Source organism: Paenibacillus sp. JT22N12, assembly GCF_056269365.1.
The window spans coordinates 57,672-173,014 of sequence record NZ_JBWDNU010000008.1 but is presented as its reverse complement, the minus strand read 5'-3'; the positions used below and the strand labels follow the sequence as shown (position 1 = coordinate 173,014).

Genomic DNA, 115,343 nt, shown 5'->3' with positions numbered 1-115,343 from the left:
AAACTCTCAGGAGGAACCTACATGTCCGAAGTTAAGCTTAGCATTGATTACGACCAGTATGAGGCTGGCCAAAAAGTCGAAGAATGGATTGAAAAGCTCGCAGACAGTCCGGAGAGTCAAGGGCTGACCAGTCTTATTATCGGAGAGTGGGGCGGAGCGTACGAGAATGATTCCAGCGGAATCGTTGAAACGCTGGTCCGTCTCAAGGACCGTTTTCCCGCCTTGCGCCAGCTGTTTATCGGCGATATGGGCTTTGAGGAATGCGAAGTATCCTGGATTATGCAGTCCAATATAGCTCCCGTGCTGGACGCTTATCCGGAGCTGACCTCCCTCACCATCAAGGGAAGTTCAGGACTTGAACTTGATCCCGCCCGCCATGGGAAGCTTGAAGAGCTGATTATTATTTGCGGCGGCTTGGGCAAAAATGTGCTGAACAGCATCAAGGACAGCCATTTTCCATTGCTGAACAAGCTGGAGCTGTATTTGGGCGTGGAGGATTACGGCTTTGACGGGGGGCTGGAGGATGTTCTGCCGCTTATCGAGGCAGGGCGGTTTCCGAACCTTACGTATCTGGGCATGAAAAATAGCGAAATTCAGAACGAAATCGCCCTTGCGGTTGCCGATGCGCCTATTCTGGACCAGCTTCATACCCTTGATCTGTCGATGGGGACGCTCACGGACGCAGGCGCGGAGGCGCTCATCAACAGCGATAAAGTAAAAAAGCTGCAGAAGCTTGATTTGAGCTACCATTATATGAGTGACGGGATGCTGCAGCGCTGGGAACAGACGGGGTTGAATGTCGATACAAGCGAACAGCAGGATCTGGATGATGATGAAGATTATCGTTATCCGGCCTTGACGGAATAACGATGCGGCCGATGATACTGATCGGGAACCCTGGCAACCGCCGGACGGCCTCTCTGCAGGAGGCCAGAAGAAGGCTTCATCTGGCGCCCGCAGTGCTGGTGCCGTATTTGGATCTGCTGCGCGGAACGATGCGGCTGGAGGAAGCTTTCAAGGAAGCCCGCGCCCATTCGCAAGAGAAACCTATTGTACGAATTGACGCGCCGGGCGAGGACTTCGAGGTCGAGCGCCAGTTGATTGCCCTGGGCGCGCCCGATGCCGGGCGGGAGTATGCGGATGACCGGCTGCTCCCTGTACAGGGGAGAAGCGATCCGCATCCCTTATCTCAAAAATCCGCCCTTGCGCTGAAGGAGCAAAGAGGACGGCTCTATCATCCCTCCCAGTGGTTTCGCGGGTTTACACGCTTGCTGGCCAAGCTGGAAACGGAAGTCGGGCAAATCTGTCCGGATGTTCAATGGACCAACGCACCGGCAGATATTGCCGGCATGTTCGACAAGCGGCATACCCATCGCCTATTATCCGCTGCTGGCGTATCTGTGCCGCGTCTGCTGGAAATACCGGAGGCAATCCCTGATTATGGGGCACTGCACGAGACGATGTGCCGCAAGCGGATGCACCGGGTGTTTGTGAAGCTTGCTTCGGGGTCGGGAGCCTGCGGCATTATCGCGTACCAGATCAATCCGTCTACCGGCGAGGAACTGGCGATTACGACTATAGGCGTCGACCACTTTATATCCCGTCCGCCGCAATTTTATAATGCGCTCAAGCTGCGGCGCTACACGGACACGGCAACGATCCGGCTTATTGTGAACTGGCTGCTCAGTCACGGGGCGCATATTGAACAGTGGGTAGCCAAGGCCGCTTATGGCGACAGCACCTTTGATTTGAGGCAGCTGGTTGTGGGAGGAGCTGCCTGTCACTGTGTAGCCCGGGTGAGCCGCACGCCGATTACGAATCTGCATTTGCGCAGCAAGCGCATGTCGCCGGAGGATATGGGTTTATCCGAAGCGACGCTCGCGGCGGTCAGCGAATGCGCGGAGTCCGCGCTCGCCGCTTTCTCCGGGTCAAGCGTCGCCGGCGTTGATGTGGTAATCGGCAGCGGTTCGATGAAGCCGCATGTTGTGGATGTCAATCCTTTCGGCGATCTGCTCTACAATGTTCTCTATCAGGGCGTCGATCCTTACGAATGGGAAATGAGGCATCTGGAGCCGTCGTTTTCTCCGCTAATAGCTGCCAACTCCCGCAAGGCGGCGCGTGCCCGCAGCGGGGTGGTACAGATTTGACCGATATGAACCGCATTATTGGCAGTCATGACATCCTGATGATCACATTGGATACGCTTCGCTATGATGCCGCTGTTCTGGAGGAAGCGAGCTGTCCGAATCTATGCGGCAGCGGATCCTGGGAGAAGCGCCATACGCCCGGAAGCTTCACGTACGCGGCGCATCATGCCTTTTTCGGCGGGTTTCTGCCTACTCCGGCTACAACCGACAAATCGGAACATATCCGCTTGTTTCATTCCAGGCATACGGGATTCAAGACGCATCCCCATACCTGGTTGTTTGACGCGCCGGATGTTGTCTCCGGCCTGCAGGCGGAGGATTACCGGACGATATGCATCGGCGGCGTTATTTTCTTCTCCAAGAAGGTGCCGCTGGCGCGCGTTCTGCCCGGGTATTTTCAGGAAAGCTACTGGCGGATGACGTTCGGGGTGACCAATTCCCGGTCGACGGAGCACCAGGTAAATCATGCGTTAAAGCTGCTTGACCGGTCTTCGCCGGAGGAGCGGCTGTTCCTGTTTATGAATGTTTCCGCCATTCATGGTCCCAATCATTATTTTGTGCCTGGGGCAAGGAAGGACTCCGTCGACACGCAGCGGGCGGCATTGCGTTATGTGGATGGACAGCTTGGAAGATTGTTCGAGGCCATGCGCGCACGTCAGCGTCCCGTGTTCTGCCTGGCTTTCTCGGACCACGGCACCGCCTACGGCGAGGATGGCTACGAAGGGCACAGGCTCGCGCATGAGGTGGTATGGAATGTGCCCTACCGCGAATTTTTGCTCTAGCAGCGGATTGAGCTTGTATATAAAGAAAGGTTGTGACCACCGGATGACTTACGATCTTTCTGCTAACGGCGCGGCTGCGGCTGGCGATCCGGGTAATGTCCGCAAATGGAAGGAGGAGCTGACCGCTTCGCCGTACCGCTCTTATTTGTATTCCTATCCCCACAAGACAGCTTACAGCGAGCTGGAGCGGCCGATTCCGCTGTCCGGAATGTGGAAGGACGAACCGGCGGAGACGTTCTTCCTCTATATGCATATCCCGTTCTGCGGCGCGCGCTGCGGTTTTTGCAATTTGTTCACGCTGCCGGATAAACGCCAATCGGCGCATGAGCAGTATGTGGACGCGCTGGAGCGCCAGGCACGGCAGTGGGCACCGCTTGTGAAGCATAAGCCGTTCGCAAGATTTGCCATTGGCGGCGGAACGCCTACGCTGCTTGCGCCCGCGCTGCTGAAGCGCCTGTTCGCGATCGCCGGGGACACGATGGGACTCGATTCGTCTCAGGCGTCGATTTCGGTTGAAGCCTCTCCCGAGACGGTGACGGAGGAAAGGCTGCATATCCTGAAGGGAAACCGGGTTGACCGGGTCAGCATGGGAATTCAAAGCTTCGTGGAGTCTGAGGCTGCCGCGATCTACAGGCCGCAGATGCCGGAGGAAGCCGAGCGGGCTGCGGAGCTGCTGAAGCAGTTTGGGTTTCCGATTCTTAATCTTGACCTGATCTATGGATTGCCGGGGCAGACGCTCGATTCCTGGATGTATTCACTGGGGCGCGCGATTTCCTACAAACCGGAAGAGATCTTTATTTACCCGCTCTACACGCGGGAGCATACCATCGTAAAGCCGGAGCAGATCAGGCAAAGCGGCGCCGACAACCGTCTGGCCTACTATGAAGCGGCGCGCAGCCGCCTGCTTGCCGAAGGCTATGCGCAGTATTCCATGCGCAGATTTGCCCGCAGCGGCGCGCTTGCCGGCAAATCGCTGCTGCCTTACGGCTGCCAGGAAGAAGGCATGGTCGGACTCGGCTGCGGCGCCCGCTCATACACACGGAGCGTTCACTATGCCTCGCGGTACGGCGTCAGCCGCAGTGCGACAGCGAGTATTATCGCCGATTATGTAGCTGCAGAGCGGTATGATACGGCCAATTACGGATTTGTGCTCAATGAATCCGAGCAGAAGCGCCGTTTCCTGTTAAAGGCGATTCTGCATGCGGAGGGCTTGCCGGTCGCGGATTATGCGCAGCGGTTCGGAAGTGAAGTGCTGGATGACCATCCCGAGCTGCAGCTGCTGGTTGATAGCCGATTAGGTCAGCTGCAGGATGGCATCCTGCAGTTGACGGGTGAAGGCCTGGCCTACTCCGACGCCATCGGAGACTGGCTGATCTCACCGGAGGTGCGCCAGCGGATGGAAGGATTTGTTCTGGCATGAAGGCGACGCTGTATTTTCGGGGCAGCCTGACCTCCTGCAATTATGACTGCCCCTATTGTCCGTTCAGCAAAAATAAGGATAATGCGCATACCCTTGCCAAGGACCGCCGTCAGGTGGAGGAGTTTGTAGAATGGGCGGGGAATCAGAAGGGGAATGGACACCGGCTGTCGGTGTTTTTTAATCCTTATGGCGAAGCTCTCACCCACAGCTGGTACCATCGGGCGATGATTGAGCTGTCGTATATGGAGCATGTCGACAAGGTAGCCATTCAGACAAATCTGTCAGCGAAGCTGGATTGGACGGAATCGCTCAATCCGCAGAAGGCGGCCTTCTGGGCTACTTATCATCCCGGACAAACCGCGCAGATCCAGTTTGTCCAGCAGTCCGGGCAGCTTCGCAAGCGCGGTATACCGCACAGCATCGGCACGGTGGGGGTGAAGAGCGCCTTTGCGGAGATTTCGTCGCTGCGCCGCGTCATTCCATCCGACACCTATTTGTGGGTGAATGCGTTCAAGGATAAGCCGGATTATTATTCGGAGACGGATATCGCTTTCCTCACCGGAATCGATCCGCATTTTCAGCTGAACGCTGTGGATTATGAGAGTGCGGGCAGAGCCTGCAATGCGGGCTATGATGTCTTTTATGTTCAGGGTGCGGGACTGGTGAAACGCTGCTATAAGGACCGTCAGGTCATCGGGCATCTATACCGCGACGGACTGGAAGGACTGTCGAAGCAGAGGAACTGCAAAATGTCATGCTGCGACTGCTATATCGGCTATATCCATATGCCGGAATTAAAGCTGGACCGGCTGTACGGCGAGAGCATCCTGGAAAGGATAGCCGTAAGCCGTCCTTAGCGAAATAGTATGGAAACAGGAAGCTCCCCGCCGCAATGCAGGGAGCTTCCTGTCTTCCTGTTTCCATTCTAATACGAAGCGATGGAGCGTTTCTGTCTGATTTTTCGGGCAATTACGCCGTGTCGGGGAGAGAACAGCAGGGCGATCAGGAACAGCACTCCCGCGGTGCAGATCATGCTTCCGGCGATGGAAGCATCCAGAAGCACCGCCGCATAATAACCGGTAACGGAGCTGACGCAGCCGATCAGTACGCTGTACACGATCATTTTGCCCAGTTTATCTGTCAGCAGATAGGCGCTCGCGGGAGGAATGACCAGCATGCCGACGACCAGGATGACACCTACGCTTTCGAAGGAAGCTACCGTGCTGACAGATACAAGACCCATCAGCAGGTAATGGAACAAGGCGACGGGGATGCCTACAGCCGCTGCCATCGTGGGATCGAAGGAACAGATTTTAAACTGCTTGTAGAACGCAGCAATGACAATGACGGTCAGGAGAAGCGCAAATCCAACGCCCCACACCGCTTTGGGACCGATATCGATGCCCCCTATTTCGAGGGTGTTCCAGGGAACATAAGCGATTTCGCCGTACAGAACACAGTCCAGATCAAGATCGATCCTGCTGGTATACATGCTGACGAGAACGACTCCGACTGCGAAGAGGGCGGTGAACACGACCCCGATGGAAGCGTCGGACTGCACACCGCTCTGCTGAAACAATTGAATCAGGAAAACGGTGATCAGGCCAAGCGCCGCAGCTCCAAGCAGCATGAATAAGGAATCCCGCGATCCGCTGACCAGAAAGGCGATGACGATACCCGGAAGAACGGAGTGGCTGATGGCGTCTCCAATCATGGCCATCCGCCTGAGTACGAGAAAGCAGCCAACAATGCCGCAGGTACTGGCTACGAGCATGCCGGTAAGCAGAATCCAAAATGTGCTCATCGTTATTTGTTCCTCCCTTCCAGCCCGAGAGCGGCATCCTCGCGTCTTACTTTACCCCGGACAGCAACAAATACCAGCAGCTTGGATATAATGCCCCTGCGGGGAGCCGCCAATAACGAAATGACGAATAATAAAGTGGCTGCAAGAACAACCAAAGGACCGGTTGGCAGCTGGTTGACATTGGCACTGACGAATGTGCCCGCCAGGCCGCTGAATGCGCCGAACAGACCGGCGAGGATGACCATAACACCAAGACGCTCGGTCCAATACCTGGCGGAGACGGCAGGGGTAATGAGCAGGGCTGCCATCAGCACGACGCCCACCGCCTGAATACCGACCACCACAGCGACTACAATAAGCAGCATCAGGAACTGGTCAAGCCAGGCGACGGGATAGCCAAGTCCCCGGGCAAAATCGGGATCGAAGCTCATGAGCTTGAACTCCTTGAACAGGAGCGAGCAGATCCCGATCAATGCGAAGGAGATCACGGTCATGGTAATGACATCGGATTGCATCATGGATGCGGCCTGGCCGAACAGGAAAGTATCGAGTCCGCTCTGGTTGCCGCTCCCACTGTGCTGGATTCTTGTAAGCAGTACGATTCCGAAGCCGAAAAATACCGAGAGCACGATGGCCAGAGCCGCATCCTGTTTTATCCGGGTGTGGCGGGTAATATAGCTGATGCCGAAGGTAGCCAATACGCCGGCGGCTGCGGCACCGATCAGGAAGAACAGGATGGACTTCGATCCGCTCAGCATAAAAGCGATGCAAACGCCGGGAAGCGCCGCGTGAGACAAGGCATCTCCCATCAGCGCCTGCTTGCGCAAATAGGCGAAGCTGCCGATGACGCCGCTTCCCAGTCCAAGCAGCATACAGCCGAAGAGAATCCATTGGGTATTGGGATCGAGAAATATATTAAACCAATCCAGCATGTCATTCACCTCAGTTCAGCATAAGTGCTGGCTCGTCATTCTGTTTAAGCATGGTTAACCTTCCGCCATAGGTTTCCTGCAGCTTGTCGGCCGTGAACGTTTCCTCCACCGGACCGTAAGCGATGATCTGTTCATTCAAAAGCATGACCGAATCAAAATATTCCTTGACGGTTGCCAGATCATGATGGACGACAAGGACGGTCTTGCCCTGATTCTTGAGCTCATTCAGCAGCGTAATGATGGCTTGCTCGGTGGCTGCATCCACCCCCACGAACGGCTCATCCATGACGTACAGCCTGGCGTCCTGCGCCAGCGCGCGGGCCAGGAATACGCGCTGCTGCTGCCCGCCTGAGAGCTGGCTGATCTGCCTGCCGGCATAATCGGTCATATCGACTTTGGCCAGACATTCCATAGCCAGCTGCCGCTCGGCTTTTCCGGGACGTCTGAACCAGCCCAGATGCCCGTAACGTCCCATCATGACCACATCCAGCGCGTTAGTTGGGAAATCCCAGTCTACCGAACCTCTCTGAGGGACATAGCCGACCAGTCTCCGCTGCTCGGAATAGGGCTTTCCATAGATGGCCACATCGCCGCTGAGACGGGGGATCAGGCCCAGCGCCGCTTTGATCAGGGTGGATTTGCCCGCTCCGTTGGGGCCAACGATACCAATCAGGCTTCCTTCGGTCACTTCAAAGGAAATGCTTCTGAGGACAGGCTTTTTCTGATATGCGACGGACATGTTATGGATAGTCAATGGCATGAGATGCATAATGGCAGATCTCCTCTACGATATTTATTTGAGCGCATTTACAATGGTTTCCACATTGTGGCGGACCATGCCGATATAGGTGCCTTCCGCAGTGCCTTCCTCTCCCATTGCATCAGAGAACAATTGGCCTCCGTTATGAATGAGATGTCCTTTTTGACTGGCTCCCTCAATAACGGCGTCGATTGCTTTGCGGGAGACGCTGGATTCAATGAACACAGCCTTGATTTTGTTCGCCACCAAATAATCGCGCAGATCGGTCACATCCTTCGTCCCGGGCTCTGAAGCGGTGCTGATGCCCTGCAGCCCCATCACCTTAATGTTGTACGCATCCCCAAAATAGCCGAATGCGTCATGAGCCGTAACAAGCACGCGGCTTTCCTCCGGAATGGAGCTGATCTTCTCGGCTGTCTCCTGATGAAGCTGTTCCAGTTGGCTGAGATACGCGTCGGCATTGGCGCGGTAAGCCGCTTCGTGCTCGCCGTCATATTTGATCAAGGTATCCCGGACGGTTTCCGTGGCCTCCATCCAATGTCTGACATCAAACCAGATATGGGGATCGAACTCTGTTCCGGTCTGATTGCCGCCTCTTAGCCTTGCGCGGTCAATACCGTCCGAAACAGCGACAATCGTTCGTTTCTTGGCCATTTTCTCGAGAATCTCGGTCATTTTCCCTTCCAGATGCAGGCCGTTGTAGAAGACGATATCTGCTTTATCCAGCTTGTTGATATCTCCCTGGGAGGCTTTGTATAGATGCGGGTCGACACCGGATTTCATAAGCCCTGTGACCTGGACATGCTCACCGCCTACCTGTCTGACAATATCGGCAATCATGCCGATGGTGGTCGTCACTTTCAAAGCCCCTTTCTCTCCGGATGCTGAAGTCGCCGCCGGATCGCTGCCGCCGCAAGCGGAAATGACAGCGATTGTGAACAAAGCCAGCATCGTGAGTATGAGCCGCTGCAGCGCCCGTTTTAATCTTGGATTCATCCATTTCTTCATCATTCAGACTCCTTTGGTATTTTTGTGATGAGGTGCTTCATGGTGGCGGATAGGAAGCGGGAAGGGTGTGCGGGAAAGCAAACTTCTTTCTTTTTGGCAAATAACTTTACCTGATGCAACTTTTATTCCAAAAAAAATGTCGGACCGGTTTGTTTCCTTTTCTCTATAATATTATCCTATACCAAATTAATTGCCTGTACAACAAAAATTTGTATAGGTGCAAAAATCATGAAACTTTTTGTTTGCGAAATTCTGTTAAAATATTCTGTTGACAGATAGCTTAAAATCATATATCTTTAATTCAAGATAATTAATTAAAAGATATCGACGGGGGTGAGGTGAGATGACAAGGAAGCTGGATGAGGAGCATCAGGCATCGCTGAAATTGTTCGTTGTTCTGTCCAAGGCCTACAGGGCTGTTATGGACAGGGCGGTGAAGGATATGAAGCAGCAGGGTCTTTCTCCTTCGGAATTTACCATTCTCGAAGTGCTGTATACCAAGGGGAGAATTCCGCTGCAGCAGATCGGGGAGAAGATTCTTGTTACCAGCGGCAGCATCACGTACAACATTGACAAGCTGGAGAAGAAGGCGCTGCTCAGACGCGTCCCGTGCGAGACGGACCGAAGAGTGATATTTGCCGAAATCACGGAAGCGGGTAATAAGCTGTTTGACCGTATTTTTCCCAATCATGCCGATACCATTCATGCCGCGATGCGCGCATTGTCCCTCGAAGAGAAGCAGGAAACAATTGAAATCATCAAGAAGCTGGGCAAGGGGGCTTCGGAATAAGCGGTTCAAGAGTCAAGTTAAATTTTTTTTGATCAATATCTTTAATTAAAGATTATTAAAATCAAACTATATCGGAGGGTATTTTATCATGACTGCACTTGGTTTGTTACTAGTTCGTTTGGTTGTCGGATTGTTGTTTGTCGGCCACGGGGCCCAAAAATTGTTTGGCTGGTTTGGCGGCTACGGTCCGAAAGGAACGGGAGGCTGGATGGAGTCTATCGGAATTAAGCCGGGTATCATGATGGCGGTATTGGCCGGACTTATGGAGCTGGTCGGCGGACTGCTTCTGGCTTCGGGCCTGTTTACACCGGTTGCCGGATTACTTATTGTTCTTGTCCTGCTAGGCGCCACCTTCAAGGTTCACATCAAGAACGGGCTGTGGATAACGGCAGACGGTTACGAATATCCGCTGGTCCTGATATCCGTTGTAGTAGCCTTGGCCTTGATCGGCGCAGGTCCTTATTCCATTGATGCATGGATCAATTAATTCATATACTATTCATAATAGAGGAGTGTACGGGTCATGAATTCATTTACAGAGCTTGCAAACGCCAGAAGATCCGCTATGAAGTTTATTCCGGAAGTGAAAATCGGCAATGAGGAAATCGAGGATATTCTTCATGTCGTCAAGTCTGCTCCATCAGCCTTCAATTTGCAGCATACCCGTTATCTTGTTGTCCGTGAACCCGAATTAGTAAGCGGAATCTATGAAGCAGCCAACAAGCAGTATAAGGTCAAATCGGCATCGGCCGTTGTCATTGTGCTGGGCGATAAGGACGCGTATCAGGAAATTGGGAATATTAATGAGGGATTGCTCAATCTGGGCGTAATGAACAAGCAGGAATATGACATGACGGTAAACACGGTATTGAGCTTCTATGAATCGGGCGGAGAAGCCCTCAGGCGGGATGAAGCCATCCGCAGCGCGAGTCTGTCGGCCATGCTGTTCATGCTCAGCGCCAAGGATAAGGGTTGGGACACATGCCCGATGATAGGCTTTGATCCAGGCATGCTGAAGAAGGCTCTGCAAATTCCGGACCGGTACGTGCCCGTCATGATGGTGACGATCGGCAAAGAGGACACGTCAAGACAGCGGCCGCGCGGCTACCGGAAGCCACTTGGAGAATTTGTCAGCTACGACAGACTGTAAGAAATCATTGTCTCATCTACTTAAAAAAATCGAAAACAGGGAGCTGGTACACATGTCACTGCAAACAACCGGAATTCACCATATTACCGCTTTTGCCCGCAATCCGCAGGAAAACGTCGATTTCTATGCCGGTGTGCTGGGTTTGAGACTGGTCAAAAAAACGATAAACTTTGATGCGCCTGAGGTATATCATCTGTATTTCGGCAATGAAACGGGAAGTCCAGGCACGATCATTACTTTCTTCCCATGGCCCGCATCGCGGAAAGGCCGTGTAGGCGGCGGCCAGGTCGGAATTACGACATTTGCTGTACCAGAGGGAACGCTCGGCTTCTGGGAAGCGCGTCTGAGCAGCTTCAAAATACCGGTCACCCACGCTTCCCGGTTTGGCGAATCATTTCTTCAGTTTACCGATCATGAAGGGATGCGTCTGGAGCTCGTTGAACGCAGCGAGGGAGCCGCAAGCACCTGGTCCTTCGGCGGCATACCTGCAGATCATGCGATCAAAGGCTTCGGCGGCGCTGTTCTGTTCAGCACGGATGCGGCAAAAACAATGGAGGTTCTGGAGCATGTGCTTGGTTTGGCCAGAGAAGCCGAGGATGCCGGCTATGTCCGTTTCCGGGCCACGGGGGATACCGGTAGTGTGGTGGACATCCCCAGCGGTGATCTGGAGTGGGGAGCAGGCGGTGCGGGAACCGTGCATCATATCGCATGGCGTGCGGCAGACTTTGCCCAGCACGAGCAGTGGCGCAGTACCGTCGCAGAACATGGCTACCAGCCAACCGCCATTATTGACCGGCAGTATTTCAATGCGATTTACTTCCGCGAGAGCGGGGGCATCCTGTTCGAGATCGCAACCGATCCTCCAGGCTTTGCCAATGATGAAGAGGCCGACGCCCTGGGCCATCAATTGATGCTGCCGGAATGGCTGGAGTCCAAACGCCCGCAGATCGAAGCGAATTTACTGCCCATTCAGGTGAGAGAGTTGGAGGTGAACTAAATGATGCATCATATTTTTGAGCAGGGAACGCGCCGAGATGCGCCAACATTGGTGCTTTTTCACGGGACCGGAGGCACCGAGCGTGATCTGATTCCGCTGGCCAGGCGGATTTCTCCCGAATCATCCGTGCTCAGTCTGCGGGGGAATGTGCTGGAGAATGGGATGCCAAGGTTTTTCAAACGTCTGGCGGAAGGCGTGTTTGATATTGAAGATCTGATCTTCCGGACGCAGGAGGTCAAGGCATTCCTCGATCAGTCTACCAGTCAATACGAGCTGGACCCCCGCAATCTGGTGGCCATCGGTTATTCCAACGGGGCGAATATTGCCGGCAGCCTGCTGTTTCATTATGCGGATGCTTTCAAAGGGGCTGTTCTCCACCATCCTATGGTTCCTATCAGGGATATCACACTGCCGGCTTTGTTGGGGACGCAGGTATTTATTGGAGCGGGCAGCAATGATCCGCTTTGTTCTCCAGGCGAAACGGAAGAGCTGGAGCAGCTCCTGAGCGGTGCTGGCGCTTCGGTAACCCTGCACTGGGAGCGCGCCGGACATCAGCTGACGGCATCCGAGGTTGATGCCGCCGCCGCTTGGTTCAAGGAGAAATTCGGGCAGCAATAATCGCATGACGCCCTTGACATAAATTGAAAATCAGATTACTCTGTAATTCAGAGTGATCTGATTTTTTTATTTAATAGGAGGCTGGTGTCTTGCAAAACGCTGTTGAGCTCCGTCAGGTTCACAAACAATATGGCTCTCATCCCGCCGTTCACGACATGACATTGCATATCCGCATGGGCGAGGTCTTTGGAATTGTAGGTCCCAACGGGGCCGGAAAAACAACCTTGATTGAAATGATCGAGGGGCTGCGTACAGCCGACAGCGGGGATATTATCGTGCTGGGCCTGGATGTGCGCAGGCAGGCCAAAGCGATCAAACAGCGGATCGGCGTGCTGCTGCAGTCTACCTCCATTCCGGACAAAGCTAAGGTCAGAGAAGTACTCGCCTTGTTCTCCTCCTTCTATCCGAGCCCCATGGATCAGGGGCAGCTCAGCCGATTTCTGAATCTGGAGGATAAAATGAACGAGACGGTCAAGTCCCTGTCTGGCGGATGGAAGCAGCGGGTATCGCTGGCGCTGGCGCTGATCAACAATCCGGACATTGTCTTTCTCGATGAGCCGAGCATGGGACTGGATCCCAATGCCAGAAACGAAATGTGGGCCATGATTCACCGCATGAAGCAGGAAGGCCGCACGATTGTGGTAACGACCCATTATATGGAGGAAGCGCAGACGCTATGCGACCGGGTCGCGGTTATTAATCAGGGCCGTCTGATTGCTGTCGATACCCCCAGAAAACTGATTGCCACGCTTGGCGGAACGAGGCGGATCAGCTTCAAAGCCGCCAATCAAATGAGCAAAGAGGCTCTTGAAGCATTGGCGGGCGTTGTCAGCCTGGAATGGGGGGGCGATTATGCCGGGCTGAATTCGAATGACATGGATCAAACGCTTAAAGGACTGTTTCAGCTGGCTGCCTATGAGGGCTGGACCGTCAGCGAGCTCAGGCTCGAAGACGGCTCGATGAATGAGGTTTTCACCCAATTAACCGACCAAGGGAAGAAGGTGTCCGTATGAATGCAGTGCTGCGACTGATTTCTTTCGATTTTCGGCTGTATCTGAGAGATTGGCTGACGATCTTCTGGGTGCTGGTCTATCCTGTGCTCATGCTGGTCATCTTCGGCTCCATGTTCGGCAATCAACCGGGACTGACCGAGGGCAGCCGGTATATAGATTTTTATGTGCCTGCGCTTTGCGCTATGAATGTTCTCTCCGTCTCCGTCTTTACGCTCAATATCAACATCCTCATGCAGCGGGAGAAGGGAATTCTCCGGCGGTACCGGGTAAGTCCAATCGCAGCCCCCGCCGTTCTTGCCTCACATGCCGTACAGGGAGTTTTTCTGATAGTGGCAGGGGCTCTGGAAATCATTATTATTGCCAAGCTCATATGGGGAATAGCCGTATCATGGCCTGCCCTGCTGCTCTTGCTGGTTTGTCTGCTGTTTGGCTGCATCGGCTTCTTCAGCCTGGGGTTTGCCCTGTCGGGGCTTACCAATACGCCTGGTGCGGCGAGCGGCATCGCGATGGTCTTCTTTTTCCCGATGCTCTTCCTGTCCGGGATCGCAATGCCTCTGGATATCTTTCCGGCATTCATGCAGCGAATCAGCGACTGGATCCCCATGACTTATTTCGTCCAACTGGTCCAGGGTGTCTGGCATGGTCAGGGTCTGTCCGCTTTTGGGATGGAGTTTGCCGTGATGGGCGGATTTGCCGTCGTTATGGTCATACTTGCCTTTCTGCTGTTTAGATGGGAAAATTAAGGGATGAAATGATTTTCACGAAAAAAGCTTCAAGCAGGGGAGTTGTAGCAATGGCCTCACACGAGCCGCAGCAGGCATTAGAGGATATCGATTTTATTAAACGGCTGATTGCGAGAAACCAGAGCAAGCTCGCCAGTTCCATACCGTATATGTTCATATGGGGCACCTATCTGATGATCGGTTTTATCGGCATGCAGTTCAATCAGACATGGTGGCCGATATGGTATTGGTCGATTGCAGCCGTCCTCGGCGGGCTCCTGTCCGCGTTGACAGGGATCCGGCAGTCCCGCAGAGGACTGTTTGCGAAGGATGGAGGCGCTATCGGTTGGATGTTCTGGCTGCCTTTTCTCGTTATCCTGGCAGCTGGTTCTATCATGATGGCGGCGGACATCATTCGCATGGAGTATGCGGCCTTCTTCTGGTTCATGCTCGTCGGGATCGCCTATGTTTCGATGGGGCCGCTGGCGGGAAAAGGCCCCGTCATTCTTGGAATCTGGTTCGTTGTGCTGTCCATGCTGACCCGGCTGTTTCTGGTGGATTACCAGTATCTCGTGTTCGGATTATTGGGCGGAGGGAGTATTCTCGCAACCGGATTCATCCTGCAGCAGCGGAGGAGGAAGCATGGGTGAGAATATACTGGGAGCGATTGACGAGACGATTCATGCCAAGGTGCGTCTGGGCATTATGAGCCTGCTCACGGTCCATGGGGAGTGCGATTTTGTATTCCTGCGCAATGAGCTGCAGCTGACCGAGGGGAATCTGGGCAATCATATCCGGGTGCTGGAGGAAGCGGGCTATATTGAAGTGACCAAAACCTTTGTCGGCAAACGTCCCAAGACCAGCTGCAAATCAACCGATCTCGGGACCGGGATGTTCCAGCAGTATCTGGAGGGTCTGGAGAAGATCATCCGTATGGCGCAATCCGGCAAGCCGGAGCTGTGATTAGGAAGGAAACAGGAATAAATAATCCGGGATAAAGCGTTTTCATTTTTCATATAGTAAGATAAAATGGAGATTACAGGAGTGAGCAAGCCGGCAGACCAGCCAGCGGGATGGACAAATTTTATATAGGGAGAGGAAATCGATGAGAATTGTAGTCGAACAGCCTGCAGCCCAGTGGTACAAGAGAGAAATGGCTCTAACCGAGGGTGACTTCTTGAAATTGTTTGTTCGTCTTGGCGGGAGCGGCAGCGTCCAGCCCGGCTTCTCGCTTGGCGTGACCCGGGATACCCCAAGGAATCTTGGGCTTCATTATTCAGTGGAGGGCATCATTTTCTATATGGAAGAAGACAATCTCTGGTACCTCGACAATAAGGAGCTGCACATTAGCTATGATGAGCAGCAGGACGATATCCGGATTGAAATCCAGTGATTCACCACCCGTCATAAATAAAATTTGCTGAGCATATAGATGGTATCGGGAGACGTCAATGAAGGAAGAAGCACAGCTTGAGCTGTCAGAGGACGGCTTGGAGCCATTTTTTCTTTGAGAGGAGAAGCCGGCATCGAAGGAGCATTACCGTAAGCAATGGAGGGAATGAAATGAGTCTGGAACTGCTCATTCAGCTACTCGTGCTTGTCGTAATGATGATCGGGCTGGCCAACAAATCAGGGAAATCCTAACGGAAGAGGAGAACTGGAATGCATGGGCATGAATGTGCTTTCCGGTTCTTTTTACTGTGGCGCTTGACGGTATTTTTTTTGTGCCTAAGGTACATTAAAGTGCGTACTTCAACTATTCCGCTATCCTTGTCATACTGATAGTAAATCTTATTTTGTATGTACAATATTTCAATAACAAAGGAGAAGGAATAATGGCAAAGTCTACCTGGGTTATCGACGCGCCGCACAGCAGTCTGGATTTCTCGATTCGTCACTTGATGGTAAGCAATGTGAAAGGCGCCTTTCATAATTTCTCGGCCAAGGTGGTCGCTGATCCAGAGGATTTGACAACGGCAGAAATCGAATTTGTTATTGATCTTGAAAGTGTGGATACCCGCAATAAAGACCGTGACGAGCATTTGCGCAACGCCGATTTCTTCGATGTTGAGCAATACCCGCAGATGCTGTTCAGGGCAACAAGCATCACAAGAGTCAAGGGCAATGAGTACGACGTGACGGGCGATGTCACCCTGCATGGCATTACCCGCTCCGAAACCTTCTCGGTTACCTTCGAAGGCATGGAGAAGGATCCGTGGGGAAATGTCAAATCAGGCTTCAGCGGCAAAGGGGTGCTGAACCGCAGCGATTATGGATTAACCTATAATGCCATTCTTGAGACAGGCGGCATCATGGTCGGAGACCAGGTGAAGATTTTCATTGAGATTGAGGCGGCACAGCAGGCGTAATTTATTTTATCGTATAACATAAGCGGGCAATGCAGCCATCATATAATTCCAGACGAAGCCACGGATCTATTATCCGCGGCTTTTTGGTTTTGGGTCAATCAGCTCTTTCCGCTTACAATCATTTTGCCTCGAATTCATGAACAGCCTCTATTCATATTTGATTTTTGCTGATAATATATCATTTCTAAACCTGTACTTTACTATATCTTGCGGGGGGTTGGACACCAGTGACATCAGAGCCTGCCTTGACTGTTCTTATTGTCGATGACGAGCTGCCGCTGCGGGAGGAATTGCGGTTATTTCCATGGCAGGATTATGGAGCAGAGCTGATCGGCGAAGCCGAAAATGGCGCGGAAGCGCTGCAGATGTGCGGCGGGATGCAGCCGGATGTAGTGATTACGGATATCACGATGCCGGTCATGGACGGTCTGGAGCTGTGCCGGAGCATACGCAGCCAATATCCGCTCACACAGATTGTACTGCTGACCTGCCACAGTGAATTTGAGTATGCCAGAGAAGCGCTCAAGCTGGGGGCGCTTGATTATCTGATCAAGGTGGCTCTGGAGGATGAGGAAATGCGTGAGGTGCTCGATAAGGCGCGGGAGGCGATCCGCCGCGAACGGGTAAACCGCCGCAGCGAGCGGTACGGCAAACGGATCGAGCTCTCCAGGCTGCTGGCCAAGCTGGTGAAGGAAGGCGGCAGCGGGGAGAATCTGGTTCAGCGGCTTGCAGCTGTTCCGGCGGCATCTGAAAGCGCTTCCGGACCGGATGGTTCTTCTCTTTCAGCAGCGAGGCTGCATGCCGTATGCAAGCCGGAATACCGTTACGAGGTTGCCGTCGCCTTGAATGAGACGCTGGATGACCAACGGCTAATAACGGCGCTGCCATTCGATTGGACTCCGCTTGGAGAAACGGACTATATGCTCTGGTTCAGAGCTGCCGATAATAGCGAAGCGGCCCAGGCTCAGATCAAGCCGGCAGCCGGGAAGCTGATGACGGCACTGCAGCAGGGGCTGGACCGGAAGCTGCCCTATCTTAGCGGGGAAGTCAAGCTCTTCACCTTGCTTGGAGGCTCTGCTGCCGATAACACGGAGCTTCTTGCCGCGCTAAAGCGAACGGAGCCTGGTCCATCGCTTGCTTATTTTCATAATTCAGGCGAAGTGCTGGCAGACCCGTCAGCAGCTGCCGGTTCTTCGGCAATGGTTGAGAACGGGGCAGGTGAGCCGCGGAAACGCCGCAAAGAGGTGCTGATGGCCATGGAGCTTATAGCCCGGGATCTTGCAGAGCCGCTAACCTTGACTTCCGTGGCAGCGGAGGTGGGCCTTAGTTCCTTTTATCTGAGCCGCTTGTTCAAGGAAGAAACCGGCGAGGCCTTTAACGATTATTTGACCCGCCTGCGGATTGATCAGGCGATCCGTCTGCTGAAGACAACCACGCTTAAGGTCTATGAGGTGGCCGAGCGTGTCGGTATCCCCAGCTACCGTTATTTCTCCGTCGTCTTTCGGGGGATAACGGGCGTCTCTCCCACCGAATTCAAGAAAGGATGATGCGAATTGCCGAGATGGACGCTGAATGTCAGCAGCTGGAGTATCGCCTTGAAGCATTTTCTGTTTCTGTTCATCGGCACTCTGCTGCTTTTTGGCCTGCTCGCCTGGCTGAACCTGAAGGACGCCGAGCAGCTGTTCCGCAAACAGGTGGTCAGCGACTCAGAAATTATTATCGACCGCACCAATCTGTATTTGAACGCTTACCTCGACAATGTGCAGAGCATCCTGCTGATGCTCCGCGAACGCCCCGACCTCCTGGACGAGGATAAAGAAGGGGAAGCGATTGAGCTGCTGCGCCAGTATGCCGGCCAGAACAGCACCTTGTACCGGACGCTGTACCTGGTGCGCGAGGATGGAAGGGTGGTATCCAATACGCAGGTGAACTTCGAAATCATGGGCAACCCCATTCTGGGCAGCCTGCTGGAGCAGGCCAGAAGCAGCTATGGCGTGTTCATTACGGAGCCCTACGATTCGCCTCTTTCCGGCCGGACCGTCGCTTTCGTGCTTCCCATTGCCGGCGGGGACCGCAGCTTTAAAGGGATGGCGGTTGTGGAGGTCGATTTGAACAAGCTGACGGGGCTGCTGGCTACCTTCATGAATACGAAGAATCAGACCTTTGCCATTATTACCAGCAAGGGCAATGCCGTGCAATCCTTTGATGCCAGCCTGCCGCTCAGCTTCTACCGTCTGCTGCCTTACCACACGAACGTATTCCCGCCCAGCCTGGACAGCGGTTTTTTAAGCGAAATGGCCAACCTCAAGGTGGGCGTATCGCAGCTTAACGGGCCAACCGGCAAGCTGGTGGCGGTCAAGGCCGGAGTGAACCGGCTGGGCTGGCATTTCATCGCTTTCTATGAGAACAGCTATTTCTATCAAAATATTACGATGCTGTACCGCAATTACGGCAATGTCGCCGTGATCTGGTTTGTGCTGCTGCTGTTTGGCTCCTACCTGATGAGCCGTTATTTTGCTTATCCGATCCGCACGCTTGCAGCCAAAATGAACCGTGTGCGTGAAGTGGAAATTCTCTCGGCGATCACCGTCAACCGCAGCGACGAGATCGGCATGCTGGCCAAAAGCTATAACGCCATGATGGAGCGCATCCAGCATCTGGTTCATGAAATCAAGGAAGCGGAATCCCACAAGCTGCAGCTGGAGCTAAAGATGCTGCAAAGCCAGATCGCACCTCATTTCCTGTACAATACGCTGGCCTGCATCAGCAGTCTTGCCAAGCAGCAGAAGACCGACGCCGTCCGCGAGACGATCAAATCTTTGGTCGGTTTGTTGTCGTTCAGCTTCGATAAACAAAGCGAGTTCGTCACTCTGAAGGAGGAGCTGGACGGGCTGATGATGTATGTCCATATCCAGCAGGTAAGGTACGGCGATAAATTCTCGCTTGAGCTGGATACGGATCCGGCCGCGCTCCGCTGCACGGTGCTGAAGCTGACGCTGCAGCCGCTTGTGGAGAATGCGATTTTTCACGGAATCGCGCCGCAGAGGCGCAAAGGAAGGATAACCATCCGCACGAAGCTGGTTCGCGGCAAGCTTGTTTTCATCATCCGGGACGATGGCGTGGGCATGGACAAGCATCAGCTTGAAACGATTTTCTCCGAGAGGCGCACGCCCCCGAGCAAGGACCGTTTTACGGGTATCGGCATTATGAATGTGCATGAAAGAATCCGTTTGCACTACGGGCAGCCATACGGACTCAGGGTGTTCAGTCTGCCGATGAAGGGCATGCTGGTCCGCGTGGAGCTGCCTGCGGTCAAACCCGATGAATTTCCGCCTGATTCGTAAGCGGTTGCAAGAATTGGAACAGTTTCGCATAATCACTGCATAGAACGGCTAATCCGGGCTTGCTATACTGAAATCACGCAAAATGTAAGCGCAAACATCTTACAGTGAGGTGATTTCATGGATAAGTGGGCCACGGCTGCGGTGACGGCTCCCAAGAAGCCCAGGCCACAGATGAAACAGCTGGGAAAAAGGGTATGGGCATACCGTGCATTCTATCTGATGCTGCTGCCCGGAATTCTGTATTACATTTTGTTCCGTTACCTGCCGATGTACGGGGTTATTATTGCCTTCAAGGATTACAGCATCCTGGACGGCATGCTTCACAGCAAATGGGCGGATCCCTGGTACAAATATTTCGAGCAGTTTTTTCATTCGCCTTATTTCTCGCAGCTGCTCGTCAATACGTTTCTCATCAGCTTCTACAAGCTGATATTCGGCATTGTGCCGCCGATCCTGATGGCGCTGCTGCTGAACGAATGCCGGCATAAGTGGTTCAAGTCGATCGTGCAGACACTGACGTATATGCCGCATTTTCTCTCATGGGTCATTATCTACGGGATTTTGCTGGCCCTGCTGTCGCAAAGCTCAGGCCTGTTCAACCGCTGGCTGGAGGATCTGGGCTTCAGCTCCATCCCTTTTCTGACCTCGCCTGATCATTTTCGGGCGATCCTGGTAGGCTCGGAAATCTGGAAGGACCTCGGCTGGGGGGCGATCATCTATCTGGCCGCAATGACGGGGATTGATCCTACGCTGTATGAAGCGGCGAGAGTGGACGGGTCTGGCAGATTCCGGATGATCTGGCATATTACACTGCCGGGTATCCGCAATGTCATTGTGCTGTTGTTTATTTTGAAGCTGGGTCAGATCATGGATGCGGGCTTCGATCAGATCTATATTTTATACAATATTCAGGTGTATGCGGTCGCGGATATTCTTGATACCTGGGTGTTCCGGACGGGTCTGCAGCAGCTGAACTTCAGTCTCGGAGCCGCAGTAGGACTATTCAAATCGTTGATCGGCCTTGTGCTTGTGCTCGGCTCCAATCAGCTGGCCAAGAAATGGGGTGAGGGCATATGGTAAAAAGCCTGGAGGACCGCATCGTTAACTTCATCGTCTATGTGTTTCTCGGAATTGCCGCGCTTGCGGCCATTCTTCCGCTCATGTACGTCGTAACCGTATCCATCACGCCGATCTCGGAGGTGCTGAAGAACGGCGGCTTCATTCTTATCCCCAAACGCATTACGTTCTCGGCTTACGGCCAGCTGTTTACCCAGACCGGCATTCCGAGGGCGCTTGCGGTGACGGCATTCATTACAATCGTCGGGACCCTGGTCAACCTGATTCTGACAGCCTTGATGGCCTATCCGCTCAGCCGCAAGCTGATGCCGGGGCGAAGCCTGTTCCTAATGCTGATCCTGTTCACTATGCTGTTCAGCGGAGGACTGATCCCGACTTATCTCGTGGTGAAATCGCTGGGGCTGCTGGATTCTGTATGGTCGATGATTCTTCCGAACGCGGTATGGAGCTTCAATGTGCTGATCATGAAAAGCTTCTACGAAGGCATGCCTGAGGAGCTGTTCGAATCAGCGCGGATTGACGGCGCGAAGGAGCTGCGGATTCTGCTGCAGATCGTCATCCCGCTGTCCGTTCCTTCAATGCTGACCATTGGCCTGTTTTATATGGTTGGGCACTGGAATGAATTTTTTCAAGCGATTATGTATGTGACGGACCGCACGCTGTTCCCGCTGCAGGTCATCATTCGTGAAATTCTGATGATGACGCAGCAGCCTCTGGAAAATGTCGATAATGTCCTGCCGACCGAGACCATGCAGATGGCCTCCGTTATTACAGCGAGTTTGCCTATTATTATCGTTTATCCATTCATCCAGAAGCATTTCACCAAAGGCATGCTGCTTGGCTCCGTGAAGGGCTAAATCACCGATGCCGGTTATGAAGATGAAAAATACGAGAGGGGTTGGCTCACATGGTCAAAAGGAACAGGATTCTCGGCCTGGTTATGGCAGCCGTACTGTCGGGTACGCTGCTCGCCGGCTGCGGAAGCAAGGATGAAACGACGACAGCGGGAGGTCAGCCAAATGCTGCAGCGCCTGCTGCGGAAGCTCCCGGCAAAGCGGTGAAGATTGATATTATCGAGCCGGGGAACGGCCTGCCTTCGCCGGATCAGGATATCATCAAGCAGGAGCTGGACAGCAAGCTTGGAACGGACCTGAATCTGACGGTCTATGCGTCTGGAGATGATTACAAGAATCAGCTGAATGTTCGTATGGCGTCGGCGAATTTTCCCGATTTGTTCACGGTCGACCGCCTGCAGCTGAAGCAGTTCTCCGAACAGGGGCTGCTGCTGGATCTGTCGGATTATCTCGACAAGCTGAAGCCGACAATTGATTTCATCGGCGAGGACAGCTTGAAGAAGGGCATGTTCAATGACCGCGTCTATGCGATTGCCAAATCGCCGCAAATTCCTTACAACACCTATTGGGTAAGGAAGGACTGGCTGGATAAGCTGGGTCTGCAGCCGCCTAAAACGCTGGATGATCTGTACACTGTCGCGAAGGCTTTCACGGATCAGGACCCTGACGGCAATGGCAAGAAGGACACATTTGGCATGACCGGAGCCAAATTAGGCACTTTCAGTTCTGTCTTTGGTGCCCATGGCATCGGCTTCGATGGCGGTCCCACCATGTATATCCGCGACAATAAGCTCGTGAATTCGCTCCATGATCCCGGCATGAAGGATGCATTGACCTTTATCAGGAAGCTTGTCGAAGCAGGAGCGGTCGATCCGGAGCTGATGGCCAATTCCGGGCTGCAGCATCAGGAGAAGGCGATCAAGGGTCAGGCCGGCATCATCTATATCGACTGGCCGAATATGACGAAGGACCAGTTCACCGAACAGATCAAGGCGGTGAATCCGGATGCCGAGTGGATTCAGATCGAGGCGCCGGAAGGCCCCGGGGGCAAATTCGCCAGCGCATGGGATGTGGGGATGACACCGGCGCTGTATGCGATTCCGAAGGCGCTGGAGAAAAATCCCGAAAAGCTGGACAAAGTGATCGAGCTGCTCAATTATGTGTCCACTGACGGCTCCAATCTGGTTCAATACGGCGTGGAAGGCAAGCATTACAATATCGAGGGCGATACCGTCGTTCCTACGGAGCTGCTGGGCAAGGAAGGCGCCTATTTCTGGCTCTATCAATTTACGGGACGACCGGAGAAGGACTATCTGTCGGTGAAGTTCGCGCCGCAAAAGGCATTCGTCGATTTTGCAGCCAATCAGCCGCATATTGAAACCTATGGCGGATTTATCGATTTCCCGGATAATTATAACGCCGCCGACGCAACGCGCTATATCGAGGAGGAGCTGACCAAGTTTGTTTATGGCAAACGGCCGATTGAGGAATACGATGCTTTTTTGAATACCTTGGATACGTCCATGAATTACAAGATGTATATCGATTCGGCACAGGAACAGCTGGAGAAGCTTGGATTTCTGAAATAAAAGAAGCTGTGCGGATGCCGGCTATTTCGGTAGCCGGCAAGATGTACACCGGATGATGTGCAAGTGAAGACGTACTTTGGATTATTAAAGTGTGGAGGATCTGACAATGAGTAATCATCAGCTCAATATTGAGGAATTGGCCAGACAGTTTCACGAGGAAGGTTATCTGCTGATCAAAGGGGTGCTGTCTGCGGATAAGGTGGCGAGGCTGAATCAGGCGGTTGACGGGATTCTGGCAGAAGAACCGGAGTCGCTGTCCTATAATATTTACAACAGTGTGGAGCGCCATGAGGAGATTGCTTCGCTGATTGATGAACCCGCCGTGCTGCCGCTTATCGTCCGGCTGCTCCGCCACAATATCCAGCTGCATATCTCGCATCTGACCGTGCGCAAGCCGAATCCGGACGACATCAAGACCAGCACGAGCAGCTTTATCAACTGGCATCAGGACGGGCCGCATCCGCAGTTTCCCGAGATCAACGGCCTTGCGGCGACCTACTATATCAAAACCTGCTACATGCTGAGCGACATGTCAGAGCCCAACCGCGGCAACACCAAGATCATTCCCCGTTCCCATAATGTCGTCTACCGTCCGGATACGCAAAATGTGCGGGAGGAGCTGCCGGATGAGATGCAGGTATGCGGAGAGCCCGGCGACGTATTTATTTTTCCGCAAAATCTCTGGCATGCCGGGGCGCCCAACCAATCATCATTCACAAGGCGGCAGCTGTTTCTTGGTTACAGCCCCATCTGGATGAGGCCCATTGACTACAAAACCGCATCGGAACGGCTGCTGAAGGACGCGAGTCCCATCCGCAGGCAGCTGCTGGGCGAGATCAGCGACAATCCTTTCAAATACTATGTTCCGGACGATTCAATGGTCCCGTTGAAGCAGCTGGCATTTGGCGGTGATGTGGAAAACAGCGTGTATAAGCCGAAATAGGCAGTATCGGCGGTCAACGGCCTTCTGCCCACAATGCTCAGGGGAATTGACGTTATTCCATCGAACAGAGATTGCAAGGAACACGCTCTTCTTCATTGAAGGGCGTGTTTCTTTCGTTCCTTGAGATGGCTTCCCGCCGTTTATGTTTGGCTGTAAGCGTATTTTTCTGATAGGATAAAAGAGGAGAATAATAGCAATGGAAAGAAGGGATGATTCCATGAATTATGTAAAGCTTGGCAAAACAGGTCTTGATGTCTCCCGTATATGTCTTGGCTGTATGAGCTATGGCGTTCCGGAGCGTGGTCCGCATCCATGGTCGCTGAATGAGGAGGACAGCCGTCCTTTCATCAAGAAGGCGCTTGAGCTTGGCATCAACTTTTTTGATACAGCTAATGTATACTCCGATGGAACCAGCGAGGAAATTGTCGGACGGGCGCTCCGCGATTATGCCAATCGCGATGAGATCGTCATTGCTACCAAGGTTCACGGCCGTATGCACCCTGGTGCTAACGGTGCGGGATTGTCGCGCAAAGCGATCCTGAGCGAGATCGACAACAGCTTGAAGCGGCTCGGAACAGACTATGTTGATCTGTACCAGATTCACCGCTGGGATGCCAATACCCCCATTGAAGAGACGATGGAGGCGCTGCATGATGTCGTGAAATCCGGCAAAGCCCGCTATATCGGCGCTTCTTCCATGTATGCGTGGCAGTTTCAGAAATCGCTGTTTGTTTCCGAGCGCAACGGCTGGACACGCTTTGTCAGCATGCAGAACTACCTGAACCTTCTGTACCGGGAGGAAGAGCGTGAGATGCTGCCATTGTGCGAGGCGGAAGGGATCGGCGTTATTCCATGGAGTCCGCTTGCACGGGGACGCCTGACGCGCGATTGGAATGAAACGAGCGAACGTTCGCAGACCGACGAATTCGGCAAAAAGCTCTTCTCCGAAACAGCCGACGCCGACCGCAAGGTCGCTCAGCGTGTTGCAGAGCTAGCCGAGAAACGTGGAGTCCCGCGGGCGCAGGTAGCGCTTGCCTGGGTACTGCAAAAGTCGCCTGTTACAGCTCCGATCGTAGGCGCTACCAAATCCCATCATTTGGATGATGCGGTTGCTGCCTTGTCCCTGCAGCTGACTGCCGAAGAAGTTTCGAGTCTGGAAGAGCCGTATTTGCCGCATCCGGTGTTGGGCGGCTTGAACTGAGGCCTTCCTGATTTTCTGACAGTTCCTGTCGCATATGCTTCAAATCCATATTGATTATAATTAAGCATTCCGGGTAAGAGCAGCCATTACTTCTGAGCCTGAAACAAACCGCCCGGCTACCATTAGCCTGGCGGTTTGTTTCAATTTTATAGAATGTAGATGTTTCTCGCCTATAATTTTCTATAAGGTTAGAAACATTCAAATTCCGCTTAACAAATTATATATGCGGATGCTTGGCTCTGTCCGCAAAGGACTGCACTCTGTGCATGAGTTTTTCGCGGGCCTCTTTGTTTCTCATTAAATAAACGATTCCCAGTCCGGCTGCAGTCATGAGTACTTTTTTCATGATCAATCCCTCCTCGCGAGAAAATGTCTTCATGAAATTATACCCCGATTGGGCTGATTGTACGCATGAGCGGAATTGACGAAAGATGGCATACCTTGATATCTTGCCCGAACAGGACCGGCTTCACAAGCTGCTGCTTTTCTAAAACTGAAAGGGGATGCACTATGCCTTATACGCATTATGGCGAAATCGGCGATGTTTGGAAGCATCTGCCCTTATGCTTTTTTCTGAAAGAGGAGCGCCCGAATCGTTACGTTGAATCCAATTCCGCATTTCCAAAGTATCTTCTGGACCGGACAGGCCGGAGAGCATATGGCATCTTTCATCTGCTTCATGAGCTTGAGCGGAACGACTATCCGTTTATCGGGCATTCCCCTTATATTGAGCTTGTGAATCTTATGCAGGGAGCCCAAAATGGTATTTCCGCTTATCTGGGCTCACCAGGCCTTGCCATGGAGCTGCTGAAGGACAGAGGCATGTATTTGTTTTGCGATATCGAGGAGGAGCCTTTGGCCGATATCAGAAAATATGCGGATGAACAAAATTTGCACAGCCTTGTTCAGACTCTATCGGGCGATTCCATTGATCTTCTCTGGTCTGAGGTGGAACAGATGGGCCATGAAACATTTCTCCACATCGACCCTTACCGGATTCTTGAAGAGAATGCCAATGGGAGGTGTTATGCCGATTTGTTCGTGAAAGCCGCAGGGCGCGGCGTCAGAACGATGCTGTGGTACGGTTATGAAACATTGGAGCAGCAGAAGGAGCTGCATAACCGGCTTAAAGCCTTGTTGAAGGATATGGATGCTAATTTATCCGGTATTGATTTCTTTATTGAAAGTATAGGCAGCACCTCTACAGAGGTTAATCCCGGAGTGCCGGGCTGCGGTATTCTGGTTGCAAATTTATCTGCTGCTTCCCTTCAGCAGTTCGACCGGTATGCCGATGAGCTGGAGCGGGTTTACCGGAATGCAAGCTTCATGAACAAGCCTGAGAAACTGATCAGGTTGAGGGTCTCATTATGACCAAATTATGCGGAACCAGGATGCGGCTGCATATCATCCTTGATTCTGAGGGAGAAATTATGAAAGGCGAGGTGCGGCAGCAAATGAGGATTATTGTTGTTTCGGACACTCATATGCCAAGGATGAACAAGAAGCTGCCTGCGCGCCTGGTGCGTGAGCTTCGTACTGCGGACCATATTTTGCATGCTGGAGACTGGACACAGATATCCGTATATGAGGAACTGGCGGGCTATGCGCCTACCGACGGGGTTGCGGGCAATAATGACGGTCCGGAGATTATCGCAAGGTTTGGTTTGATCAAGCTGCTGACCATGGAAGGGTGCCGCATCGGCATCGTTCACGGGCATGGAGCAGGCAAACGAATCGATACGGAGGCATGCGCGCTCGGAAGCTTCCAGAAAGAGGATCTGGACGTGATCATATACGGACACTCCCATATTCCCGTATTGAAACGGAATAAAGAGGCGCTGATTATGAATCCGGGATCGCCAACGGACAAGAGAAGACAGTCCTTGTATTCCTTCGGTGTGCTGGAGCTGAATAATGGGGCGGTGAAAGCCAAACATATCTTTTTTGACAAGAAATCGTAGCCGTATTCTCGCATTCCTATGATATAATAATGACATGATTATTCACTCATTTCGCCGAATGGAGCATAAGCATTGAAAAAGTTCAAAAAATTTTATATCGAGATTACGAGCGTTTGCAATCTGTCCTGCACCTTCTGTCCCCCGACAAAGCGGCAGGCGAATTTCATTAAGATAGATGCCTTTACGAAAATTCTCGATGAGATCAAGCCCCATACGGAGCATATTTATTTTCACGTCAAGGGGGAGCCGATGCTCCATCCCAAGCTGGATCAACTGCTGGATCTCAGCCATGAGCGGGGCTTCAAGGTGAATTTGACCTCCAACGGCACTCTTCTTCATAAAGCGGGTCCCAAGATTATGGGAAAGCCGGCGCTCAGGCAAATCAACTTCTCCCTGCACAGCTTTGACGGCCATGAAGGCTCAACCGATAAGCAAGGTTACATCAAGAGTGTGCTGGCTTATGCCAAGGAAGCGGTAGCGGCCTCGAATATTCTGATTTCATTCCGGCTGTGGAATCTGACGCAGGATAATGCCACCAATCTGGAGCGCAACCGCAATCGGGAAATTCTGGAGATCATCGAAGAGGAATTCCGGCTTGATTATAAGATTGAGGATAAATTTGTCCGCGGCAGCGGAATCAAAATAGCCGACAGGATCTACCTGAATCAGGAGCATGAATTCGTATGGCCTGATTACAAGGAGCAGGAGGACGAAGGCAAGGGCTTCTGCCACGGACTGCGGAATCAGGCCGGCATACTGGTCGACGGAACCGTGATTCCCTGCTGTCTTGATGGCGAAGGCGCAATCAATCTGGGAAACATCAACCGCACTCCTTTCTCCGAGATTATTGAGGGCGAGCGGGCCAATAAGCTGTACGACGGCTTCTCGCGAAGAGAAGTTGTCGAGGAATTATGCAGGAAATGCGATTATCGCAAGCGGTTCAGCATGTAAAAGCAAGCAAAAGACGAAAATTTGCGCAATCTGCGGGAGCGGCGGCGGCTTGGAGCCCGAACCAATGAAAAATTTGTCAGCAAAGTGCCGCGGAAACGCGGCCCTTTTCAATTTACCATAATATAATATTCCATCAGAATGACTTTGAAGAACTTCAGCCGGGCAATCGTAAAAAATGAAGGAATGAATTAAGGGCTGTCCGTCCCATACTAACAGCAGGAGGCCGCGGCATGTATGGCCCAGCCGGAAGCGAACAGGCGGTGAGGAAAATGATGATGTTGGATGAAGCTCCAAAATGGCATATTTATTTGGTTGCGGGGGTTGCATCGACACCGACTATTTTTGATGAATGCAAACGGGAGCTGAAGCACCGTTTCCACGAAGCAGGGCGGGATCCGGTGATTCGCGAGCTGCTGCCTTATGGCGATCATACGCAGAGCATGGTTCGCCAAATTATTCAGGTTGGCGTGGACCTGACGCGTTTTTGGATTTCGCATCGTCCTGGAGGCAGGGCGGTGGCGGCGCAGGTCCGTGAACTCTCGGCAGGTCATCCTGTACTGTTTATCGGCCACAGCGGAGGAGGCGTCGCAGCTTATCGGGCTGCCCTGCTGTTAAACAGAGAGGGGATCCTTCCGGATTGCCGGATCATTCAGGTTGGTTCGCCCAAGACGCCGATCCGGAGGGATTTGCGTGAAAAGGTAAGCTATTTTCAGGCGGTCGATGAGGACGGAATATTGAAGGATCCCATCACCAGATTGGGGAGCTGGGGCGGCTGGAGCCGGAATAAACTCGGCGTGCCGTTTTGGAACAGGCTCAAGCATGCACCCGGCCACTTGGGGACGATTACGGTACTCGGCGGGCATCCGCATTATTTCCGCAGCAAGGAGCCGTATCTGCATCCGCAAAGAGGCTCCAACCTGTCCTTGACGCTTGACCGTATCTGGGAAAGGGTCGCGATGGAAGCCGTTGAACTGAACACGTAAAACAACCGTGCCATCCCGACTGGCTCATGGCCTGCATAATTACATGCTCAAATAACTAATAAAAGTGCCGCCTGCCGCACCGGCGGCGGCAACGATCCATGGGGGCAGCTTCCAGAAAGACAGCATAATAAACAATACCGCGGCCAGGACAAAATCGACGGGCGTCAAAATGGCAGTGGTCCACAACGGATCATAAAGCGCGGCGAGGAGAAGACCTACAACAGCCGCGTTGACGCCGGTTAACGCGCCTTGAACGGCCGGCTTTTGGCGGAGCATGCTCCAATATGGCAGCGCTCCGACAATAAGCAAATAAGCGGGCAGGAAGATGGCGACGGTGGCTATGACAGCTCCGGATATGCCTTTGGCCATAGCCCCTAAATATCCGGCAAAGGTGAACAGTGGACCGGGAACCGCCTGGGCTGCGCCGTAACCAGCCATGAAGCTTTCCCTGCTGACCCAGCCCGCCGGCACCACTTCCTTCTCCAGCAGCGGGAGTACGACATGGCCCCCGCCGAATACAAGAGCTCCTGCCCGGTAAAAGCTGTCAAACAGCGGCAGCATGCCATTGATTCCAAGCTGGCGCAGGAAGGGCAGCGCAACCAGAAGAACGGGGAATAACAGCAAACACAGGTTGCCGATGCTGCGGCTTACCGGTACAGCCATCGGGGGAATAGCCTGGACATCGCTATTGCGGTACATCACAACGCCGAGCAAGCCAGCGGCAATGATAACCGCCACTTGGCTGAATGCCGTCTGCCACAGCAATGTGACCGCCGCTGCGGCGATCGCCAGGGTAATGCGGTTCCGATCGGGGGCAAGCTTCTGACCCATGCCGAAGATGGCCAGGGCCACAACGGCGACAGCGACGATTTCCAGCCCGTGCAGCCACCCGGCGCCGCTGATATCCATGCCTTTCAGCAGAAAAGCGAACAGCACAAGGGCAATAACAGAGGGCAGTGTAAAACCGATCCAGGATACGATACCCCCGATCAGTCCTCCCCGGATGATCCCGATTCCCATTCCTACCTGACTGCTTGCCGGTCCCGGAAGGAATTGGCACAAAGCCACCAGATCCCCGTAACTGCGTTCATCCATCCATTTACGCCTGCGTACGTATTCTTCATGAAAATAGCCAAGATGAGCGACAGGTCCCCCGAAGGAAGTCAGGCCAAGTCTGGTGGAAACCTGCAATAACTCAATAAGCACCTTTATTTTGCTCTTATTCGGGGAATTCTCTTCAACCGTTGCCATATGTATGTTTCTTCCTCCTCCTGCTTTCCTAACAAGTATACAACCCAATTGTAATGATGGTTTAAAATCACGGGAAAATTTCTGCAGATTTGAACAGGACAACTGCTGCGAGTGAAACCGAAGCGAAAAAAACGAATGGAACGGAATGATTAAAGGCGCCTGCCAAGGCGTCTTTTTGTTCATTCATCAACAGCTATTAAAAGACAATTTAAAGATTTGTCTTAAATGAGGGGGCTTCATTATAATAAGCCTAACAACCATTGGAGAGGAGCTATCAAATCCATGAGAACAGTAGTTGAATTAGAATCCAGACTGGCTGAGCCATCCGAGAGCCTTGTGCGCGACCTGGCATCGGTTGACGGGGACATTATGATTCTGGGTGCAGGCGGCAAGATGGGACCCAGCCTTGCAAGACTGGCAATGAATGCAATCCGGGATGGAGGACTCGCGAAGCGGGTAATCGCCGTTTCCCGTTTCTCTGACGAGGCAGCAAGAGCCGAGCTGGAAGAAGCGGGAGTAGAGACAACTGCTTGCGATTTGCTCCAGGATGGCGAGCTTGGCAAGCTCCCGGATGCGGCGAATATCATCTATATGGCCGGCAATAAATTCGGCACAAAAGGCAGAGAATATTTCACATGGGCGATGAATGCCTATTTGCCGGGCAGAGTAGCGGACAAATATAAAGATTCCCGTATCGTCGTGTTTTCCTCCGGGAATGTGTATCCATTTTCTCCTGTCGGGAACGGCGGCGTCGATGAGTCCGTTCCTCCGGGACCGATTGGCGAGTATGCGCAATCTTGTCTTGGCAGGGAGCGCGTATTCGAATACTTCTCTCAATTGAACGGCACTCCGATGCTTATCTATCGGCTGAACTATGCGATTGATATGCGTTATGGCGTTCTGCTTGAGCTGGCCAAGTCTATTCAAGCGGGAAAACCGATCGACCTCACGATGGGCTATGCCAATGTCATCTGGCAGGGAGATGCGAACGCGATGGCTCTGCGCTCCCTGACCAAATGCTCAAATCCTCCTTCGATTCTGAATATTACCGGTCCGGAGACCATGTCCATCCGCTGGGCGGCACAAGAGCTTGCAGGCCGTCTCGGCAGCGAGGCCGTGTTTGCCGGCGCCGAGGCGGATACCGCTCTTCTCAGCAATGCATCCAGGTCCCATCAGCATTTCGGATATCCGCGGGTATCCCTGCTGCAGCTGATCGATTGGACGGCTGAATGGATTCAGGCCGGCGGGCAGACCTGGAACAAGCCGACTCACTTTCAGGAAAGAAGGGGAGACTTCTAATGACAGGTTCAGGGAGAGCACTGACTCCGGAGCTGCTTAAGGCGGTTCATGAGGGGATGGTTATACCGGCGCATCCACTCGCACTGGACGAGAACCGGAAGCTTGACGAGCGGCGGCAGCGGGCACTGACCCGGTATTATATGGCGTCGGGCTCCGGCGGCATTGCCGTGGGAGTTCACTCGACGCAGTTCGAGATCCGCGACAAGGCGTTTAATCTGTATGAGCCGGTCCTGAGGCTGGCGGCCGAGGAGGTTGATCGGGCCGGAATCAGCCGGCCCTTCATCAAGATAGCCGGCTTATGCGGACCGGCCGGGCAGGCGCTGGAAGAAGCGGGAACCGCATTGAAGCATGGCTACGATGCGGGTCTTCTCAGCATGGGCGGACTTGAGGGCTGGAGTGAGCAGGAGATTCTGACGCGGACCAGACAAGTGGCGGAGGTCATCCCGGTCATCGGCTTCTACTTGCAGCCGTCTGTGGGCGGCAAGGTGTTCAGCTTCGGTTTCTGGCGCGAATTTGCCGAGATTCCGAATGTCATTGCCATCAAGATGGCTCCCTTCAACCGTTATCAGACCATTGATGTCGTCAGGGCGGTCTGCTATTCGAGCCGCCGGGATGATATCGCCCTGTATACGGGGAATGATGACAATATCATTATTGATTTGCTCACCCGCTATCAGTTCATGGTGAACGGGAAGCCGGTGGAGAAGCAGATTGTCGGCGGGCTGCTGGGCCATTGGTCGGTCTGGACGCGGGAAGCGGTGAAGCTGCTGGAGGAAATCAAAAAGGTGCGCAGGCTGCCGGAAATTCCCCGGGATTGGCTGACACGGCATGTTCAGGTGACGGATTCCAATGCGGCATTCTTTGATTCCGCTAACCAATTTGCCGGATGCATTCCGGGCATTCATGAGGTGCTGCGCAGACAGGGACTGCTTCAAGGCACTTGGTGTCTCAATCCTCATGAGTTTCTCTCTCCGGGACAAGCGGAAGAAATCGACCGGATCTATCGGGACTATCCGCATTTAAATGATGATGAATTTGTCAAAGAAAACCTGGGCAGCTGGCTCTCCCAAGCGTAACAATGCTCATGGATTAGTGGAAATGAGGGATAGGGATGCGCTTCAAGGATGTTTTCAGCATCATCGGGCCTGGAATGATCGGACCATCGAGCTCTCATACAGCGGGTGCCGCACGGCTTGGACGCGCAGCCCGCCGGTTGTTCGGGGCGATGCCCGTGCATGCGGAAATTGTCCTGTACGGTTCATTTGCCGAGACCTATCGCGGTCACGGGACGGATCTTGCCATAGTCGGCGGGCTGCTCGATTACAGTACGGATGATTCTCGGATCCGCCATTCTCTGGAGCTGGCGGAGTCGGCAGGCATGCAGGTTGTATTCCGCACAGGCACACAGCAGGCTGAGCATCCGAACACGGCCCTTATTATTCTCAGAGACGAACGGCACGAGGACCGGTTGACCGGCACTTCGATCGGAGGCGGAAATATCGAGATCATCTCCGTAAATGGCTTTGATGTCCGATTTTCCGCCCATTACCCGACATTATTGATCTTCCACGATGATTATCCCGGCATGCTGGCAGATATCACAACCATCATGAAAGCAAGGCAATTGAATATCGGCAATATGGATCTGGACCGAAAAAGCAGAAGCGGAGATGCATTGACGGTGATCGAAACGGATGAACCGGTTCCCCCGCAAGTGGCGGGACAAATTCTTGAATTGACCCATGTTCACCGGGTCAGCCTGGTGGATCTGGCGCAAGGGAAGGAGGCAGCGCTGTGAATTTTGCATCCTTGCAGCAGCTGCAGGAGCGCTGTGAAGCCGGCGCCCTTACAATGGGACGCTTGATGCTGCAGCAGCAGGCGCTGGAGACAGAAAAGAATGAAGATGCTGTCTTCAGCCAGATGGCTGCCTATTACAAAATTATGAAAGAAGCCGTCCACAAAGGTCTGACAACCGACACGCTTTCCCGCAGCGGTCTGACGGGTGGTGATGCCAAACGTCTTCATGATTACGCCGGGAACGGGGAACCCTCACTGGGCGGCAATGCTGCCGCAGCGATGACGTATGCGCTCGCCGTATCGGAAGTGAACGCTTCTATGGGGCGGATCGTCGCGACGCCGACAGCAGGCTCATGCGGGATCATTCCCGGCGTTTTCGTTCAATCCCAGGAACGTTTCGGGTGGGATGACAGCCTGCTTGTAGAAGGATTATTCGCAGCCGGGGCGATTGGCTATGTGATTGCGAACAATTCTTTTATCTCTGGCGCGGAAGGCGGCTGCCAGGCGGAGATTGGCTCCGCCATCGGCATGGCGGCCGGCGCGCTCACCGAGATGAGGGGAGGAACGCCCGCTCAAGCCGTGCATGCCGTCGGTCTTGCGCTGAAGAACTCGCTTGGCCTGATCTGCGACCCGGTAGGGGGACTGGTAGAGATCCCCTGCATTGTGCGCAACGGATTTGGAGCGGTCACCGCTCTTGCGGCGGCAGATATGGCACTGGCCGGCGTGCGCAGTGTCATTCCTTCGGATGAGGTGATCGATGTGATGCGCGAGGTGGGAACGGCAATGCCGGAGAAGCTCAGGGAGACGGCCAAGGGCGGTCTTGCGCAGACTCCGACGGGGAAACGGATCATGAAGGAATTGTATGGCCGGGAATAAGTCCGGCGCAGATACAGTCGTGGAATCTTTCTTCTGGGGAAAGGGAGGCGGGAGCAGCAAATGTTAAAAGCAGCGATTATCGGAGCCGGGGGGATATCCGGCGACCATCTGAAGGCGATCTCGCAGATGGATGAGCTTGAGGCCGTCGCCATCGCGGATATCCGTGAAGCGAGTGCGGCGCAGGCTGCCGGCGATTATCATATCCGCGCGTATACGGATTACAATGAGATGCTCAGAGAGGAGCAGCCGGATGTAGCAGTTATAACGCTGCCGCATTATTTGCATAAGGAAGCGGCTGTCGCCTGTGCGGAGCAGGGTTGCCATATCATGCTGGAGAAACCGATGGGGCTTGATGTTGAAGAATGCGGTCAAATGATAGAGTCGGTGAGACTGCATGGGGTCAAGCTGATGGTAGGCCATACCCAGCATTATTTTGCCGAGAACATCAAGGCCAAAGAGATTATTGCAAGCGGCGGGATTGGCGAGCTTGTCATGATTAATGATACGCGTCACGTCAATTATTATTTGCCCAATCGTCCCGACTGGTTCTTCGATCGCTCCAAGTCCGGCGGCGGGATATTCATGAATCTGGGCTCCCATTCGGTAGACAAGATCCAATGGCTGACGGACAGCTGTTTCACGCAGGTGAACGCAGCTCTCAGTTTTCATGGCATCAAAGGGGATATCGAGGGAAGCGGGGTCGCTTTTCTCCGTACCGCAAGCGGCATTCCTTGTACGATCAGCCAAAGCGGCTACGGCGGAGTGAACCGCAACGAGACGGAAATTATCGGCACTCGCGGCATGATCAAGCTGGCAACGGGAGTCGGTCTATGGATCAGCGAGGGAGGGAAATACCGCCTTGTTGAAGCCCCTCAGACTGTATCCCCGTTTGTCCTTCAGTACCGCGAGCTGCTGGAAAGCATTCATCACGATATAGAGCCTGCGTGTTCGGGGGAATATGCGCGCAGCGTAATCAAGATCGTTCAGGCCTTATATGAATCGGACCGGGCGGCTGAAGAAATTCATCCGGATATATAGTAGACTGCTATCAAAAATAACAGCCACCTGGCAGTTAATAGCTGCTGAATGGCTGTTTGTTGAATCATTAAACCTGTATCTCAGCCTGCTTTATCCCGGCGGCTGATCAATACCGTCAAGCTCACCAAGGTAACGAATATCGTGGCGCCCATATCCGATAAAATGGCGATCCAAAGCGTCAGCCAGCCGGGGATCGTCAGCAGCAAAGCAATCAGCTTCAGTCCGAGAGCAACGGCAATATTAAAACGGATGACCGCATTGACCCGCTTGGCGATTCCGATGGCTTCCGGCAGCTTGCCCAGATGATCCTGCATAAGCACAATATCCGCCGTTTCGATGGCGCTGTCGGTTCCCTTGCCCATGGCGATGCCAAGCTGGGCGGAAGCGAGAGCGGGCGCATCGTTGATGCCGTCGCCAATCATCGCGACGCGGCCGCGGGCTGCCAGATCCTTGACAATCTTGACCTTATCTTCTGGCAGCAGACCGCTGAAGCAGGAGGTGACGCCGACCATGTCCGCGACCTTCTCGGCCGTTTTTTGATGATCGCCTGTGAGCATGACGGTTTGGCGAATCCCGGCGCGGTGCAGCTTGCGGATGACGGCCGCGCTTTCTTCCCTGATCTCATCTGCAATGCCGAACATGCCGAGCACCCGGTCCTTATCCGCAGCCAGCACAAGAGTCAGGCCCTGCTCCTTGAGGCTGATAATTTGCGCAAGAATATCATCGGGAAGGCTGATATGGCCGATGCTCTGCTCGTTGCCAAGCCAATAGGTCTCGCCCCGGATATCGGCTACGATGCCGCTTCCCGGGACGGTCCTGATTTCATCGGCTTCCGGCAGCTCGATGTTTCTTTGTGCAATGTCCTTCATAATGGCCTTGGCAAGTGGATGGGAGGAGGACTTCTCGATGGATCCTGCCACCTGGTAGAAGCGGGCTTCATCATACACAACCGCTTTCTCTACATGCGGCTCCCCTTTGGTTAAGGTTCCGGTCTTGTCGAAGGCAAGCGTATCGATTCGGCCCAGCTGTTCCAGGAAGACGCCGCCTTTAATGAGTATGCCGTTGCGCGCATTCCGTGTGATCCCCGATACGATAGCAATAGGCGAAGATAAAATGAGTGCGCAGGGGCATCCCACAATAAGCACGGCTAACCCCTGATACAGCCATTTGATCCAATCTCCTCCGTGGATCAAGGGAGGAACGATCATGACCAGCACAGCCGCAGCCATGATGGCAGGCGTATAATATTTGGCGAATTTATTAATAAAGAGCTCTGTAGGCGTTTTGGTTTCCTGGGCTTCCTCCACCAGATGCAAAATCGTGGCAAGCGACGAGTCCTCATAAGCTTTGTCAATCCGGACCCGCAGAACCCCCTCATTATTAATGCTTCCGGCATATACCGGCTCGCCGGAGAATTTCTCGACAGGCAGCGATTCACCGGTAATGGCCGCTTCATTGACGGAGCTTTTGCCGTCTTCAACCTTGCCGTCCGAAGGGATTTTTCCGCCCGGCTTGACAATGACGAGATCGCCAATGGCGAGAGTGGCAATGGGAACGGTTTTCTCAACGCCATCCTCGAGTCTCACAGCTTCCTTGGGAGCGACCTTGAGAAGTGAGGCCATGGAACGCCGCGCTTTCTCCATGCCGAGGCCTTCAAGAATTTCATTGAGGCCAAACAGAATGGCGACAAGCGTTGCCTCCTTCCATTCTCCGATTGCGATGGCGCCAATGAGCGCGATGGTCATCAGCGTGTCTATCGTAAACCGCAGGGACCATAAATGGCGAAGTCCGCGAAGAAAGGTCGAGTACCCGCTCAGGACGGTAGCAAGCAGATACAAGCTGACCGGAACGGCTTCATGAGCGGAACCGCCGATGATAATTGCTGCGGCAAACAGGACAACGGACAGGATAAGCAGCCTGATCGGACCTAACAAGCCATGCCTATGGCTGTGTGAGTGGCTGTGAGAATGCCCATCGCCATGCTGGTGATCTTGTTCGCCATGGCTGTGCGCGTGATTCTCATGTCCGTGATGATCCTCATGCCCGCGTTCAATATAGGCGTGATCGGCTTTCAGAATGCTCTCCACTGCAGCGAAGGATATGCGCGGATCGAGTTTCAATTTACCTGTATTGTAATGAAGCTCGGCCGTTTCGCCATATTCAAGACGTTTGAGCTGATTCTCGATTGCGAGCGCACAGTTGCCGCAGGAAAGGCCTTTCACGCGATATTCCTTCATGGAGGATTCCCTCTTTCATACAATATATGAATACATGTTCATATGATAACCCGGATGTAATTTCCTGTCAAACCCATTTCCATGAATATTATGCCTATTTTTTTAAATGATAAAGTAAAATACCGAGAACGCCGTCAAGAGGACAACGCGGCTATTTCTTCTTATTTATTCAATGGAACCATCTCCGGTTCATACAGGCTAAAGATATAGTTGGACACCCATTCTTCCCCAATGGAAACCCGGATGCTATAATAAGGAACAAATCTAAAAGTGGTTGGTGGATAACGTGACGGAGAAATTGATTCAGGATGCCTGTGACGAAGCATGCAGCGGAACGGCAGCGGATATAAGCTCCGTTAAAGAAAAGCTGGTCGACGATTCGGATGCATCGGAAATTGCGGATTTGTTCAAGACGCTGGGAGATCCGACCCGTGTCAAAATGATTCATGCCTTGTCCCAGAGCGAGCTGTGCGTTCACGACCTGACGCAGGTGCTGGACATGGGACAATCGGCCGTATCGCATCAGCTGCGGTTCCTGCGGAATAATCGGATCGTGAAGCGCCGCAAGGTCGGCAAGACTGTTTTCTATTCCCTTGATGACAGTCATGTGGAGCAAATTTTCGTGCAGACGCTGGAGCATTTGAAGCATCATTAAATAGTTGAAAAAAAGCATCGCCCTGACAACAGGCGATGCTTTTTCTTGCTTTTCCCCGATATTCTCATTATTGACACGGCAAGGCAGCACAAAGAAGCATTCCTGAAATATTCGCTCCCTTAATGAGTTCCAGACTAATTTGATATATTTAATTTGCATTATAATCTTGGGATTTGATATAATCAATGGTGAATATGAATTTAGGAACGGACTGGAAGTGAGTGCTATGCAAGGCGAGAATAAGCCGTTGTACATGGTTATTATGGAGGGGCTTAAGGAGAAAATCAAATCGGGGGAATATGCGCCTGACCAGCAGCTTCCGACGGAAGTGGAGCTGGCGGAGCAGTCAGGCGTCAGCCGTATTACATCCAAGCGCGCATTGATCGAGCTGGAGCGCGAAGGGCTTATATACCGCATCAGGGGAAGCGGAAGCTATGTCAAGAAACAAGAGGGATTCACACCACCCGACCAGGGGCCTGTTCATTCGAACCGGATTATTTCCATGATATTGCCATATATGGCGACAAGCGAGCTTGATACGATAAAAGGGGCTTCGGATTATCTGGATGCCAAGGGCTATTACTTAAGCATTCATGACAGCAACTGGAGCAAGGACAAGGAGAAGGAACTGCTGCTGAGAGTGCCGAAGAATGGCCCGAGCGGCATTATTTTGTATCCCATCAGCACCATCAGCAACGTTGACCTGATCCATGCGATTCACTGGAACGACTATCCGATCGTGACCATTGACCAATACTTTGAGAGTCTGCCGATCACAAGCGTCGTCTCGGATAATTTTGAGGGCGGCTATATGACGGCGAAGAGACTCATAGAGCTGGGTCATGACCGGATTGCCTTTGTATCCAGCATCAGCATTGAATTCCGCAGCTCTGTCAGGGACCGCTATCAAGGGTACTGCAAGGCGCTCAAGGATCATAAAATAACAATCGATCCGGAGATTGTGGTGACGGATTTTTACCGGGACGTAACCGCCGCGAACAGCAAAACGTTCTATAAAGAAATGATGGCGAAGCTTCTTCAGTCCGGCGTGACGGCTGTTCAGACCGAGCATGACCATCTGGCTGTAGATCTTCTCAAAAATGTGCTGGAGATGGGCGTCCAGGTTCCTGAGCAGCTGTCTATTGTAGGCTTCGATGACCATTTGATTGCCCAGCATGTTGAAGTGCCGTTAACGACAATTGCCCAGAATTATAATGAAATTGGCCGCAAGGCGGCAGAATTGATCGTCCAGCTGATCGAACGGACAGATACCGGGCATCACGGCGTCAAAGTGCCTGTCCGCTGGGTGGAAAGGGACTCAAGCGGCCGGCCGTCCGATATTTTGACCGTGCAGGGCCAGTCTTGAAAATGAGTGGAAGCTGAAGTCTTATAGGTGCGAGATTTAGAAACCGCTGACCGCGATGGTCGGCGGTTTTTTTCATTGAGTATAACAAAAAAGATAAAATATAAAATAAAGTATATTCTATATTTACAAAAAATAAATACCCGATTATAATAACTTCTGTAAGCGATGATTAGAGTATATCTAATTACATAAGTCAGTTTCCACGAAGGTCTTATCGCTTATGCTCATTATGTTTTTGGCTTGTAAGCGCATTCTACTTTTCATCCGGGTGTGACAAGGAGGGAGAAGCTTAAGTTTCCATGCTTTCGGGTTCGTCTGCTCATGCTTAAGGTTTTTAAAATTTCGATCCTAAACGGATGATGGGGGATTTTAAATGAAAAAGTTCAATTGGCTCTCTTCGCTGCTCATCGTATTGATCGTTATGGTTGCGGCAGCAGGCTGTTCCAGCAATAATGCAGGCAACGGCGGCAATACGGGCACGGAGGAACCGGCGGCAGCGAATAATGCGGCACCGGTCAATGAAGCGGCGGCGCCTGAGGAAGCAGCGGCTCCCGAGGAACCGGTAGCGCCGGCGGAAAAGACCTTTGATCTCCAGGGAGCTCCCGTGAAAATCGGCGTATGGTATGACGATGCCGATCCGCGGACGATCGCGGAGAAAGGCCCTGCGGAAGAAGCGCAGATCAAATTGATCGAAGCGGCCGAGAAAAAATATAACACAAAAATCGAATTCGTTAAATTCGCCGACTATGGCAAATATGTGGAAAACTTCACTACGACTTCGCTTTCCGGAACGCCTTTCGCGGATATCGTCCTGCTTGAGCTGTTCTGGGCGTTCCCGCAGCTGGTCAACAAGGAATTTATCCAGCCCGTAGACGAATATCTGGATCTGAGCGATGCCAAATACATCAGCTGGATGAAAAGCGGCGGCAGCTACAAGGGCAAGCAGTATGGAATGACGGATTCCGCTCCTTCCCCTTACGGCATGTACTATAACAAAACGCTGGTGCAGAAGCTGGGTCTGGAAGATCCGTACGAGCTGCAGCAAAAAGGGGAATGGACGTGGGAAAATTTCCGCGAATTCGCCAAATCGGGAACCAAGGACACCAATGGCGACGGTAAAACGGATGTATTCGGCCTTGCCGGCGCGTACGGCAAAACCAAAGCTTTGGCCGAGCAGCTGGTGTACACGAACAAAGGCGCCCTGGATAAAGACGCAGCCGGCGAAATCAAGTTCTCCATGAACAGCGAGAATACGATACAGGCGCTGCAGTTTGTCTCCGATCTCTACAACACGGATAAGTCGATTATGCAGCCTGTTCCAGAAGATGCCAGCAAGGAATTTATCGCAGGCAAAGGCCTCATTTATGCAGGATTCAGCTGGGAGCTTGGAACGCTGCTGGACAGCATGAAGGACCAGGAGATCGGGTATGTGTTCTTCCCGAAAGGCCCGAAAGCCGATAAATACGTTTCGTACACGCCTTTTGGCAATATGTTTATGGTATCGAAGTATTCGAAGAATGCGGAAGCTGCCGCCAGAATTATGGATGAGATCAGCCTTCATGACGAGGGCCGACAATTGGCGAAGCAGTCATGGGAGTCCTCCTATCCGAGCAAAGAGTCGCTCGATACGCGCACTCAGATGGCCGACAGCATTCAGTATATCTCTTACTACGGCGTGCCGGACGGCGAGAAGCTGTTCGAAGGCGTTGTAACGGATATCACGACAGGCAAAGTATCGCCGGCGACCGCGGTGGATAAAGTAAAACCGCAGTTCGAGGCCAATATCAACAAGCTGCTGCAGGACAGCAAATAAAGCATAGCTCTTGAGCTGAGCCCCTGATCCAAAGTTTGCTGTCAAAGCGGGAGCTTGCGGATTAGGGGGACTGCTCAAGAGGAGGGGGAAACCAAGTGCGGCGACCAATCGTGAAAGTGACTGCTATACTGCTGCTTCTGTCCGTGGCGGTATATGCCTCCTTCTCCATGCGGGGCGGGGCATCCCGGCAAACGGAGACCGCGGCTGCCGCGGCTGCGGCCGATCTGGACCTGACAGCCTTGACCGGTTCGTTCAAAAAAGGCGGATATGACGAGTATCTGTCCAAACAAAGCAGCACAGGCGCATCCGCTGAGGAAGTTGTCATTGAAGGCGAGAATTACAGCGAGACGCAGGGGATGGACGCTGCCGTACTTGAGAATTACGAGGGCAGGCAGGGCAAAGCCGTAAAAACCGGAGATGCGGGTACGATCTCCTGGGCGTTCGAGGTCAGTCAGGACGGTCTTTATAACGTCAAGATGAATATGTATACGGAACCTGGCAAGGAATCCGACATTGAACGGGAGCTGCGGATTGACGGGAACCTTCCTTTTAACGAAGCGAGAAGCATAACGTTCAATCGGATATGGACCAATGAGCAGCAGTCCTTCGAACGTGACGACCGCGGGAATGATCTTGCTCCCAATCAAGTGGAAATGCCGATGTGGCAGGATACCGTAATCAAAGATGGTACCGGCTTTTACGAGGAGCCATTTTTATTTTATTTCTCCAAAGGCAAGCATACCCTGTCGTTGACCTCCGTGAAGGAACCTCTCGTCATCGATCAGCTGAAGCTGTCCAAACCGCAAACAACGCCTTCCTATCAGGAAGTGGCGAGCAGGTATAAAGCAGAAGGCTATGGACCGGCCAAGGCAGTGTCCATCAAGCTGCAGGCCGAACAGGCCTTGTACAAATCAACGCCGAATCTCCTTCCTTACAATGACCGGTCCAGTCCCGCTCTGGAGCCTTTCCATGTCTCCAAGCTGCGCAATAATGCGATGGGCGGCTGGGCCTGGAGACTGCCGGGACAATGGATTGAATGGGAAATCGATGTGCCAGAGGATGCGCTGTATCAGATTGCGCTCAAAAACAGGCAAAATACGCTGCGGGGAATGTCTGCGCTGCGCACCCTGTATATCGACGGCGAGCTGCCTTTTGAAGAGCTGCGCTATATCGCCTTTCCGTACAGCCCGTCCTGGCAGATGGAGGTGATCGGCTCCGGCAAGGAGGAGCCGTATCTATTCCATCTGACCAAAGGCAAGCACCGGATCCGCATGGAGGTCACTCTGGGCGAGCTGGCGCCGATTCTGCGGTCGGTGGAGTCCAGCATTCTTGAGCTGAACGCCATGTACCGCCAAATTATCAGCTATACCGGTACCGTTCCGGATACATACCGCGACTATAATCTCGAGCAGAGAATTCCGGCGATGGCGGAGGTGTTCCGCAAGCAGAGCGCGCAGCTTGCGGCCATTGCCAAACGGATGGAAGGTTCGTCGGGAGAAGGCAATGAGCGTACAGCCATTATTAATACGATCGCCTATCAATTGGAGGATATGGCCGGCAATCCGGAATCGGTTCCTTCGCGGATCGATGCCTTCAAGACCAATGTCGGCGCGCTGGGCTCGTGGATGCTCACCGTTAACGAACAGCCGCTGTCTCTGGATTATATGATTGTCAGCACGCCGGGTACAGAGCTTCCCGATCCCGATGCCGGCGCGTGGACGAAGCTGACGTCAGGAACGAAGGCGTTTCTGGCTTCCTTTTATGAGAACTATGATGATTTCTCAGGCGAGGACCAGGGCGGCGAAAGCGTATCGGTCTGGGTCACCTCGGCGCGCGACCAGGCGCAGGTTATTAAACGCCTGGTGGATGACGATTTCACCGCCAATACCGGCATTCATGTGAATCTGAAGCTGGTAAGCGCCGACGTCCTGCTTCCATCGACGGTTGCGGGCAAGGGGCCGGATATCGCTCTGCAGGTCGGCAATGATTTGCCGGTGAACTATGCCAGCCGCAGCGCGCTTGAGGATTTGTCCGGCTTCTCCGATTTTGAGCAGGTGCGGGAGCAGTTTGACGAAAGCGCCATGGTACCGTATGAGTACAATGGAAGCTATTACGCCCTGCCGGAGCAGCAGACCTTCCCGATGCTGTTCTACAGAACGGATATTCTGGAAAATGAGCTGCATCTTGCGGTGCCGCAGACCTGGGAGGATGTGTACAGCATGCTGCCGACGCTGCAGAAGCATAATCTGCAGTTTGGTCTCCCGCAGAAGCCGCTCGATTCACTGGGGAATGATCTGGTCACCACCAACATCATCACACTGCCGCCTAACCCGGCCTTGGCGATGTTCCTGTTCCAGCATGGGGGAGAGTTCTACAAGGATGGCGGGATGGCGAGCGGTCTGGATTCGGAAACGGCCATCCAGCAGTTCAAGCAATGGACGGACTTCTATGTGAATTATAAAATTCCGATTGCCGCGGATTTCGCAAACCGGTTCCGGACAGGCGAAATGCCGATCGGCATTGTCGATTACACGATGTATAACAAGCTGAGCGTATTTGCGCCGGAGATCAAGGGTCTGTGGTCCTTTGCTCCTGTGCCGGGAACCGCTGCCGGAGATGGTACGATTCACCGCGAGGTGGGCAGCGGCGGATCGTCAGCCGTCATGTTCAAGGGCACGAAGAACAAGGAGGCGGCCTGGGCGTTCATGAAATGGTGGACGGGCACAGACACGCAAGTTGCCTTCGGACGCCAGATGGAAATCCGCATGGGCGCGGCGGCCAGATATCCGACGGCCAATATGGAGGCACTTGGCAGGCTGCCGTGGCCGACCAGGGATTTTCAGAAGCTGAAGGAACAAATGCAGTGGGTGCAGGGGATTCCTGAAGTGCCCGGCGGCTATCTGACCGGTCGCAATATCGACAATGCGTTCCGCAGAGTGGTTGTTCAAGGGGACGATCCGCGCGAGACGATGGAAAATTATGTGCGCACAATGAACGACGAGATCACCCTGAAGCGCAAAGAATTCAATCTTCCCTATGAGGAGTAGTTCATAAAAACGCGCGGATGCCGAGCTTTCCGAACGAACTATTGAGAAATGAGGGACTCGAAATGAAACCGCAGGCGGCAGAACGCTCCCTCGTGGGGAGAACGGGTATTCCAGGCAGCCAAAAGCCGGGCAATTTGTTGATGTCCAGGTGGACGCGGCTGTTTATCGAAATGAAAAAAAACAAGCACGCTTATGTGCTCATGGCGCCATATTTTATCATTTTCGGCACATTTACGATCGTCCCGGTCCTGCTGTCGCTGGTGCTGAGCTTTACGAACTACAATCTGCTGGAGGCGCCGAAGTGGATCGGCTGGCAGAACTATGCGCGTCTGTTCGTCCAGGATGACATCTTCCTGATCGCGGTCAAGAATACGTTCCTGTTCGCCGCCATAACCGGACCGGTCAGCTACCTGGCCTGCTTCCTATTCGCATGGCTGATCAATGAGCTGCGTCCGAAGCTGCGCGCCCTCCTGACGCTGATTCTGTATGCCCCGTCGATTGCGGGAAACACCTACCTGATCTGGCAGCTGCTGTTTGCCAGTGATTCGTACGGTTACGCGAATTCCTTCCTGATGAAGTGGGGATTCATCCTGGAGCCGATCCAATGGCTGCAGGATCCCCGCTACGTGCTGGGGATTCTGATCATGGTGCAGCTGTGGCTCAGTCTGGGAACGGCTTTCCTCGCTTTTATCGCCGGGCTGCAGAATGTGGACCGTACTTTATATGAAGCGGGAAGCATCGACGGCATCAAGAGCCGCTGGCAGGAGCTGTGGTTTATTACCCTGCCGGCCATGCGGCCGCAGCTGATGTTCGGGGCGGTCATCCAGATTTCGCTGGCCTTCTCCGTCGCCGAAATTTCGATCTACCTGATCGGCTTTCCGAGCGTGGACTATTCCGCCCACACGATTGTCACGCATCTGGTGGATTACGGCTCCATCCGGTTTGAAATGGGTTATGCCTCGGCCATTGCCACCGTATTGTTTAGCATTATGCTCGGCGCGAATCTTCTGACTCAGAAGCTGCTGGCCAAAGTGGGTGAATAGAAGAAAATGAGACTGACATTCAAGCTGCCCAAAAGATTGAACCGATCGTGGACGGGGGATATTCTGCTGTTTCTGCTGCTTGCTGGGGTCGCCTGCTTCATGGCGCTGCCGCTGGTGTTCACGGTGAGCAACGCATTCAAGCCGCTGGATGAAATTTTCTCGTTTCCTCCGAAGCTGTTCGTACGCAATCCGACCTTCAAGAACTTTACGGATCTGGTCGGCATCTTCAGCGATTCCTGGGTTCCGTTCTCCAGATATGTGTTCAACACGTTTTTTATTGCCATCGCGGGTACCGTAGGCCATGTCATTCTGGCCTCCGCTGCGGCTTATCCGCTTGCCAAGCTCCATTTTCCGGGTAAACGGATTTTGTTCGGGGCCGTGGTGCTTTCCCTGATGTTCACGGCTTATGTTACCCAGGTGCCGAACTATATGATCATCTCCATGCTGGGTCTGATCAACACCTTCTGGGCCATTCTGCTGCCGGCCTTCGGGATGACCCTGGGCCTGTACCTGATGAAGCAGTTTATGGAGCAAATTCCCGACGCGCTGCTGGAAGCGGCCAAGATCGACGGGGCCAGCGAGTACCGGATCTACTGGCAGATTGTCATGCCGATCGTCAAGCCTGCATGGCTGACGCTCATTATTTTTTCCCTGCAAAATTTATGGACGAACGGCTCGGTGACCAGCCACAAATATATTTACAGCGAGCAGCTCAAGACGGTTGACTACGTATTCGGACAAATCGCAAGCGGCGGCCTTGCAAGGACGGGACCCGTGGCAGCTGTAACGCTGCTCATGATGCTCGTGCCGATCACCGTATTCATCGTGACGCAGAGCAACATCATTCAGACGATGTCCACATCGGGGCTGAAGGAATAGCAGGGGGGAGCTAAAGATGAAACGAATCATCGCCGCATTATTTATCATGACGCTCTTGATCGGTGTGACCGCTCCTGTTACGGCCTCCGCAAGCGATACCTATAATTATTCCTATTGGGGCGATCCCGTCCCTTCGCCGAATCCCTATACGCTCGGCAGGGTGATGGGCGGAGACGATTGGAATATCGGTCCGCTGTCCTCGCCGCAGGACCTGTTCGTCGGACCGGGCAATCAAGTATACATAGCCGATACGGGGAACAACCGGATTGTTGTGCTGGATGAACAGCTGCAGATCTCCGCAGTGATCCGGGAATTCGATAATAACGGCAGCAAGGACGGGTTCAACCAGCCGGAAGGTGTTTTCAGCGATGAAGAGGGCCATGTTTATGTGGCGGATACCCAGAACCGCCGATTGGTTGAACTCACGAGCGAAGGCCGCTTGGTCCGTATCGTCGATGAACCCAAATCAACGCTGCTGCGCGAAGGCTTCCAGTATATCCCGATCAAAGTGGCCGTGGATAAAGCGCTGCGGATTTATGTCGTCAGCCGCGGCTCCTATGAAGGCATTATGGAATTCGACGCGGACGGCCTCTTCAATGGATTCATTGGGACCAACCGGGTGAAATTCAGTCCTGCCGATCTGTTCTGGAAGCGGATTTCCACCAAAGCCCAGCGCCAGCAGATGGAGCAGTTTATTCCGCTGGAGTTCAACAATCTGGATATCGACGGGGATGGGTTTATCTATACCTCGACCTCGGAGGAAAATTCCGATCAGCCGATCAAACGGCTGAATCCGTCAGGCGTGGATATTTTGCGCAGCAAAGGGTATTTTCCGCCGAAGGGGGATATCGGGACGCTTGAGACAGGCAGTTCACCGGGCAGCTCGATCTTCGTCGATATCATCTCGGATGAAGGCGGCATGTACAGCGCGCTGGACTCCAAGCGGGGCCGGATCTTCACCTACGACAAGGACGGCAATCTGCTGTACCAATTCGGCGGTCTCGGCAGCCAGCAGAGCAAATTCCGCACCCCTGCCGCGATTGAAATGCTCGGCGGCAGCATGCTGGTGCTGGACAAGGACAATAACCGGCTGTCCGTCTTCGAGCCGACCCCCTATGGCAGCTGGATCCGCGATGCTGTCGTCTCGCTCTATAACGGCAGGACGGATCAATCGACCACAGCATGGAAGAAGGTGCTGCAGCTTAACGGCAATTTCGATGTCGCTTATATCGGCATTGGCAAGTCACTGCTCAAGCAGGGCGATAACCGGGCGGCGATGGATTATTTCAAGCTGGGCAACAACCGGGAGTATTATTCGGAAAGCTTCAAGCGGTACCGCAAGGATGTCGTGTTCGCCCATTTCGGCACCATCGTGCTCGTTATCGCGCTGCTGGCTGCAGGCCTGATCACGGCTGTGAAGCTAGGAGGCCGCAGAAAATCCGCCGGCCAATACGAGCGGGAATTCGGGATCATCCAGAATCCGTTCTATACGATGATTCATCCCTTTAACGGATTTTGGGAGATGAAATACGAGCATAAGGGAAGAATCAAGGTTGCGCTTGGCATTGTGGTCCTGCTGGTCATTGCCACGATTGTCAGAAGGCAGTACAGCGGTTTTGTCGTCAACTTCAACAACCCAGAGCAGCTCAACAGTCTGGATGAATTGAAATTTATCGTGCTGCCGTTCCTGCTGTGGTGCGTGGCCAACTGGTCTCTGACCACGCTGATGGACGGGGAAGGCAAATTCAAGGAAATCGTCATGGCGACCGCTTATTCCCTGCTTCCTCTTGTCATCATCTATATCCCGCAAACACTGTACAGCAATATGATTACCAGCGGTGAAAGCGCGTTTTATTATCTGCTGGATGCGCTGGCGATCCTATGGTTCATCTGGCTGCTCTTTACCGGCACAATGACGGTTCATCAATATTCCGCCGGCAAAACGGTCGTGACGATGCTGCTCACGCTTGTCGTGATCGGGATCATTATTTTCCTGGGCGTTCTGTTCTTCAGCATGCTTCAGCAAATGATCAGCTTTGCCGCATCCGTCTACAAGGAAATCTCATTCAGATTGTAATCGACAGGGAAGGAGGGATGGCCCTTGGCTGTCAAGAAGAAAAAGATCGCCGTTATCCTGTGTGCGGCGCTCCTGATAAGCGGCATGGCCGGCATGGACTCCTTGAGCTACAGCGAACAGGGAGCAGGCGGTGAAGAGAAACTCATCGCGAGAGTACTTTCTGCGGTAGAAGCTGAAGCTCCTGGACAGCCCGAAGCGGAGGGACTGACAGTCGGGAAAGGGCAGACCGCAGCGCTTTCCGCGAACACCACCCAGGAAGCTCGCACGCTCTCCGCCAACACGCCGCAGGAAATCCAGGCGCTTGCAGCGATGGAGAAGGTTGCGGAAAATGAGTCGCTCCAGCTCTACGTAAACCGCGAAACGGCGGAAACCGCCGTGAAGGATTTGCGGGACGATTATATCTGGTTCTCTAATCCACAGGGCAGAGCAGACGATCCCAAGGCTTCGCCCTTGTATAAATCGGAGCTGTCCGCACAGGTGCTGGTTACCTACTACAACGAGAAAGGGCAGGTCAATGCGTTCAACAGCTATGATGACAGCGTAGCGAAGGGACAATTTGAAATTTCGGCCATGGACAATGGGCTCAAGGTGGTATACCGGATCGGCAATATTGCCAAAAGCTACGCCAACATTCCCAAAGTCATCGGCAAGGAGCGGTTTCAGACGCAGATCCTCGATCAGATTGCCGATGAGGAAACGCGCAAGGATGTCGCGTTCAAATTCAGTCTGGATGAGCAAAAGCAAATCTACACGGTCCGCAAGCTTCAGGATTATGTCGCGGAAGAGCTCTCCGCTTTGCTTGAGGCGGCAGGCTACACAGCCGATGACGCCGCTGAAGACAATAAGGCCAACGGAGCCGGTGAAGCGGCCGCCGCCGCAAATGCGGAGTTCACCGTACCGGTTGAGTATACGCTTGACGGCGGGAATCTGATCGTAAGCGTACCAGCCCGGGAGCTGGTCTACAATAAAGCCTATCCCCTGGCAACGGTGCAGGTGCTTAAATACTTCGGCGCTGCGGGTACGGACAAATCCGGTTATCTGTTTGTGCCTGACGGCTCGGGAGCCTTGATCCATCTGAACAGCGGCAAGCAGAACGCGGAGCCCTACAGCCTGCACGTGTACGGCAATGACGGCACCTACGATGTGCGGGAGAGGATTCAATCCAATGAAATCACCCGCCTTCCGGTATTCGGTATGAAAAAAAATGATCATGCGCTCCTTGGCATTATTGAGGACGGCGATGCACTGGCCAGCGTGACGGCGGACGTGAGTGGGCGCAATGATTCCTATAATGCGGTCAGCAGCAAATTTCAGGTTGTGGCGATGGATTTCTACACCTTGACCTCTGGCACCAAAACAAGCTCCGTCCCCATGTTCCAGAACAAAATCTATGGGGGCAGCCTGCAGCTCCGGTACTCCTTTCTATCCGGAGCATCCGCCGATTATGTCGGAATGGCCGGACAGTACCGGGCATATCTGGCGGAGAAATATCAATTGAAGCCTCTGGCGGAAGCTGCAGATGCGCCATTTATCCTTGAGCTTGCCGGAGCGTTCCGCAAAAGCAAATCATTCCTCGGCATTCCCTATCAAGCTGCGGAATCCTTGACCAGCTTCAGCGAGGCGCGGACCCTGCTCGAGAAGCTGAGGGCTGCCGGGGTCAAGCAGATCGATCTGCGTTATGTCGGCTGGTTTAACGGCGGCATCAACCATTCTTCTCCGTCCAGGATCAGCATTGCCGGAGCATTGGGCGGCAGTGGCGGATTCCGGGATTTGGCCAATTATGTGAAGCAGAATGGAATCGGCTTTTATCCGGATGTGGCTTTCATGGAGAAATACAAGGGCTCGTCAGGCTCGGCAACCTTCCTGGACCGGAGCAAAGCGGCTATTTATCAATACGATCCGGTTATGTATGCCAAGAATACGGCGAGGTTCTCCCACTACATCCTGTCGCCGGCGGCGCTGCCGAAGCAGGTGGACGGTTTTCTGCGTGACTTTGCGGATATCGGGAACAGGGGCTTGTCCCTGCGGGATATGGGCAATGAAGTCAATTCGGACTTTGACCCAGGCAGGTCCGTTAACCGTCAGGACGCGCTCGCGGTCATTGCCGGTCAGACGGAGAAGCTGAAGAAGCAGGCAGGCCCGTTGATGATAAGCGGCGGCAGCGCCTACAGCCTGCCTTATGCCGATATCATTGTGAACGCGCCGGTCCGGAGCAGCCGCATGAATATTACCGATGAGGATATTCCGTTCTATCAGATAGCCCTGCATGGCTATTTTGATTTGGCAGGCTCCCCTTACAATATGGATGAGCTGCAGAATCCCCGTTTGTCGATGCTCAAAGCGCTGGAGACCGGTTCCAATGTCTTCTATCAGTGGACGTACAGCGATTCAGCCAAGGTAAAGGATACGGCATTCAACAGCTTGTATGCGCTGAGCTACGAAAGCTGGTTTGAAGAAGCGGTCGGGCTGTATGACGAAGTCAATCCGGTGCTTGCGAAAGTGCGCAATCAACCTATTGTGAAGCACAGCAAACCGGCGCCGGGCATCGTCCGGACAACGTTCGGGAACGGAATAACCATCACAATCAACTACAACAATACGGCGGCAGCGGTGAACGGCTTGCAAATCGGGGCCTTAAGCTACCGGGTAGGCGGTGAGCAGAATGTTTAGGAAGCCATTGACCTTAACGCAGAAAAAAGCCTGGTACGGGGTTGTCTTCGCATCCCCGCTCATGCTGGGAATGGTGCTGCTGTTTATTTTGCCCTTGATCGAATCCTTCCGTTTCAGCTTAAGCTCCATTCGTCTGGTTGAAGGCGGCTTTGCGGTCGATTACGAAGGCTTCGCGAATTACGGCAATCTGTTTACGACCAACCCGGAATTCCCCCGGAGGCTGACGGAATCCATTACGAACATGGTCGTCAATGTGCCGATTATCATTATCTTCAGTTTGTTTGCCGCTGTGCTGCTCAACCAGAAATTCAGAGGCCGCGCCGTTGCCAGGGCGATCTTCTTCCTGCCTGTGATCCTGGCCTCTGCCGCAATCGCCAATCTGGATATCAGCAGCTTCGTCGGCGGCTCGGCTCCCGCTGGCGGTGGAGAGAGCGAAGGCAGCCTGATGCAGAGCTTCGAGCTGAAAAAAATGCTGATCGAATCGGGCCTTGCTCCCGTGTTCGTCAACTACATTACCGGTGCAGTGGACCGGATATATGAAATTATCAGCTCATCCGGCGTGCAGATTCTGATTTTTCTGGCGGGTCTGCAGTCGATTTCGCCATCCCTGTATGAATCCTCCAGGATCGAAGGGGCGACAGGCTACGAAATATTCTGGAAAATTACGTTTCCGATGATGACGCCGCTGATTTTGACCAATTTGGTGTATTCCATCATTGATTCGTTCAATCACAATACCATCAACTCGCTGATTTCGGAGACGGCCTTCAAGTCATTCGAATTCGGCCAAAGCGCGGCCATGTCATGGGTGTACTTTCTGGTGGTTGCCGTGATTCTAGGCGTGTCCACAAGCATCATATCGAGGAAAGTGTTTTATTATGACTAGCAAGAAGAAACGGCTGTCGCCGTCCTTTGGCGGCGCAGCAAGTTTCTTCCCTCAGACCTTATAGAAATGGATAAAGGTGAAACTAATACATTCTATAAGGTTAAGAAGAAACGGCTTTACCGTCCACTGGCGGGCAAGTTGGTTTCTTTCCTCAAAAATATAAGCAAAGTATGGAGAAATTTTATACTTTCTTATATTTGCATCAAAAGGGCATTCCGCCCGCTCTGAAGTTTTCTTAAACCGGCATGATTACCGAAGGGAGGAAACGTCAATGAAATCGCCTGCCGCTTATGCGGAGCTGCTGAGTACCAAATTTAATCCGCTGGAAAAGATCAAGCAATGGCTGTGGATCATCGTCCGGACCGTGCTGGTTGTCGGGTTTTGCTTTATTATCCTGTTCCCGCTGTTCCTTCGTCTTTCGGTCGCTTTCCGCAGCAAGGTGGACATTTATGACCCCACGGTGCTGTGGATTCCCAGGAACTTCACCCTTGATAATATCAAGATTGCCATGGAGGCGACCAACTATTTCTCTACGCTCCTGAACACATTTCTGATTTCCTCGGGTACGACGCTGATTCAGCTGGCGACCTGCGCGCTGGCGGCTTACGCGTTTGCCAGGCTGAAATTCAAAGGCAGCGGACTGCTCTTCGGCCTGGTCGTGTTCACGATTGTCGTTCCGCCGCAAACGATCATGATCCCGCTATATCTGACCTATCGTTATTTTGATTTATTCGGTCTGGTCGGTCTGTTCTCCGGCAGGGAGAGTCTGAATTTGATCGATACGTTCTGGCCGTTTCTGATTTCCTCCGCGACCGGAATGGGATTGAAGAACGGACTGTATATATTTATTTTCCGGCAATTTTTCCGGGGGATTCCCAAGGAGATTGAAGAAGCGGCGCTGGTCGACGGAGCGGGGATTTTCAAAACCTTCTACCGCATCATGCTGCCGAACGCACTGCCCGCGATAGTGACGGTGCTGCTCTTCTCCTTCGTGTGGCAGTGGAATGACAGCTATTATGTCTCCTTGTTCTTCAGCAAAGTGAAGGTACTGTCGACCCAGCTCATGGATATGGGCTCGGTACTGGGCAGGGAACCGGATCTGGTCTATCAGTCGATGCTGCTTAATACCGGCGTTCTTCTATTGACAGCGCCCCTGATTATTATGTATTTCTTCGTTCAAAGGTACTTCGTCGAGGGTGTGGAGCGTACAGGGCTTGTCGGTTAGCAATCAGCTTCGAGGAGGGTAACAACCATGAATAATGAATGGAGTCTGCGCGGTTTTCATATGCGTTTCGGATCGCATGAGGATGTGGATAATTTAAAAAGAGTCATTGAGGAAGCGCTGGTGCCTATTGGCGTCAATGTGCTGATTCTGGAAGTAAATACGAATTTTCAATTCAGCACTCATCCGGAGGTATCCGGCGGTACGCTGACCCGGCAGGACGCGCGGGAATTATCGGCGCTGTGCAAAAGCAGGGGAATCCGCCTGATTCCCCTGCTGGATTGTCTGGGCCACCAGGGATGGGGCGGCGGAAGGAATTCGCTGCTTCGCGCTTATCCCGAATTTGACGAAACGCCGCATGTTCCAGCCGACGCCAAATGGCCGGAATTTTATTGTCCGAGCTGGTGTCCGTCGCATCCGGATGTGAACGCGCTAGTCTTCGACCTGATGGATGAATTGATTGATGCGTTCGAGGCGGATGCGCTTCATGTGGGCATGGATGAGGTGTTCGCCATTGCCGACGAAGGATGTCCCCGCTGCCGCGGCAGGAACAAAGCGGAGCTGTTTGCGAAAGCTGTGAATGAATATTACGGCCATGTGGTCGGCAAACGCCAGGTGCAGATGCTGATGTGGGCCGATCGCCTGATCGACGCGCATGGTCTGGGATATGACCAGTGGGAGGGGGATATTTACGGTATATGGCCGGCAGTGGACTGTATCCCCAAGGATATCGTGCTGTGCGACTGGCATTACGACAAGCTGGATGCTTACCCGTCGGTGGGTCATCTATTGGATAAAGGCTTTACGGTATGGCCCTCCTGCTGGAAAACGCCGGAAGCGGCGCTTGAATTTTTCCGCCAGTCCGTGCAGCAGGCCCAGGAGCGCGGCGCGCTGGACCGGATGCCGGGCATGCTCGTGACCGGCTGGAACGCCACAGGAGCCAAGCTGGTATCGGCTCTCTTCGGCGAAGGCGGTCTGGGGGAGGATAAAGGGGATATTGCCGGCATTGCTGCCACGCTGAGGACAGTGATGAACCGTCTGCAGGAAGATACGCAGTGACAGGCTGAGCCCACGACGGGGCGGCATTGTCTGCTGCAGTCATGTACTAAACCGTGGAGTCGGCCGAAATCAGCGTGTTTACTATCTGTACTAAACATCGAACCTACATCCGAGAATGGAGAAGAAGCTATTGACCTCATCCACAACGGTGCATATTATTTCACATACCCACTGGGACCGCGAATGGTATTTGCCATATGAGAAGCATCACGTCCGGCTAATCAAGCTGATGGATACGCTTCTGGAAACGCTGGAGCAGGATCCCGGCTTCAGGAGCTTCCATCTCGATGGCCAAACGATCATCCTGGAGGATTATTTGCTGATCCGCCCGGAGAAAAAGCCGCTTCTGGAGCGGATGATCCGTGAAGGGCGGATACATATCGGTCCCTGGTACATTCTGCAGGACGAGTTTCTGACAAGCAGCGAAGCCAATGTGCGCAATTTGCTCTACGGCCATCAGGATGCGCGTCTATATGGCGCTATTTCCAAAGTCGGCTATTTTCCCGATTCGTTCGGCAATATGGGGCAGGCTCCGCAGCTGCTGCTGCAGGCCGGAATTGCGAATGCGGTATTCGGCCGCGGCGTCAAGCCGACAGGCTTCAATAATCAGGTGTCTGATTCGCAGGAGTATGAATCCCCATTCTCGGAAATGGTCTGGGAAGCGCCGGACGGCTCGCGGGTGCTCGGCATCCTGTTCGCCAACTGGTACAGCAACGGGAATGAAATCCCGAAGGACCGCGAGGCAGCCCGGGACTATTGGAGCCGCAAGCTTGAGGAAGTAGCCAAATATGCCTCAACGCCGCATTGGCTGATGATGAACGGCTGCGACCACCAGCCCGTGCAGCGCGATGCTGCAGAGGCCATCAAGACAGCCTCGGAGCTGTATCCGGAGCTGAACTTCGTCCATTCGAATTTCGACGATTACATCAAGGCTGTGCAGGCATCGCTGCCTGAGCGGTTATCCGTCGTCAAGGGAGAGCTGCGCAGCCAGCATACGGACGGCTGGTCCACGCTGGTCAATACCGCGTCCTCCCGGATCTACCTGAAGCAGATGAATCAGCAAGGCCAGGCGCTGCTGGAGAAAGCCGCCGAGCCGTTGGCGGTCTTCGCCCACATCGCCGGGGCAGCCTATCCGCATCATCTGTTTACACATGCCTGGAAAACCTTGATGCAGAACCATCCCCATGACAGTATTTGCGGCTGCAGTGTGGATGAGGTGCATGCGGAAATGGTCGCCCGCTTTGCCCGAAGCAGGCATCTGGCGGAAGCGATTATTGAAGATAGCCTTGCCTCGCTGACCGGCAGCATCGATACCAGCGGCTTTGCTGCTGTTGAAGCGGAGGAGGTGTATCCGCTTGTCATCGTCAATACTTCCGGTTGGAAGCGCAGCGGCGTGATTACAGCCGATGTTGAACTGAAGCGCATCTATTTCAGTGAAGGAATGGGCTTTCATGATATGAAGCAAGCCTTGAAGGCAATCGACATGCCGGGGCTGCGGATGATTGATTCACAGGGCGGCGAGATCAGCGGCGATGTTACGGATCTTGGCCTGCGTTTCGGTTACGATCTGCCGGAGGACCGGTTCCGTCAGCCTTATTTTACGAGATCCGTACAGGTCCGGTTCGAGGTGGAGAACGTTCCGGCACTTGGATACGCGACGTATGCGCTGCTGCGCGATCACCAGCCGGTTGAAGCGCTGGAAGCTCTCGGCTCTATGATCACCGGCAGCACCACGATGGAGAATAACAACCTTGCGGTGACCATTGAAGCAGACGGTTCCTTAACCGTCACTGACAAACGGACGGGAGTTCGGCTGCCGGGATTGTGCGTTTATGAGAATACCGGCGATATCGGCAATGAATACATGTACCGCCAGCCAAACCATGACCAGCCGATTACCACCAGAGGAACGCATGCGGATATCCGGGTACTTGAAGATACTCCGTATCATGCGGCCTTCGAGATCAGGCACCTGATGATGATTCCCCAATCGGCGGATTCCCTGCTGGAGCAGGAACGGCGGGAGCTTGTCTGGTTCACGGGCCGGAGGTCCGGCCGGTCGCCTGCGCTGATTCCTTTTGAAATTACTACCCGTGTATCGCTTAACCGCAGCGGCTGCGGAGTGAAGGTAGAGAGCTCGTTCAATAATCAGGCTCATGACCACCGCCTGCGGGTGTTGTTCGAGACCGGTTTCCGTGCCAAGAAGCATATGGCGGATTCCATCTTCGAGGTAGCGGAGCGCAATAATACGCCTTCTGCCCAGTGGTCCAACCCGAGCAACTGCCAGCACCAGCAGGCTTTCGTTACGCTGAAGGGGGACTCCGAGGGCCTGACCATTGCCAATCTGGGTCTGAACGAATATGAAATCCTGCAGGATGAAAAAGGCACCATTGCCGTCACGCTGCTGCGTGCCGTAGGCGAGCTTGGGGATTGGGGCTACTTCCCGACGCCGGAAGCCCAGTGCCTTGGCGCGCATAAAACGAGCCTGGAAATCATTCCATTCCCGGTCATGGAAGCTCCCTCTGGGGAGGATGACCTGCTGTGCAACGGCTCAGCCGCCTCTATGAAGGAAGCCTATCAATTCCAGATGCCCTTGCTGGTGAAGCAGACGGGCATTCATGCCGGGAAGCTGCCGGCGGAGCATTCCTTTCTGCCTTGGCAGGGGGATATGCTGTCTTTTTCCGCTCTGAAGGTATCGGAACAGACCGGCGATGTAATTGCGCGCTGGTACAATCTTTCGAAGCGGCCGCAGGTTTTGACTGCTGCTCCTTCATTCGGAGGCAAGGCGGACAACGCTGCCAATGACGCCCCAATCCCGGACTGCTGGCGGAGCGGCATCATGGAAGAGCGTCTGGAGCGGGCGGATTTGAATCATATCCCGGTCCGGGGGGCGGAGATTGTTACCCTCAGCCTGAGGCTTCACGAATAGCAGATGATCAAGCGGAAGGAGATGGCTGAAAGCTATTTTCTGGCTTTCTGACGCACATGATAGGAGTTTTCTTATAATAAGACGCCTCCGCCTCCACCTGCAAAGTGGTGCTGGAGGCGTCTTTGCGTATATGAGCTATCTCCGCACAATCACAGAGACGCAATCAATTCCGGCCTGGCTGCATGGATGAGGGGGCTAGCTTCTCTCGCTGATGCCCTTATGGAACAGCATCTCGCTTGTTCCTTGATGGCATTGGCAAGACAATGGGTTGGTGAATGTAACGGGGAAATCTTGTATTCAAAAGGAGGCTGGCAGCCTCTCTAATCTAAGTATTGTGCAAATGCATCATAGTAACGTTCATATTATGTTATTTGCCCCCGCTGTATAATGAGGACATCGTTCCCGGCAAGGCGAGAAGGGAACCAACTTTAATGATAAGCGAGGGTGACCAATGGAACAGAAAGCGCTTCAACTATTAAACGACGAGCAGATGAAAACATTTATCTCACAGGGCTTCTTGATCCTCAAAACCGATTTCTCCGACGAATTTCATTCACGTTTGTTGGGCCAGCTGGATTATGTTTACGAGAAGGAAGGCAATCCCGGCAATAATTTGCTTCCACGCATCAGAGAGCTGCAGGTTGTTTTTGACAGTCCGGTGATCAAAGGCGCATTGACCAGTGTTCTGGGAGCGAACTATATGATGCATACGCACCGTTACGGCCATTTGAACAAGAATCCGGTTCCCGGCAACTGGCATAAAGACAGCTACTGGGGTTATAAGAGACTGCGCAATCACAAGCCTTGGTGGGCCATGATTATGTATTTCCCGCAGGATACGCCGCTTGAGCTGGGGCCGACAGGCGTCATGCCGGGCACGCAGTATCATGAGAGCCGGATTTTTGAGAATGACGATAACGAGTGGGAAGGCAAAGCAAGCGGCAGCGCCGGCACCTTTGCCCTGATTCATTACGATATTTGGCATCGCTCCAACGCCAATATGATGGGACAACAGCGTTATATGCTGAAGTTCGAGTTTATGCGCACGGAGGCTCCCACTGCTCCTGCCTGGGATTGTGCGGATACAGAGTGGCATGCGCCTGCTGAATTTGATATTCCAATGGACCGGCATGATCTGCTGTGGGAAAACAACTGGAACTGGCTGGCCGGTAAAGGCGGTTATCTGTCTGGGCGCAAAAGCGACAACACGAGTACGGATCTGAATGAGCTTGAGAAGCAGCTTGGGAATGAGGACCGGCGCGTCAGAGCGGAAGCCGCAAACCAGCTGGGTCTGCATGCGGATGAGGATGCCGGCCGCGTTCGGCGGCTGCTGGAAGCCGCTCTGCAGGACAGCTATGAACCTGTCCGCCTGAATGCTGCTTACGGTCTTGCTGCAGATGGCACAGCCGGAACAGCCATTCTGCTTGATGGCATTAAGAACGAGGACAAGAAGATTGCCGAAGCGGCTGCTTATGCGCTGAGCGCATCGGGTCCGTCGGCAGCGGAAGGTTTGGTTGGTCTGCTGGACGACGGGAAGGAGCTGACCGTGAATCTTGCGGCTTTTGCGCTGGGTGAGCTGGGCGTCTTCGGAGATCAGGCAGCGGAAGGGATCATCGGCTTGACGAAAAATGACTCTGCCGTTGTCCGCCGCACAGCCGTTGAGGTACTGGGCAATCTGTCAGTAACAGAGAAGAGCGGGGCGGTTACCGCCGCATTGATTGATGCGCTTGGCGACGAGGACCACCAGGTCCGCTTCTGGGCCGGGTTATCGCTCGCCAAGAAAGGGCCGCAGGCGGAGCCGGCTATTCCGCAGCTGGTTCATGCCCTTGACGACGACAGCCGGTATGTGCGCGGCCATGCGGCCGAAGCGCTGCGGCGCATCGGAACGCCGGAAGCGACGGATGTCCTGCTCGATTATTTGCTCGCCACTCGCTGGTGCGCCATCTCTTCCCCGCAAAACGAGTGGTACCCGTAACAACAATCATGACTGTCCGCTGTCGTATGCCATAGATCGCGCCACGCGACAAATGGCCGGGATGCCACTGATATGAATACCCGGTTTTCGAAAAGGCTGTCAAGAGCGATGTTCTTGGCAGCCTTTCCCTTGTATCTTGCGATATGTTCCTTCCATATGAAAATTCCACCTGTATGCTGTGTTGAAATTTTGAGGCCGCTACTTCAAACGATTACCGTTTGATCTTCTCCTGGTTCCGGCAAACGAAGACCGAACGAAGACCAAACGAAGACCGAACGAAGACCGAACGAAGACCGAACGAAGACCAAACGAAGACCGAACGAAGACCAAACTTATCAATTAATTGCCTGCTGTGTATCGGTTGCGATTGCTTGTGAAGGGCAGTATACACTTTAAGATTTTATGTTGGCTCTCAATAACAGCTTTCATCCAGCAATAGAAATGGCGGCTTATGCTGCTCCTTTCCCAAGCGCGTTGTTATCAAGCTGCTTTTGATTAGTGGATGCGCTCATACGCTACAACCGTTGGCTCCAGCAAGGAAAAACCTTCGTACGCACGGTGCAGCCGGGGGTTCCGGTGCTGTAAACAGCAAAAACCTTGCAGCACTATAACTTCGGCTCGTGCCGGGACCCAAAAGCAGCTCCAGCAAGGAAAAACCTTCGTACACGCTGTGCAGCCAGGGGTTCCGGTGCTGTAAACAGTAAAGAACCTTGCAGCACTATAACTTCGGCTCGTGCCGGGACCCAAAAGCAGCTCCAGCAAGGAAAAACCTTCGTACGCACGGTGCAGCCGGGGGTTACAGCCCTGTAAACAGCAAAAACCTTGCTGCACTACTGGCCCTTCACTGATTCCTCTTTGTTAACCAGGCTAAATGCCGGATGGTCTGCTTCGCACATGTTCTCCTTTCGAGTATAGTCTGCTTCATCTCATATACCAATCAGACAGGGTGTTACACATGGTATCGCGCGGCATGAATTTAACCCCGTGTTACTGTGTATCCGCTCATTATGGACGGGTGGAAGCTGCAAGAACCCGGAATCCTTGGCAGTTCGAGCCTGTAATGCAGATACCGGAGAGGCCCATCGTTCTTTTTTGCTCCAGATATCCGCTCCATAACGTAACAAAGCCAAGAACGGACTGCATAGTTTAGGAACGTCTTATGTTTACGCTTTCAAACAATCCTTATAATGGAAGGGAGTTGAAACCGAAGGAGGAAGATGTGATGACAAACAGCTTCAGACGCATGGCCCGGCTGTCTGCGAAGACGATGCTGGCGCGAATTCTTATTGTGCTGATGATAGCGGGCGGAATCCCCGTCCAGTCAGCAGTGCATGCGGATGCTCCGCCTGACCATGCGGGTATAACGCTCGGGGAAACAGTGACAGAGAGCGGAATTCATGCCTGGGCTGGCGACAATCCGGATGGCCTACAGACAGGTACCGTCACCGGAATCACCTATTGGCAGACCGACAAGCTGGCAGCATCACCAGGCACTCATTATTTTTACATGGATGTGGACGATACATATTTGCATGATACTAACGATCAAAACGTCCAGGTAACGGTGGAATATTTTGACGAAGGCAGCGGCAAGATGGTTCTGCAATACGATGCGGAATCCGCAGCCTTCAAGGATGCGCCACTGTTTACGTACACGGATACCAAGACATGGAAGACGCATACGTTTGATCTGACGGATGTAAGGTTCGCCAACCGGACCAACGGTGCCGATTTCCGGCTGGGCATTGAGGGAGGCGGAGCCTCCGCCAGCACCAATGCGGATCTGAAGGTAGCCTCCGTCAATGTGACCAAGACTCCCAAAAACCCGCCTGAGCCGGACAACAGCGTCGGGATAACGCTTGGCGAGGTGCCTGTAACAAACGGCATAACGGCAAATGCGGGCGATTACCCGGAAGGGCTGCAAACGGGCGAACTGGCGGGAAAAGGCTACTGGAAAACGAATAAGGCCGCGCCTAGTCCCGGCACTATGTACTTCTACATGAATGTCTCGGATGAGTATCTCTTTGACAATCAGGATCAGAATGTTTTTGTGACGATTGAATATTTGGATAAAGGCAACGGCAGCATCGTGCTGCAGTATGATGCGCTTTCGGCGGCTTTCAAGGACGCGCCGCTGTTCACGTACACGGATAGCAATCAATGGAAAAGCTATACGGTCAAATTAAGCGATGCCAAATTCGCCAATCGGGCGAACGGCGCCGATTTTCGCATCGGCGTGGAGGGTGCGGGAACCGTGCCTGGCAATCCCGATATGTCCATTGCTTCGGTAAAGGTGACGAAGGAGCCGCGGGTGAGCGTGGGAAGCCAGACCACGGTCATCAATACCCAATACGATACGAAGGATATTGTAATTGCGAATTATGAGGTGACGGACTTCGGAGCAAAAGGCGACGGCGTGACCGATGACACGGCAGCCTTCGAAAGCGCGCTTGACGCGGCCCGCAATAACGGAGGCGGAGTTGTTTTTGCCCCGGCCGGCCATTACAAAATCACGGGAAATCTGCTTGTGCCGACAGGAGTCACTCTGCGCGGGGATTGGGCTAACCCCGATTCTTCCACGGGAGTGGAAGGAACCGTTCTGGACGCATACAGCGGGCGAGGCGAAGAGAATGGAAGAAGCTTCATCCAGCTTGAGCAGTCCAGCGGGGTTACGAACCTCTCCATCTGGTATCCGGAGCAGGCGGCGGGCGAGATCACGCCTTATCCTTGGACCGTCGAGCAGTTGACCGGCGATAATGCGACGGTGGAGAATGTTACGCTGGTCAATTCCTATAACGGGATCAAAATCGGTCCGGTCTGGAATGAGCTGCATTATATCCATAATCTGTACGGGACGACGCTGAAAACCGGTATTTTCCTGGATTACACGACCGATATCGGCCGTCTGGAGGGGATCAGGCTGTCGCCTGATTACTGGTCCAATTCCGGGCTAGCCGGCGCTCCTGCGAGACCGGAGCTGCTTGCCTACATGACAACGCATGCCGAAGGCATCGTGATGGGAAGATCGGATTGGGAGTATATGTCCGATGTTCATATTTCCGGTTATCAGACCGGCATGCGCATTACGACCCGAACCGGCTCTCTGGAGACGGCAAATGCGCAGCTGTACGGCATTCATATCGATTCCTGCAATGTGGCGCTCAAGATTGAAGGCGTCAACGATTATGGGCTGCTGATCTCAAACAGCGAGTTTCTGGCCGATGCCGGCGACAACCCCATGGCCATATACGCCACATCTGGCTTCCATTCCATCGTCCAGTTCAATACGGTGACAGTGGGCGGCAATCCCCGCAATGCTGTAGTTAATGAAGGAACAGGCGTGATTTCCTTCGAAAACAGTACCATTGCGAACTGGGATCATGCAGGAGGCTCGTATGCGATTAAAGCGGATGCTGGATCGGTCATATTGGGTCAAACCGGATTTGGCCTGCCTGATCACCATCTGTCCTTAGGCAAAAGCGTGGAAAAGGTGAATACCCTTAATTCCGGTTACGAAGGCGAGCTGGATATCAAGGATGTCAGCGATGCAGCCGATTTGAATGTGCATCAGAATGGGAACATTCAGCTGAAAACCATGCCGGCTGATATTCAGACGGATATTGCAGTACAGCCGAAACCGGCGGCAAGCGCACTCTTCGACGTGACCGCTGCGCCCTATAATGCCGACAAGCAGGGGATGGCCGATGTTTCCGCAGCGGTGAAGCAGGCGTTAGCCGATGCTGCAGGCACCGGTGGAACGGTTTATTTTCCGGCCGGAACTTACCGGATTAATGAAGCCCTTACTGTTCCAAGCGGTGTTGAGCTTCGCGGATCCTGGGATGTTCCCCATCACACGATCGGTGGAGGCAGCGTTATTTTCACGAATTATGGTGAAAACGCCCCGGACGGAGATGCTTTCATCACTCTTGAGAGCAGCAGCGGTATCAGAGGAATCTCGGTCTATTACGACGAGCAGGACTGGAACAGCGTCAAGCCTTACGCCTGGACGATTCGGGGCAAAGGCCACGACGTATATGCGATCAACACAACGCTTGTGAATCCTTATCAGGGCATTGACTTCGGCAGCTACGACACAAGCGGACATTATATCGACTACGTTGCCGGTTCACCGCTGAAGGAAGGCATTTATCTGGGCGGCGGGGCGAGCGGCGGAATCATGCGCAACGTGCAGTTTAATCCGCATTATTACTCCAGAAGCACTTATCCCAACCATGTGCCGGGAGAGCAGCAGGACGTGGTCTGGAATTACCAGAAGGAGAATCTGGATGCTTTCCGTATCGGGCATACAGAGGGGGAGACGATTTTCAATACCTTCGTTTACGGCTCCCAGTACGGCATTCATTTTGTGGCGCAGGATGGGGTCGGCCCCGAGGCTGTTGTTCTTGGTCATGGCACCGATGGAAGCAAGAAGGGGGTATTTGTGGAGGCGGCGGGAGACAGCGGCTTGACATTCATCAATACCGAGCTGGTGTCCATGAGCACATCGGATAAGGTCTATATCACGGTTGATGAAGGATTTGACTCCGAGGCCACTTTCTTCAATACATCGATGTGGGGTGACACGACCCGCTCCGTCGACGCGCTCTCAGGAAAAGTGAATCTGCAGCAGAGCAATTTCACCGTTTCCGGCGCAAGGGGCGTCAATGCCCTGGGCGGAGAAATCACATTATACGATTCGTACTTTCAACAGGCGGGATCGACGCATATCTATGCCGGTCCTGACATTGTGGCGCTTCGTGAGGGCGCGAACCTGTTCCAGGGCGGAATCAAGCTGGAGGATCATTCAGGCGGAAAGGTCAGCGGAACGGATCTGACGCCTGTGGCGCTGGAATTATCCAAAAAGGCGGTTGACCCGGCTCATCCGGAAGAGTGGAACCATACGCTTACCTTCCGCAATGTCTCCCAGCTGGAGCCGATGAAAGGCAGGATTGAGCTAATGGAGCCCATGCAAATTGCAAGTAAGTGGGATCCGGTCCGTTTCGAAGGCGTTGGATATGGCGAGAGCCTGGCTTTCAAGCTGCCCTTCCTCGCCAGTGATAACGCCAAGTTCAAAATAACCCTGGATGATGGGATGTCCTATGTCGTGACAACCGGAGTGGGTCAATCGCTTGCCTACCCGCTTGCTGACGGCGGCGGGGATGCGGGAACGCTTCCGGCTGTCGATATCGACAGAGCCAATCAATATATCAGCTTGGGCGGCAGCTGGAACGGGGTGGATGATCTCAGCGCGCATGCCGAGCTGCAATGGGATGAATCCAACCTGTATATGAAAATCCATGTCCGTGACGACAGTCAGTATCAGAACTGGACGGGTGTGGATATCTGGCAGGGCGACAGCATCCAGGTGGGGATCGACCTGTCCAGACAGGATGGTACAGCAAGCCAAAACGTGAACGAACTGGGTTTTGCGCTCCACAATGATGGAACCGTAACGAAATGGCGCTGGAGAGCCCCATCCGGTGTGGACACGGGAGTTTTGGACGATGCCGAAGCGGCCATTACACGCGAGGACGGAACAACCGTTTATGACATCAAGATTCCGTTTGCAGCTCTGCACTCACCTGACTATGTATTTACCCCGGGTGCTCCTATCGGATTCTCGCTGCTGATGAACGAGAATGACGCCGAGGGCAGAAACGGCTTTATGGAATACAACCAGGGAATAGGCTCAAGCAAGGATGCGACGCTGTTCGGCGATTTGTATCTGTTGAGCGGCAGCTATTGGGCTATCGCAGAAGCAGCTGCGGAAGCTGCGGTGGAAGAAGTCCGCCAGTACCCGGATATTACTCATCTGGATGCCGCGGCGAACTTTGTGAACCCGCTGCCCGAAGGAGAGGTTAAAACCCGATTGAAATCGGTGCTTGAGGAGCTTGGCGCGGGGATAAATCCAGATCCGGGAACAGACCCGGGGACAGACCCAGGGACTGATCCGGGAACCGATCCAGGAACGGATCCGGATACCAACCCGTATCCATCATCGCCACAATATCCGGAGAGTGCAGCCCAGCCTGTCGTTGAGCTCGATGATCAGGGAGATGTCATCATCACGGCGGATGCGGTGATGGACTTGGCAGGGGGCATCGCCAAGGCAGCGGTAACGCAGGAGGTATTCGACAAGGCATTGGAGCTTGCGACAGCGGATCAGGACGGCATCAAGCGGCTTCAATTGAAGCTGCCGGATGAAGCGGATGTCAAGGGCTATGCTGTGGAGCTGCCGGTTGATCTGCTGCGGGCAGACGCCTTAAGCATGCACCTGATTATCTCGACTGCTCTGGGAACCTTGGAGCTTCCCGGCAATATGCTTGATGGCGCCCTGCTCGATGCCGCAGACCGTACCATTGTGATTTATCTGGAGAAGGCAGACGTGACTGCGTTAAGCGGCGATCTTCAAGCCCGCATCGGGACCCATCCGCTGCTGAGCATTCATCTGGAGGTTGACGGTAAGCCGCTAGCCTGGAGCAGTGCGGATACGGCTGTAACCGTGTCAATTCCTTATGAGCCGACTTCGGAAGAAAGGAATGATACCGACAAGCTTGTTATATGGTATATCAATGGGCAGGGTGAAGCCGAGCCGGTCCAGAATGGTCATTATGACAGCAAGAATAGTCAGATGGTATTCAAAACCGGACATTTCAGCACTTATGCCGTCGCGTATGTTCAGCAAAGCTTTAAGGATCTGTCCCGTTATCCATGGGCGGAGCAGGAAATTGAAGCGCTTGCAGCGAAGGGAATAGTCGAAGGGATATCGGCTGATCGTTATTCCCCGGGTCTTTCCATCACGAGAGCAGATTTCCTCGTTCTTCTGACCCAATCACTTGAGCTTACCGCTGCGGAGCCTGGCAGCTTTGCCGATGTGAAGCCGGATGCCTATTATTATGAGGCAGTGGGCATTGGCAAAGCGCTGGGAATTACGCTTGGTTCCGGCAGCGGCCGGTTCGAGCCGCTGAAGCCGATTACCCGGGAAGACGCGATGGTTCTGTTGAACCGGGCGCTGGCCTTGAGCGACTTGCAGCTGGCGGCCGGCAAGGCAGCGGATTTGACCGGTTATAAGGATGCAGGCGCTGCAGCAGTATATTCACGGGAAAGCATAGCCGCCTTAATGAAGGCGGGCATCGTGGAAGGCAGCGGCGGCCACCTTCATCCGAAGGCTAATCTGAACCGCGCCGAAGCGGCTGTGCTTCTCTACCGGATCTATTCTTTAATCAATCCGTAAAGCATCTCGGAAAGAAGCAGGCACAACGAAAGAAGACAGCATAAGAAGAACAGCTTCCGCCGTCTTCTGGCGGCGGGAGCTGCAACTCTTCAGAACTTATAGAATTCTGCAGATGTGAGCCAATACGAATATACGAATTTTATAAGTTTAAAAAGTCTGGAAATGGAGGAAGCGCAAGTGGCAAAAATCACACAAGTGAAATGTATCCGCACCCGGCATGACGGAAGCTGGACGATTGTCAAGGTATTGACCGATCAGGAAGGGTTATACGGGATTGGATCGGCGAGCGACATGTACAATCCCGAGGCTGTTGTACAGATCGTCGAGCAGCTGCTCGGGCCATTGCTCGTCGGCCGGGATGCTTCCCGGATCGAGGATATCTGGCAGACCATGTATACAAGCGGGTACTGGAGAAACGGAAGCACCCTGCAAACTGCGATTGGCGGCATCGATATGGCGCTGTGGGACATTAAAGGGAAAGAAGCCGGACTCCCGGTCTATCAACTGCTCGGCGGTGCCTGCAGGGCTGCCGTCCCGTGTTATGGCCACGCAGGCGGATCCGATCTGCAGCAGCTGAAGGATGAGGTCCACCGCTATCTGGAGGAAGGGTATTCGGTTGTCCGCTGCCAGCTTGGCTCCTATGGGGGCGGAGGATTCGTGGATGGGGAGGGGGTGCGCCGTCCGGAGCAGCCCTGGAGCAGCGGCCCTGTTTTTGACGAAGCCGCTTACCTGAATGCGATTCCGCAAATGTTCGAGCAGCTGCGTCTCACCTTCGGTATGGGCGTTCAATTCACACATGATGTGCACGAGCATTTGCATCCGATAGCAGCGATACAGCTGTCCAAGCGTCTGGAGCCTTATCAGTTGTTCTTCCTTGAGGATGTGCTGCCGCCCGAGCAAATCGGCTGGTACCGCCAGCTCAGGCAGCAAAGCTCGACGCCGCAGGCAGTCGGAGAGCTGTTCAGCAATCCGCAGGAATGGACGGAGCTCGTCAAGGAGCGCCTGATTGATTTTATCCGCGTGCGGGTATCCAAAGCCGGGGGAATAAGCGCCTGCCGGAAGATTGCTGCATTATGCGAGACCTTCGGCGTCCGGACGGCCTGGCAGGAAGGCGGAGAGAACGATCCGGTCAATCAGGCCGCAGCCGTCCATCTGGATATGGCGGTATGGAACTTTGGCATACAGGAAATCAATCATTTTAAAGAAGCGGAGCGCGAAGCCTTCCCTGGACTGGTTGAAAGAAGAGGCGGGTTCCTCTATCAATCGGGCAAGCCCGGATTGGGCATTGATATCGATGAAGAGAAGGCGGCCCGCCTGCTTCAGGATAATTGGAGCAGGACGGCCTATCATAAGCCTTACAAGCTGGACCGAAAAGCAGATGGTACACTGGTACGCCCATAATTCAGCATAGGAGTGATCGGAATAATGAATGTTGCTGTAACGGGAGCAAGCGGAAAACTGGGGCACGCGGTTGTGGAACATCTGCTCAGAGAAGGTCATCAGGTGACCGCACTGGATGAGCGTCGTTCCGACAAGCTGCGCTGCAAGCAGATCAGAGTGGATTTGAAGGATTTGGGGCAGGTGATCGGAGGGATGTCCGGCACGGATGCGCTTATCCATCTGGCAGCCATTCCTGCTCCGGTCAGTTATACGCATGAGTATATTTTTTCCAATAACGTTATTTCAACCTATAACGTGCTGGAGGCGGCTTCCGTGCTTGGGATCAGAAAAGCGGTTATTGGCTCCAGCGAATCCTCCTATGGTTTTGCTTGGGCACCAACAGCCTTTGATCCTAGCTATGTGCCGGTGGACGAGAGCCACCCCCAGCTTCCGCAGGAATGCTACGGCTTGTCCAAGGTTGTGAACGAACAGACCGGAGACATGTTCAACCGCAGGAACGGAATGCAGGTACTATCGCTCCGGTTCTCGACGATCATAAGACCGGAGGAATACAGGGCGATGGAAGCGAGTATCCGCACTCCCGGGCGGCATAAACGGACTCTGTGGAGCTATATTGACATCCGAGACGCCGCGGCGGCTTGCCTGGCCTCCCTCCAGGCAGAAAACTGCGGCTCGGCATCGCTCAATATTACCGCCCCGGATACGCTGAGTGACTGGGAAACAGCGCGACTGTTAGCCGAGTTTTATCCCGGGGTTGAAATCCGCGGCAAGCGGTTCGAGGCAAGGGAAGCACTGGTTAGCAACGAGCAGGCATGTCGCATGTTGAACTGGCGTGCCGAGCATTCATGGACGGAAATTGAGGAATAAAGGGTTTTAACCCTGTAAGTGTTTAGCGATATAAACAACGCTTGTAGCTGTCCCATCCTTGTGGTGGGGCAGCTTTTTTCATGTTACAGATTTTATAGGTTTAACGCCTATACATGTACAGGGTCTAGGGAAGATGCCTTCTGTGCCACCAATAGACGGCAAGAGCCGTTTTGCCCTAACTGTACAGCAAGTATAAGTTTCACTCCTGTTCATTTTTAATTTTTATTTGGTTTGATGAAAGCCCTCCGAAGGCCGGTGACTAACCGGGCGGAGCAGGCGGAAACAGTCTGTAGAAGCGTAAGCGTTCGCCTTTGTACTACCGAATTTACCATCTAATGATATCAAAATCAAAAATTCAGGGGTACAACAGCGATCGGAAGACGGTTCCGCATGTGCAGCCGTTCTTTTCCCCGTCCTACGGAACAAGCCAAATCTGAACCACAAAGTTTAATTCTGACTCATGGTCCCCTTTTTTCCGATTCGATATCATTAAAGTAACAAGAGACAGGAGATGAAGAAATGATGAACCCCCTAACCAAGCAGGCAGGCAGCCCGCTCAGAAAAAAAAGCGCGGGGCTGATCAGGGATTTGATAAACAACCGCGCTCTGCTGCTCATGTTCCTGCCCGTTGCCGTCCTGCTGTTCCTGTTTAACTATTTGCCGCTGGCAGGGCTTGTCATCGCCTTCAAAAATTTTGATTTCAGCAAGGGGATATTCGGAAGCGACTGGGCGAGCCCCTTGTTTAATAACTTCGATTATCTGTTTTCTTCCTCGGCGGCCTACCGGGCGATCCGCAATACGATTTTGCTCAACGCGCTGTTTATTGCGGTCGGCCTCGTGTTCGAGATTGGACTTGCGCTGCTGCTGAATGAAGTGCGCAACAAATATTTTAAGCGGGTTACGCAATCGCTCACCTTCCTGCCTTTCTTCATTTCGTGGATCGTAGTCGGGGTGTTCGTATACAATCTGCTCAACTATGAGAGCGGGGCCGTCAACCGGATTATTGAATCGCTGGGGTTCACTCCTATTGATTTTTACAGCGAAGCGGGATTATGGCCCTTTATTCTAACCATGACGCTGCGCTGGAAGGTGACCGGCTATGGAACGATTATTTATTTGGCAGCCCTGTCGGGCATCGACAATTCCTATTACGAAGCCGCATCCATCGATGGCGCATCGCGCTGGCAGCAGACCCGCTACATCAGCATTCCGATGCTGAAGCCGACGGTGATTATCCTGACCCTGCTTGCTGTCGGGCGGATCATGAACGCCGATTTCGGGATGTTCTATGCCATGATTGGCGATGCGTCGCTGCTCTTTCCGACAACGGATGTCATAGATACACTGGTTTACCGCAGCCTGAGAAAATCCGGAGATATCGGCATGGCATCCGCGGCAGGCTTCATTCAATCGGTGGTGGCTTTTGTACTCGTAATCGGGAGCAACTATGCGGCGCGGAGAGTAGATAAGGATTCAGCCATTTTCTAAATGAACGATAGAGGAGGCAACAAGCCGTGCACATCAAAAGTTTTTCCTTCAGTCAAGCTTTTATTATTCTCATTATCTCGTTATTCAGCCTTTCCTGCCTGCTGCCGTTCATCATGGTGATCAGCGGCTCGCTCAGCACGGAGAATGATATAGTCAATTACGGTTACGCGCTGATACCCCGGCATATCACATTTGACTCCTACAAGATCCTGCTTCTCGGCTCCAACCGGATCGTGGACGCATACGGAATCAGCCTGCTCGTAACCGCGGCCGGAACGCTGCTGTCCCTGCTCGTGACCAGTATGGGCGGTTATGTGATGGCAAGGCGATCGTTCAAATACCGCAATATTTTATCCATCTATGTCATTATCACGATGCTCTTCAATGGCGGGCTCGTGCCCTGGTACATTATCTGTGTCAACTATTTGCATCTGAAGGATACGCTGTGGGCGATGATACTGCCGCCGCTCGCCAATGCGTTCAATATGTTTCTGATCCGCAACTTCCTGCTCTCCATTCCGGAGGATATCTATGAATCGGCCAAAATGGACGGAGCCGGCGAATTCCGGATCTTCTTCCGGCTGATCGCGCCGCTTGCCAAACCGGTTCTGGCGACGGTCGGATTATTCATGGCCCTGAGCTACTGGAATGACTGGTTTCTCGGTCTCATGTTTGTCGACAAGCAGGAATTGCAGCCCTTGCAGCTGCTCCTGCGGACGCTGGTCTCGAATGTGGAGTTCCTCAAAAGCTCCAGCAATGCGATGGATATGCAGCGGATTTCCGCTCAGATTCCTTCGGAGTCCATCAAGATGGCGCTTACCGTTGTTACGATTGGACCAATCATATTCCTTTATCCATTCCTGCAAAGATATTTCGTGAAGGGCTTGATGGTCGGAGCGGTCAAAGGCTGACAGTCAGGCTGAAAAGCATCCACTGACTAACTTTAATATAAACAAACGAGAATGTATGGAAATCTAGCCAAAGTCATAATTCCCTGTCAAACAACGCATAATAATGGCTGGGGAATTCCCTGGAATGTTGATGGAGGTGACAACTATGACATCAAGCCGTAATCATCAAGAGGCTCATGGTATCGGGCAAATTGAAGAGCAATTGAAGCAGCAGGCAGATGCGGCGAAAGCCATTCAAGGTGAAAATGAAAGTGATCGTGAAATTGCCGAGATATTGAAGCGTGATACACAATCATCACTGGATGAGATCATCGATAAGTAAAACGGAGAGAATGTACCTGTTAAGCTCATGTGAAGCAGGTTAATTTAATGCCTGGAGGCTGCCGAGCGGCAGCCTTCTTTATTTATATGCCGCTTTGCTTTGCAATTTTCGAATAGTTCCGAAGGCTTTTGACGTTCCCTACTTCCTTCTAGACAATGGTGCATCTTCCTCTGCACTAACTATAATAGGAATACAATGGAGCTGAGTATAAAGAATGAATGCGGACGGTCGACCCGAGAAGGAGATGATCTACTTGGTGAACCAGCGAACGATGTATGAAATTAAAGTCAGAGCGACGCTGATCACGATGCAGGTAACAATCGGGAAGTAAAATTTGAAATTCCCTTTCTCGACAGCGATGTCACCCGGCAATCGGCCCAGGTTAATAAACCTGCCGAGAAAAGCCCATATCAAGCCAATCCCGATTATGACAACACCGGCAACGATGAGAAACTTGGAAACGCTGTTCATGAGGAAGTCTCCTATCCTGAAAATCTTGCGCATGAAGCCGGTCTATCCCGGACTCAAATCCTCTGGATCAAACCGGCAGCAGCTCTAATTCCAAACAGGTTCGTTTATGTACTGCACATCCTTGTTAATTGCAAACGACCTGACAAACGAAAGTTATAGCTTTAAGTTTTTGTTCGGTACTTTAGATGCAATACAGCGCCGGCAACGGTAGCGATGATGCCGACGATCGCGAGGATCGACACGACAGCCCGGTTTGTATCTGTTGTCCAAAGAATTCCTGCGACAATGATCAGGAACAACCCGACAACAAAGAGGACGGAATTGTTCATATCAATCCTCCGGAGTCCGATCGAGATAGAGGCGTGTCACTTCCGTATAGTCGCCTCGCTCCCGTTCTTCTTCGGTCGGTTCCTCTTCAAGGGAGTTATGAGTATCCATCTCAGGCGCGACAGTCGGTTCATGTTTTTCTTTTTTTTCTTTAGGCAAAATGATCACTCCATTCGCGGGATTAAAGCTAGTATGGAAAACTTTATGGAACATTATCCAAATTCAAATCAGCAGTGTGCGGCCGGGAAGCAAAATGATTTGCCGGGGAAACGGCAAAAGACCCGCAGAGCGGGTCTATTAGGGAGGTTAACAAGTACGGAACGTTTCAGTGAGTTACGTTCCATAGGGATTAATTAGTAACCGAATCCGCCAAATCCGCAACTGCAAGCGATAATGACCAGCAAGATGAAAAGCACGAGGATAATTCCGATTCCTCTGCCAGCACCGCCGTAGCCAACTCCGCCGACTTCGCCTTCACAACCCATTTCAAAGCACCTCCTTATGTTTGGGGTACTTTGTAAGTGTATGCTGCTCTTCTCCGGTGTGACTGGGTGTTTGTTACGGAATGGCGTTGGCCCATGTATCATTGGTCCGGCAAGTGTTCAAAGTGGTTCCATCTGAGTTCCTCTGTATCATTTGGCGGGGAGCCGCGTCATTTTCGTGGCTGTGAACCGTACATCACTGCTATAATAAGATGCAAGCTTATTATACGGGCCGAAAGGGGTTTGTTCCTAATGAGTATGGCAAACGTGACGGAAGATTGGCTATTCGCCGGAACACTGGAAGCGCTTCAACAGGAAAAAGCTAAAGTCATTAAAGGCGGCATCGCCGTATTTTATCATGAAGATCAGGTATACGCAGTGGATAACCGCTGTCCCCATCTGGGATTTCCCTTGCATGTGGGAAGCCTGTGCGATGGTATCCTGACCTGCCACTGGCATCATGCCAGATTTGATGTGTGCAGTGGAGGAACGTTTGATCCATGGGCGGATGATGTTCCCTCGCATGAAGTGAAAGTAGGGGAGGACGGCGTTTGGGTGCATTCGCGCTCGCGTGGCGTCCGGGATAAGGAAAAGCAGCTGGAGCGGTTGAAGAGCGGGCTGGAGCAAAATATCGGCATTGTCATCGCCAAAGCGATTGTCGGCCTGCTGGATTCAGGCGTGCCGGCGGATGAAATCGCCCGGACGGGCATCGAATACGGTACCCGTCTTAGCGGCGGCTGGAATTCGGGACTTACGATTCTGACTGCGATGACGCGCATCCTGCCAAAGCTGGATGGGATGGGCAAGCTGCTGGCGTTGTATCAGGGGCTGCACCATGTGGCCCGAAGCAGCAGCGGCAGAGCGGAGCATCATCTTCTGGGCAGGCTGCCGGGCGATGAGGTTCCCCATGAGAGGCTGACCGCATGGTACCGCAGCTGCATGGAAGTAAGAGATACGCAGGGAGCCGAGCGGATTTTGCTGACTGCCGTCGGCAGAGGGGCTTCGGATGAAGAGCTTGCGGACATGATGCTCACAGCGGTCACTGACCACTTTTATCTCGATGGCGGCCATACCCTGGACTTTCATAATAAAGCATTCGAATCGCTAAGTCTGGTCAATCCCGAGATGAGAATGCAGGTGCTGGCTTCGCTGGTTCCCCTCATGGGCAGCCCCACACGAAGCGAAGAGCTGCATCAATGGCAGGCGCCGATCAATCTGGTTGAGCCGCTTCGGGAAGCGTTCAGCCAGCTGACTGTCCATACCGGAGGCGAGAAAGCCTATCAGCCGTTTAGAATGGAAGAGGAAGAAATTCTGATAGCCGCGCTGCTCGGCGATCAGCCGCTTCATACCATTAATATGATGCTTCAATTCATCAAAGAGGGGAAAGACCCTCTTCACCTGGCGCAGCTGGTCGAGCTTGCAGCGGCGGAGCGGATTGTGCGCTTTCATACGCAAAATGATTTTGGCGATTGGATTGCGGTATTGCATACCTTCACACATGCGCATGCGGTGTATGAAATGATCTCCCGCAGCCGTCAGCCGCTGCTCCTGAGGGCGGTCTTTTATGGAGCAATCAGCGTTTACCTGGACCGCTTTCTCAATGTTCCCGCAGCTGCAAGGCCGAAGCCCGCACCCGGCGGCAAGCTCCCGGAACTGGATGAGCTGCTGAAGCTCATGGACCAGAGGCAGCAGGTGAACGAGGCCGCCGGATGGGTGATCCGTTATTTGCGTGCCGGAGGCGATCCAGCCGCTCTGATGAACACGCTTGGTCATGGGCTATTGAGAGAGGACGCGGAATTTCACTCTTTTCAGCTGTATGAAGCGGCTATGACCGCCTACGGCAAATGGAGCGGACGTGATGATCTTTTTGCCGAGCGCGCGAAGGAAACGCTGCTGCTCGCAGCTGCGCGTTACTTGGCCGCCCACGCGCCGACTGCGAGGGAAACGCCGCATACGGCGCGGATAGCCTGGCGGCTGCATAGGGGAGAGAAGCTTTTCGAGGAATAGGGCGTGCCCCTTCAGGCGTCGGAAGTTTTTTTGCGGCAGCATGTAGGATAATGGCCAGGGCAGCGGAATGTTTAATCCCCAAGGCTTTGCGACAAGGGCTGAAGCTGCTCAGATCATTGCCCGTCTCCTGCTGTAATTTAAGATCGAGCTTGCCAAGGTTAAAAAATGTCAACCTGTATCACCAATGTTGACGCCGGAACGGAATTACAAGGTTGGCAGTTTACTCATGCCGTTTACCGACAAGTTCCCTCGACACACGAAGCTATAATCATACGGAGCTTATGTTCAACTGCTACAGTTGTCATAAGCTCCGTTTTTTTGATACAATCCAGCTTTAGTTAGTAATATGCCAATTCCTTGCGAACCAATAAAAGCCGGTAAACAAAACCCTCTCACCACGCATCTCCTGGTAGTATAATGATAGAAGGAGCAAGGCCCCGTCATTACCACGCCGGAAAGAAACAGCGAATATTTGCAGCAAAAAATAGAAAATGATAAAAATGTTGAAAGAAGGAAAGCAAGTATGGATGAAAAAAAGGATGAGAGGTCTTCCGACTCCCGCGGATCTGTTCAAAATGAGAATCAGAATACAGGCACACGGAGACGTGGCGATATCCTGGAGAATGCCATTCTGCAGGCCGCCTGGGAAGAACTTAGCGAGGTTGGCTATGCCCGATTGTCCATGGAGGGAGTCGCCGTGCGGGCAAAAACAAATAAGAATGCGGTATACCGTCGTTGGCCCAATAAAGCTAAGCTTGTCGTTGCAGCCATAATCAAGCATGTGCCCAAGCCTTCCATCGACGCTCCGGACACAGGCGATTTGCGTAAGGATGTGCTTATCCTGCTCCAGAGAATAGTCAAACCTCTGCAAATGATCGGTGCTGAAACCATACACGGCATTATGGTCGAGTATCATGGCAAGGATTTAATTTCTTCATTGCCGCAGCTTATGCAACCGAGAACCGAAGACAAACTGACAATAGCCATGAAGACAATTTTGAAAAACGCTGAGGATCGGGGAGAGGTCAACCCGAAAAGAATCAATGCAAGGGTTATAGCCCTCCCCGCAGATTTGCTCCGATACGAATTGCTTACAACCCATGAGGCATTATCCGACCAAGCTATCACAGAAATTATTGACGATATTTTTTTACCGCTTGTTCTTGCATAACTCATTTTCTCAAAATGGGCGCTGCGGGATTACCTTATTTTTTGCATCGAACCACGATATTATGCTGAACGCAAACAGCGCGCACCGGATGGTAATCGGCAGCGCGCTGTTTCGTTCAGCTCTTTTCTAATGTCTTCTCGGCAAGAGAAAGGGGGAAGACCGCCCGGCGTTTGCCTGCCTGTCTTTCGTTCTCACGGGTTCTAGATCCTCTTTGCTGCAGCCTCGAGCGCAGCAGCGTAATCAGGCAGGCGAAGCGAGCTGTGCACGTCTCTGGACTCATCACCGGGCATGTTTTCCTGATCTGATGATTGCAATGCAGCCAGCGCTTGATTGCGGGCTTTAAGCTCCTCACTGGTGCGCGGCAAGAGGAAGGTCGCACCGCGGCCGGCCAGGGCCTGATTCGCTTCAGCAAACGGCCGCATGATTTGCTCATAAGCTGCGAAAGCCTCTCCGTGCTCTTCATGGGAAGCCAGCTCTCCGGCAAGAATATACGCGCCTACGAGCGCCAGACTTGAGCCCTGTCCGGACAAGAAAGAGGGCGCGAAGGCTGAATCGCCCACCAGCGCTACCCGTCCCGCCGACCAACGAGGCATGTGAATCTGGCTGACGACGTCGTAATACAGGTCGTCGGATTCCATCATCGCCTTCACCAGATGGGGGATTTCCCAGCCGCTGCCGGCAAATATCTCCGCGGTCAGCTTGCGCTGCTTGTCGGCATCGTGGTTCTCTGAAAATGGTGGCCGCTCAGATGCGAACGTCAGGAAGGCATGCAGCGTATCGCTGTCTCCAGAGGCCGATAACACAGCAATCCTCCCCGGAGTGGCGTAGGTGACGGACTCGTGGGACAGGCCGAGATCATTCGGGATAGAAAAGCCGTTAAAGCAATAACCGAGATATCGGTTGAACGGCCCCTCCTGGCCAAAAACAAGACGACGCGTGTTCGAGTGCAAGCCATCAGCCCCAATGACGATGTCAAATGTGCTGCGCCGGCCGCTCTTGAAGCTGACATCCACACCGGAGCCGTCGTCATTCAGGTTGGCGATAGAGTCATTGAACCAGTATCGGACCGACTGGCGCTTCGTCAGATCAAACAGCGATTCCGTCAGCCTGCCCCGGGGCAGTTCAATGTCCCGTCCTTCCTCGCCGCCAGTAAGCTCCTCTGGCCTGATCACGCCGGCAATGCCGCCATCGGGATCGAAAAAAGTAATCTTCTGCGAATGGATATGAGCCGCCTGGAGATGCGGAAGTATCCCCATCTGCTCGACCACGTCGACCGCCGTCCCCCGTACATCGATGGGATATCCGCCGCCCCGGATCGTCTCTGCGCGTTCGACCACGGTTACATCAAATCCATATTTGGAAAGCCAGTAGGCCAGGGTCGGGCCGGCGATGCTTGCACCTGAAATCAATACAGTCCTATTTCTTTCAGCCATATAAATTCTCCTCCCATAAATCTCAATAAGGTACTATAAGTACCTAATATGAACATGCTAATATATTTTCATCCGAAATGCAATAAAAAATTCATAAGTCATCTATTCCCGTCCTCGCAATCTCTAATCGGCAATCGCCTCTTTTAAATTACGAGTCTTATAATCGCGGATACCGTGAGGGAATCTATTACATATAGTAAATAGAATCTCAGGATGGGAGGACAGCAGATGATCAGATCCCGAGTAAAAACGTACCGGTACCGGACGGGTAAAAACCAATATATCGTGATAAACATTTTTCAAACGGCTTCGGCTGAATCAACAATAGGCAATGCTCTGGCCAGCAATGCCGTCAATGTGCAGATTCTAAAGAAAAACCGCAAATAGTTCTCCTACACCCGATTGCCAAATGCTGTCCAACAGTCAGCAGGGGAGGGAGGTGATCTCATGAAGAAAAAGAAAAGCAAACAAACCAATAATGTCAGCTTCGAAAACAGCAAGACGAAATTCAAGGCCAGCCAATTGGCTAATGCCACTGTCGCTCAAGGAGGCAACGCATTTGCCATCAATGCCAATGAATTAGGCATTATCCGGATCCGTCCGGGCCAGTAAACAGCACGTCAGTCGGGCGGAGTGCGGCGATGCCTCTGCCTGACTCAGCGTAAAATCGACTGCATCAGCCGCTGTTTCCAGAAGGGACGAAAGCAGTCATTCCGCAAGAAATAATCCGTTTATTTCCCGGGTAAGCGCAAAAAGAGCCAAGCGGATAAAATTAGCGTGTTGAAACCGCCGGATTCAGCTATAATGGACTCGAACAATGTCGAATAACATGATTCATTGTAGAAATAAATGATGATATAGAGAGAGTGTTGGGAGACCGTGGAGAAAATAGTGGTGACAGGGTACGGGATTAAAGCTCCCGGTGCGTTGGATGTGCAGCAATTCAAGGAGATACTGGAATCAGGCATATGCACGCATGAGGTGGTCAAGGGGATAGGGCCGCATGGGACAGATCTCGTTTGCGGTATTGTACAAGGCGATTTCAAACAGATCAATGTCTTCAACTATAAGAATTATCCCCGGACAGCCCGCCTTGCGGTTGCTGCTGCCGAGGATGCCATGCTTATGTCAGGCATACATAAGAATAAAGAGGGTTTGCGTGTTTCGGTTATTATGGGGACTTCGGTTGGCGGCTTGTCAGAAATTGAGCAGTATGCGGTATTGAGCAACAACAGCCAATATGAGAGATTTCCGCTTTCAAGCGCCGGGGCCGGCAATCCTCACAGTCTATCATCGGCTGTTGCGGGCCACATTGGGGCGAACGGTCTGGTTTTTACGTTGAGCACGGGCTGCACGGCCGGGCTTGATGCGATTCTGATGGCGAAGCTGCTGCTGGAAGCCAACCAGACGGATGTATGTATTATCGGCGGGTCAGATGCTCCGGTAACAAGAGGGTGCGTATACAGCTTTTCGAAGATGGGCGCGTTAGCCATGGAGCTGGACAAGGAACAGGCGGGAACTCCTTTTTCCCTGGATAGGGAGGGGTTTGTTCTGGCAGAAGGTGCGGGTGTCCTCGTACTGGAAAGGGAGAACGATGCTTTGAGGCGGGATGCATATCTATACGGGGTGATAGACAATATATATACTAATAATGATGGACAATCCATATTCGCGTCCGACCTTACCGGACAAATGATGACCAAGGCGCTGCAGGGTGTGCTTGGCAGCCATGTGCCTACATATGTGAACAGTCAGGCGCTTGGTCTGAACGCCAATGACAGGGTGGAATACCTGGCCTATAACAATACCTTTGACGGCGATGTTCCGGTTACGACGATTAAAAGCATGTTTGGACATGCTTTTGGAGCAAGCGGTATTATGCAGGCCATTGCGTCGCTTATCTCTATTGAGCATCAATTTATTCCGCCAACGATCAAATCGTCGCGGCAGGGCTTCGCAGATTTGCCGATCGTTGCCGAGACCCGCTATCAGGAGATTAACCAGATTGCGGTTACTTCCCATGGTTATGGCGGGAACAATACCTGTCTGCTGCTGTCCAAATACGATAATTGACTTTTATTTAACGGATTTCATATAAATTCATCTATCGCGAGGGTATGATCTATGTTCTTTCTAATGCTAGTTTTTTCAATCGTGCCCTTGGGCCTTGGCCTCGCCATACAAACCTTGTTCGGCAGAAGCATCCTGTCCAAGAGCTTGTTTATTTTTATGGTATTTATCGGCGTCTGGCAGCTGGATGTAGCCATATTGTTCGCGCATAATTATTTTCCCCTCGGTTGGATTGATTTTCTGTTTCGCCTGTTTCGTTTTGGATCGATCATGCTTCCGCCATCTTTGCTTTATGTGACTTATGCCATTTACCGGAGTTTGGCCCACAGGGAGGAGTTATCCGGCAAATGGGCCTGGGTTATCAACAGGAAACTGATCATCGCCCTATCCGTATGGAGCATGATTGTCTATGCCGCGGGATGGACGCAGCAAGGCATCCAATCCTTGCTCCTGGTTGAATCGCAGCATTACGCAAGCTTTCTGTTTCCCGTCTATGGATCATACAGCTGGATTTTTAATCTGAACGTTCCGCTGTTCTTCATCGTAATCGGATTCTGCTTTTTCCTCAGTCTGAAGGTCTCGAATTCCCATCGAAGATCCTTTCTGGTGCTGTTCAGCACAACTTCGATCGTGGCTTATTCCATTGGTACGCTTAACATGTCACAGCAAAGCGGCTTATACCCGAGCAGCATTGCGGTCCTGATTTTTGCCATTGCCGTCTTTATCGGCTTTTGCTTTATGCATGCCAATGTCGTCAAGGAAATGAACCGCGCGCTGATGAACCAGAGAGAATTTCTGCGCACCGTCATTGATACCAATCCAAGCTTTATCTATACCAAGAACGAAGAGGGAGCGTTGACGCTCGCCAATCTTTCGCTGGCCAATATGTATGGAGAGACGATTGACAATATTGTCGGCAGGAAAGAAACGGATTTCATTAAATACGAGGATGATGACCGCCACGGGGATGACGATGAGCTCGAACTGCTGGCAGCGGGAGAGGGCGTCTACAACCTGGAGCAGCTCATCGTCGATCACAAGGGCAGCCGCAGATGGGTGCAAACGGCGAAAATTCCAATTGTCATATCGGATTCCCGCCAGCTGCTGTGCGTATCCACCGATATTACCGAGAGAAAAGAATATGAGCAGCGGATTATGGAGCTGGCCTATCACGATACGCTGACAGGACTGCCGAACAGAAGATCCTTCAATCAGATGCTGAATGATGCCCTGCACGTAATTCCTCACGGAATCGTCCTGATGTTTATCGATTTGGACCGGTTTAAAATCATCAACGATACGCTCGGCCACTCGGCTGGAGATCAATTCCTGACATTGGTTGCCCGGCGGCTGCAGGAGGTATTGGAAGGGAAGGGCGATGTGTTCCGCATCGGTGGCGACGAGTTTGTTGTGATGCTCACAGGCAGCTCGCAGCCCGAGGCGATTCTGGCTGCGGAGAAAATTCTGTTTGCTTTCAGGATCCCTTTCTCGTTGAAAGGGCAGGAGGTGCATTCAACCCCGAGTATCGGGATGAGCCTGTCCGCTGAGGGCAATTCGGATGCCGAGAGTTTGATGAAGCAGGCAGATACGGCGATGCATCGGGCCAAGGAGCAGGGCAGGAACAAGTACCGCTTCTATAACAGCGAGATGGACCGGTCCTATTTGCGGAAAATGGTGCTGGAAAAGGAACTGCGCAGAGCTGTCCATAATGAGGATCTGCTCCTCTACTACCAGCCTCAGATCGACCTGCCGACCCGCAAGCTGGTAGGTGTCGAAGCGCTGCTGCGCTGGCATCATTCCGAGCTTGGGGAGATATCCCCTGTCGAATTCATTCCTCTGGCGGAAGAAACCGGTCTGATTGTTTCGCTGGGCGAGTGGGTGCTCCGAAAAGCCTGCCGGCAGCTCAAGGAATGGGAGTTCAGCGGCTACAGACCGGTCCGCGTGGCAGTCAATATTTCCTTGCGTCAATTTTATGAATCCAACCTGGTGGAATCCATCGCCGTCATTCTGAACGATACAGGCATCACTCCGCGCTGTCTGGATCTGGAGATTACCGAAAGTGTCGCCATGCACGATACGGATCTTGTGATAGAAAAGCTGAATCAATTGAAGAATTTGGGCTTGTCGGTGTCCATGGATGATTTCGGAACAGGCTATTCCTCGCTCAGTTATTTGAAGAAGCTGCCGATTGACAAGCTGAAGATCGACCGCTCTTTTCTCGTGGATGTGACCAGCGACAGGGATAATGCCGCAATCGTAACGACGATTATCGCAATGGCCAAGAACCTCGGTCTGAGGGTCGTTGCAGAGGGGGTCGAGCATGAGAAGCAGCTTCAGTTTCTTGCCGACCAGGATTGTCATGAAGCGCAGGGATTTCTGTTCAGCCGTCCGGTTCCCGAGCAGGAGATCAGGAAGATGCTCCAGCCAAATAGATGACAGCAGGCTGTCCGGCGCGCATTGCCGGAACAGCCTTTTTTTGCTGGTTAATGATATAGAAGTGGGGATATCATAATCAAGTAGTAATTTCATTAAGGAGTGGTAAATAATGAACCAGGATTTCTTAGCAGCCTTGAAAAAGCGCAGAACCTATTATGCCATCGGCAGCGACAGAATCGTTCCCGATGCGAGGATTCAGGAAATTGTGAGTGATGCCATCCTGCATACACCTTCAGCGTTCAACTCGCAGAGCGCCAGAGTGGTTCTGCTGTTTGGCGCGCAGCATGAGCGGCTGTGGGATATAACGAAAGAGACCCTGCGCAAAATGGTCCCTGCCGAGAGCTTCCCGCAGACAGAAGAGAGAATCAACGGCTTCCGCAGCGGCTACGGCTCCGTGCTGTTCTACGAGGACCAGACCGTTGTAGGAAATCTGCAGCAGCAGTTTGCAACGTATAAGGACAAGTTCCCGGAATGGTCCAATCATTCCTCAGGGATGCTGCAGTTTGTGGTCTGGACCGCACTGGAGCTGGAAGGGCTGGGCGCATCTCTGCAGCATTACAATCCGATCATCGACAATGAGGTCAAGCAAGCGTGGAATATCCCGTCAAGCTGGCTGATGATTGCCCAGATGCCTTTCGGCAAGCCGTTGGCGGAGCCTGGACAGAAGGAATTCCAAGCGATTGAAGAGCGCTTGAAGGTTTTTAAATAAGCTTGCTCAGGGCTTTCAAGCCTGCCGGGAAGATGCTTCTGAAGCAGGGAATAACAGCGCCCTCCTATCCATGGGAGGGCGTTGTCAATTTCCATCCGCGTGTAAATTACATATTGAAATTCCCGATGGTTCTGCTAAGCTGGGTAAGTCAGGATGAAAGCGTTGTATTTGAGGAGGTTATTATTCATGTCCTATTTATCAGTGAGTACCTGGAGTCTGCATCGGCTTCTTGGTCCGCTCCGCTGGACCGGGTGGAACGAAGAGACGGGCGAGCATACGACAAATGAACAGACGCAGGATGAGATTCACACCCTTCTGGAGCTGCCTGCAGAAGCTGCAAGGCGCGGTTATCAGGCCATCGAAGTTTGCCACTTTCATTTTCCATCGACAGAGCCTGCTTATTTGGAGCTGCTGAAGCAGTCTTTTCTGTCCGCTGGCGTATCCTTCGATACGCTTCTGCTGGATTATGGCAATTTGACAACGGAAGACGGAAAGCGGCTGGCTGCGGATATGGAGCTGTCCCACAAGTGGATTGATATTGCGGCGCTGGCAGGGGCGAAGCAGATCCGGATTATTGCCGGTGAAGCCGATCCTGATAACGAGAAGGCACTGCGGCAGTCGGCATCCGCCCTTCAGGAGCTGGCTGCATACGGTTCATCGAAGGGTGTGCGTGTGGTCAGTGAAAATTTCAAGGCGCTGACCTCGACAGGCGGCAGCTGCAGGAAGCTTCTGGAGCTGACGGAGGACGCAATCGGATTTATTACGGATTTCGGCAACTTCAAGGCCCCTTACAAATATGAAGAGTTTGAGCTTATTCTGCCGGCAAGCGTGTCCGTGCACGCCAAAGCGGATTATGACGAGCAAGGTTTGCCGGATGAAGAGGAGTTCCGTCTCTGTCTTGACCGTGTAAGTGCTTCCGGCTTCGACGGCGCGATGGTGCTGATCTATGATGGACCAGGCGATATGTGGGAAGGGCTGGAGAGGATCAAGCGGATCGTTCAGCCGTATTTGTAAAAAGCGCATAGATTCTTGTGGCGGCTTCTAGTGAGCTTTCAGGATAGAGGGGAGGGCACTTGCCTTTTCCTGGAACTTGCAGCCTTGATCCGTGATTTTTAAAAAAAAGGGCGCTATCGAAAGCGAATGCTTTCGATAGCGCCCTTGCTGTTTGCCGGGTTAAACCATTTTCAATACCGGTTTAATCGTTACCCCTGTTTTTGTATCCTTAAAGGCCTGGTTGATATCTTTGAACTCATAGAATTTTACAAGCTTATCAAAAGGAAATCTTCCTTCTTTATAATATTCAATGAGTTGGGGGATAAATAATTGTGGAATGGAATCCCCTTCCCAAAGCGTAACAAAGACTTGCCGAAAATAGCGGTTGGAGCTTGCGCCAGATCAGGCACTTTAACGAAAGGCTGCGGTTCCCTTTACTCGGATCGCTTCTGCCGTCTGGATCCCGATTTCCGTCACACTCCTCCTTTGTTCGGATCGAACGGATACATGCCATTGAGCATCTTCTCACACACACGGATATGCCGATCAAAGAAATTGCCGAGCGGACCGGTTTTTCATCTGTCCACTATTTTACTCGAGTGTTTACCAAAGCGAAGGCGATTCCTCCGGCAGCCTTCCGTGAGGCCGGGCGGAGGAGCAAGTAGGACGTTCATCCCGTTTTCCCCTGATCGCCATTTTGCTCAAATATGCGGTTGTTGACCAAAAACAAACAAGTGGATGAGCAGAGATTATACTCTGTTCAACCCCTTGTTTGTTTTAAATTAAGTTCATCACTTGATTTGAAATGCAAATCAGATTTTATTGACTATATGTGTTATTATGTAACTTATGGTTTAATAAGAACACTAGGTATAATTAAATACTATAGTATTGGAAAAAAGATCTTTAATCTTTAAAAGGAGGGATAGGATCTATGAAATCTCTTCCAGACATGTGCCGGATCAATCCGGTGCTGGAAGTATTGGTTGGAAAGTGGAAAAGCACCATTTTACTCCATCTTTATTTTGATGGGACCAAGCGGTTCAGCGAGCTGCAAAAGGCCATTCCGGATATAACCAAGAAAATGCTGACCTCCCAGCTGCGGGAATTAGAGGACCAGGATGTTGTCAGGCGTGTCGTCTATCCCGTCGTGCCTCCCAAAGTCGAATATTCGCTTACAGACTACGGTTATACATTGGGTCCCATATTGAGATTAATGAATGAATGGGGAACCGCCCATGATATCAGAATGAGAAATAAACAAATGGAATTACAGACGGTTTCGGAATAGCAATCAGCCACAGCAACTTGCTGTGGCTGATTTTTTGTAAATAGCGGATCACAACAAAGGCTGTCGGAATTTAAAACCGTGCTGCCAAATCCGCAGTTTCTTTTAATCCGCTGTCAATGATATCCTGAGCGCGGTCCTGATACTGCGCATGTCCTTCGATGACTACGGAATCGGGATTATGAATGCCCATAAGGCGGATGGCGGTTTTTATATAATTTAAAGCCATTTCCATAGATGCCATGAATTCAAGCGAATAATCTCCGCCCCTTGCGGTGAGAAGCGCGACTTTTTTGTCGGCCGCCAGACCGATTGGACCTTCTGACGTATATTTGAACGTTTTCCCTGCTTGCATAATATAGGAAATATAGGTGACCAGCGGACCTGGCACTGTGTAATTCCATAGAGGAAAAGCGAATATAATCTTGTCGGCTGCCATAAATTGCTCCAAATAAAAATTGGCAATATCAGCAGCTTTCTTCTCTTCCGGCGAAGTCTCAAGCCCTTGGCTGAGTTTATAAAGACCGCTCAGCGTCGTATTTCCGAAATAGGGAAGCTCGACGTTAAACAGATTAACCTCCGTTATACTGTCATTCGGGTGGCTCTTGCGGTAGTTATTCAAGAAAGTATCGTACATTCTGCTGCTGACTGCTTGATCCGACGGACGGTCGTTTGCTTTTACGAACAATATGTTTTCCATTGCTTCATATTCCTCCCAAGTATATATAGTTATGCTTCATGCGTCTTAACGTAAGGCGAATCCGCTCCCTGTCATTATGAAGATAAAGATTATTTTTGAGAAGAAGGCACATTAATGTAATCGGGTTACTTAAATGTGCCCTGCCGGTCCGCAAGGACCAATCCTATTTGTGAAATGGTGAAATATTTTATTGTATATATTACATATGTTATAATACGCCGAAGGTCTTTTTCAAAAAGGGGAATACGACATGAACGGATTTGAGAAGAGAGCCCAGCGTATTAAAGAGAAGATTATGATGAGTACCTTTGAAATGCTGAAAACATGGGAGCCCAAGCGGATACGGATAGCGGATATCGCCAAGAAGGCGAATGTGTCGCAGGTTACGATTTATAATCATTTTGGAAGTAAAGACTTGCTGCTGCGGGAAGTATTCATGGATTATATCAACAAGTACACGGCGGAATTTGAAGCCTATATCACGGAGAAGCACTCCTTGAAAGAGATCGTACAGTACAGCATTATCCGCGGCAAAGAATCGTATAAGACGCTGCCCGTTGCCGTGATCAAGGAAATCATGATTGAGGACCATGAGATGAATCAATATTTTGAAACGGAATATAAGGAAAAAGTCCTGCCGCTTATTGTTCGTTTAATCAATGAGGGGAAGGAACGGGGAGAAATTTCAAGCAAGGTTTCGATTCCAACGATACTGTTTTATATCGATATGTTTTTTCGGCAATCCGAACAATTGCTGGATTACGCCCGGCAGTATGGAAATATGGAACAATTTATCGAAGAAATGAATATTTTGTTTTTCTATGGAATTTGTGGGAAAGACGAGTAAGGGTTCGGCTGCACCGAATATCTTTGGTTGAAATGAAAAATTTTAGCATGACAAAAATTCCAGCGCTATCCTCTACCCAGATCCCGCCACTGCCCGGGAGAGAACCCCGTGCGTTTTTTAAACGTTTTGGAGAAATGGTGAATATCGGCAAAGCCGCAGTAGGAGGCTATTTCCTCCTGGGTTAACAGCGAGCTTACAAGCAGCTCACGGGAATGCGTAATGCGCATCTCCAGCAGGTACTGGTGCGGGGAAACCCCATAGCGCTGCTTGAACAGCGCGCTGAACCGGGACGGGGAGAGATTGGCTCTGCCGGCCATGTCCTGGATGGAAAGAGGTTCGTTCAGATGCACCGAGAAATACGAAACGATCCAGCCGAAGGGATCCTTGGCGCTGCGCATGCTGAAGCTGTTTTCCCGGTCGTAGGCTTCCAATACGGCAATCATCAGCTCGGAGGCAAGCAGGTGCGCTTTCAGCTGCATCAGGGGATTATGCTGCTGCCACAGCTCGGTCAGCCGAATGATGGTTTCACTGAATTTTTTCGGATTGCCCACCGTAAGCCTCACCGGAATATGAACCCCGTATACCTGCTCCAGACCGGGCTGCATCAACTCCCGGTATGCGCTCAGATCGAGCTGCCCCGGTCGGGTGGCGAAGCTTCGTTCACGCTCCGGATTATAAAACACATCCAGATGGGCATAGGGAGTGATGGTATCCGTAAGCCCCTCCAGTACGACAAGACTCCCAGGCTGAACGAGGCAAAATTGTCCGGCTTCAAAACGGTAGACCTGCCGGTCGACCGTTATTTGGCATATTCCTTCCTGGATATAAATAAGAAGATAATCAAGCAGCCTTCTCTCGGGGTAATCCCACGGCCGCCGAATGGCATATTCACTATTCCGGATATAAGGTACGAACGGGGGAGAGCTGCGCTGAACTTCACGGATTTCCATACTGTGGTCCCCTCTCCTCTGACGGTGTTTCACTAGCTGGAGTATATCATAGAGAAACACAGATTTTCAGTTGTTTTTGACAAACATCCAATAAGGATTGACAATGACCATCCTCATGCAAATGAATATAATCGTCATATAACGAGATGATGATTCCGTATTCCATGAAGGAGGAATAAACAATGTCAGCCGATGAACAGATCACTCTTCTGCCAGCTTTGGATGAACCGTATGAAATAACAGAAACGCAGATCAAGAACTATCAGGAGAAAGGACATGTCCTGCTGCGCGGCGTCGCTTCGGACAGCGAGGCTGCGGCTTATGAACCGATAATCAGCCAGTTCGTTCAGCGGTTGAATAAGCAGAACAAGCCGCTTGAAGAGCGGGACACATATGGAAAAGCTTTCATCCAGATCGGCAACCTGTGGGAAAAAAGCGAGGCAGTGGCCAAATTTTCGTTGGCCCGACGTTTCGCCAAGATCGCTGCCGATCTGATGGGCGTGGATGGCGTCCGGATGTATCATGATCAGGCCTTGTTCAAAGAACCTTACGGCGGCCATACCCCCTGGCATCAGGATCAGATCTACTGGCCGCTGGATACGGACAAGACGATCACGCTCTGGATGCCGCTTGTGCCGATTTCGGAGGAGGTAGGCTCCATGACTTTCGCGTCCGGATCGCACAGCCAAGGGTACATCAACCGCATGGTGATTTCCGACGAATCCCATAAGACGCTTGCACAGTATATCGATGGCAAAGGCTTTGAACAGTGGACGTACGGAGCAATGGCCCCGGGAGATGCCACATTCCACTCCGGCTGGACGGTGCACAGCGCACCGGGCAATCCAACGGATCATATGCGCAAGGTTATGACAATTATCTATATTGCGGACGGGCTGCGGATAGCCGAGCCGGAAAGCAGCGCCCACCGAAACGACATGGCTGCCTGGTTCCCCGGTCTTGGACCGGGTGATCTCGCAGCGAGTCCGCTCAATCCGCTGCTGTACAGCCGCAGCAGCAACTGAATCCAGTCTAAATTTCTCTTAAAGAAACCTCCATCGCGGCTCTTTCTGCGATGGGGGTCGTTTCCAGTTTGCCGATGATATGATAATCTATTACCATGACGATAATAGAATCTTGCCTGCGAACAAACAAGCAAGGAGGAAATAATCAAATGATCAAATGGTTTAAAACAGCCGCCGCTGTCTCCTTGCTGTTGGCAGGCACAATGACAGCAAGCGTGTCCGCATATGGCGCAGCTCCCGTACAACCACAGGTATTTATTGACGGCAAGCTGCAGGAACAGTCCATTCTCCTGCAAGGCTACACTCTCGTTCTATTGATTGCCTTTAACGACCCCGAATGGGTGAGCTATTCGTATGATGCGTCCGCGAGGACAGTTGTCATCACGAATCCGAGCCAGAACATGACGGTAATGCTGCAGGAGGGGGTGACGGAAGCCAATGTCAATGGAACCCGTGTGAAGCTGGATGCGCCGGTTCAGATTATTTCCGGCCGCACTTATGTTCCGCTTCGTTTTCTCTCCGAGACTCTGGGCGGCACAGTGGATTACATCACGGCCACCAGACAAGCGATCGTGCGAACACCATCCGGAGAAACCGACTACCGGAAGCTTATGACAGGCAGCCTCCCGGATGCCCGCAATATTGCCGTCAATCTCAGTCCAATCCCGCTGGAGAAAGGGCTAACTCCCTTAGGGGAAGAATTCTCTGAGGATTATGTCTTTCCCCAGGGAGAAGCTCTTCGATTTACGAAGGAATACAAAGGCTTAATCAGCTATATTGAGATTAACGAACAGGGACTGGCCGAGGTGAAGTGGCAGAAGGATACCTGGTCGGCGAGCGGCAAGTATCGGGAATCCGGATCAAAACCGCCGGCATTTGGCGAGTCTACTTATTTTATGTATAATTTTTCAACACCGGCATTCATAAAATACGGTACGATCGGAAGCGATGGCAAGGTGAGCGATCTGCCTCCGTATGTGATTTCGGAGCAGCGCGGGAAGAGCAGAGAAATTTTTAATCCGGTTGAAGGCGAGCAGAGGACGGATAAACGTTAACACCATTATCATTTTTTTCCAAATGAAATAAAATCTTCAGTTGATTTTAGTTCCGCTTCGGATACATAATTGAAACGTATCTTGCTCTGATTGCGTAATAGGTAACATCAACGCAGAACATATTAAGGGAGGACCAAAAAAAATGTCGATTTTTAAACGTCTGAGAGATTTAACTTTATCCAATGTGTATGCCATGATTGAGAAAGCCGAGGATCCGGTTAAACTGACTGACCAATATATTCGCGATATGCAGGAAGACCTGGAGGATGCGGAGAAAGCCGTCGCCGCTCAGATCGCGATCGAGAAGAGATTCAAGCAGCTGTATGAAGAGCAGGAAGCGCTTGTGAAGAAACGGCAGGAGCAGGCTCATACGGCAGCTCAGGCGCAGAATCTCGATCTTGCCCGCCGCGCTCTCGAAGAGAAGAAAGCGGCCGAGCAGAAAATGAACGAATACAAAACCAATTATGACCAGAATAAAGCATCAGCCGACAATCTGCGCGATAAGCTTGCAGAGATGCGCAAGCAGCTGTCGGACATGAAGAACAAACGCGAAACGCTGGTTGCCCGTTACAACGCAGCGAAGGCACAAGCGGACATCAACAAATCGATGGCTGGCTTCAGCGCCGATACGGCAACTGCAGGAATGAAGCGGATGGAGGAGAAAATGCTCCAGATGGAAGCGCAGGCGGAAGCAAGCAACGAAATGAATAGCAAGGAAAAGTCGCTTGACGCCGAGATCGAGGCGCTTGGCAAGGATAAAGCGGTCGAAGATGAGCTGGCAGCTCTGATGAAGCAGTACGAGAACAAGAACTAAACAAAAACGTACCTAAGAAGAACGTCCGCCGACGATGATCGCGCTCACCCGCTGATCTGACGTCCCCCAGACGTTTTTTCTTTGCACGAATGGATGCGGCAAAATTGATGATGGAGGATGTCCGATGACCTTACAAGAAGTAGTGGGCATGTTGGTGTGGACCGGAGCGGGAGCAGTGCTCCTGATTGTACTGATGACAGTGGATTCAATGTTCACGCGATACAAGGATATGGAAGAGATCAAGAAGGGCAATGTAGCGGTTACCACCAGATTCGTCATGAAGCTGCTGGCGCAAGCTTACATTCTGTCCCAGTCCATTGCAACCTCCAACCATTTGGGCGAAGCGCTGCTGGTATCCGTGATCTCCTTTGTGATTCTGCTTGTACTTGAAACCCTGCTGGAGCTAGTCTTCCGCTCCATGTTTAGCCTGCACCTGGACAAAGGCACGAAGGAAGGCAAAATCGCCCACGCGCTGCTTGCCGGCTCCTTCCATGTTGCCGGTGCATTGATTATCGGGGCGTGCCTGTAACAACAGGGCCAATCCACATAATAAGGAGCGATGGCGATGGGCCTGTTTAAACGTATCAAGAATATAATGGCAAAGCCGGAGCCGCCAAAACCGGAGAAGACTATCCTTACCATTGGACCCGGTGATATTTGTGAAATATCGCTGGTCACCTATCAGGTCATTGGCCGTACCCAGAACAGACAGCGCAGATTGATTGTGCTGACCCTGCAGGATGGGGCTGCCGTTTCCTATCTGACGATTGAAGAACGCGAGCAAACGGTATATGCCATTTATACACCCATTGACGGCAGGCTGGATTCGGTGGATGAGGTCCCTACCGTCATCGAGCTGGACGAGAGGACCTATCATCTGGAGGAGCAGTATTCCGGGCTGATTACGGTCACGGGCAAGGCTCCTTTTGTGCAGGGCGGCGAGCAGTATGTATGGCAGTATCAATCCGACGATATGAAGCTGCTCCGGATCGAATGGCAGGATGGGCGGTTCATGATGTATGAGGGTGAAGATGTGCTTCCGGCCGACGTCCGCGTCCTCCGCGGAAGTTAGGGGGTTCAAGCAATGAGACGAAGGTTGTCATTCTACCTTAAGAATCTGCTCGCTATCAGTCTGATTGTTCCGCTTCTTGCGGCATGCGGCGTAACGAGTACGATTGAAGACCAATACCCGCTGGAATCAGTGAACGGCAGCGGATCCGCGACATCGTACATCTATCGGGCGGAAGGTCTCAGCGTTCCGGAAGTGGCCAAGGCTCTGGCGGATGAGAATAAACCGCAGCAGGTCTCGGACGAGAAGACTGACCATATGTTTCTGGTCTATTCCGATAAAATCATTCACCTGCAGCAGGATGTGAAAAAGCCCGAAGATACGCTGATTGAAGTCGATTCCAAAGAATATGTCCGCAACAATTACAGCTCCAGCTTCCTTCAGGGCTATATTGTGGCCAGCCTGCTTGGCGATCTGTTCGGAGGCAGCCGCGGCGGCTCTTATCGCGGATATACGGATGCGGATACTTATAAACCGAAGACAGGAAGCTACCATGCGCCTACCGCAAACGAGAAAAAAGCGATTCCGCCGATGACGGTGGACCGCAAGGGCTCTATTTTCAAAAGGGCCAAGGACGCCGACTCGAGCAAAGCCGGCAGCGGCAACAGCATTTTCAATAAATCGCCGCCCAAATCCGGCACGATTACAAGGGATTCAGGCAGCGGCGGCAAGAAATCAAGCTGGCTCACCCCGCGCAAATCAACCAAGCCCAAAACCCGCGTAGGCATGGGGAGGATTTCCAGGCGAAGGTAATGGTTAATCGAAATGGCAAAAGGACAGTTGGAGCCCGAATATGGGCTCCATTGTCCTTTTTATTTCGGGTATAGCTTTAATTTTCTCATAAAAAGAACTTCCGGATGAGATCCTCATTGTTATATAGTTAAGGAATCATATTTATTAGAAGAAAGGCGGCAATTATGGCGGGTTGGCCGGTTGGGATGGCGCCGCAGCATGCCAGCCATAATAAGCAATGACGCGATGAAACTGGGAGCGTGAGAAGAATGGCAGAAAAAAGCATAGCAGTTGTGGAAGCCGTCCTGATTGCGGATGCACTATCCTCTTTCGTTACGAGAAAGGTCGAGGAAATCCAGGTTGAGCTTGGCGGCATTCCGGGCGACCGCCATTTCGGTCTGCTACGCAAGGCTGATTCGCGGCAGAAAATCTATCCGCGCGGACAACTTATTGCCAACCGCCGTCAAATCAGTATCGTTTCTGTCGAGGAGTGCCGGCAGATCGCCCGCAATATGGATGTGGTGGAGATCAAACCGGAATGGCTTGGCGCCAATTTGCTGCTTAAAGGTCTGGATCCCTTGACCACGCTGCCCTTGGGTGCCAGACTGGTATTTGCCTCCGGGGCGGGGTTGATTTGCGAAGGTGAAAATATGCCGTGCAAAGATCCTGGAGAGGTTATTGATTCGGAAATATATCCATCAGCGGCGGCCAACAAATTCGTGCCTGCGGCGAAGAAGCTCCGGGGCATCGTCTGCTCTGTCGAACGGGAAGGGGCCATTCGGATGAATGATGCCGTAACCATTATCAGGCCCTAGGCATGACAATGGACAATTATGGAATATACATAGGGAAGATTGAACGGAAAATTTAATGCTGCTGCCCGCTTGACATACCCATGGGGGGTATTGTATATTATAGAAGAAGAGGTGATCCGCTCATGGATGAGTCAGTCGAACTGCATGATAAGGATAGCTGTGCAAGTGAAGGAGAGCGCAAGAGTCATCACTCAAACGCCATGAAGACCAATTTAATAACCCGTCTCAACCGGATTGAAGGCCAGATTCGCGGTGTTAAGGGACTTATCGAGAAAGACACCTATTGCGACGATGTCCTGAATCAAATCGCCGCCATTCAATCCGCACTCAACGGTGTAGGCAAGCTTCTTCTGGAAGGGCATATGAGGTCCTGTGTTGTGGAGCGAATTCAGGCTGGCGAGCATGAAGTCATTGATGAGCTGCTGATTACAGTCAAGAAGCTGATGAAATAAGAAGAAGCTGCGTTTCATCTCCTGCTTGCGATGCTGCGCGTCTCTTCCCATTATAATATCCGGCGGACTAAGGCCGCCTATAGGAGGAATCATCATGGAGCATATTCTGTTGAATGTAAAAGGAATGTCCTGTGGTCACTGTGTGAATTCTGTTGAAGGGGCCGTCAAAACATTAGGCGCTGCCGCCAAAGTGGATCTCGCCAAACAATCGGTCAGCATTGATTACGATGCATCGAAGATCTCACTGGCCGCAATCAAAGAAGCGATAGAAGACCAAGGGTATGACGTAGTGTAAGGAATCCGGAGCCGCCGGATGGACGGCTCCTTTTTTATACGTATAAATATACCCTACTGGGGTACCATATAGAGAGAATGGGTGATGCATATGAGTCCGGTGCCAGAGAAGGAATATGAACAGCAAACGACCTTGCAAATTTCCGGTATGACCTGCGCCGCCTGCGCAAACCGGATCGAGAAGGGATTGAGCAGGCTCACGGGTGTATCGCAAGCCTCCGTTAATTTTGCTCTGGAACAGGCTTCCGTCCACTATGATCCGGAGCAAGTTGACAGAGAGCAGCTGGAGAATAAGATCCAGGCGCTTGGCTATGGCACAGTTCATGAGACCGTCGATCTGGCGATCGAAGGCATGACATGCGCGGCTTGCGCAGCCCGGATCGAGAAAGGCTTGAATAAGCTTGAGGGTGTGCAGCGGGCTGCTGTCAACCTTACGCTGGAAACCGCAAGAGTGGAGTACTCCTCCGCGGAGGTGTCTGTTTCCGATATGGTCAGCCGCGTGGAGAAGCTGGGCTATAAAGCCAGACTGAAGTCTGAAGTCATGGATGCCGGAGAACGGCGCCGCCAGGAAATACGCCGACAGAAGAGCAGGCTGCTGGTGTCAGCTGTATTGTCACTGCCACTGCTCTGGGCGATGGTTGCGCATTTCTCCTTTACCTCCTGGATCTGGCTTCCGGAATTGTTGATGAACCCCTGGTTCCAGCTTGTGCTGGCGGCTCCGGTCCAGTTTATTATCGGCGGACCTTTCTATATAGGGGCTTATAAAGCGCTGCGCAATGGCAGTGCGAATATGGATGTGCTTGTTGCACTGGGCACATCGGCGGCCTTTTTCTACAGTCTTTATCTGACTTTTCAGTCGATCGGCAGCCATCACCAGGTAGACATGTACTATGAGACAAGCTCGATCCTTATTACCCTGATCCTGCTGGGCAAGCTGTTCGAGTCCCTGGCCAAAGGGCGCTCCTCGGAAGCGATCAAGACGCTGATGGGCCTGCAGGCGAAGACCGCTTTGGTCATTCGTGACGGGAGAGAGCTGCATATCCCGATAGAAGAGGTCCTCATCGGAGATGTCGTGATTGTGAAACCGGGGGAGAAGGTACCGGTTGACGGTGAAGTGCTTGAGGGAAGCTCCGCTGTTGACGAGTCCATGCTGACCGGGGAGAGTCTGCCTGTCGATAAACATGCCGGAGAGTCTGTGTTCGGCGCCACGATCAACAGGAACGGGCTGCTGAAAATTAAGGCGACGAAAATCGGCAAGGATACCGCGCTTGCCCGGATTATCAAGGTAGTAGAGGAGGCGCAGGGCTCGAAAGCTCCGATCCAGCGCGTTGCCGATGTAATCTCCGGTATTTTCGTCCCGATTGTCGTTGGCATAGCCGCCGCGGCTCTATTGATCTGGTACTTCGGAATCGAGCCGGGCAATTTTGCCGGAGCGCTGGAGAAGGCGATTGCCGTTCTGGTCATTGCCTGCCCGTGCGCCCTTGGTCTTGCGACACCGACCTCCATCATGGCGGGATCAGGACGCTCGGCTGAGCTTGGCATTCTATTCAAGGGCGGCGAGCACCTGGAAGCTGCGCACAGGATCGATACGGTTGTGCTGGACAAAACGGGCACTGTGACCAAAGGGCAGCCTGAGCTGACAGACATTCAACTGGAAGCGCCATGGGACGAACAACAACTGCTAGGCTGGATAGGATCGGCTGAGCAGGGCTCGGAGCATCCGCTTGCTGCAGCCGTTGTCCAGGGAATTCAGCAGCAGGGAATTACGCTTGTCAGCGCGGAATCGTTCGAAGCTTTGCCGGGGTTTGGAATCCGGGCCAAAGTAGAAGGCCGCGAGCTGCTGATCGGGACACGCAAGCTGATGAAGTCGAACAACGTGACGGCGGATATCGTACAGACGGAGATGAACAGGCTGGAAGAACAGGGGAAAACCGCCATTCTGGCTGCTGTTGACGGTCAATATGCAGGTATGCTCGCCGTTGCGGATACCATCAAGGAAACATCCAGTCAGGCAGTCAGCCGTCTCCGGCAGGCTGGTCTTGATGTGATAATGATAACCGGAGACAACGAGCGTACTGCCCGAGCTATTGCCAAGGAAGCCGGAATCAGCCAGGTACTCTCGGAAATACTGCCCGAGGGAAAAGCGGCTGAGGTGAAGAAGCTGCAGGCGGCGGGCCGAAAGGTCGCGATGGTGGGTGATGGCATTAATGACGCGCCGGCTCTGGCGGAAGCGGATATCGGCATGGCGATCGGGACAGGTACGGATGTGGCCATGGAAGCAGCAGACGTGACGCTTATGCGGGGAGATTTGAACAGTATCCCGGATGCCATTGAAATGAGCAGGAAGACAATGCGCAATATCAGGCAGAACCTGTTCTGGGCGCTGGCTTATAATGTCATCGGCATTCCAATTGCGGCAAGCGGGTTCCTCGCCCCATGGCTGGCAGGCGCTGCGATGGCGCTCAGCTCGGTATCCGTCGTGCTGAACGCACTCCGTCTGCAGCGGGTCAAGTTGTAATTCACGGAGGTTAACGATGAGACGATTATTAATAGTAGCGCTGATTGCCGTGTTAAGTCTTGCGACTGCATGCTCCAGATCCAAGCATGATGAAGCGCCTCTTGCGGCAGAGAATCAGGATAGTGCCGAAATGAATCAAATGAATCAAATGAATCATGATGGTCATGATGGTTCAGGACACGAGGCCCCCGGTACACCCCATATTCAGACGGAGGCGGTCTGGAAGCTGTCGGACGAGAAGCCTCAGGCGGGGAAGACCACTGCGATAACTGTACAAATTAACGATGGGAAGGGCAAGCCTGTCGCGGAATTTGATTTTAATCACGAGAAGCAGATGCATCTGATCATCGTCAGCAGGGATCTCGCGTATTTCGATCATATCCATCCGATATATAACGGGAATGGACAATTTCAAATGGAGACGGATTTTCCTGCGGGGGGCGACTACAAGCTGATTGCAGATTACGTGCCGACTGGCGGTTCTGCAGTGAACAACAGCACCTGGATTTCCGTGCTTGGGTCGGCGGGTGAAGCCAAACCGATCGAACCCGATAAAAGCCTGGTCAAGACAGTTAATGGCGTAGAGGTGACACTGTCTTACGGCCATCTGATGGCTGGCATGGATTTGGAGCTTAATTTTCACATGACCGATGCCAACACGCATGAACCGGTTGCCGATCTTGAGCCTTATCTGGGCGCTGTAGGTCATGTCGTAATCTTAAGCGCAGATGCGGAGCAATATCTCCATGTGCACCCGACGGAAGAGAAAGCCAAGGGACCGGATGCCGCCTTCATGACCCGTTTTCCGGAAAGCGGAATTTACAAGGTATGGGGCCAATTCCAGCGGGAAGGAAAAACGTTTGTGGTGCCTTTCGTCATCGATGTTCCTTGACGTGTCAGATTGAGAAACCAGAAACTTATCAGCAGGAGGCGGCAAAATAAATAGTGATGCAGCAGGAGGCGCCGTTCATGCGGCGCTTTTTTGTTGATTGTTCGCAAGGAACGCCACAAATGACGATCCCTTCTCGCGTTCCGCCAGATTTTAAGAAAAAGATAAGAACTTCAGCATGTGAAAAGCCTTTCCGGAGTTGGTATAATGAAACGTACTTATGAAAGGACGTCATACAAAGTGAATCTTAAAACGCTGCTTCTGGTCGACGATGAACCCGAAATCATCAAACTGATGCAGATTTATCTGCAGCAGGAAAGCTACCGTCTTCTTATTGCCGCAAGCGGTGAGGAAGCGCTGGCAATCATAAGGCGGGAGTCCGTGGATCTGATTGTGCTGGATATCATGATGCCGGGGATGAATGGAATCGACACCTGCCTGAAAATTCGCGAGCTGGGCGAAATGCCCATTATTTTCCTGTCGGCCAAAGGTCAGGAAATTGATAAAATTACCGGACTCAGCGTAGGAGCGGACGATTATGTCACCAAGCCCTTCAGTCCGCTGGAGCTGATCGCAAGAATCAAAAGCCAGCTGCGCCGGTACAATAAATATACTTCTCCCCAGACAAGCGGCGATAGCATGGTTATTGATGGTCTTGTGATCCATTCGGCCAAGCATGAAATAACGGTGGAGGGAGTTCCCGTCAAGCTGACTCCGCGGGAGTTTGCGATTGTTGAGCTGCTTGCCCGCAATCGCGGAATCGTCTTCAGCATCGAGAATATTTATGAGAAGGTGTGGAAGGATGCTTTTTTTGAAGCGAATAATACCGTTATGGTCCATATCCGCAAAATCCGCGAGAAAATCGAAACCGATCCCCGCAAGCCCCGTTACATCAAGACCATATGGGGAGTGGGCTATAAGATCGATAATCAATAGTTTGCGAGTCCGTTAAGCCGAAAGGAATCTGTTTCTGATGAAACCCCGATTATTCCGAACATTTCTGTGGAAGTTTCTGCTTGCCTTTCTAGCCAGCCTGCTGGCCTTGGGCTTGGTGCTGACGCTCGGTTATTTTCTGGCTGCCCAGCTCATCCGCTTCAATCCTTCCTCCTCCTTTCCGCTTACCTCGCTGCTGCGCTGGATCATTAACACGGTCGGATCGGTCACGGTCATGTCGGTGATGGGATGTGTCTTGTTTCTTCTGTTCTTCTTTATTTTTTCACGAAACATAATCCGGTACCTCGAGCTGATTACCTCCGGATTGCAGCAGATTGCCGGAGGCGATTTGTCTCATCGCATTCCGGTCACTTCTTCCGACGAGCTGGGACAGGTTGCCCGGACGGTCAATGAGATGACGGCGCGGCTGAGTCAGGCGCAGGCAGAGGAACGTGCCGCCGTGCAGGCGCGGAATGATCTGATCACCGGCGTCTCCCATGATTTGCGGACTCCGCTTACTTCCGTACTCGGCTTTCTGGGGTATATCGAGCAGGATCGATACAGGGACGAGCTGGAGCTTCGCCAGTATGTGAGCATTGCCTATGAGAAATCGCTTGTTCTGGAGAAGCTGATTGATGATCTATTCGACTATACACGTGTGACCAGCAGCGATATTCCGCTAAAATTGGAGCAAATCGATCTGGTTCCTTTCCTCCAGCAGCTGGCGGATGAATCGGTGCCCGCGCTGGAGGCGGCAGGCATGATCTGCCGGGTTCATGCGCCCCCTGCACCGATTATCGTGGAGGGAGATGGCGAATTAATGCTGCGTCTGTTCGAGAATCTGATGACCAACGCGATCCGATATGGTCGGGATGGACGTTATCTTGACATTGAACTGACAGAGGAGCGGGGACTGACATCGGTCATTTTCCGCAATTATGGCGAACCCATACCGGTGAGCCATCTGCCGCATCTTTTTGAACGCTTTTACCGTGTGGAGGCTTCCCGTTCCAAAAAAACCGGCGGAAGCGGGCTGGGCCTGGCCATTGCCAAAAGCATCGTAGAACTGCATGGCGGCACGATTACGGCGAGCAGCGACAAGCGCAAAACCGAATTCAAAATTCTGCTGACCAGCATGCAAGCGGCATTGCGGTAATCCAGGATTTAGTGAGCGGGAGGCGACTTCAGGCAAATGCGCCTTTTTCGTTTGCATTTGGACTGGGACTGCCGGTATTCGCTCCAATTTGAGCATTGGACAAAAGGGCGGTATGATGGAGGAGCATGAACCGCAATCGTAAAGGGGAGATCAGCTTGACCCGAGTGGTCGGAATTCCTTCATCCCGAGTTGCCAATTTTCTGAGCTTTCAGCGGGATCCGCTCCAATTCCTTATCAATGCGCTGCCCTTAGGGGAGATGGTATCCCTGCGGACAAGCTCGTTCCGCCCTACCTTTATCGTAAACTCGCCTGCCTTCGTACAGGAAATTCTCGTACATCAGGAAGAACGCTTCCGCAAAGGCCGCAGCTCCAACGTACTGCGCAGAACCATCGGCGACGGTCTGCTGACCGCCGAGCATGAGCGCCATAGGCAGCAGAAGAAATACCTGACGCCTGTTTTCTATAAGGAACGCATACAAGCATACGCCGAGGTCGTTATGGAAGAAACAGAGCGGCTCGCCGATACGCTTCAGGAAGGCGTCATGGTTCCGATGCATGATGTGATGATGCAGCTGACGCTCGGCATTATTTCCAGAAGCATGTTCAAGACGGAGCTTCATGAGGCCAAGACCGAGCTTGCGCAAGCGGTGGACGATACGATCAGGCTAAGCGCCAAAACCATTTTCTCGCCAATCATCCTCCCGCTTGCCGTGCCGACTCCGAAAAATCGCAAGCACCTCAAAGCGATCCGGTCTCTGGAGGATATGATCTACGATACCATTGCCGAAGCCCGCAGGAACCCGGAGCAGTATGCCGACAGCCTGCTGGGACTGCTGCTGGATACCAGGGATGACCAGGGCGAGCCCATTCCCGATGTGGAAATTCGCGATCAAATGATGACCATGCTGCTGGCCGGTCATGAGACCACAGCCAATGCCATTGTATGGGCGCTTTATGCGCTTGACCGCGAGCGTTCAGTAGATGAACGGCTTTATGAAGAGATTCGGGACAGACCGCTGACCGTCAGACAAATGCGTGAGGGACAATCGGCTTTTGACCTTTACCGCGGGCTGGCTTACACCAGGCAGGTTATACAGGAAACGCTGCGCTTATATCCGCCTGCATGGGCGATTCTCCGTGAAGCGGAGCAGCCGGTCGAGATGCTGGGGGATCATTTTCCGGCAAACAGCAGCTTCCTGATCAGTCCGTATGCCATCCACCGGAATGACCGGGTATTCGGAGATGCTGCCGCATTCCGGCCGGAGCGGTTCGACGCCGGCATCTCGCAGTGGCCGAGGTTTGCTTATTTCCCATTCGGCGGTGGCGCCCGCGGCTGTATCGGGTCGCAGTTCGCGCTGATGGAGGCCGGTCTGATTCTGGCGGTGCTGGCGCGCAGATTCCGCTTTACATCCGCTCCCGGCCAGGGCGGGGCGGAGCCGGAGCCGCTCGTGTCGCTGCGCATCAAGAACGGACGCTGGATGATCCCGCATCGCCGCGTTTGACACATAGTAGAAACAGTCGGGCATTTATTATGCGTTTAAGAGATACGCCTGTCGAGAGGAACGAGTAGATGAGCGAGATAAAAGAATTCGTCCAGCGCTACCCGGCTAACCGCATTGTCGATGTTGCCAAAGCGCTGTCCGGCGATTTGAGGCTGCGCATATTGGAAACGCTGGGCGAGCGCCCCATGAGTATTTCCCAGCTTGCGGGTACGCTGGGCGTTGCGCAGCCGACCATTACGATTAATATTCAGATGCTGGAGCATGCCCAACTGGTCAGCTCGACGCTTGGCGCCAACAGGGAGAAGATTTGCACGGTCACCTGCAGCTCCATTCTGCTTGAGCTGCCTTCCAAACGGGGGGAAGGACTTCACAAGCTGGAGGAAATTCATATGCCGATCGGCATGTTCTCCCAGTGCTCCATTGAACCGTACTGCGGGATGGTGAACAAAGAGGGGGTCTACATCGGCTGTGTCGATGACCCGAGAGCTTTCTATATGCCGGAGCGGGTGGAAGCCTCACTGCTGTGGTTTGGTGGCTCAGGCTATGTGGAATATTATTTTGCCAACCCGGTTCCTCCTGGCGTCAGCTTCAGCGAGCTCCGCTTTCAGGCGGAATTATGCGCGGAAGCCCCTGGCTTCGATATGAATTGGCCTTCGGATATTTCGCTGTTTATCAATGATTGTCCCGTCGGTATGATAACCATCGAAGCGGATTACGGAGACCGCATGGGCAAGCTGACCTCTGCAAAGTGGAACGGCGGCACACAATACGGGAAGCTGATCCAGTGGAGAGTATCGGAAGAAGGCAGCTACATTCATGAGGACCGGAAGTCCGGGACAACGCTGCGCGACTTGAATTTGACCTTCAACAAGCCCATTCGCGTCCGGATCGAGGTATCAGGGGATGCCGTCAACCGGAATGGGCTTAATTTATTCGGCGCTTCTTTCGGAGATTATCCGCAGGATCTGATTTTGTCCTTCGTACAGATCCATGAATCGGGGGAGCAAGGAAGAAGCCTGATTCAGGACGATAAATGAAAATAAACTGAAATGACAAAAAGACCCGGGACATCGCTATTGGCGATGTCTTTTTTGTTGTTTACAATGCAGCGACAAGATCCGACGCCTCGCAGCAGGGATCCAGTGCAAAGCCAAGCTGGTCCACATTGAAGATCAGAACTAGCCGTTGATCGTCGCCGTGCAATTCCGGGTCAAACGCAGCTTTATTTCCGGAAGCAGCACCGAATTGAAGTTTTTTTGCAGTTTAGGGTTAAATGCTGTTTCATTCGGCTGCAAATGTTTGATAGAATAAACGGGCGGAAAAAACATAACATTCCGTTTAAGCTTACTTCAACAGGGAGGCCTTCTTTTGTCGTCCGATCCACTGCTTACTTTTTTATCTCCACCGCTGCCTTATTTTATCGAATCCAACCGCAATACCTATCCGCCCGGCGGCGAGCATCCAAACCGACGAAATATAGGTGTCTTCGATTTGCTCTTCGTTCATAGCGGAATGCTATATATTGGTGAAGAATCGCGTACATGGGAGCTGGGGCCGGGACAAATGGTGATTCTGCGCCCCGACCGCTGGCATTATCCGGTCAAGCCCTGCTCGGAGCATACCGTCATAGACTGGGTTCATTTTCAGACGGCAGGTCTCTGGGAGGAGCTCGACGAGAACAACTGCGGCACGCTTCGCGGCGATTATTATTCGTATGCCATACGGCTGCCCAAGTCCATGACGCTCCCCTTTCCGGAAGAAGCGATTTCCTTGTTCGGCAAGCTGCATGAAGCGGCCCGCGGCACCTCGCACAGCGCCTTCTGGCAGCGCCAGCAATGGTTTCTTCATTTACTGCAGCTTTTTGACGAGGGCTGGCGGACGGATGCGGCCAAGGCGCCGATTTCTGTTGCGGAGCAGGCAGCCGCTTATTTGAAGCTTCATTTTCGGGGCTCGGTCACCAACAGCAAGCTTGGCGAGGCGCTGGGCCTGCATCCCAACTATATTGCAAGATGCATGAGCGAGGTATTCGACTGTACGCCTCAGCAGTATCTGCTCTCCTACCGGCTGGATCAGGCGAAGCTGATGCTGCTGCAGACGAATTGGCCCATATCCCGCATAGCGGATGAAACCGGGTTTAAGCAGACCCCGCACTTCTCGCGTTCCTTCTCGGACAATATCGGCATCACGCCGCTGCTTTACAGAAAACGGTTCACAGGCGCTGCGCTTGCCCGGAACATCACGAAGCAGGAGGATTTTGAATAAAGGGAGCCCCGCGTTTCCCCGCAAGGATGATCATACAGGCAGCTCCGGACTTGAAGCAGTTCCGTGCTGCTTTTTTTTCTTCATGTTAGAGACCCATTGACATGGAAAGCAAATTCACCTCCAATTCAACTTCTTTTGCATTCATCGGCTATTATCCGTTTTAAGGATTCTCCAACAAAATTTATTGCTGCGTAATCGCTGGTCGGGCCATAAAGGCATAGGGATTATGAGTATTCAGGCAGCTGCCAATCCGCTATCAGCTGGCTCCTAAAGGCACGGTCAGACTTTCCGGCTGTACCATGAAAGATTTCTTTTGAATATAGACAGGCTCTCGGCTATGATGAGGATAGAGCTGATTGCGAAGCCTGCCTTAATGGTTAATATGGACTATACGCAGGCAATCGCTGATTCCGGCAGAAATTTAAGGTGAATCTCCACATAAATGGAAACTATTGTGTTATGTTGTGATGGCAATTTGTATAAATTAGAATAAGCCATAAGGCTTAGTTGACTGGCGCAATTTTCAGAAAATAGAGTGCCAACTTGAATACGGCGGTGTATAATGAAAGAAAATCGCGCATTCATGTCAGAAAACTTAACAAATATTTAACAATCATTTTTCTTGGGGAGGTCACTGCCGCTCATGATAAATGCCGCATCAATCGGTTTGTCCACGCGCGATTTATATTTGTTTAACAAAGGCAATTTATATCACAGCTACCGGACCTTAGGCGCTCATCCCATTCGCCTTGGCGATGAAAGCGGCGTCCGTTTTGCAGTGTGGGCCCCGAATGCCCGAAACGTCCGTGTAACCGGCTCCTTCAATGAGTGGAACGGCGAGAGTCATGCCATGCACAAGGTGGGAGAGACCGGGGTTTGGAGCCTGTTTATTCCGCAGATCGGTCCAGGAACGCTGTACAAATACGAAATCGAGACGATTCAGGGGAACCGTCTGCTGAAATCCGATCCCTTCGCTTTCCAGTCGGAGCTCAGACCGAAGACGGCTTCCATAGTGGCGGATCTGGGTAAATACAGATGGCGCGATGAGAAATGGCAGCGCCGCAAGCAGGAAGAAAGTCCTTATCATGAAGCTATGCTGATCTATGAACTGCATTTGGGCTCCTGGAAGAACAACGGCAGAGAATTGTTCTGGACTTACGAGCAGATGGCCGGCGAGCTCGTGGATTATGTGGTTGAAATGGGATATACCCATATTGAGCTGCTTCCGATTACCGAGCATCCTTTCGACCAATCGTGGGGCTATCAGGTGACGGGCTACTATTCGGCCACCAGCCGCTACGGCTCTCCGGAGCAGCTGATGCTTCTGATCGACCGCTGCCACGAGCGCGGGATCGGTGTTATTCTGGATTGGGTTCCGGGCCATTTTTGCAAGGATGACCATGGACTCCGGTTATTCGATGGAACGCCGATCTATGAAGGAATGAACCCTCTGCGGGCGGAGAAGCCCTTATGGGGGACGCTCGCTTTTGATTTTGGCCGCACCGAGGTGCAGAGCTTCCTCATTTCCAATGCGGTCTTCTGGATGGACGTCTTCCATGTGGACGGTCTGCGCGTGGACGCGGTCGCCAGCATGATCGATCTTCACCTGGATAAGCCTCCGGAGATGCGGACTTATAATAAACACGGCGGCTCGGAGAACACGGACGCCATCCAGTTTCTGAAGCATCTCAATGAAACGGTATTTCATTATTTCCCCGACGCGCTGATGATTGCGGAGGATTCCTCCTCCTGGCCGGCCGTCACATCACCCACCTACATGGGCGGTCTTGGATTCAACTTCAAGTGGAATATGGGCTGGATGAATGACATGCTCCGTTATATGGCGCTTGACCCCGGAGAGCGAATTCACCACCATAATCTGATTACCTTCTCACTGGTATACGCATTTTCCGAAAACTTCGTTTTGCCGCTTTCCCATGATGAGGTCGTGCACGGCAAAAAATCACTGCTGAACAAAATGCCCGGCACCTATGAGCAGAAATTTGCCCAGCTTCGGCTATTTTACGGTTTCTGGATGACGCATCCCGGCAAAAAACTGCTCTTTATGGGGAGCGAATGGGGCCAGTTCGATGAATGGAAGGATGCGGAATCGCTGGATTGGCAGCTGCTCGAGTATCAATCCCACCATCGTATGCACCATTATGTGAAGACGCTGAACCGTACATACGCCATGGAGCCCTCGCTGTGGGAGCGGGATTGTGATCCCGGCGGCTTCGAGTGGATCGATGTGCACAATGCTGCGCAAAGTGTCGTCGTCTTCATGCGCAGAGGCCATGCGGCCAACGAATTCTCGGTTTCCATATGCAATTTCTCCAACCAACAGCTTCAATCCTACGTTATTGGCGTCCCCGAACCGGGTCAATACCGGGTCGTTATAAATAGTGAGTCAAACGCATTTGGCGGTGCCTGGAAACATGTGCCGGATATCATTGAGAGCCGCGCTGCTGCCTGGCATGGAAGAGCGTGCAGCCTGACCGTGGATGTGGCTCCATTCAGCTTTCAATTACTCACTTATGTTCAAGGGGAAGGGCCGCAATCTTTCCAGAAATTTCATTAGCGTTTATGCAGGCGGACTTAATTACTGCGGTGGCGAGCTGCAGTAGAAAAGGAGAGAGTGTCCATGGGCAGAAAAAGAATGTTAGCGATGCTGCTTGCAGGCGGAGAAGGTAAGAGGCTGGGTGTGCTGACCAAAGATTTGGCGAAGCCGGCAGTTCACTTCGGCGGCAAATATCGGATTATTGATTTCACTTTAAGCAACTGCACCCATTCGGGCATCGACACAGTAGGCGTGCTGACGCAATATCAGCCGCTGGTGCTCAATACGTATCTGGGCATCGGCAGCCCCTGGGGACTTGACAGGCGGGACGGCGGGATGGCTATACTCCCTCCTTATATGAAACAAAAAGGCGGCATGTGGTATAAAGGCACGGCCAATGCAATTTATCAGAATATGGGCTTCATCGATCGTTTTGACCCTGAATATGTGTTGATTATTTCCGGCGATCATATTTATAAAATGGACTATGAGCTGATGCTTCAGCAGCATGAAGAGCGCGGGGCGGATGTTACCATTGCTTGTATTGAAGTGGGCTGGAAGGAAGCGAGCCGCTTCGGAATTATGAGCATCGACGATGATGGCGGCATCACCGCCTTCGAAGAGAAACCGAAGGTGCCGACCAGCAACCTTGCCTCCATGGGCGTCTATATTTTCTCCTGGCCGGTGCTGCAGCAGTATCTGATCCGCGACGAGGCCAACCGCTTGTCGGGCAATGATTTTGGCAAGGATATCATTCCGGCTATGCTCCAGGACGGAGTCAAGCTGAATTCCTATACCTTTGACGGCTACTGGAAAGATGTTGGTACACTGGAAAGCCTGTGGGAAGCGAATATGGATCTTCTCTCCGACGAGCCGGCTCTGGACCTGAACGACCGCAATTGGAGAATTTATTCCGTTAATCCCAACAGGCCTGCCCACTTCATCGCGCCTGGCGGTGAAGCCTCCCATTCGCTTATTACCGAAGGCTGCATAGTTGAAGGGCGTGTTCACCGTTCCGTCCTGTTCTATGGCGTGCAATGTGGTGTTGATAGTGTTATAGAGGAATCGGTAATCATGCCGAATGTCAAGATTGGCCGGAATGTGCGAATCTATCGCACGATAGTCGGAGAAGGCGCGGTTATTGCCGATGGCGTGACGATTGGCAATCCGGACAAGGGACCGGTTACGGTCATTGCAAGCGACGAGAATGTGACCCTTAGCAATACTCTGCAGGAGGTGGAGCAGCCATGAATTCCAACATACTTGGTGTGATCAATCTTATCCATGAATCGGATGAGATGGAGTCGCTCACGGCAGACCGCTGTCTGGCCACCGTGCCCTTCGGTGCGCGTTACCGTCTGATTGATTTTACATTATCCAGCCTGGTCAATTCGGGTATTTCCAAAGTGGCGATATTCGCCCATACCAAATACCGCTCCCTGATGGATCATCTGGGATCGGGCAAGCATTGGGATTTGCATCACCGGCAGAGCGGATTATTTATGCTTCCTCCGATTACGGATGATGTGAACGAAGTGCGGCGGGGCGATCTGTTCCACTTTTACCAGCATCGGGATTATTTTATGCGCAGCCAGCACGAATTCGTCGTCATTACACGCAGTCATATGATATGCAATATCAACTTCGAGCCCATTGTTGCCGAGCATAAAGCGAGCGGGGCGGATATCACCGTTGTCTGCAAGCGGCAAATGGATCTGATGGACGGGAAAGCGCGAAAAGTGCTGATTGATGAGAGCGGCAGAATTACGGGCATTCAGGACCATTACGGCCGCATGGAGAGCGACCTTGTCTCGATGGAAATGTACATCATGCGCAAGGATCTGCTGATGGAGCTGGTTGAGACTTCACTGGCCCAGGGACAGGATCATCTCGTACGCCACGCCATTATGTCGCGTGTGGATAAGCTTCATATCCAGAGCTATATGTACGAGGGTTATCTGGGAATTGTCAATACCGTTTCCAGCTACTATCAGAACAGCATGCAGCTGCTGCGTCCGGAAGTGTGGAAGAGTTTGTTCTTCGAGCCGGGTGTTGTTTATACAAAAGTCAAGGATGAGCCTCCTGCGCGTTATGCGGAAGGGGCGAAAATGAGCAATTCCCTGGTAGCTAACGGCTGCATTATCGAGGGGACGGTCATCAACAGCATCCTGTTCCGCGGCGTTCATGTTCATAAAGGCGCTGTCGTCCGCAACAGCATTGTTATGCAAAATGGAATCATTGGCGAGAATAGCAATGTCAATCATGTAATCCTGGATAAGGATGTAACGATCGAGCCAAGCCGCGACCTGCGCGGCGCGGAGTCCTCGCCGTTCCTGGCGATGAAACGCAAAGTCATCTAGCTTCTTGTCTATGGATTGGATAGGGCAGATAGAGAAATAGAGGTGGAATCATACGATGAATATCCTGTTTGCCGCTTCTGAAGCGGTACCGCTGATCAAAACCGGAGGCCTGGCCGATGTTGCCGGGTCTTTGCCTGCCGCTTTGAAGGAGAATGGCGCAGAAGTCCGTGTCATTCTCCCCAAATATGAAGCGATACCGGAAGCGCTGCTTGCCGGTTTCGAACGGATTGCTGAATTCCATGTACGGCTGGGCTGGCGCGAGCAGTACTGCGGCCTTTTAAAGGGAGAAATCGACGGAATCGTTTATTATTTGATTGACAACGAGTTTTACTTCAAGCGCGGCGGGCTTTACGGCTACGGCGACGATGCCGAACGCTTCGTATTTTTCTCATCTGCGGTGGCGGAATCCTTGTTTCATATGGATTATCGCCCTGATCTCGTTCACTGCCATGACTGGCAAACCGGGCTCGTTCCGTTCCTGCTCAAAACGCGGTACCGGTATGAACAGGTCACACGCAATATAGCAACTGTATACACCATACATAATTTGCGTTACCAGGGTGTGTTCGGACAGCAGCAATTGATGGACCTGCTCGGCAGCGGAGATGAGCTGTTTGGCTCGGAGGGCATTGAATTCTATGGCGGCGGGAGCTGCATGAAGGCCGGTCTTCTCTATGCGGACAAGCTGACAACCGTCAGTCCCACCTATGCGCAGGAAATACAGACGGAAGCCTACGGCGAGCTGCTGGATGGGCTGCTTCGTCAGCGCTCGGGCGATCTGACCGGTATCGTGAACGGCATCGATACGGTTTCCTTCGATCCCATGAATGATGCGGCTCTTCAGGTTCCTTACAGAGGATCATTGCCGCGCAAACGGAAAAACAAGCTGAACCTGCAGCGTGAGCTGGGACTTGCTGAATCCGAGAGCACGCCGCTGATTGGCGTGGTTTCCCGGCTTGTGGACCAGAAGGGTTTTGATCTGGTGGAAGCGGTGCTGGAGGAGATTCTGCAGGAGGATGTGCAGATTGCGGTTCTGGGGTCAGGGGACTGGCGGTACGAGCAGCTGTTCAACGATGCAGCGCGGAGACATTCCGGCAAGCTCGCCGTCTGGCTGGGCTTTAATGACGGCCTGGCAAGAAGGATCTATGCCGGAAGCGATATGTATCTGATGCCCTCGCAGTTCGAGCCCTGCGGCCTCAGCCAGCTGATTGCGCTGCGCTACCGCTCGGTTCCGATAGCCCGTGAGACCGGTGGTCTCAAGGACACGGTGATCTCGTATAATGAGTTTACGGGACAAGGAAACGGCTTCACCTTCACGCATTATAATGCGCATGATTTGCTCTTCACGGTGCGCAGAGCGCTCTCGTTCTATCGGGACGAGGTGGCGTGGCAGAAAATTGTCGCCAATGGAGCCAGGGACGACTGCAGCTGGACGAAGTCCGCGAAGTCTTATATGAATCTGTACGATGAAATTCTGTCGAATCGAAAGGAGAACTGAATATGGCTCGCCATCTTGTGATTGGCAATGGTAAAATCCTCGTTAATCTGGATCAGAATTGTTATATCCGCGACATTTATTATCCCTTTGTCGGTCAGCTGAATCATGTGGGGGGGCAATACTGCCGCTTCGGCATTTGGGTGGCCGGGCAATTCTCCTGGCTGGAAGAGTCCGATTGGACGTTCGAGCTTGGCTATGTTGAGGATTCGCTCGTCACGAACATTATCGCGCGGAATGATCGCCTTGCTGTGGAGCTGCATATTAATGACGGCATCCATCAGCGCGAATCCATTTACCTGAAGCGGGTCGTCATTAGAAATAAAGCGGATGATGAGCGGGAATTCCGCCTGTTCTTCCATCAGGATTTGATGATTGACGGCTCCGAGGTAGGAGATACGGCAGCGTATTATCCGGATAATCATACCTTGTTTCATTACAAAAGGTCCTCATACTTTATGTTTAACGGCTTCTCGGACGAAGGCGGGATGGTGCAGTATACGACCGGCATCAAGCGGTTCCACTCGGCCGAAGGCACATGGAGGGATGCAGAGGACGGCACCTTGATGGGCAATTCCATCTCGCAGGGCTCCGTTGACAGCACGATGAGCTTCCGGACGGTCGTGCCGGCTGGCGGAGAGAAAACCGTGTATTACTGGATGTCGATCGGCAAGGATCTCGAAGAAGTTAAAAGTCTCAACCAATATGTGCAGGACAGCCATCCGGAGAAACTGCTCAGCCGGATTGTGATTTACTGGAAGCATTGGCTCCACCGGGCGGAGATCGATCTGGGAGATCTTCCGCCGGAGGTTGCGAGAATGTTCAGGCTCAGCCTGCTGATCGTGCGCACGCAGACGGATGAACGCGGAGCCATCGTAGCTGCCAATGATACCGATATCCTGCAGTATAACCGCGATCATTACAGCTATATGTGGCCAAGGGACGGAGCCCTTATTGCCGATGCCATGTCGGCGGCAGGCTTCCAGAGTGTCATTGCGCCGTTCTTCCACTTTTGCGCGCAGACGCTCTCGCCTGAAGGTTATTTGTTCCATAAATACAATCCCGATGGAACGGTTGGCTCCAGCTGGCATCCTTATATCGTACAGGGAAGCCGCAGACTTCCGATCCAGGAGGATGAAACGGCGCTGGTCCTGTTTGCCTTGTGGAAGGATTACATCCGCAATCAGGTTATCGAGCTGCCGCAGTCGCTCTACAATAATCTGATCCGCAAGGGTGCGGCATTTTTAAGCGAGTATATTGAGCCGGCCTTGTCTCTGCCCAAGCCCAGCTATGATTTATGGGAGGAACGTTACGGGATATGGACGTACACCGTGGCTTCCGTATACGGCGGTCTGATGGCAGGGGCATTTTTTACGGAATTGTTTGGCGATTACGAGCGGAGCGATCATTTCCGCGATACCGCCAGGATGATTAAGGAAGGAATGCTGAAGCATTTATGGGATGAGGAAACCGGACGATTTGCGCGCGGACTGATCCAGAAAGATAATGTCTGGGTGAAGGATATGACGCTGGAAAGCAGCTTGTTCGGTATTTGGGACTTCGGCGTGCTGCCTGTCGATGACAGTAGAGTAGTCAGCACGATGAATGCGATCCGGGAAGGTCTGTCGATCCGCAACGGGATTGGCGGGGTCGCAAGATACACGAATGACTACTACTTCCAGCAATCGGGAGATATCGATAATGTGCCGGGTAATCCATGGATTATATGTACGCTGTGGATCGCCAACTTTGATATTGAATCCGCACAAGGCCTGGCTGACCTGGAAGGTCCGCGCAAGGCGCTGGAATGGGCTATCGAGCATGCCCTGTCCAGCGGTCTGCTGCCGGAGCAGGTTCACCCTGGAGACGGAACGCCGCTTTCCGTGGCGCCGCTTACCTGGTCGCATGCCACTTATGTGCAGACCGTCAGCCGCTACGCCGCCAAATATGCTGAACTGGCCAAAGTAAAATAGTGGGCCGTACAGTTCAGAAAAATCAAAGAAGAGCCTCTCGCGGAAAGCGGGGCTCTTCTTTGATTTATAGTGTCTGGATCATGTTTATATCATATTGTTGACAGGAAATCTCACCTTCCGGTCAAGAGCAGAGAGCTCATGCGGAAGCCTTCCACATGGTCCAGACATCGCGGATTGTTGATTCCGTATTGGCTGCTTAACTTAATATACACCGGCACGAAGAATAATGACCAATAGAATGAAGAGCACAAGGACTACGCCTGTACATCCCCATATGCCGCCGACTACTGGTCCGCAGCCTACGCCGCCAACCCCACCTGGGTATCCCATATTGCATACCTCCTGAGTGATTGATTAGTGATAGTTGTTATCACATTGTTAATGTATGACCAAATCCGCAAAATCGTTTGGACGTTTACACTGGATGCATTTGCAATTGGTTATATAACCTGTATGCAATTGATATAAAGGCGGGCTTGACAGAGCGGTGATATCAGGGCAGGGCTTCCGGCAGTCCAGGGGAAGGGAGGGGCTCGGCGAATTGACGAATATTCTTGATGCGGGACTCAGCGGTTTCAGTCAAGCCGTTGCCGATCAGAATGTTCGCAGCTGCGCTTATGGCGATAATCTGGATGCAGCCAACACGGATGGCAGGCTGTCTATGACAAGTTGTCATCTGCACATCATCGTCCTCTTCAGCCGAGCCCGGCTGTTCGGGAAAAACCTGCCTCGGCCGGTTGTAGATAGAGTAGGCTTCAAAGTAGACATCATTTCTCGCCTCATGGTCGCTTTCCCTTTGAACAGCCAATGCCCTCAAGGAAGCGTTCACTTCCGCCCGGTCTCCGAATTGTACGACGGAAGCGTCGCCAGCACTGATCAGATAAAGGTAGCCAAGCTCCGATACGCGGATGGGATAACAGAGGTTCGGATCGTTACCCGGATTCGGGGCTGTTTTCATGCTCATGACGAACTGCTCTCGGTATCGGGATTACTGGCGGAATCCTCAGCCTCCGCTTCCTGTGCGTCGGCAGGCGCGGATAGCGGCACGAGCGGACCCACAATAACCGATTCCGGCGGCGTATCGAACATGGAATAGAGATTGATTTGCCCGGTATCCCCGACCTGCAGGATGGAAGCACTGGCCACAGCGGTGAGCTGGATGCAGCCTACTGACAATGCATGATTCACAACATTCAAATTCATGGCAGCTTTTCTCCTATTCATTCTTGTTGGTTGTTTGGGACGCAAGGCTGGTTACATAGCTCTGAAGCGCCGCATCGATATCGCGGGTTGTCTTCTGGATGATATCCGACTTCAGCTCATCCGTAATCTGGGGCGGGTTTTGGTCATTTGTCTTTCCTTTGGGAAGTGCGACATTTATATAATATTGAATCCGGGGACTCATTTGCTTGCGGATATCCTCCACAATCAATTTGCGGTGGAAGGGGTCAAGCGTGATGCCATAACTTGCTTCAAGCTGCGAGAGAATGACTGGCGCCCGCGTATTCAGATAAAAATCAATATCGCGGCGGATTTCGGGATATGGTGGACCGGGCATGGTCGCATCCGGCGCGCCCGAGGCAAAGGCGGATGGGAACTGATTGGGGCCGCTAAGCGCCTGATCGTTCACATCCCCGATGGGTAAAGCACCGTTATCAGATGTAAAGGCAGAGGCTGGGGGTACGGCCGCAGGCGAAGGAGCGCCGGGAATGACAAGCTGGCCGATCTCCTTCATCTTCTCCTCGCTGGGAGGGGTCATGCCGATGTTCAGCGTTCCGTCCAGCTTCTCCACCTTCAACTGGTCAAAATGATATTCCATGCGGTCGATATGATACTGCGGCTTTGTCTCTGCGGATTTCAACCGTTCGTTTAAGCTTTCCACCTGTTTGCTGAGCGAATCGATTGCGGCTTGCTGTGCTTCCAGTCGGATGTGCAGCTGTTGAACCCTTTGGGACCATGCCATCCACACCTGTTGGGGGGAATAGGCGGGTTCGTTATAGGATTGCATGATACGCACCTCCTGAAGGACTTAATAGCTAAACCGGATTGGGCAGAGGAACAAAGGAAAGCGGATTTTCTTCGCCGAATTGCGGCGCAGGACCGGTAAAGCCCCCGGTATTGTAGAGCTGGGACAGGGAGCGCACAGATCCCGCTGTGCCGATCTGAAGGACAGATGAATTCGTAACGCTATCCACCCGCAGCTGGTGAATGGTGATGTTTTGATGAACAGTCCAATTCATGGAGATGACTCACCCCGCTTGGGATTGTATGCTGTCTGCAATATCCGGTTCAGAGGTATCCGCCGCGCTGACGGCATGATCGGCAATGGCCGGACTGCCTGTGAGGAACGATCCTGGGCCGGCATAGGTTATCGATATCCCCGAAGGCCTCGAGAAGGAATCGCCTGACGGGACGAATGGGCTTTAGCCCGCCCGTATGAAATTGACAAACCGATGACAGCAGGCATTGTTTCCCACTCCCTTTCTTATAGGCTGAAATTGCCATTGCTGCTTGAGGGCAGCTTCCTCGCATCCAAAGCTGATGTTACATCCTATGCGGCAAGCGCCCAGTGGTTCCTTTTGCGTGTCAACTGCAGATCTTTTTTTGGGTGATGGAGTGGCAGCGTATTTGATGCCGGCATATATTAAACAGGCGATTCTGGAGCGGAGGTGTCTATCGATATGGCAGAGGGGTTTGACGATCTGGAGAAATGGATGGAGAAGCAGCGGCTTCCCAAAGACTTTGATATGCTTAGCCAGCCTGACTGGATTGGCGACTATGTCCGGAGCATGATGGTCAAGGCGATTCCAGCTGCATCGTCGGTACTAAACGCATCCAGGGCGGAAATCACAGAGTCCAAACAATGTATGATCATTATATATCCGCTTGGCGGGAATGCCGACTTGACCCGGATCAGGCTGGTTGCACAGGAAGACCGCATCAGGCTGTCGGGTCACCGGGAGGGGGAAACGGAAGTCATCAAGCTGCCCAGGATGGTGATTCCCGACTCTTGTCAAGCCAGCTATGACGGCACTCAGCTGAAGGTCCGGCTGCGCAAACGTCCCCGCAATAAGCGATCTTTCGAAGCCAAAATCCATGGGAGCTGAAGGGGGAGGCGTTTGCCTTTTACAGGGACAAGCCCGGGTTGCGACAGGAGCTTTGGTGAAGCAGCATGTAAAATGTCAATAATTTGTCCCATCTTCAGGTTGGCGGCAGGTGGAAAAAAGCCGGATCAATCGCTTATAATAGATGCTAATGGTCGGAAAAAGCAAAAGGAGTGGTCGAATTGACAGTTGGAGATATCAGTGCCATATCCGGTGGTTTGTTTGCCACGGGAGCCATATTCATCCTGCTTATCTTTTCACTGCTGAGCTTCGGGATTCTGCGTATGTTTCAGCATAAAATCCGCACAGGCTGGTTCAGTTTTGCCGGAGCGGTGGTCAGCGCTGTTGCATTCGGGTTGATTCTGAACCAGTGGTTTGTATAGCGGATTTACTTCGGTACCTCTATAAAATAAGGCATATTCGTTTATCGCGAATATGCCTTATTTTTGTATATACAGAAAACCAAAGCTGTGATACCATAAAAACAAACACAAACAAAATAAAACAATCAAAAACAAAGGTGATGACAAAACATGGCTAAATCATTATGGGAATCTCAAAAAGCGTCTGCACTTGAAAGCGGCGTCGAAGAACTTGTTTACCGTTCCAATCTGATCGGCACTGACCGGACCGTATGCAACTGGGGCGGCGGCAATACATCAATGAAGACGGTTGTGAAGGATTTCCGCGGCCGCGA

Annotated in this window: 105 protein-coding genes and 2 pseudogenes (1 of these 107 only partly in view); 87 read left to right on the top strand and 20 right to left on the bottom strand. The window is 52.5% G+C overall.

From position 1 onward, the window contains the following. Window positions 1–21 precede the first annotated feature (21 nt). Genes AC0YOA_RS26000 through AC0YOA_RS25980 form a run of 5 tightly spaced genes read left to right on the top strand, consistent with a single transcriptional unit; the run spans window position 22 to window position 5,206 of the window. On the top strand, window positions 22–867 hold the full coding sequence (locus AC0YOA_RS26000) for an STM4015 family protein (protein WP_475789092.1): 846 nt from the start codon (window positions 22–24) through the stop codon (window positions 865–867). Between the two features lie 2 nt (window positions 868–869). Continuing rightward, a complete protein-coding gene (locus AC0YOA_RS25995) occupies window positions 870–2,147 on the top strand; it encodes an STM4014 family protein (protein ID WP_475789091.1) in 1,278 nt (425 codons plus the stop codon). Further along, the gene (locus AC0YOA_RS25990; protein WP_210039859.1) at window positions 2,144–2,929 is read left to right on the top strand and encodes an STM4013/SEN3800 family hydrolase; all 786 of its coding nucleotides are present in this window, start codon (window positions 2,144–2,146) and stop codon (window positions 2,927–2,929) included. Before AC0YOA_RS25995 ends, AC0YOA_RS25990 begins: the two co-directional genes overlap by 4 nt. Window positions 2,930–2,972: 43 nt before the next feature. Further along, a complete protein-coding gene (locus AC0YOA_RS25985; RefSeq protein WP_475789090.1) occupies window positions 2,973–4,349 on the top strand; it encodes an STM4012 family radical SAM protein in 1,377 nt (458 codons plus the stop codon). Further along, on the top strand, window positions 4,346–5,206 hold the full coding sequence (locus AC0YOA_RS25980; protein WP_475789089.1) for an STM4011 family radical SAM protein: 861 nt from the start codon (window positions 4,346–4,348) through the stop codon (window positions 5,204–5,206). The genes AC0YOA_RS25985 and AC0YOA_RS25980 overlap by 4 nt, the downstream gene beginning before the upstream one ends. 68 nt (window positions 5,207–5,274) lie before the next feature. Here AC0YOA_RS25980 and AC0YOA_RS25975 read toward each other — a convergent pair whose 3' ends face one another. Genes AC0YOA_RS25975 through AC0YOA_RS25960 form a run of 4 tightly spaced genes read right to left on the bottom strand, consistent with a single transcriptional unit; the run spans window position 5,275 to window position 8,841 of the window. Continuing rightward, window positions 5,275–6,153: a metal ABC transporter permease gene (locus AC0YOA_RS25975; protein WP_475789088.1), complete on the bottom strand. Its 879-nt coding sequence runs from the start codon at window positions 6,151–6,153 to the stop codon at window positions 5,275–5,277. 2 nt (window positions 6,154–6,155) lie between these two features. After that, window positions 6,156–7,085: a metal ABC transporter permease gene (locus tag AC0YOA_RS25970; protein ID WP_475789087.1), complete on the bottom strand. Its 930-nt coding sequence runs from the start codon at window positions 7,083–7,085 to the stop codon at window positions 6,156–6,158. Window positions 7,086–7,095: 10 nt separating this feature from the next. Beyond that, the gene (locus AC0YOA_RS25965; protein WP_210039864.1) at window positions 7,096–7,854 is read right to left on the bottom strand and encodes a metal ABC transporter ATP-binding protein; all 759 of its coding nucleotides are present in this window, start codon (window positions 7,852–7,854) and stop codon (window positions 7,096–7,098) included. 24 nt (window positions 7,855–7,878) lie between these two features. After that, window positions 7,879–8,841: a metal ABC transporter solute-binding protein, Zn/Mn family gene (locus tag AC0YOA_RS25960; RefSeq protein WP_475789189.1), complete on the bottom strand. Its 963-nt coding sequence runs from the start codon at window positions 8,839–8,841 to the stop codon at window positions 7,879–7,881. Window positions 8,842–9,196: 355 nt separating this feature from the next. On the opposite strand from AC0YOA_RS25960, the gene AC0YOA_RS25955 reads away from it, so the two are divergent. The 18 genes from AC0YOA_RS25955 (at window position 9,197) to AC0YOA_RS25870 (ending at window position 25,520) form a co-directional block, all read left to right on the top strand. Beyond that, the gene (locus AC0YOA_RS25955; RefSeq protein ID WP_475789086.1) at window positions 9,197–9,643 is read left to right on the top strand and encodes a MarR family winged helix-turn-helix transcriptional regulator; all 447 of its coding nucleotides are present in this window, start codon (window positions 9,197–9,199) and stop codon (window positions 9,641–9,643) included. 88 nt (window positions 9,644–9,731) lie between these two features. Beyond that, a complete protein-coding gene (locus tag AC0YOA_RS25950) occupies window positions 9,732–10,130 on the top strand; it encodes a DoxX family protein (RefSeq protein ID WP_475789085.1) in 399 nt (132 codons plus the stop codon). A gap of 36 nt (window positions 10,131–10,166) precedes the next feature. Continuing rightward, on the top strand, window positions 10,167–10,793 hold the full coding sequence (locus AC0YOA_RS25945; protein WP_475789084.1) for a nitroreductase family protein: 627 nt from the start codon (window positions 10,167–10,169) through the stop codon (window positions 10,791–10,793). A gap of 52 nt (window positions 10,794–10,845) precedes the next feature. Next, the gene (locus AC0YOA_RS25940; protein ID WP_475789083.1) at window positions 10,846–11,790 is read left to right on the top strand and encodes a ring-cleaving dioxygenase; all 945 of its coding nucleotides are present in this window, start codon (window positions 10,846–10,848) and stop codon (window positions 11,788–11,790) included. A 3-nt stretch (window positions 11,791–11,793) separates the two neighbouring features. After that, a complete protein-coding gene (locus tag AC0YOA_RS25935) occupies window positions 11,794–12,408 on the top strand; it encodes an alpha/beta hydrolase (RefSeq protein WP_475789188.1) in 615 nt (204 codons plus the stop codon). A gap of 89 nt (window positions 12,409–12,497) precedes the next feature. Further along, window positions 12,498–13,421, top strand: a complete 924-nt coding sequence (locus AC0YOA_RS25930) for an ABC transporter ATP-binding protein (protein ID WP_475789082.1) — start codon at window positions 12,498–12,500, stop codon at window positions 13,419–13,421. Continuing rightward, window positions 13,418–14,164, top strand: coding sequence for an ABC transporter permease (locus AC0YOA_RS25925; RefSeq protein ID WP_210039870.1), 747 nt, complete (start codon window positions 13,418–13,420; stop codon window positions 14,162–14,164). Before AC0YOA_RS25930 ends, AC0YOA_RS25925 begins: the two co-directional genes overlap by 4 nt. A 50-nt stretch (window positions 14,165–14,214) precedes the next feature. Further along, the gene (locus tag AC0YOA_RS25920) at window positions 14,215–14,793 is read left to right on the top strand and encodes a hypothetical protein (protein WP_475789081.1); all 579 of its coding nucleotides are present in this window, start codon (window positions 14,215–14,217) and stop codon (window positions 14,791–14,793) included. Next, window positions 14,786–15,106, top strand: a complete 321-nt coding sequence (locus AC0YOA_RS25915; RefSeq protein WP_210039872.1) for a winged helix-turn-helix domain-containing protein — start codon at window positions 14,786–14,788, stop codon at window positions 15,104–15,106. Before AC0YOA_RS25920 ends, AC0YOA_RS25915 begins: the two co-directional genes overlap by 8 nt. A gap of 142 nt (window positions 15,107–15,248) precedes the next feature. Next, entirely contained in the window at window positions 15,249–15,536 is a 288-nt protein-coding gene (locus AC0YOA_RS25910) for a HesB/YadR/YfhF family protein (RefSeq protein WP_210039873.1), read from the top strand. A 442-nt stretch (window positions 15,537–15,978) separates the two neighbouring features. Beyond that, window positions 15,979–16,512, top strand: coding sequence for a YceI family protein (locus AC0YOA_RS25905; protein WP_210039874.1), 534 nt, complete (start codon window positions 15,979–15,981; stop codon window positions 16,510–16,512). 227 nt (window positions 16,513–16,739) lie between these two features. Continuing rightward, the gene (locus AC0YOA_RS25900; protein ID WP_475789080.1) at window positions 16,740–18,059 is read left to right on the top strand and encodes a response regulator transcription factor; all 1,320 of its coding nucleotides are present in this window, start codon (window positions 16,740–16,742) and stop codon (window positions 18,057–18,059) included. A 6-nt stretch (window positions 18,060–18,065) separates the two neighbouring features. After that, on the top strand, window positions 18,066–19,856 hold the full coding sequence (locus AC0YOA_RS25895) for a sensor histidine kinase (RefSeq protein WP_475789079.1): 1,791 nt from the start codon (window positions 18,066–18,068) through the stop codon (window positions 19,854–19,856). 171 nt (window positions 19,857–20,027) lie between these two features. Further along, window positions 20,028–20,936 (top strand): ABC transporter permease, encoded by a 909-nt coding sequence (locus AC0YOA_RS25890; RefSeq protein WP_379113359.1) that lies wholly within the window; start codon window positions 20,028–20,030, stop codon window positions 20,934–20,936. Further along, window positions 20,930–21,790, top strand: coding sequence for a carbohydrate ABC transporter permease (locus tag AC0YOA_RS25885; protein ID WP_475789078.1), 861 nt, complete (start codon window positions 20,930–20,932; stop codon window positions 21,788–21,790). The genes AC0YOA_RS25890 and AC0YOA_RS25885 overlap by 7 nt, the downstream gene beginning before the upstream one ends. A gap of 50 nt (window positions 21,791–21,840) precedes the next feature. Continuing rightward, window positions 21,841–23,376 carry an extracellular solute-binding protein gene (locus AC0YOA_RS25880; RefSeq protein ID WP_475789077.1) on the top strand — a complete coding sequence of 512 codons (1,536 nt, stop codon included), beginning with the start codon at window positions 21,841–21,843 and terminating at the stop codon, window positions 23,374–23,376. Between the two features lie 106 nt (window positions 23,377–23,482). Continuing rightward, the gene (locus AC0YOA_RS25875) at window positions 23,483–24,319 is read left to right on the top strand and encodes a phytanoyl-CoA dioxygenase family protein (RefSeq protein ID WP_475789076.1); all 837 of its coding nucleotides are present in this window, start codon (window positions 23,483–23,485) and stop codon (window positions 24,317–24,319) included. 217 nt (window positions 24,320–24,536) lie between these two features. Next, on the top strand, window positions 24,537–25,520 hold the full coding sequence (locus AC0YOA_RS25870) for an aldo/keto reductase (protein ID WP_475789187.1): 984 nt from the start codon (window positions 24,537–24,539) through the stop codon (window positions 25,518–25,520). 217 nt (window positions 25,521–25,737) lie between these two features. Here AC0YOA_RS25870 and AC0YOA_RS25865 read toward each other — a convergent pair whose 3' ends face one another. Beyond that, on the bottom strand, window positions 25,738–25,866 hold the full coding sequence (locus tag AC0YOA_RS25865; RefSeq protein WP_379113321.1) for a hypothetical protein: 129 nt from the start codon (window positions 25,864–25,866) through the stop codon (window positions 25,738–25,740). 164 nt (window positions 25,867–26,030) lie between these two features. On the opposite strand from AC0YOA_RS25865, the gene AC0YOA_RS25860 reads away from it, so the two are divergent. From AC0YOA_RS25860 to AC0YOA_RS25845, 4 genes are all read left to right on the top strand, one after another. Beyond that, window positions 26,031–26,891 carry a hypothetical protein gene (locus tag AC0YOA_RS25860; RefSeq protein WP_475789075.1) on the top strand — a complete coding sequence of 287 codons (861 nt, stop codon included), beginning with the start codon at window positions 26,031–26,033 and terminating at the stop codon, window positions 26,889–26,891. Between the two features lie 83 nt (window positions 26,892–26,974). Continuing rightward, window positions 26,975–27,481: a metallophosphoesterase family protein gene (locus tag AC0YOA_RS25855; protein WP_475789186.1), complete on the top strand. Its 507-nt coding sequence runs from the start codon at window positions 26,975–26,977 to the stop codon at window positions 27,479–27,481. Window positions 27,482–27,553: 72 nt separating this feature from the next. Further along, window positions 27,554–28,432, top strand: coding sequence for a radical SAM/SPASM domain-containing protein (locus AC0YOA_RS25850; RefSeq protein ID WP_475789074.1), 879 nt, complete (start codon window positions 27,554–27,556; stop codon window positions 28,430–28,432). Between the two features lie 230 nt (window positions 28,433–28,662). Further along, window positions 28,663–29,415 carry a hypothetical protein gene (locus AC0YOA_RS25845; protein ID WP_210039884.1) on the top strand — a complete coding sequence of 251 codons (753 nt, stop codon included), beginning with the start codon at window positions 28,663–28,665 and terminating at the stop codon, window positions 29,413–29,415. 39 nt (window positions 29,416–29,454) lie between these two features. Here AC0YOA_RS25845 and AC0YOA_RS25840 read toward each other — a convergent pair whose 3' ends face one another. Next, on the bottom strand, window positions 29,455–30,666 hold the full coding sequence (locus AC0YOA_RS25840) for a chromate transporter (RefSeq protein WP_475789073.1): 1,212 nt from the start codon (window positions 30,664–30,666) through the stop codon (window positions 29,455–29,457). 282 nt (window positions 30,667–30,948) lie between these two features. Here AC0YOA_RS25840 and AC0YOA_RS25835 point away from each other — a divergent pair, with 282 nt between their 5' ends. The 5 genes from AC0YOA_RS25835 to AC0YOA_RS25815 are packed head-to-tail and all read left to right on the top strand — an operon-like array spanning window position 30,949 to window position 35,676. Beyond that, window positions 30,949–31,965, top strand: coding sequence for an NAD-dependent epimerase/dehydratase family protein (locus AC0YOA_RS25835; protein WP_475789072.1), 1,017 nt, complete (start codon window positions 30,949–30,951; stop codon window positions 31,963–31,965). Next, window positions 31,965–33,041 (top strand): dihydrodipicolinate synthase family protein, encoded by a 1,077-nt coding sequence (locus tag AC0YOA_RS25830; protein WP_475789071.1) that lies wholly within the window; start codon window positions 31,965–31,967, stop codon window positions 33,039–33,041. Before AC0YOA_RS25835 ends, AC0YOA_RS25830 begins: the two co-directional genes overlap by 1 nt. Before the next feature lie 35 nt (window positions 33,042–33,076). Next, the gene (gene sdaAB, locus AC0YOA_RS25825; RefSeq protein WP_475789070.1) at window positions 33,077–33,763 is read left to right on the top strand and encodes an L-serine ammonia-lyase, iron-sulfur-dependent subunit beta; all 687 of its coding nucleotides are present in this window, start codon (window positions 33,077–33,079) and stop codon (window positions 33,761–33,763) included. Then, complete coding sequence (sdaAA, locus tag AC0YOA_RS25820) at window positions 33,760–34,638, top strand: L-serine ammonia-lyase, iron-sulfur-dependent, subunit alpha (RefSeq protein WP_475789069.1); 879 nt, start codon at window positions 33,760–33,762, stop codon at window positions 34,636–34,638. The genes sdaAB and sdaAA overlap by 4 nt, the downstream gene beginning before the upstream one ends. A gap of 60 nt (window positions 34,639–34,698) precedes the next feature. Then, complete coding sequence (locus AC0YOA_RS25815) at window positions 34,699–35,676, top strand: Gfo/Idh/MocA family protein (protein WP_475789068.1); 978 nt, start codon at window positions 34,699–34,701, stop codon at window positions 35,674–35,676. Window positions 35,677–35,756: 80 nt separating this feature from the next. On the opposite strand, the gene AC0YOA_RS25810 is transcribed toward AC0YOA_RS25815, so the two are convergent. After that, the gene (locus AC0YOA_RS25810; protein WP_475789067.1) at window positions 35,757–37,913 is read right to left on the bottom strand and encodes a heavy metal translocating P-type ATPase; all 2,157 of its coding nucleotides are present in this window, start codon (window positions 37,911–37,913) and stop codon (window positions 35,757–35,759) included. A gap of 277 nt (window positions 37,914–38,190) precedes the next feature. Between AC0YOA_RS25810 and AC0YOA_RS25805 the strand changes: the two genes are divergently transcribed. The 19 genes from AC0YOA_RS25805 (at window position 38,191) to AC0YOA_RS25715 (ending at window position 71,757) form a co-directional block, all read left to right on the top strand. Continuing rightward, window positions 38,191–38,568, top strand: coding sequence for an ArsR/SmtB family transcription factor (locus AC0YOA_RS25805; RefSeq protein ID WP_475789066.1), 378 nt, complete (start codon window positions 38,191–38,193; stop codon window positions 38,566–38,568). A 226-nt stretch (window positions 38,569–38,794) separates the two neighbouring features. After that, on the top strand, window positions 38,795–39,934 hold the full coding sequence (locus tag AC0YOA_RS25800) for a GntR family transcriptional regulator (RefSeq protein ID WP_475789185.1): 1,140 nt from the start codon (window positions 38,795–38,797) through the stop codon (window positions 39,932–39,934). A gap of 373 nt (window positions 39,935–40,307) precedes the next feature. Beyond that, window positions 40,308–41,747 carry an ABC transporter substrate-binding protein gene (locus AC0YOA_RS25795; RefSeq protein ID WP_475789065.1) on the top strand — a complete coding sequence of 480 codons (1,440 nt, stop codon included), beginning with the start codon at window positions 40,308–40,310 and terminating at the stop codon, window positions 41,745–41,747. Window positions 41,748–41,842: 95 nt separating this feature from the next. After that, a complete protein-coding gene (locus AC0YOA_RS25790) occupies window positions 41,843–44,794 on the top strand; it encodes an extracellular solute-binding protein (protein WP_475789064.1) in 2,952 nt (983 codons plus the stop codon). 140 nt (window positions 44,795–44,934) lie between these two features. After that, a complete protein-coding gene (locus AC0YOA_RS25785; protein WP_475789184.1) occupies window positions 44,935–45,837 on the top strand; it encodes a carbohydrate ABC transporter permease in 903 nt (300 codons plus the stop codon). Between the two features lie 6 nt (window positions 45,838–45,843). Further along, entirely contained in the window at window positions 45,844–46,716 is an 873-nt protein-coding gene (locus AC0YOA_RS25780; RefSeq protein ID WP_475789063.1) for a carbohydrate ABC transporter permease, read from the top strand. 16 nt (window positions 46,717–46,732) lie between these two features. Next, on the top strand, window positions 46,733–48,793 hold the full coding sequence (locus AC0YOA_RS25775; protein WP_475789062.1) for a YIP1 family protein: 2,061 nt from the start codon (window positions 46,733–46,735) through the stop codon (window positions 48,791–48,793). Between the two features lie 24 nt (window positions 48,794–48,817). Next, window positions 48,818–51,463 (top strand): DUF5696 domain-containing protein, encoded by a 2,646-nt coding sequence (locus tag AC0YOA_RS25770; RefSeq protein WP_475789061.1) that lies wholly within the window; start codon window positions 48,818–48,820, stop codon window positions 51,461–51,463. Continuing rightward, complete coding sequence (locus AC0YOA_RS25765) at window positions 51,456–52,349, top strand: carbohydrate ABC transporter permease (RefSeq protein ID WP_475789060.1); 894 nt, start codon at window positions 51,456–51,458, stop codon at window positions 52,347–52,349. Before AC0YOA_RS25770 ends, AC0YOA_RS25765 begins: the two co-directional genes overlap by 8 nt. Before the next feature lie 271 nt (window positions 52,350–52,620). Next, a complete protein-coding gene (locus tag AC0YOA_RS25760) occupies window positions 52,621–53,574 on the top strand; it encodes a carbohydrate ABC transporter permease (protein WP_210039898.1) in 954 nt (317 codons plus the stop codon). A 27-nt stretch (window positions 53,575–53,601) separates the two neighbouring features. Then, window positions 53,602–54,630, top strand: a complete 1,029-nt coding sequence (locus AC0YOA_RS25755) for a family 20 glycosylhydrolase (RefSeq protein WP_475789059.1) — start codon at window positions 53,602–53,604, stop codon at window positions 54,628–54,630. 130 nt (window positions 54,631–54,760) lie between these two features. Continuing rightward, window positions 54,761–57,559: an alpha-mannosidase gene (locus AC0YOA_RS25750; RefSeq protein ID WP_475789058.1), complete on the top strand. Its 2,799-nt coding sequence runs from the start codon at window positions 54,761–54,763 to the stop codon at window positions 57,557–57,559. A gap of 451 nt (window positions 57,560–58,010) precedes the next feature. After that, complete coding sequence (locus AC0YOA_RS25745) at window positions 58,011–59,534, top strand: HEAT repeat domain-containing protein (protein WP_475789057.1); 1,524 nt, start codon at window positions 58,011–58,013, stop codon at window positions 59,532–59,534. Window positions 59,535–60,756: 1,222 nt separating this feature from the next. Continuing rightward, window positions 60,757–66,768, top strand: coding sequence for a glycosyl hydrolase family 28-related protein (locus AC0YOA_RS25740; RefSeq protein WP_475789056.1), 6,012 nt, complete (start codon window positions 60,757–60,759; stop codon window positions 66,766–66,768). A 177-nt stretch (window positions 66,769–66,945) separates the two neighbouring features. After that, window positions 66,946–68,169 carry an enolase C-terminal domain-like protein gene (locus AC0YOA_RS25735; protein WP_475789055.1) on the top strand — a complete coding sequence of 408 codons (1,224 nt, stop codon included), beginning with the start codon at window positions 66,946–66,948 and terminating at the stop codon, window positions 68,167–68,169. A gap of 24 nt (window positions 68,170–68,193) precedes the next feature. Further along, window positions 68,194–69,036, top strand: coding sequence for an NAD-dependent epimerase/dehydratase family protein (locus AC0YOA_RS25730; RefSeq protein WP_475789054.1), 843 nt, complete (start codon window positions 68,194–68,196; stop codon window positions 69,034–69,036). A 522-nt stretch (window positions 69,037–69,558) separates the two neighbouring features. Beyond that, entirely contained in the window at window positions 69,559–70,524 is a 966-nt protein-coding gene (locus AC0YOA_RS25725; RefSeq protein ID WP_475789183.1) for an ABC transporter permease, read from the top strand. Between the two features lie 26 nt (window positions 70,525–70,550). Further along, a complete protein-coding gene (locus tag AC0YOA_RS25720) occupies window positions 70,551–71,435 on the top strand; it encodes a carbohydrate ABC transporter permease (protein WP_475789053.1) in 885 nt (294 codons plus the stop codon). Window positions 71,436–71,580: 145 nt separating this feature from the next. After that, the gene (locus AC0YOA_RS25715; protein ID WP_475789052.1) at window positions 71,581–71,757 is read left to right on the top strand and encodes a hypothetical protein; all 177 of its coding nucleotides are present in this window, start codon (window positions 71,581–71,583) and stop codon (window positions 71,755–71,757) included. Between the two features lie 249 nt (window positions 71,758–72,006). Here the strand turns inward: AC0YOA_RS25715 and AC0YOA_RS25710 are convergent, their stop codons facing one another. The 4 genes from AC0YOA_RS25710 to AC0YOA_RS25695 form a co-directional block, all read right to left on the bottom strand. Next, the gene (locus AC0YOA_RS25710; protein ID WP_475771496.1) at window positions 72,007–72,228 is read right to left on the bottom strand and encodes a DUF2905 domain-containing protein; all 222 of its coding nucleotides are present in this window, start codon (window positions 72,226–72,228) and stop codon (window positions 72,007–72,009) included. Between the two features lie 161 nt (window positions 72,229–72,389). Continuing rightward, window positions 72,390–72,557 carry a hypothetical protein gene (locus AC0YOA_RS25705; RefSeq protein WP_475789051.1) on the bottom strand — a complete coding sequence of 56 codons (168 nt, stop codon included), beginning with the start codon at window positions 72,555–72,557 and terminating at the stop codon, window positions 72,390–72,392. 1 nt (window position 72,558) lies between these two features. Continuing rightward, a complete protein-coding gene (locus AC0YOA_RS25700) occupies window positions 72,559–72,714 on the bottom strand; it encodes a hypothetical protein (RefSeq protein WP_475789050.1) in 156 nt (51 codons plus the stop codon). A 194-nt stretch (window positions 72,715–72,908) separates the two neighbouring features. Further along, a complete protein-coding gene (locus tag AC0YOA_RS25695) occupies window positions 72,909–73,040 on the bottom strand; it encodes a sporulation protein YjcZ (RefSeq protein WP_210039908.1) in 132 nt (43 codons plus the stop codon). Between the two features lie 249 nt (window positions 73,041–73,289). Between AC0YOA_RS25695 and AC0YOA_RS25690 the strand changes: the two genes are divergently transcribed. The 3 genes and pseudogenes from AC0YOA_RS25690 (at window position 73,290) to AC0YOA_RS25680 (ending at window position 76,215) form a co-directional block, all read left to right on the top strand. Next, on the top strand, window positions 73,290–75,044 hold the full coding sequence (locus AC0YOA_RS25690) for a Rieske (2Fe-2S) protein (RefSeq protein ID WP_475789049.1): 1,755 nt from the start codon (window positions 73,290–73,292) through the stop codon (window positions 75,042–75,044). Window positions 75,045–75,096: 52 nt separating this feature from the next. Beyond that, window positions 75,097–75,180 (top strand): annotated as a pseudogene (locus AC0YOA_RS25685) (S-layer homology domain-containing protein); the annotation flags it as partial. Between the two features lie 336 nt (window positions 75,181–75,516). Beyond that, a complete protein-coding gene (locus tag AC0YOA_RS25680; protein ID WP_475789048.1) occupies window positions 75,517–76,215 on the top strand; it encodes a TetR/AcrR family transcriptional regulator in 699 nt (232 codons plus the stop codon). 200 nt (window positions 76,216–76,415) lie between these two features. Here AC0YOA_RS25680 and AC0YOA_RS25675 read toward each other — a convergent pair whose 3' ends face one another. Next, complete coding sequence (locus tag AC0YOA_RS25675) at window positions 76,416–77,648, bottom strand: FAD-dependent monooxygenase (protein WP_475789047.1); 1,233 nt, start codon at window positions 77,646–77,648, stop codon at window positions 76,416–76,418. A gap of 228 nt (window positions 77,649–77,876) precedes the next feature. Here AC0YOA_RS25675 and AC0YOA_RS25670 point away from each other — a divergent pair, with 228 nt between their 5' ends. The 6 genes from AC0YOA_RS25670 to AC0YOA_RS25645 all read left to right on the top strand — a co-directional run bounded on the left by AC0YOA_RS25670 (window position 77,877) and on the right by AC0YOA_RS25645 (window position 83,877). Further along, window positions 77,877–78,035 carry a hypothetical protein gene (locus AC0YOA_RS25670; RefSeq protein WP_210039910.1) on the top strand — a complete coding sequence of 53 codons (159 nt, stop codon included), beginning with the start codon at window positions 77,877–77,879 and terminating at the stop codon, window positions 78,033–78,035. A 60-nt stretch (window positions 78,036–78,095) separates the two neighbouring features. Further along, window positions 78,096–78,260 (top strand): hypothetical protein, encoded by a 165-nt coding sequence (locus tag AC0YOA_RS25665; protein ID WP_210039911.1) that lies wholly within the window; start codon window positions 78,096–78,098, stop codon window positions 78,258–78,260. Window positions 78,261–78,527: 267 nt separating this feature from the next. Next, window positions 78,528–79,721 carry a beta-ketoacyl-[acyl-carrier-protein] synthase family protein gene (locus AC0YOA_RS25660; protein WP_475789046.1) on the top strand — a complete coding sequence of 398 codons (1,194 nt, stop codon included), beginning with the start codon at window positions 78,528–78,530 and terminating at the stop codon, window positions 79,719–79,721. Window positions 79,722–79,772: 51 nt separating this feature from the next. Continuing rightward, window positions 79,773–82,154 (top strand): EAL domain-containing protein, encoded by a 2,382-nt coding sequence (locus AC0YOA_RS25655; protein WP_475789045.1) that lies wholly within the window; start codon window positions 79,773–79,775, stop codon window positions 82,152–82,154. A gap of 109 nt (window positions 82,155–82,263) precedes the next feature. Beyond that, window positions 82,264–82,863, top strand: coding sequence for a nitroreductase family protein (locus tag AC0YOA_RS25650; protein ID WP_475789044.1), 600 nt, complete (start codon window positions 82,264–82,266; stop codon window positions 82,861–82,863). Window positions 82,864–83,049: 186 nt separating this feature from the next. Next, window positions 83,050–83,877, top strand: coding sequence for a sugar phosphate isomerase/epimerase family protein (locus tag AC0YOA_RS25645; protein ID WP_475789043.1), 828 nt, complete (start codon window positions 83,050–83,052; stop codon window positions 83,875–83,877). A gap of 159 nt (window positions 83,878–84,036) precedes the next feature. Here AC0YOA_RS25645 and AC0YOA_RS25640 read toward each other — a convergent pair. After that, a pseudogene (locus AC0YOA_RS25640) lies at window positions 84,037–84,207 on the bottom strand (NAD(P)-dependent alcohol dehydrogenase); the annotation flags it as partial. A 41-nt stretch (window positions 84,208–84,248) separates the two neighbouring features. Here AC0YOA_RS25640 and AC0YOA_RS25635 point away from each other — a divergent pair. Next, a complete protein-coding gene (locus tag AC0YOA_RS25635) occupies window positions 84,249–84,521 on the top strand; it encodes a helix-turn-helix domain-containing protein (RefSeq protein ID WP_475789042.1) in 273 nt (90 codons plus the stop codon). A gap of 269 nt (window positions 84,522–84,790) precedes the next feature. Continuing rightward, window positions 84,791–85,147, top strand: a complete 357-nt coding sequence (locus tag AC0YOA_RS25630) for a winged helix-turn-helix transcriptional regulator (protein ID WP_475789041.1) — start codon at window positions 84,791–84,793, stop codon at window positions 85,145–85,147. 70 nt (window positions 85,148–85,217) lie between these two features. Here the strand turns inward: AC0YOA_RS25630 and AC0YOA_RS25625 are convergent, their stop codons facing one another. After that, on the bottom strand, window positions 85,218–85,844 hold the full coding sequence (locus tag AC0YOA_RS25625) for an FMN-dependent NADH-azoreductase (protein ID WP_475771484.1): 627 nt from the start codon (window positions 85,842–85,844) through the stop codon (window positions 85,218–85,220). Window positions 85,845–86,094: 250 nt separating this feature from the next. Here AC0YOA_RS25625 and AC0YOA_RS25620 point away from each other — a divergent pair, with 250 nt between their 5' ends. After that, window positions 86,095–86,691, top strand: a complete 597-nt coding sequence (locus tag AC0YOA_RS25620) for a TetR/AcrR family transcriptional regulator (RefSeq protein ID WP_475789040.1) — start codon at window positions 86,095–86,097, stop codon at window positions 86,689–86,691. A 65-nt stretch (window positions 86,692–86,756) separates the two neighbouring features. On the opposite strand, the gene AC0YOA_RS25615 is transcribed toward AC0YOA_RS25620, so the two are convergent. Next, window positions 86,757–87,641 carry a helix-turn-helix domain-containing protein gene (locus AC0YOA_RS25615; RefSeq protein ID WP_475789039.1) on the bottom strand — a complete coding sequence of 295 codons (885 nt, stop codon included), beginning with the start codon at window positions 87,639–87,641 and terminating at the stop codon, window positions 86,757–86,759. Between the two features lie 182 nt (window positions 87,642–87,823). On the opposite strand from AC0YOA_RS25615, the gene AC0YOA_RS25610 reads away from it, so the two are divergent. The 21 genes from AC0YOA_RS25610 (at window position 87,824) to AC0YOA_RS25510 (ending at window position 111,542) form a co-directional block, all read left to right on the top strand. Next, window positions 87,824–88,666 carry a phytanoyl-CoA dioxygenase family protein gene (locus AC0YOA_RS25610; protein ID WP_475789038.1) on the top strand — a complete coding sequence of 281 codons (843 nt, stop codon included), beginning with the start codon at window positions 87,824–87,826 and terminating at the stop codon, window positions 88,664–88,666. A 149-nt stretch (window positions 88,667–88,815) separates the two neighbouring features. Then, complete coding sequence (locus tag AC0YOA_RS25605; RefSeq protein WP_475789037.1) at window positions 88,816–89,721, top strand: copper amine oxidase N-terminal domain-containing protein; 906 nt, start codon at window positions 88,816–88,818, stop codon at window positions 89,719–89,721. 142 nt (window positions 89,722–89,863) lie between these two features. Further along, window positions 89,864–90,535, top strand: coding sequence for a PspA/IM30 family protein (locus AC0YOA_RS25600; RefSeq protein WP_475789036.1), 672 nt, complete (start codon window positions 89,864–89,866; stop codon window positions 90,533–90,535). Between the two features lie 124 nt (window positions 90,536–90,659). After that, on the top strand, window positions 90,660–91,064 hold the full coding sequence (locus tag AC0YOA_RS25595) for a DUF350 domain-containing protein (protein ID WP_210039924.1): 405 nt from the start codon (window positions 90,660–90,662) through the stop codon (window positions 91,062–91,064). A 36-nt stretch (window positions 91,065–91,100) separates the two neighbouring features. After that, on the top strand, window positions 91,101–91,607 hold the full coding sequence (locus AC0YOA_RS25590) for a DUF4178 domain-containing protein (protein WP_210039925.1): 507 nt from the start codon (window positions 91,101–91,103) through the stop codon (window positions 91,605–91,607). Window positions 91,608–91,619: 12 nt separating this feature from the next. Further along, window positions 91,620–92,357: a DUF4247 domain-containing protein gene (locus AC0YOA_RS25585; RefSeq protein WP_475771477.1), complete on the top strand. Its 738-nt coding sequence runs from the start codon at window positions 91,620–91,622 to the stop codon at window positions 92,355–92,357. 248 nt (window positions 92,358–92,605) lie between these two features. Continuing rightward, on the top strand, window positions 92,606–93,151 hold the full coding sequence (locus tag AC0YOA_RS25580; RefSeq protein ID WP_475789035.1) for an MOSC domain-containing protein: 546 nt from the start codon (window positions 92,606–92,608) through the stop codon (window positions 93,149–93,151). Window positions 93,152–93,273: 122 nt separating this feature from the next. Beyond that, window positions 93,274–93,603: a metal-sensitive transcriptional regulator gene (locus AC0YOA_RS25575; protein WP_475771475.1), complete on the top strand. Its 330-nt coding sequence runs from the start codon at window positions 93,274–93,276 to the stop codon at window positions 93,601–93,603. 94 nt (window positions 93,604–93,697) lie between these two features. Beyond that, entirely contained in the window at window positions 93,698–93,898 is a 201-nt protein-coding gene (locus tag AC0YOA_RS25570) for a copper ion binding protein (RefSeq protein WP_475789034.1), read from the top strand. 90 nt (window positions 93,899–93,988) lie between these two features. Beyond that, complete coding sequence (locus AC0YOA_RS25565; protein ID WP_475789033.1) at window positions 93,989–96,415, top strand: heavy metal translocating P-type ATPase; 2,427 nt, start codon at window positions 93,989–93,991, stop codon at window positions 96,413–96,415. A 16-nt stretch (window positions 96,416–96,431) separates the two neighbouring features. Continuing rightward, window positions 96,432–97,307, top strand: coding sequence for a hypothetical protein (locus tag AC0YOA_RS25560; protein WP_475789032.1), 876 nt, complete (start codon window positions 96,432–96,434; stop codon window positions 97,305–97,307). Window positions 97,308–97,544: 237 nt separating this feature from the next. Next, window positions 97,545–98,240 (top strand): response regulator transcription factor, encoded by a 696-nt coding sequence (locus AC0YOA_RS25555; protein ID WP_475789031.1) that lies wholly within the window; start codon window positions 97,545–97,547, stop codon window positions 98,238–98,240. 37 nt (window positions 98,241–98,277) lie between these two features. After that, a complete protein-coding gene (locus AC0YOA_RS25550) occupies window positions 98,278–99,393 on the top strand; it encodes a sensor histidine kinase (protein ID WP_475789030.1) in 1,116 nt (371 codons plus the stop codon). Between the two features lie 125 nt (window positions 99,394–99,518). Beyond that, complete coding sequence (locus AC0YOA_RS25545) at window positions 99,519–100,895, top strand: cytochrome P450 (RefSeq protein WP_475789029.1); 1,377 nt, start codon at window positions 99,519–99,521, stop codon at window positions 100,893–100,895. A 68-nt stretch (window positions 100,896–100,963) separates the two neighbouring features. Next, window positions 100,964–101,932 carry an ArsR/SmtB family transcription factor gene (locus AC0YOA_RS25540; protein WP_475789028.1) on the top strand — a complete coding sequence of 323 codons (969 nt, stop codon included), beginning with the start codon at window positions 100,964–100,966 and terminating at the stop codon, window positions 101,930–101,932. Window positions 101,933–102,263: 331 nt separating this feature from the next. Then, complete coding sequence (locus AC0YOA_RS25535; protein ID WP_475789027.1) at window positions 102,264–103,157, top strand: helix-turn-helix transcriptional regulator; 894 nt, start codon at window positions 102,264–102,266, stop codon at window positions 103,155–103,157. Window positions 103,158–103,800: 643 nt separating this feature from the next. Then, a complete protein-coding gene (gene glgB, locus AC0YOA_RS25530) occupies window positions 103,801–105,735 on the top strand; it encodes a 1,4-alpha-glucan branching protein GlgB (protein ID WP_475789026.1) in 1,935 nt (644 codons plus the stop codon). Window positions 105,736–105,798: 63 nt separating this feature from the next. Next, window positions 105,799–106,965, top strand: coding sequence for a glucose-1-phosphate adenylyltransferase (locus AC0YOA_RS25525; RefSeq protein WP_475789025.1), 1,167 nt, complete (start codon window positions 105,799–105,801; stop codon window positions 106,963–106,965). Beyond that, the gene (glgD, locus tag AC0YOA_RS25520; RefSeq protein WP_475789024.1) at window positions 106,962–108,074 is read left to right on the top strand and encodes a glucose-1-phosphate adenylyltransferase subunit GlgD; all 1,113 of its coding nucleotides are present in this window, start codon (window positions 106,962–106,964) and stop codon (window positions 108,072–108,074) included. The genes AC0YOA_RS25525 and glgD overlap by 4 nt, the downstream gene beginning before the upstream one ends. A 55-nt stretch (window positions 108,075–108,129) precedes the next feature. Next, the gene (glgA, locus tag AC0YOA_RS25515; RefSeq protein ID WP_475789023.1) at window positions 108,130–109,572 is read left to right on the top strand and encodes a glycogen synthase GlgA; all 1,443 of its coding nucleotides are present in this window, start codon (window positions 108,130–108,132) and stop codon (window positions 109,570–109,572) included. Window positions 109,573–109,574: 2 nt separating this feature from the next. Then, window positions 109,575–111,542: a glycoside hydrolase family 15 protein gene (locus AC0YOA_RS25510; protein ID WP_475789022.1), complete on the top strand. Its 1,968-nt coding sequence runs from the start codon at window positions 109,575–109,577 to the stop codon at window positions 111,540–111,542. 201 nt (window positions 111,543–111,743) lie between these two features. Here the strand turns inward: AC0YOA_RS25510 and AC0YOA_RS25505 are convergent, their stop codons facing one another. The 5 genes from AC0YOA_RS25505 to AC0YOA_RS25485 form a co-directional block, all read right to left on the bottom strand. Beyond that, window positions 111,744–111,872, bottom strand: a complete 129-nt coding sequence (locus tag AC0YOA_RS25505) for a sporulation protein YjcZ (protein ID WP_210039942.1) — start codon at window positions 111,870–111,872, stop codon at window positions 111,744–111,746. A 163-nt stretch (window positions 111,873–112,035) separates the two neighbouring features. Next, on the bottom strand, window positions 112,036–112,506 hold the full coding sequence (locus tag AC0YOA_RS25500; protein ID WP_475789021.1) for a spore germination protein GerPE: 471 nt from the start codon (window positions 112,504–112,506) through the stop codon (window positions 112,036–112,038). After that, window positions 112,503–112,745 (bottom strand): spore gernimation protein GerPD, encoded by a 243-nt coding sequence (locus AC0YOA_RS25495; protein WP_475789020.1) that lies wholly within the window; start codon window positions 112,743–112,745, stop codon window positions 112,503–112,505. Before AC0YOA_RS25495 ends, AC0YOA_RS25500 begins: the two co-directional genes overlap by 4 nt. Before the next feature lie 13 nt (window positions 112,746–112,758). Beyond that, window positions 112,759–113,550 (bottom strand): spore germination protein GerPC, encoded by a 792-nt coding sequence (gene gerPC, locus AC0YOA_RS25490; protein WP_475789019.1) that lies wholly within the window; start codon window positions 113,548–113,550, stop codon window positions 112,759–112,761. A gap of 28 nt (window positions 113,551–113,578) precedes the next feature. Further along, window positions 113,579–113,782, bottom strand: coding sequence for a spore germination protein GerPB (locus tag AC0YOA_RS25485; RefSeq protein WP_210039946.1), 204 nt, complete (start codon window positions 113,780–113,782; stop codon window positions 113,579–113,581). Between the two features lie 441 nt (window positions 113,783–114,223). On the opposite strand from AC0YOA_RS25485, the gene AC0YOA_RS25480 reads away from it, so the two are divergent. From AC0YOA_RS25480 to AC0YOA_RS25470, 3 genes are all read left to right on the top strand, one after another. Then, window positions 114,224–114,649: an Hsp20/alpha crystallin family protein gene (locus AC0YOA_RS25480; protein WP_475789018.1), complete on the top strand. Its 426-nt coding sequence runs from the start codon at window positions 114,224–114,226 to the stop codon at window positions 114,647–114,649. Between the two features lie 179 nt (window positions 114,650–114,828). Continuing rightward, the gene (locus AC0YOA_RS25475) at window positions 114,829–115,029 is read left to right on the top strand and encodes a hypothetical protein (protein ID WP_210039949.1); all 201 of its coding nucleotides are present in this window, start codon (window positions 114,829–114,831) and stop codon (window positions 115,027–115,029) included. A gap of 150 nt (window positions 115,030–115,179) precedes the next feature. Then, window positions 115,180–115,343: the start of a bifunctional aldolase/short-chain dehydrogenase gene (locus AC0YOA_RS25470; protein ID WP_475789017.1), read on the top strand. It continues 1,906 nt past the right edge of the window; only the first 164 of its 2,070 coding nucleotides appear in the window; the start codon lies at window positions 115,180–115,182; the stop codon falls past the right edge of the window.

Coding starts and splice junctions, on each gene's coding strand:
- AC0YOA_RS26000 (WP_475789092.1), top strand. CDS start 22: ATGTCCGAAGTTAAGCTTAGCATTGATTACGACCAGTATGAGGCTGGC.
- AC0YOA_RS25995 (WP_475789091.1), top strand. CDS start 870: ATGCGGCCGATGATACTGATCGGGAACCCTGGCAACCGCCGGACGGCC.
- AC0YOA_RS25985 (WP_475789090.1), top strand. CDS start 2,973: ATGACTTACGATCTTTCTGCTAACGGCGCGGCTGCGGCTGGCGATCCG.
- AC0YOA_RS25980 (WP_475789089.1), top strand. CDS start 4,346: ATGAAGGCGACGCTGTATTTTCGGGGCAGCCTGACCTCCTGCAATTAT.
- AC0YOA_RS25975 (WP_475789088.1), bottom strand. CDS start 6,153: ATGAGCACATTTTGGATTCTGCTTACCGGCATGCTCGTAGCCAGTACC.
- AC0YOA_RS25970 (WP_475789087.1), bottom strand. CDS start 7,085: ATGCTGGATTGGTTTAATATATTTCTCGATCCCAATACCCAATGGATT.
- AC0YOA_RS25965 (WP_210039864.1), bottom strand. CDS start 7,854: ATGCATCTCATGCCATTGACTATCCATAACATGTCCGTCGCATATCAG.
- AC0YOA_RS25960 (WP_475789189.1), bottom strand. CDS start 8,841: ATGAATCCAAGATTAAAACGGGCGCTGCAGCGGCTCATACTCACGATG.
- AC0YOA_RS25955 (WP_475789086.1), top strand. CDS start 9,197: ATGACAAGGAAGCTGGATGAGGAGCATCAGGCATCGCTGAAATTGTTC.
- AC0YOA_RS25950 (WP_475789085.1), top strand. CDS start 9,732: ATGACTGCACTTGGTTTGTTACTAGTTCGTTTGGTTGTCGGATTGTTG.
- AC0YOA_RS25945 (WP_475789084.1), top strand. CDS start 10,167: ATGAATTCATTTACAGAGCTTGCAAACGCCAGAAGATCCGCTATGAAG.
- AC0YOA_RS25940 (WP_475789083.1), top strand. CDS start 10,846: ATGTCACTGCAAACAACCGGAATTCACCATATTACCGCTTTTGCCCGC.
- AC0YOA_RS25935 (WP_475789188.1), top strand. CDS start 11,794: ATGCATCATATTTTTGAGCAGGGAACGCGCCGAGATGCGCCAACATTG.
- AC0YOA_RS25925 (WP_210039870.1), top strand. CDS start 13,418: ATGAATGCAGTGCTGCGACTGATTTCTTTCGATTTTCGGCTGTATCTG.
- AC0YOA_RS25920 (WP_475789081.1), top strand. CDS start 14,215: ATGGCCTCACACGAGCCGCAGCAGGCATTAGAGGATATCGATTTTATT.
- AC0YOA_RS25915 (WP_210039872.1), top strand. CDS start 14,786: ATGGGTGAGAATATACTGGGAGCGATTGACGAGACGATTCATGCCAAG.
- AC0YOA_RS25910 (WP_210039873.1), top strand. CDS start 15,249: ATGAGAATTGTAGTCGAACAGCCTGCAGCCCAGTGGTACAAGAGAGAA.
- AC0YOA_RS25905 (WP_210039874.1), top strand. CDS start 15,979: ATGGCAAAGTCTACCTGGGTTATCGACGCGCCGCACAGCAGTCTGGAT.
- AC0YOA_RS25890 (WP_379113359.1), top strand. CDS start 20,028: ATGAAACAGCTGGGAAAAAGGGTATGGGCATACCGTGCATTCTATCTG.
- AC0YOA_RS25885 (WP_475789078.1), top strand. CDS start 20,930: ATGGTAAAAAGCCTGGAGGACCGCATCGTTAACTTCATCGTCTATGTG.
- AC0YOA_RS25880 (WP_475789077.1), top strand. CDS start 21,841: ATGGTCAAAAGGAACAGGATTCTCGGCCTGGTTATGGCAGCCGTACTG.
- AC0YOA_RS25875 (WP_475789076.1), top strand. CDS start 23,483: ATGAGTAATCATCAGCTCAATATTGAGGAATTGGCCAGACAGTTTCAC.
- AC0YOA_RS25870 (WP_475789187.1), top strand. CDS start 24,537: ATGAATTATGTAAAGCTTGGCAAAACAGGTCTTGATGTCTCCCGTATA.
- AC0YOA_RS25865 (WP_379113321.1), bottom strand. CDS start 25,866: ATGAAAAAAGTACTCATGACTGCAGCCGGACTGGGAATCGTTTATTTA.
- AC0YOA_RS25860 (WP_475789075.1), top strand. CDS start 26,031: ATGCCTTATACGCATTATGGCGAAATCGGCGATGTTTGGAAGCATCTG.
- AC0YOA_RS25855 (WP_475789186.1), top strand. CDS start 26,975: ATGAGGATTATTGTTGTTTCGGACACTCATATGCCAAGGATGAACAAG.
- AC0YOA_RS25845 (WP_210039884.1), top strand. CDS start 28,663: ATGTATGGCCCAGCCGGAAGCGAACAGGCGGTGAGGAAAATGATGATG.
- AC0YOA_RS25840 (WP_475789073.1), bottom strand. CDS start 30,666: ATGGCAACGGTTGAAGAGAATTCCCCGAATAAGAGCAAAATAAAGGTG.
- AC0YOA_RS25835 (WP_475789072.1), top strand. CDS start 30,949: ATGAGAACAGTAGTTGAATTAGAATCCAGACTGGCTGAGCCATCCGAG.
- AC0YOA_RS25830 (WP_475789071.1), top strand. CDS start 31,965: ATGACAGGTTCAGGGAGAGCACTGACTCCGGAGCTGCTTAAGGCGGTT.
- sdaAB (WP_475789070.1), top strand. CDS start 33,077: ATGCGCTTCAAGGATGTTTTCAGCATCATCGGGCCTGGAATGATCGGA.
- AC0YOA_RS25815 (WP_475789068.1), top strand. CDS start 34,699: ATGTTAAAAGCAGCGATTATCGGAGCCGGGGGGATATCCGGCGACCAT.
- AC0YOA_RS25810 (WP_475789067.1), bottom strand. CDS start 37,913: ATGAAGGAATATCGCGTGAAAGGCCTTTCCTGCGGCAACTGTGCGCTC.
- AC0YOA_RS25800 (WP_475789185.1), top strand. CDS start 38,795: ATGCAAGGCGAGAATAAGCCGTTGTACATGGTTATTATGGAGGGGCTT.
- AC0YOA_RS25795 (WP_475789065.1), top strand. CDS start 40,308: ATGAAAAAGTTCAATTGGCTCTCTTCGCTGCTCATCGTATTGATCGTT.
- AC0YOA_RS25785 (WP_475789184.1), top strand. CDS start 44,935: ATGTCCAGGTGGACGCGGCTGTTTATCGAAATGAAAAAAAACAAGCAC.
- AC0YOA_RS25780 (WP_475789063.1), top strand. CDS start 45,844: ATGAGACTGACATTCAAGCTGCCCAAAAGATTGAACCGATCGTGGACG.
- AC0YOA_RS25775 (WP_475789062.1), top strand. CDS start 46,733: ATGAAACGAATCATCGCCGCATTATTTATCATGACGCTCTTGATCGGT.
- AC0YOA_RS25765 (WP_475789060.1), top strand. CDS start 51,456: ATGTTTAGGAAGCCATTGACCTTAACGCAGAAAAAAGCCTGGTACGGG.
- AC0YOA_RS25760 (WP_210039898.1), top strand. CDS start 52,621: ATGAAATCGCCTGCCGCTTATGCGGAGCTGCTGAGTACCAAATTTAAT.
- AC0YOA_RS25755 (WP_475789059.1), top strand. CDS start 53,602: ATGAATAATGAATGGAGTCTGCGCGGTTTTCATATGCGTTTCGGATCG.
- AC0YOA_RS25745 (WP_475789057.1), top strand. CDS start 58,011: ATGGAACAGAAAGCGCTTCAACTATTAAACGACGAGCAGATGAAAACA.
- AC0YOA_RS25740 (WP_475789056.1), top strand. CDS start 60,757: ATGACAAACAGCTTCAGACGCATGGCCCGGCTGTCTGCGAAGACGATG.
- AC0YOA_RS25730 (WP_475789054.1), top strand. CDS start 68,194: ATGAATGTTGCTGTAACGGGAGCAAGCGGAAAACTGGGGCACGCGGTT.
- AC0YOA_RS25725 (WP_475789183.1), top strand. CDS start 69,559: ATGAACCCCCTAACCAAGCAGGCAGGCAGCCCGCTCAGAAAAAAAAGC.
- AC0YOA_RS25715 (WP_475789052.1), top strand. CDS start 71,581: ATGACATCAAGCCGTAATCATCAAGAGGCTCATGGTATCGGGCAAATT.
- AC0YOA_RS25710 (WP_475771496.1), bottom strand. CDS start 72,228: ATGAACAGCGTTTCCAAGTTTCTCATCGTTGCCGGTGTTGTCATAATC.
- AC0YOA_RS25705 (WP_475789051.1), bottom strand. CDS start 72,557: ATGAACAATTCCGTCCTCTTTGTTGTCGGGTTGTTCCTGATCATTGTC.
- AC0YOA_RS25695 (WP_210039908.1), bottom strand. CDS start 73,040: ATGGGTTGTGAAGGCGAAGTCGGCGGAGTTGGCTACGGCGGTGCTGGC.
- AC0YOA_RS25690 (WP_475789049.1), top strand. CDS start 73,290: ATGAGTATGGCAAACGTGACGGAAGATTGGCTATTCGCCGGAACACTG.
- AC0YOA_RS25675 (WP_475789047.1), bottom strand. CDS start 77,648: ATGGCTGAAAGAAATAGGACTGTATTGATTTCAGGTGCAAGCATCGCC.
- AC0YOA_RS25670 (WP_210039910.1), top strand. CDS start 77,877: ATGATCAGATCCCGAGTAAAAACGTACCGGTACCGGACGGGTAAAAAC.
- AC0YOA_RS25665 (WP_210039911.1), top strand. CDS start 78,096: ATGAAGAAAAAGAAAAGCAAACAAACCAATAATGTCAGCTTCGAAAAC.
- AC0YOA_RS25655 (WP_475789045.1), top strand. CDS start 79,773: ATGTTCTTTCTAATGCTAGTTTTTTCAATCGTGCCCTTGGGCCTTGGC.
- AC0YOA_RS25650 (WP_475789044.1), top strand. CDS start 82,264: ATGAACCAGGATTTCTTAGCAGCCTTGAAAAAGCGCAGAACCTATTAT.
- AC0YOA_RS25645 (WP_475789043.1), top strand. CDS start 83,050: ATGTCCTATTTATCAGTGAGTACCTGGAGTCTGCATCGGCTTCTTGGT.
- AC0YOA_RS25630 (WP_475789041.1), top strand. CDS start 84,791: ATGAAATCTCTTCCAGACATGTGCCGGATCAATCCGGTGCTGGAAGTA.
- AC0YOA_RS25625 (WP_475771484.1), bottom strand. CDS start 85,844: ATGGAAAACATATTGTTCGTAAAAGCAAACGACCGTCCGTCGGATCAA.
- AC0YOA_RS25620 (WP_475789040.1), top strand. CDS start 86,095: ATGAACGGATTTGAGAAGAGAGCCCAGCGTATTAAAGAGAAGATTATG.
- AC0YOA_RS25615 (WP_475789039.1), bottom strand. CDS start 87,641: ATGGAAATCCGTGAAGTTCAGCGCAGCTCTCCCCCGTTCGTACCTTAT.
- AC0YOA_RS25610 (WP_475789038.1), top strand. CDS start 87,824: ATGTCAGCCGATGAACAGATCACTCTTCTGCCAGCTTTGGATGAACCG.
- AC0YOA_RS25605 (WP_475789037.1), top strand. CDS start 88,816: ATGATCAAATGGTTTAAAACAGCCGCCGCTGTCTCCTTGCTGTTGGCA.
- AC0YOA_RS25600 (WP_475789036.1), top strand. CDS start 89,864: ATGTCGATTTTTAAACGTCTGAGAGATTTAACTTTATCCAATGTGTAT.
- AC0YOA_RS25595 (WP_210039924.1), top strand. CDS start 90,660: ATGACCTTACAAGAAGTAGTGGGCATGTTGGTGTGGACCGGAGCGGGA.
- AC0YOA_RS25590 (WP_210039925.1), top strand. CDS start 91,101: ATGGGCCTGTTTAAACGTATCAAGAATATAATGGCAAAGCCGGAGCCG.
- AC0YOA_RS25585 (WP_475771477.1), top strand. CDS start 91,620: ATGAGACGAAGGTTGTCATTCTACCTTAAGAATCTGCTCGCTATCAGT.
- AC0YOA_RS25580 (WP_475789035.1), top strand. CDS start 92,606: ATGGCAGAAAAAAGCATAGCAGTTGTGGAAGCCGTCCTGATTGCGGAT.
- AC0YOA_RS25575 (WP_475771475.1), top strand. CDS start 93,274: ATGGATGAGTCAGTCGAACTGCATGATAAGGATAGCTGTGCAAGTGAA.
- AC0YOA_RS25570 (WP_475789034.1), top strand. CDS start 93,698: ATGGAGCATATTCTGTTGAATGTAAAAGGAATGTCCTGTGGTCACTGT.
- AC0YOA_RS25565 (WP_475789033.1), top strand. CDS start 93,989: ATGAGTCCGGTGCCAGAGAAGGAATATGAACAGCAAACGACCTTGCAA.
- AC0YOA_RS25560 (WP_475789032.1), top strand. CDS start 96,432: ATGAGACGATTATTAATAGTAGCGCTGATTGCCGTGTTAAGTCTTGCG.
- AC0YOA_RS25550 (WP_475789030.1), top strand. CDS start 98,278: ATGAAACCCCGATTATTCCGAACATTTCTGTGGAAGTTTCTGCTTGCC.
- AC0YOA_RS25545 (WP_475789029.1), top strand. CDS start 99,519: ATGAACCGCAATCGTAAAGGGGAGATCAGCTTGACCCGAGTGGTCGGA.
- AC0YOA_RS25540 (WP_475789028.1), top strand. CDS start 100,964: ATGAGCGAGATAAAAGAATTCGTCCAGCGCTACCCGGCTAACCGCATT.
- glgB (WP_475789026.1), top strand. CDS start 103,801: ATGATAAATGCCGCATCAATCGGTTTGTCCACGCGCGATTTATATTTG.
- AC0YOA_RS25525 (WP_475789025.1), top strand. CDS start 105,799: ATGGGCAGAAAAAGAATGTTAGCGATGCTGCTTGCAGGCGGAGAAGGT.
- glgD (WP_475789024.1), top strand. CDS start 106,962: ATGAATTCCAACATACTTGGTGTGATCAATCTTATCCATGAATCGGAT.
- glgA (WP_475789023.1), top strand. CDS start 108,130: ATGAATATCCTGTTTGCCGCTTCTGAAGCGGTACCGCTGATCAAAACC.
- AC0YOA_RS25510 (WP_475789022.1), top strand. CDS start 109,575: ATGGCTCGCCATCTTGTGATTGGCAATGGTAAAATCCTCGTTAATCTG.
- AC0YOA_RS25505 (WP_210039942.1), bottom strand. CDS start 111,872: ATGGGATACCCAGGTGGGGTTGGCGGCGTAGGCTGCGGACCAGTAGTC.
- AC0YOA_RS25500 (WP_475789021.1), bottom strand. CDS start 112,506: ATGAGCATGAAAACAGCCCCGAATCCGGGTAACGATCCGAACCTCTGT.
- AC0YOA_RS25495 (WP_475789020.1), bottom strand. CDS start 112,745: ATGAATTTGAATGTTGTGAATCATGCATTGTCAGTAGGCTGCATCCAG.
- gerPC (WP_475789019.1), bottom strand. CDS start 113,550: ATGCAATCCTATAACGAACCCGCCTATTCCCCCCAACAGGTGTGGATG.
- AC0YOA_RS25485 (WP_210039946.1), bottom strand. CDS start 113,782: ATGAATTGGACTGTTCATCAAAACATCACCATTCACCAGCTGCGGGTG.
- AC0YOA_RS25480 (WP_475789018.1), top strand. CDS start 114,224: ATGGCAGAGGGGTTTGACGATCTGGAGAAATGGATGGAGAAGCAGCGG.